The following is a 115,343-nucleotide window of genomic DNA, read 5'->3' as shown; positions in this document are numbered from 1 at the left end:
TCGGTGGCAGTGAGCAGGTCGCCAGTGGCGGTAGCCCACACGAGCGCTTGTTGCTCGGTGACCGCGGCGATGATCTGCTGCCCGTCAAGGTCCGCGAACGTGGCATCGCGGTAGAAGTCCTGTTCGCCGTCGCTCATCTGGCGGGCCTGGACCGTGCCTTCGAGCATGTCGATCGTATGGACAACCCCGTCCTGGTCGAAGCACAACCCGACCTGCCGCCCATCGACTGACGCCACCGTGGTCGCGGCGATCAGGTGGTCCAGCTGGTAGATGTGCTGCAAGCCCAGGTTCAGCGGCGGACCAGCCGCCCAGCTCGGTAGCCACGATGCGGGCCGGCGGGTGCCCAGCTGCCGCGCCGCGACCTTCTCCCCACGGCGCAGCAGCTCGACCATCAACGCGGCCTGCCACAGGTTTTCTGGGCCATCGGCTGTCGAGCGTCGCGCGGCCCGCCATGCCGACAGCAGCGTCCTGCCCTGCGGCGTGGTGTCCGAGCCGAGCGCGGCCAGCACATCACGGCGGGAAGCGTCGAGGAGATCGAGTTTGGCTGCCGAGAAATCGTTCATCGCCGCCGCTTCTAACCTGAGACCGAATCCTGCGGAAGGATAGCGGGGGAGGGCGACACCTCACGGTACGTGCCGGCCCGCCGGAACATCTTCGAGACGATCTGCTGCGCGGTGAGACAGCCGCACCGCCCGCTGGGAGCGGCGACGGACGCCGCCGAAGCGGAACCCTGAATGATGGCCTTCTGGCTGGGTGCGTACTGGAGCGCCCAGCCAGAAGTCTTGTCCGGAATCCTCGAACGGCCGGAGCGGGGTGCCGGGCGCGGCGGTGATCAGGCTGTTTTATTGTCGGATCATGCCTGATGCGACACCGACGGGGCGGCTCGAACGGCCCGATACGACGATGTCACTCGATGCTACGCATGCAAGGCTGCCGATATCGATCCGTTGTGAAACTTCACCAGTGCGATTGAGGTTGCCGCGTGGGATTATTCGGTCCTGATCCGGTCGTCGAGGCGGATCTGCTCGCGAAATTGATTACGACGAGTCCGCGGGCGAAGAAGAACCTGGCCAAGCAGCAGGAAGCTGTTCGAAGCGGGCTCCGCGACGGTGAGCTGCTGCTGGCGCTGGCGGTCGACTCCCGCAAGGGTGAAGTCGTCGTGGTCACCAGCAAGAGGTTGTTCATCGTGGCGCGTGGGCGGCTTGACCGCGTCGTGGAGCGCGAACGTATTTCCCGGACCCGCCTGGCCTCGATGTCGAATGGCACCTTCGTCACCTTCATCGACGGTCCGGGGATCATGGTGGAGATCGGAGCCAGGGAGGAAGCCAACCGCCTGGCGGGCGTCATCGACAGATATCTGCTGGAGTCTCAGGTGGGACCGCGGGACATACCTATTCTGTTCCCGGACTTCTATCAGAACATCCTTCAGGCCACCGGCAAGCCCGAGACGCCCGAGAACTTCGTCCACCTCATCGACAGGGTCTCCCGGATGCTCACCGCGGGCAGCGCCATCGCCTACTTCGAGCAAGCAGGCGATCACGCGGCAAAGGCTCGTTTCCTGGCCGAGTTCGGCAGCAACGACCGCGAGGGCGAGTTCTATCTCAACATGCCCGATCTGATCATCGACTTCCTGTGGGCGTGGAGTCCCGAGTGCCACGATTCGCTGAGGCGATCCGTCACCAAGATTCACGATCTGCTCACGGGGCCGGACAGCTTCCTCTGGGAACCGGGCGACAAGGTCACGCCCTGGGACGACGGAGGCGAGTAGGCCGCGCATGGTGCAACCGGACCTCAGCCACGTGTCGGCGACGGCGATGGCCCAGCAGGGCCTGCGGCTGCTCGAGGACTTCCAGGGCACGCAGCAACTCGATCAGCTGAGTCAGGCGATCGAGCGCCTCCGGCAGGCGGCGTTCGGACTGCCCGCCGGCAGCGCCCGGCAGTGCCTCGTCCTCAGTGAGCTCGGGCGGGCTCTGCGCCGCCGGCACGAACTCACCGGCGCCGAGGTGGACCTTGAGGAAGCCATCCCGGCTTTGACAGCCGCCTGCATGACACCGGAGGAAGGCTGTCGCCACCTGTACCTGAACAATCTTGCGAACGCCTACGCCGACCGCTACGAACGAACGACGTCACTGGCCGACCTCGATCGTGCGGAGGCGGCGTTGCGGCGGGCGCTCGAGTTGGTGCCACACGATGACCCGGCGCGCAGCGTGATCGTGTCCGGGCTGACGTCCGTGCTGTCATACCGGTACCAGCGTGACGGCGATGTCCGGGTCTTGGACGAAGCGGTCGCCGTGTGCCGTGACGTGGTCACCGCTGACCTGGCAGCGCCCGCGCAGCAGGCACTGGCGATGTATCACCTGGCCGGTGCCCTGCACGAAGCGTACGAGGCCCGCTCGGACATCGAGTTGCTGCACGAGGCCGAGGACTGGGCGCGACGCGCGACCGACGGCACGTCGACCGACCCGGACAGTGCCATGTACCTGGCCAAACTGGGGTCGATCCTGACGAGGCGGGCCGAGGTCGAGCGAGATCCGGAACGGCTCACCGAGGCCGAGATCGTGCTGGCCGCCGCGGTGCTCGGCACCCCGCCGGAGCATGTGCGGTACGCGGGATACCTCAACGAGATGGGCAACGCCGTCTACGCCCGGTTCAAGTTCACCGGTGAGCTGACGCAACTGGACAGGGCGCTGGAGATCTTTCAGACGGTCGTGGCGATCGGTGCCGAAGGCGGCATCAACGAGGCGGGTCAGCTGATCAACCTCGGCAACATGCTGATGCAGCGTTTCGCACTGTCGCCGGAGCTGGCCACCCTCGACAACGCCATCAGTGCCTTCGACCGCGGCGTGCGGATGTTCGGCGAGGATGATCCCTTCCTGCCCATGGCCCGCTCGGTGTACGGCGGAGCTCTGCTCGAACGCTCCCGGCACAGCGACATCGCCGGGCAACCGGAGAGGTTCCTGGAGTTCGCGATAGCCGAGCTGCGGCGGGCGGACCGGGCGCAGACCGGATACGCCGAGCACCGGCGCACCATCCGAAATAATCTGGCCATCGCCCTGCACGAGCAGTTCAAGCACTCGGCCCACCTACCTGCGCTGGAGGAAGCCGAATCGCTGTTCCGCGCGATCCTGGCTGTCTCGTGTGACGACATCGCCGGCCGCCTGGCCACCGTGAACCTGGCCGCTGTCGTGACCGACCGTCCCGGTGCCGGCGAAGACGCATGGGATGAGGCAGGGCGGCTGCTGCGGCGTGCCGTCGAGATGACGGCGCCAGGCCACGTCGACCGCGTGCGTGTGCTGCGCAATCTCGGCGTCCACCTGGGCGAGATCGCCAGGCGGAGGGCGGATGCCGCCGCCGGCGCCGAAGCGACCGAGATCTTCGAGCAGATCCTGTCGATGCCCACGGCATCGTCGGACTCGCGCGTGCGCGCCGCGGTCACGATCGCCGAACTCGCCGCGTTCACCGGCGACTGGACCGCGGCCACGCAGGCCTACGGCCGTGCGGTGGACCTGCTCAACGCGACCGCCGTCGCCGCGCTGTACCGCGCCGACCGGGCGCACGCGCTGAGCCGGTTCTTCGGCCTGGCCTCCGACGCCGCGGCATGCGCGCTGAACGCCGGCCAGCCGCGTCGCGCACTCGAACTACTCGAACACGGCCGCGGCGTACTGCACGGCCAGTCGCTGGCCGTCCAGTCGACGCTCGCGGCGCTGCACGAGACCGCCCCGGACCTCGCCGACCGTTTCGAGCAACTGACCCGCGAACTCGATGCGAAGCCCGCCGGCGACGACATGAACCTCCCCGAGGAGGTCGTCTCCGCGCTGATGGAGCAGCGCAGACGTGCCGCCGGTGAACGCGACCGCATCGTCGAACAGATACGGGCAATCGACGGGTTCGTCGACTTCCTGCGCGCGCCGCGAGCCGATGACCTGCTCGGTGCCCTTCGCTGCCACCCTGTGGTGGTCCTCAACGTCAGCCGGCACCGCTGCGATGCTCTGATCCTGCGAGGCGGAGCCGTCGAGGTCGTGAAGCTGCCGCGCCTGCAGTCGGACACGCTGATCAGGCAGGTGATCCAATTCCTCGGCTGCCTCGAAACCGTGCGCGACACCAACCAGCCGCCCGCCGAACGCGACCAGGCGGCCGCTGCCATCACGTCGATCCTCATCTGGCTGTGGCACAGCACGATCGAGCCGGTTCTCGACGCACTCGGATTCACGGGGGCGCCCGGACGCGGGCAGCACTGGCCGCGGGTCTGGTGGTGTCCCACCGGCCTGCTCACGTTCCTGCCCCTGCACGCAGCCGGCCGCCACCCCCACACCTTCGGCTCCAGTGGGCGAGCCGGAGGGGCACTGGGCAGTTTCGCGCCGGCCGCGGCCACGATCGACCGCGTCGTGTCGTCCTACACGCCGACGGTGCGCAGCCTCATCAGCGCCGGTGCACGTGCGTCGTCCCGGCCGGGTGCCCGCGACGGCGCACCGCGGGTGCTGGCGGTCGCCGTACCGCGGGCAGCAGGCTGGCCTGAGATTCCGCGAGCGGCCGACGAGGTCGAGGTGGTCCGCCGCCGGCTGGGTACGGTGTCCGTGCTGAGCGGCGCGCAGGCGACGCGCGCCAACGTGCTGGCCCAGCTTCCCCGCCACCAGTGGCTGCACTTCGCCGGACACGGCGTCCAGGATCCGTTCCGTCCGGACACCGGCGAGCTGATCACCGTCGACAGCCGCGACAAGGGCGCTGTCTCCATCGCCGACGTGGCAGGTCTTCGGCTGCCGGACGCTCAGCTGGCGTTCCTGGGCGCCTGCGACACGGTTCGCGGTCAAGTGCTGCTGGCCGACGAAGCGATGCACATCGCCGGAGCGCTGCAGACCGTGGGATTCGCGCACGTCTTGGCGAACATGTGGGTGGTGTCCGACCGGCTGTCGCTCGAAGTCACGGACACCTTCTACGCCCGGATCGTCGAACAGGGCGCCGGGCCCGGCGCCGCCGCACACGCCCTGCACGACGGCGTGCGACTACTCCGCGGGCGGCTGGAGCAGTTGCCCGGCACGGCGCACGAGCGGCGGTTCGGTCCGATCCTGTGGGCCACGTTCGTGCACCTCGGACCCTAGCGGGCCCGCCGACCAACGGCCGGCGTGGAGATGTCAAGGAGGACGATGACCGAGAACGACCGCGACGACGCTGCGCCGGACGACTTCCGTGGCTCGGCGCCTGAACCGGACATCTGCCCGGAGTGCAAGAGCCGGCCACCGAAGCACATGGTGTTCTGCCGCAGCCGCGACGACGGCGAAGAACGGACCAACCGTGCCCGCCGATGAACCTGGTGCCGCCGCCACGCAGATGCAGCAGAAGCCACACTGGGTCGTGCGCTACCCGCTCGGCTCCGTCGACGCGATCCGCTCGATGGGCACCGTCACCGCGCCGGTCCTGGCCGGGTTCGCCCTGGCGACCCTGGCTCTGCTCGCGACCGGTGACGAGCCGCCGAGGTTCGCGGGACTGGCGATGGTGGCGTTCGCGGTGGGCGCGATCCTGTTCGTCTTCTGCCTGCAGTTCACCACCATCGCGCTGCAGTACTCCGCGACGCCGACGGACAGGCTGGCGTGGCTCGGAGACGACGCCACGGACCCGGAAGTCGTGGCACGCGCGCATGACGTGCAACGCCTCGACCATCGGCTACAGGGCAGGTACATGGTCCGGGCGAAGCTGACCTACGACCTGGGCGTGCTCGGCCACCTGGCCGGCCTGCTCGCGCTCGTCGCCCCGGTGGATCTTTACTCGTGGCGCAGCGTCGGGTTCGCGGTCGTGGCCGTCGGGTTCGCTCTCGAACTCGTCTGGATCGTCGGCGGGTGGCTCGGCTGGCGCCCCCGCTGGCTCCTGCCCGGCTATCGGGACGTGGGGGGCTGAGGCAGGATCCCCAGGCGGGGCGCGTCTCATGGAGGCCAGAATTATTGTGTTTCAAGATGGTCTGGTGCAAATTACTCCCGTCGGGCCGGGATGATGGAGGAGTGCCGGTAGTGAACGGTTTCCGGGCCGGGCGGACAAGGAGGCGAACTTTGTGAAACCGTGGACCCACTTTTCCGTAGTGGCCGAGACCAGGAGACTGTGGCGGATCACGTTCGACAACCCCCCGATCAACCTGGTCTCCCCGGAGACGCTCACCGAGCTCCCGCGTCTGGTCGACCAGCTGGCGGTCGATTCGGAGCTGCGTGTGGTGGTGTTCGAATCGGGGAACCCGGACTACTTCCTCAACCACTACGACACCTCTCGGGTCGCCGAGACGCCCAGGGAGCTCGGGGCGAGCGGCTACCCGCTGCTGATCGACGCCAGCACGCGCCTGTCGCGCCTGCCCGTCGTCTCGATCGCGAAGATCCGGGGACGGGTCAGAGGCGTGGGCAGCGAACTGACCCAGGCGATGGACATGCGCTTCGCCAGCGTAGGGGCACTGTTCGGCCAGCCTGAGACCGCCAACGGCAACCTGCCCGGCGGCGGCGGTCTGGAGCACCTGCCGCTGCTGCTCGGCCGCGCGCGTGCCCTGGAGGTCGCCCTGTCCAGCGACGACTACCCGGGCGAGCTGGCCGAACGGTACGGATGGGTCAACCGCACGGTCCCCGACGGGGAGCTCGACTCGCTGGTCGACGACCTCGCCAGGCGGATCTCCTCGTTCGACAAGGAATCGATCGCCGCGGTGAAACAGCAGGTCAACAGGTATACCCTTCCGTCCGCGGACGATCTGAAGTCCTCCTATGACCTCTACCTCTCGTCCTTCGGCTGGCCGGGATCCAAGCGCAGGCTGCCCGCCGCCAGCGCTGCCGGACGCAACCAGCCGGGCGACTACGAACTGCGCCTGGGATATCACCTCGGGCGCCAGCCGGACGTCGATTCTCCATGAAACCTCTGGTAGAGGCGTGGTCTTCGCGGAGACCGAACGCGGTTCCCGCTCGACGGCCCGGTCACTGGTACTACGCTGGTGGCGGCGGAGAAATCGGAGGTCAGGGCTGCCGAGCCGGTGCTCCTCGGCAAAGGGCCCCGGTCGGTCGCTCCGCATAGGAGACATTCGACATGACTGCGGGCCGAGCGCTGTATGGTCGTCGCGCCGAGTGCGAGGTGCTCGACCGGCTCTTGAGTGAGGTGAAGCAGGACAGGGGCGCTACTGTCGTGCTGCGTGGCGAGTCCGGCGTGGGCAAGACCGCGCTGCTGGACTATCTGGCAGAAAAAGCTTCGGCCCTGCGAACATACCGCGTATCGGGCGTGGAGTCGGAGATCGAGCTGGCGTACGCGAGCCTGCAGCAACTCTGCGCGCCGATGCTGGATCGCCTGGACCGCCTGCCCGAACCGCAGCGTGATGCGCTCCGTGGCGCGTTCGGACTCGACGAGAGGGCTCCTCCCGACCGGCTGCTGGTCGGTCTGGCGACGCTGACCCTGCTGTCCGAAGTGGCCGCTGATCGACCACTGCTGTGTCTGGTCGACGACTTCCAGTGGCTCGATAGGGCATCAGCGCAGGCCCTGGCCTTCGCCGCGCGGCGGCTGGCGGCCGACCCGATCGGCCTGGTCTTCGCGGTGCGCGTGCACGACGACGGCTACCAGCAGAACGACAGCGAGTACCGGCCCGGCGAGATCGAGCTGGCGGGGCTGCCGGAACTGGTGGTCGGGGGTCTCGGCGACCGGGACGCGCGCACACTGTTGGCATCGGTGGTGCCCGGACCGCTCGATGAGCGGATACGTGAGCGGATCCTCGCCGAAGCCCGCGGCAACCCGCTGGCCTTGCTGGAACTGCCAGGCGAGCTGACTCCGCCGGAACTGGCCGGAGGATACGACCTGCCCGGTGGCCGGCCGCCGATCAGTCGGACCAGCCGGATCGAGCGGGGCTACCTGCGGCGCTTCGACGGCCTTGCCCCACAGACCCGACAGCTGCTGCTGGTGGCAGCCGCCGAACCCCTCGGCGATCCAGCCCTGCTGCGCCGTGCCGCATCCCGGCTGGCCCTGCCTGCCGACGCCGCGGCGCCCGCGGAGGCAGCTGGGCTGATCACGGTGGGCGCCCGGGTGCGCTTCGCCCACCCCCTGGTGCGCTCCGCCGTGTATCGCTCCGCCGCACCGGCGCAACGCCGACAGGCGCACCTGGCGCTGGCCGAGGCGACCGACCGCCGGACCGACCCCGACCGGCGTGCCTGGCATCTCGCGGCGGCGACGGCGGTGCCGGAGGAGTCGGTCGCCCAGGAGCTGGAGCACTCGGCGCAGCGCGCCAGGTCCCGTGGTGGCGCCGCGGCCGCCGCGGCCTTCCTGCAACGGGCCGCCGAGCTCACGCCCGACCTGCGCCGTCGAGGAGAACGCGCCCTGGCCGCCGCGCAGGCCGCGGGCGAGGCAGGCGCTCCGGCCGCGGCCAAGGACCTGCTGGCCATGGCGCAGCTGAGTCCGCTTGACCGGCTGCAGCAGGCCCGGTGCGAACGCCTGCGTGCGCAGCTGGTGTTCTACCGCAGCCGTGGCAGCGACGCGCCGGACCTGCTGCTGCAGGCCGCGCGGCGACTCGCCCCACTGGACGCGGCGATGGCCCGGGAGACGTACCTTGAGGCGTTGCTGGCCGCCATGTGCACCGGCACCGGACAGCCGCAACCCGAGGTCGGCGTGCGCGCCGTCGCCGCCGCAGCCCGGACGGTGCCGGTCGAACCGGGCTCGCAACAGGCCGCCGATCTCCTCCTCGACGGGCTCTCGACGCAGTTCACGCAGGGATTCCCGCAGGCGGTGCCCACCCTGCGGCGGGCGTTGGAGGTGTCCGGCGCCGGCCATACCGGCCTCACCCTGGTCTGCCTCGCCTGTTCGCTGGTGGCGATGGAGCTGTGGGAGGACACGGCGTGGCTGAACCTGCTGGAACGCGAAGTTCGGGTGGCCCGGCAAACGGGCACGCTGAGCATGCTCCCCGTGGCGCTGGACTATCTCGCCAGCTACCACATCCAGGCCGGGGACTTCACCGCCGCGGCCGCGTTCAACGACGAGTCCGTCGCGCTCGACGCCGCCATCCGGGTGTCACCCCCGCCGTACTCCCCACTGATGCTGGCCGCCTGGCGGGGAGACCAGCAGACCACTGCCCAGCTGACCCGGCTCGGCATCCAGGACGCGTCCCCCCGGGGCGAAGGCAGCGCTCTGGTGCTGACGGAATACGCCGCCGCGGTGCTGGACAACGGGCTGGGCCGTTACTCGTCGGCACTGGCGGCCGCCGAGCGCGCCATCACCGGGGACGTTCTCGTGGCCAGGTCGTGGACGCTGACGGAACTGGTGGAGGCCGCCGCGCGCGAAGGGCGGCGCGATGTCGGCGAACAGGCGCTGGAGCAGCTCGCGGAGCGAACCCAGGCAAGCGGCACGCAGTGGGCGTTGGGCAGCGAGGCCCGCTCGCGGGCGCTGCTGAGCGAAGGTCCGCCAGCCGAGGAACTCTACCGCGAGGCGATCGACCGGTTCGGGCACTGCCGGATGTACGCGCACCTGGCGAGGGCACACCTGGTGTACGGCGAGTGGCTGCGCCGTGAGAACCGCCGGCAGGACGCCCGAGAGCACCTCCGCCGCGCTCACGACATGCTCACGGCCATGGGCGCCGAAGCGTTCGGTGAACGCGCCCGAAACGAGCTGCTCGCCACCGGCGAGGCGGTCCGTAGGCGCTCGGCGGACACGGTTTCAGACCTCACGCCCCAGGAGGCCCTGATCGCCTCCCGTGCCCGCGACGGGCGCACCAACCAGGAGATCGGCGCCGAGCTGTTCATCAGTCCCCGCACCGTGGAGTGGCACCTGCGCAAGGTCTTCGCGAAGCTTGCCATCAACTCCCGCAGGGACCTGCGCGAGGCCGCCCTCGACACCAAGCTGAACGGCGCGCGGTAACGAGAAACGTCCGGCACCGCCACGCTGGATAACACCCGGGTCAAGCGCAACACGCCGAACAACTGCGCCCCGCCAAACAGCGTCCCCGGCTGAGCGAATGCGCCGAATGTCCACCGTCACCGGGCGGCCTTCAGGGCCGCCCGGCGGACTACGCTCCGGCTCATGACCGTTATCTCCGTTATGCTCGCGGTGCCGGACGCCGCGGGGGCGTCCGCCTGGTACCAGCAGGCCCTCGGCGCCACCGAGCTGTGGAACCTCGGCTCCGTCATCGGCTTGGAGCTTCAAGGCGCGCCGTTCTTCATCGCCGAGCCCGAGAACAATGGGTGGCAATGCCCAACGGTGCTTGGTAGCACCACAACACGGATAGAAGTGTTCGTCGATGACCCGGACGCCGTGGTCGGCGGTGCCGCTGAGGCCGGAGCCGACTACCACGATCCCGTGCGCGACCACACGGCGCCATGGGGCACGCACCGGCAAGGCGGCTTCTTCGATCCGTACGGTCATCTCTGGCTCGTGGGGGACAAGTCGCCGCTGCGACGTCATCGATAGCTGATCCCGGCGCGCGCGACCAGACCATGCCGGTGCCGGCATGGCGAGAGACGTCCGAATCTGCCGCGAAGCGCGCGACTACCGGCCCCCTGGGAACGACCTGACCTGCGCTTGGTCCTACTGGTTGGCGTGAAGTGACGCGGCAGGTCGGTCGGTGCCCAGCAGGGGCGGTGAGGCTCCCTCGGTCGCCAGCAGTCCGGTGCGGTAGACGGCGGTTGCCTCCGCATGTCGTCCGAGGTGGCTCAGGAGATCGCCGAGCAGTCGACAGGTGACCGCGAGTTCCAATGCGGCGTCGGCCTGTTCCAGCAGCGCGACCGCCGCGCGGTAGTGGTTTTCGGCCGTGACCGCGTCGCCTTCGGTGACCAGGAGAAGGCCGAGCTGGCGGTGGATGTCCGAGACGGCCATGAGATCGTCGGCCGGGTCGATGGCGGCCAAGGTGTTGTTCAGCAGGATCTTCGCCTCGTGCGGATGGCCTTGCCGACGCAGCACGTCGGCGATCTCGCAGTCGAGCCGCAACACCTGGAAGGCCGCTCCGGCGGCGACCAGCACCTCCCGGGCGGCCGCGAACTCCCGGGCCGCCTCGTCCAGCTTCCCGGTGCGGGCATGGGTGTAGCCGAGGGACCAACGGCAGTAGCCGAGTTCGGTGCGCAGGTCGAGCCGGCTGTAGAGGTCGTGCGCCTTGGCCAGCGACGCCTCCGCGAGCGAGGGCTTGCCCTGGGTGAGGTAGGTGGCGGCGACGCGGATATGCATGGCTGCCACCCGTTCCGGATCGGACACGCGCGGTGCCAGCGCGATCGCGACTTCGGCCGCGCGTGCCGCGTCCGCGTGCAGCCCGAGCTGGGTATAGGGGCTGACCAGGCCGCTGTGAAGCAGCAGGACGGCGTCGGGATCGGTCAGGTCGGCCCGTTCGAGGGCGTCGATGGTGCTGGTCAGCAGGAAGACGGCTTCACGCAGGCGGCCGGCCAGGGCGTGGCAGGTGGCCTGCCCCACGATCGACGGGACCCGCGTCGGCAGCGGATGTTCTGCCAGTTCTCGTTCGGCGGCGGAGTAGTGCGCGATGGCCTGGGTCAGTTCCCCGGCCTGCTGTGCGCATCGCCCGAGGCCCTGCAGCGCGAGGCCGACCAACTCGGTGAGGCCCGCCGCGCTGGCCCGCTCGTGCACCTGCCGGTACGCGGCGACGGCGACGGCGGGCGCTCCGGCGGACCAGTGCCGTCGCGCCTCGGTCAGGTGCAGCCGCAGCTCCGCGGCGAGTCCGGCCGGGATGCCGGTAGCGAGTTCGTCGTCGTCGATGCCGAGGCGTTCGGCGAAGAACCGCAGCGCCTCCGCTGACGGGCGACGGTGGCCCAGTTCCACGGCCGAGACGTAGGCGGGCGTGTACGCAGGTTCGGCCAGCCGACGCTGCGAGAGCCCTCGTGCGGTTCGGGCCGCGAGCAGGCGAGCCCCAACACTGTCCGACACCTCGCCAGCCTCCACTCCCGCAATGTGACACATCTGCACTTGTCTATTGACAGGGGCCTCTGTCCACTGACAATCAACAGATAGCACAACTGTAGTTGCCACGCCTGTTGACACTCCCGCCAGGCAGCTTCCCGACCCCCACGAAAGGACGGATTGCGATGCGTACCCCCCGCTTCGCTGTGCTCACCGTGGCCATGACGGTCCTCATCGGGCTTTCCGCAGTCCCCGCCGCGAGCGCGGCCCCCGACTCGGAAGTGCGCCAGGTCAGCGGTGCCCTGCGCGGCGCCGCCGCGGTCGCCGCCGCCGGCGACGCCGCCGACGCCTTCCGCGATGCCACCACGCTGCGCCGCCAATCCGCGCAGAACATGACGGCCGCTGCAGCCCAGCTGCACAACTGGTGGGGCGTCTTCCCCTCGGCCACCTGGACCGGCATGACCGCCACACACACGCTGAACCCGAACTTCCGGCTCAGCAACGCCGCCGACTACCTCTACTCGCCGACCATGAAGCCGCCGCACGGCTCCTGCATCGAGGTCGTCACGGTGCACACCCGCACGTACGCACAGGTGTGGGCCTGGAACTGGTGCGGACCCGGGGCGCCGGCCGTCACCATGAACATCAACAGCACGTTCCTCGCGAAGTACGCCACCACCGTCAACGGCCGCCAGGCATACACGGTTCGCATCCGGCAGACCAACGCCGCGACCAACACCTGGACGGCCACGCTCTACAACTACAGCACGGCGGCGTGGGACACCATGTACACCAGCTCGGGCACGGACCGCAGCGGCTGGCAGCAGGGCTGGGACATGTTCGAGTTCTACTCCAACACCAACCCGGCCGGGCGCACCTACATCTGCGACGACATCGCCGCCGCCGGAGTGGCCTTCGAGGGCAGCTCCATCACCGTCCTGTCGGGCAGCACCTGGATTCCGGCCGGCACCGGCAACTCCACCTGGATGCCGTCGGCCAGCCCCAACCCCAGCGCGTACAAGTGCCCGGCGCTCAGCTTCAACATCCTCCACGCCAACGACAACTGGCTCGTCCACGAGTAACCGGGGCCGAACTCCCGGTGCGGTCCCGGCCTCCGCGTGATCACGGCGGGGGCCGGGAGGGACAGATCCTTCCGCCGAACGTCGAGGTGGCTGCAGAAGCCCTGACTCCGCCGATGACACTCCTGCAAAGTCGTGAAACTCGGGGACGGGGAACCAGCCGGCGCTATTCCGGCCCGTGGAGTCGGCGTCTGCCGCCACAATTTCTCGCTTCGAAGGCAATGTCGGTGTGTTCGCTGGAGAAGTCGTCACACTTAGGTGCCGACTGGTCGCTTTAGCGTGACGAAACAGAGGACATTGCCGACCTCATTCATCGATGAAACTGATAAGCGTGCGAATTCCTCTGGGACTGATCATCGGTGGCGTGGTCGTCGTTGTCGCCACCAGCGTCGGTATCGCCTCTTGTTCAGGCAGTGACGACGACGAGAACACGGCTGCCCCATCTCCCGCGCCGCCGGCGAAGGTCCGCGTGGAACTGGTGAAGGTGATGAGCACCGCCACCGAAGATGACCTGGGTGACGACGAGTTCTACGTGCTTGGCGGGGCCAGCCTGCCCGCAACGCAGTACGCGCCGGCGGCCGCATGGGGCAACGTCGCCCCACCCATCGAGATCGCCAGCGACGGTGCCTGGCACGACTTCGACCAGGGCAAAGTCTTCTTCGACGGACCCGCCGCCGGTGTGGACGCAGTGCACATCTCCGCCGTCGCCTACGACGAGGACAGCGACTCGCAGGACTGGAGCGACACGGCGCAACTCACCTCCGCCATCGGCGGCCGCCTCGCCAAGGTCAATGGCAAGGTCGGCGCCGGGGGAAAGGCGGCAAGTGCCGCCGGCGACATCGCAATGATCGTCGAGGGGATCCGCAGCTTCGACGCTGATGACGAGCTCGGCCAGTACGACAACGACATTCCGGTTCTCGGCCCCGAAACCGAGATTCTCACCTGGAAGATCGACCACGACGCGGGCTTTCTGGGCTCGTCATACCATTACGAGGTGCAGCTGAAGGTCACGCGCTATGTGTGACGCCAGCGGCTCGTCCCGCGGCGACTGGACCAGGTACACCGATGCGGCACCCCGGGGCGGGTGAGCTGGGCCGCTGATTGCCCAAGAGCGGAGTCTGGGCTCAGTCGTCTGTTCCGAGACATACCCACCTGGGCGGAGGCGGGGAGTTCGAGCAAGCCCACTCCGGATTTCCGTACCAGGTATCCCCGGTCCGCGGGTTGGCGAAGGTCCAGCCCTCGCCGGTCGGGCCGACAGGGTCGGGTGCCTGCACGGCGGACGGCCCGAGATCTCCGTCCGGGTGCTGGCAGTAATACCAGCCATCACCTGCATACGGATTATTCGGGTTCAGCCACGGACAGGCGTTGAGCACGCATTGCCATTCGTGCTGCCTGTTGTAGGAATCATCGCCAGGAAACAACTGGTGGCACTCGGTGATGGGGTCGGCGGCCCTTGGCGGCGACGCGGCTACCTGTGAAAACATCATGACAGCGCTCAGGACAGTTGCGATCATCTCGCACCTCCATCGGGATAGCGCAGCTACCATCATGTCCCACGAAAGCCGAGCAGCGCCGGCGGTTCGAGTAGGAAGGCCGGCCCCTGGGCCGACCGATCCCGGTGCCCGAATCGCAGTCCGCCCAGGCCGGACATGCAGCCCGGGATCTGCGATCTGAGGCGCCAGCCCCACGGTGACGCTCGCCGTGTCAGCTATGAGCTGGAGCGTTCCGCTGGGCCGACGGTCTCACGCGCCTCGGTCGCACCGGGTGCTGACCCATACGGTCTGGTCACCGTTCAGGTGCACCCCGCCGCGATCCATGTGATCGCCGTGGTCAGCTCGCCGGTTCGGTTGCGGCGTAGGCTGCCGGCGCGTTGCGGTAGGCGCGCGTGTCCATCAGCCTGGCCACGGTATCGACCTCGTGAAGCTGCGCCGGGTCCAGCGTCTTCTTGACGGTCAACCGCAGCGTCTCGGCCTCGGGGTCGTCCACCGCGGAGACCTTCACGGTTCCGACCCTGGCGGCGTAGAACTTGTGCTGGTGGCCGCTGCCGGGGTCGAGTGGGCTCCACTCGTCGACGAGCAACGTGTCGGGGTAGCACGTGGTGGCGTCGCATACCTTCTGCCCGACCTGCAGGGGCTGGGCGCAGTCGAGGAACTTGATCGCCGGGACGTATCCCTGCCGGTACGCGGGGGTGGCTGGTTGCGGGTGCGCGGTCATCTGTACGCCGGCTTGCGCGCCGGCCGCCGCGTTGATCCAGGCGTCAGGCGCGCCGGTGAACCTGCCGTCCTCGTAGTCCTCCGGGTATTCGCCCATGTTCCACACGTTGCCGTCGTCGTCCTGGGCGAAGAAGGACAGTTCCTGCTCGTCGAGTTTGCCGTCGTGGAGGTCCCTGTCGATCACCACCACCGTGCGCACTCCGTTGACGACTTTCGTCAGGCCGGTGACGGTGAATTCCTCGTGGTGGGCGACGGGCGTGCCGTCCTGGACGGACCGCCCGTCGTAGATCATCTGGGTGCCGGGGACCAGGGGGAACCACTCGTTGTCGACGACCGTGGCTTTGGCGAACTTCGCGGCGTCGAAGGGCGCGTAGGGACCGCACGTGTCGAGAGCGGCGCTCGCAGTCGGACCCGCGTGACCGACGGAGGCTTCGGACTGCCCGGCATGCTCGGGGCGCGTGGCGCAGGAGCCGAGTAGCAGCACTGCTACCGCGGCGCCGATGCGCACGGATGTCCGGAGCACCAATGATCATCTCCTGCTTTTCGGTAGGCCGACTTCATGCCTGACTAATTGTCCAGATTCGGGCGATGCGGCACGCCGATCTCTGAAAACTGACACACGAACCGTCCGCAGGCGCGGCTACCAGCTCGATGATCCGGCGACGCCCGCCGAGGGTCCCCGCCCTGCGGGCCACGCCCTCACAGGCGGCTGGTGTTGGTCCCGGGCTGGCGCACCGACTCGACGTTGACCGAGCTGACGACGTCGGCGTTGACGATGTTGGCCACGGCGTTCTGGACGTTGACGCCGAGGTTCTGGATCGCCTGCGCGACGGTGGCCCAGGCCTTGAGGACCTCTTCCTCGTTGACCCGGTAGCCCTTGTTCTCGGCGCCGTCCCCGACCTCGACCTGCTTGCCGATCTTGTCCATGCTCCACGGTGGGCCGGCCGACAGCTGGCGGATCATCCGCCCGATGTCGCGGTGCAGGTCGGCCAGGTCCTCCCCGGCGAACACGATGCGCTTGCCGGCCTGCGTCGTGGCGTCGCTGTCGATCTGGATCGCGCGCTCGTCAGTCATCGCGGCCCGCCGCGGTGGGCTTGCCGAGCGTCTCGTCGGTGCGGCTGAGCAGCGAATCGAAGTCTCCGGTGCGCACGAACTCCGCCGCGCCGGTGCCCGCCGGCATGAACTCGCCCAGCAGTTGCTGCATCTTCTCGGCGGCCTCCGCGGCCGCGGTCCGGGTGAGCCCCAGGATCAGCGACGAGAGCTCGCGGGCCGGATACCGGCGGTAGGCGTCGTCGTGGATGACGAGTTCGATCAGCTGGCCCTGCGGGCCGACCTTCACCGTCACCAGCCGGGTCGGGCTGCTCGCGGTGGCGTTCACGTCCTTGAGCTTGGCCTGCAGCGTGCCCAGGCCGCCGCGCAGTTTCGTGTAGCGCTCGTAGACCTCGTCGAAGCGGGCCATCAGGTCCGGGTTGGCGTTTCTGTCGGCGTAGCGCATGGCGGTCAGAGGCCTCCGAGTCCGGTCAGTTCCATCGTGCCGTCCTCGCGTACGCGGTCCGGTGACTGTCCCAGCGTCAGCGCGGTCACGGCGACGTCGAACCCGTGGCCGTAGCACCATTCCCCGCCCTGGTCCGCGGCGAACACGCGGCCGTCGGCGTCGACAGCGAGCACCGCGCCGTCGTCGTCGAGGCCGATCGGGAACACCGCCCGGCCCAGGCGGCGGCCCAGGTCGGTGAGCACGTCACGGACGCCGGTGAGGCCGTCGTGGCCGATGCGGTACGGGGTGATCCAGTTCTGGGCGCCGCGGCCGCGCACGGTCATCAGCAGCGACGGGCCGAACTCGGCGAAGATCTGGCGGACCGGCGCCAGTGGGGACAGGCCGGTCTCGTCGGCGATCTGCTCGATGACGGCTTCGGCCAGGCTGAGGCGGTCGGCCGGGTCGGGGAACGCCCCCCAGCCGGCCTCGTTGAGCGCCGCCGTGACCAGCGCCGGGAACCGGGTGCCGGGCAGTTCGTTGCGGGGGTGCGGGGTGACGGGGTCGGTGAGGTGCAGCAGGGCACCGTCGAGCAGGCCGAAGTCGACCCAGGCGCGCAGGCAGCCCGCGCACGGCGTCGCGGCTGCAGGCTGCGGGATCGCCCCGTCGCGCAGGTGGTTGAGCTGCACGCGGGCCTGGCCGAGTTCGGTGCGGGCCTGTTCGAGGCTGGTCGGCGGCAGTCCCGTGGCGGCGCGGGTGGCGTCGGCGCGCAGCAGCCAGTCCGACAGCACGATCAGTTCGGCGTGCCGGGACTGGCCGCGGGTCTTCATGCCGCCGGGCTGCGCGCGCAGCCAGGCCGCGACCAGGGGGTGGTGCACCGGTTCGGCGTCGACTTTGGAACCGACCGCGGTCACGGTGCGGCCGTCGTCGAAGGCCAGGACTGCGCTGACGGTCAGTGAGGTGTCCAGGCCGCCGGCGCGGCCCAGCCGCTGCACGGCGCCGACGGCGCGGCGTACGCCACGCCGGGCGGGATCGCGACGCCACTGGTCGTGGGCCTGCTCGGCGGCGATCGAGCCGAAGACGGCCTCCGCCCCGGTCTCCCGCTCGATCAGGACCTTCGCGCCGGAGCCGGGTGCGGCCTGCTGGTCGGCGGCCGGGGTGGCCCAGACGACGAAGGCGTCGGGGAACTCCTGCACCCAGCCACGCCACAGCGGCCCGGCGGGGTTGCTGCTGGACCGTGCCAGGCCGGTGGCGACCTGTTCGGCATCGCGTCGGGTGAACACACTCACCGGGCGAGGTTACCGTGGCCGCAAACGCCTGACCGCCCCCGGATGTACCAGGCACACAGGATTATTCCGTCTAACTGCACACATTGGTCACTGTGCCGCACTGCACAGAACGAGGCCTGCGCGGTGACTGCCCGTGCGGTAGTTTGCAGACTCGGCTGCGGTGCCGAGGTCCGGTCAGGAGGGTTGTGAACTGCTGCTGGCTAACTGTGTATACCTGTTTATGCATGTATGTGGGTGGATGTTAGGGTGCGGTTCGTGACGGTTGTGGTGTGGGAGTCCTGCTGTGCGCGCATGTGCCGGTTGGTAGATTTCCGTGCTCGCTGCGGGTTGAAGGCCGCTGTTCATGGCTGATCTGCGCCCGATCGCCGCGCCGTTCGTGGTGCCAGGTCCGTCGGGAGTAGCGATCCGGACCCGTCTGAAGAACCTCACGGCCCAGGACGAGATGGTGCTGCGGGTGGTGGGTGCGCACCTGGGCTCTCTGGCCGCCGGTGATCTCAAACAGCGTTGTGCTGACGGGCTCGGCCACGACAGCGACCGGTGGGCGCAGCGCAAGCGGGAGTTGACGGGCCTGTCGTCGTCGCGGTGGGCCGGGTCGATCACCAAGGCCACCCACGATCAGTGGGCGCTGGCGCGCCGTGGTCTGGCCGCGCACGTGCAGGGCCTGCAGGCCGGTATCGACATGCTGGCCCACCGCCTGTCCCAGCCGCTCGGGCAGAAGGGCACCAAACGCACGCCGGGCGGGTACCGGTCGCGGCAGGAGTGGCACGCCAAAGCACGACGTCTGGCATGTCTGACAGCCCGGCACGCGGCCGCGGTCGCTGACTACGACAGCGGCCGGGTCCGCGTGGTCCGTGGCGGTCGACGGCTGCTAAACACTCGCCATCATCTCGCAGAGGCCGGACTGACCGAGCCGCAGTGGCGGCAGCGGTGGCAGGCCGCACGCTGGTTCCTGTCCGCAGACGGCGAGTCCGGCAAAAGGTTCGGCAACGAGACGATCCGCGTCACCGATGACGGCCAGCTGTCAATGAAACTGCCCGCGCCGCTGGCCGATCTGGCCAACGCCCCGCACGGCCGCTACCTGCTCACCTGTCGTGTCGGCTTCGCCCACCGCGGGCAGCAGTGGGCCGACCGGATCGCCGCCGACCGGGCCGTGGCATACCGGATCAGTTTCGACCCGCAGCGCGACAGGTGGTATCTGACCGCGTCGTGGCAGTACGCGCCCGCCCCCACCGTCGGTCTGGCGGCTGCTCTGGTCGCGGGGTGTGTCGGCGTGGACGCCAACGACGACCACCTGGCCGCCTGGCACCTGGACGCCCACGGCAACCCGACCGGTGCACCGCGCCGGTTCGGCTACGACCTGTCCGGCACCGCCGATCACCGCGACGCGCAGGTCCGCCACGCCCTCACCCGGCTACTGCACTGGGCCAAAACGTGCGGCGTGAAAGCGATCGCAGTGGAGGACCTGGACTTCGCTGCTGAGAAGACCCGAGAGAAGCACGGGCGTAGGAAGCGGTTCCGCCGGCTCATCTCGCGTTTCCCGACCGGCAGGCTACGGGCCAGGCTCGTCTCGATGGCCGACCAGACCGGTATCACCATCGTGGCGGTCGACCCTGCCTACACCTCGAAGTGGGGCGCCGAACACTGGCACAAGCCCCTAAACACCCCTACCAAGAAGATCACCCGGCATGACGCTGCGAGCATCGTGATCGGACGACGCGCCCAGGGACACAAGGCCCGGCGACGGACGCCACCGCCCCCACCCGACCAGAGCGATCGGATGGGGCATCGGAGCGTCCAGGCCGGACCGGACGTGCCTGGGGGTGAGGGACCCCGCCGCCGCATTCCCGGACCGCGCACACGATGCCCGTCACCGGACTGCGACCCGAAAGCGGGCGACCAGTCTGCCCAACACCGTTCGGGGCACACGACCGAGCCTGTGCAACTCATGCACAGTTCATAGGAACGGTGGAGCCGTGTCTGTACTGCCTTCCCCGATCCCGAATCCGATGGAGCTGCTGCATGTGCCCTCGGAGGTGCGGCCACTGCTGGAGTGGGTCATCGGCGCCGACTGGCCCGATGGCAACGAGGAGATCATCTGGGATCTCGCCGACGAGTGGTTCAAGGCCGCCGACCGGGCATCCGGCCCACTGCAGGACGCCGCCGCCTATGTGACCGACGCCGTATCGGCGGCAGGCGGCACCCAGACCCAGCTCGGCGAGGCGGTCAAGCTCAGCTGGGATCAGCTCGGCGCGACCGCGGACTCTGCGCTGCCGCAACTGATCTCGATCCTGGACGTGATGGGCCAGGTCGTCGAGGCCGCCGGCCAGGACATCCAGGCCGCGAAGATCGAGTTCTGGATCGAGCTGGTCCTGTTCGTCATCGAGGTCATCGCGCTCATCGTGGCGGCGTTCTGCACCTTCGGCGCGGCATCGGCAGGCATCCCGGTGCTGCAGATGGCCACCCAGTACACCATCCGGCAGATCATCAAGAAGCTGCTCAAGGAGCTCGCCGAGAAGGGCATGAAGGAGCTCACCAAGGCCGCCCTCAAAAAGATGATCAAAGAGGGTGCCAAGGAGGCACTGGAGGAGCTGGTCACCGAGACCGCCATCCAGAGCGCGCAGATCGCCGACGGGCATCGCGACGGCCTCGACGGCATGGCCATCGGCATGTCCGGGGTCGCGGGCTTCGCGGGCGGGTTCGCGGCCGCGGGCGTGAACCTCAAACTCGGGCCGGGCGGCGGCTTCGTCCGCAACATGCGCAACGACGTGCTTGCCGAAGTGGCCGGCGACGTGGCGGGCAACCTCGCCACCGGCAATGTCCCCGGCCTGGACGACGTCGGCATGGCGGCCACGTCCGGGGCGCGTTCCAGCATGCTCGGGCAGGGCACCAGCGGCCTGGACAACCTCACCGCGAACATCAACTCGCAGGTCCAGAACCTCAACCAGTTGGCCGGCAACAGCCAGACCCTGCAGAGCGGGCTGACCGCGGATCCTGCCGGCACCGGCGGACAGCCGCTCGGCAACCAGGCCGATACCCGCAGCGCACCCCCCAGCCAGCAGCCCGCCGTCACGACCAGCACGAACACCGGTAACACCCAGCATCCGTCCACCACAGCGTCGTACGGCGGCGGCCCCGTGCAGGGGCCTTCGCTGAGCGGTATCGCGCCACCGGTCGCCGCGGGGTTCGGCATCGACGCCACCACGGCGGGACCGCTGCGCATCGACGCGGCCACCGCCGTCGACGCGACCGCACCACCGCCCGGCCAGCAGGCCGCGCAGCAGGCCGCGACCGCCCAGCAGGCGGCGACGCAGCAGGCCGCCGCCAACGTGCAGGCGGCCAACCAGTCCGCGCCCGCCCAGCAGGCGGCGACGCAGCAGGCCGCCGCCAACGTGCAGGCGGCCAACCAGTCCGCGCCCGGCCAGCAGGCGGGGGCAGCGCAGTCGGGGTCCACCACCGGTACATCGGCCAGTTCCGCGACGACGACCCGTGGTCCCGCCTCGCTTGCGGGCGTGCCGACGCAGGCCACCGGTGGGTTGACCGCTTCGGCAGGCACGCCGGTCTCAGCCTCGACATCCCTGCCGTCGCCGGGCACCTCGACGAGCCCGAGCATCACCACGAACGTCTCCACCAGCACCGCGACGAACCCTGGCGGGATCACCGCAGCCTCGACCGACACCCGGCCGAGCTCCCCGGGCCCGACACCGACCGCGGCCACCAGCACGACTGCATCGACCAGCCACACCACCGCCGGCACGACCGCGGCGAGCCCCGCCGGCACGGGGCTGACGGCCAGCACGCCGACGAACACGAGTTCTTCGACCGGCACACCGACGACCGGCAGCCCCTCTGCCGGCACTCCGACGATCGGCAGCACACCGGTCGGCGCCGCGACGACCGCCACGCCCTCGCCGGCAACCCCCGCCACGGCAACCCCGGCCACGGCTGGCCCAGTGCCGGGCGGTCCCACCAGCACCCACCCCGCAGGCACGACGCCCACGACCGACGGCACGCAGCTGTCGGACAAGGACGCGGCCAGACTCGACCGCGCCGCGAGGATCACCGCGGCCATGCACTGGATGGCCACACACCGCGACACGCTCAGCCCGAGCAACCTCGGCGGCCGAGTGGTCGACCTGGCCCGGGTGCGCCTACGTGCCGAAACCTCCGTCCAGTCGCTCTACAACGACCGGCGTGCCGACCCGGACACCGACGTCGAGGCCGGCCCCGACGTGCGGCAGCGCCAGCAGATACTCACCGACGCGCTGCAGGCCACCCAGGACCGCGACACCCCCGCACCCGGCGGCCTCGACCCGGCCGCGCAACCCACCGACGGCCCGCCACCGGGAATCGAAGACAGCCGGCAGTACGGCGAGCCCGACGGTCACACCATGCCGACGGTGGCGCAGCAGCGCGACTTGGAGGCGTCGCTGCCCCGCAACCCCGACGGCTCCTTCCAGCCCCACGTGTCACCGGACAACGGCTGGGGCGCAGCGTTCGACCCCGTGTCCCCACAGGACGACCCGACCCGCGCGACCGCCTGCGTCGACCGGGCGCTGGCCTTCGCGTCGACCTACGCCGGCCTGCCCCGGGTCGCCGCCGGACGCACCCCGACGCCCGACGGCAGCATCCCGCCGCCACCGCCAGACGGGCACCTGCGCATACAACAGGTCCTGGGCACCGACTTCCAACAGCTCACGCCGGATCTGCGCACACTGAACCCCCGCCTGGCGGCGGCCGCGGTCACCGCGGGCTTCGATCAGCTCGAACTGAGCCTGAGCCAGCCAGGCGCGCAGGGCATTGTGTGCTTCCAGCGCAGCGACGGCACCGCGCACGTCATCAACGTCATCAACCACGACGGCGAGATCCGCTACTACGACGGCGGCACCAGGCTTGGCCGGCCGCCGTTCACCGACGGCGTCACCCGCATGGACGGGCTCGCCCTCGACCCGCAGCTACGCCCCCTCACCGTCGCCGACGCGCCACCGGGTCACTGGGCACCCGCCCCGGACCACAGCAGCCCCGCGCCGGCCACCCCGGGCACCACCCTGCCCACCGCGCCGGACGTGCCGCGCTACACCCGCGACGACCTCACCCCGACCGGGCAGATGGACGGCCGGACCCAGCGCCGCGAGCTGATGCGCGGCGCCGACGGGCTCGACCACTTTCCCGGCGACCCGATCGGCACCCACCGCAGCGACGACGGCCGGCTGCTCGACGGCAACAACCGCTTCTACACCGACGACAACAAGCTGCCACCCGAAGGCGTGGTGGGCAGTGACCTGCCCAACGCCGTCGCCCTGCCGGTGGACACCACCACCGAGGCCGGGGCCGCGTTCGCCGCGGGGGTCACCGCCCACCAGCAGACCAGCAAGCAGAAGGAGACGATCTGGACCACGCAGGTGGTGCCGCTGATCCCGCAGATCACCGCCGCCGGGTTCACCGTCGACCGCAATACGTTCGGGTCCGAGAACCAGAACACCGACGAGTTCTGGCGGGTGATGACGCGGGTGTTGTCCCCGGCCGAGAGGATCGCCCTCCAGCAGGCGCTGACCGACTACCACGACGTCTGCAAGGAACTGGTTCGCGCCAGCGAACGGCTCGGCCTGCTCGCCGGCGACTACGTCACCGAGCAGCTGTATCCGGGAAGCACCCTGGTCACCGGAGGTGTCGACGAGCCGGGCAGGCCTGCCACGTTCGACCGGGTCCTGGTCAGTGCGGGGGACCCGCCGGTCGTGGTCCTCATCGAGGAGAAGGGCGCCGGAGCTGAGCTGGGCACCCGGTGGGTGCCCGACCCGGCCAACCCCGGCGGACCGATGATCAACTCGCAGCAGACGTCGCCAGAGTACGTGCGCGGCGTGCTGGCCATCGACGTCTACCTGCAACCGGTGATGGCGGCCAATCCCGACCTCGCCAGGGCCATGCACGAACTGCTCACCGCGGGCCGGCTGGAGTGCCTGGTCGTACGTGGCCGGCCCGATGGCAGGATCATGGTGCAGCAGGCCACGCTCGACCCGGACCGGCTGCGCGCCGACAGCATAAACTTGGTCGGGTACGAACCCGAGGAGCAGCAGTGACCGATTTCAGGACCGCCGACCCCGCCGCCGTGCTCGCGACGCTGACCGTCGTCCGCGACTGGCAGTGGACCTGGTCGGGCGACGAGGTCCCCGCGCTCATGACGCGCCTGCGCTGGACGACCGTCGAATCGGTCCCCAACGGCCCGATCGTCGCCCGAGCGGCCTGGGATCTCGACAAACCGTTCCAGATGATCAACATCTCGCGCGGGCGGGTCCGCGACCTCGACATCCAGTTCTCGGGCATCAACCACTGGCCGGCCGTCGACGAGGACGCCGCCCCGATCAACGACAGCTTCGTCGAGGTGATTGCCGCGGCCGAGTCGGTGTTCGGCCCCGCCGAGGAGTCGCACCCGGGCAAGACGCCCTCGCAGGTGTGGCACCGGCCCGACTGCGTCGTGCGGATCACCCGCACCACCGTGGGGGTCGGCGCCCACTGGGCCGAGCGCAAGTACTTCGAAGAGGGGCGCAACCTGGACATGAGCGCCCTATGAGCGACTGGAACGACTTCGCCGGCCGGCTGCGCCGCGACCTGGCCGACCTCGCCGACGAAGACATCGTGGTCCTGGTGTATGGCGTCGGCGGCGTGCAGTTCGCGCAGACCCCGCGCCTGCTGCTTACCGAGGCGATTACCGGCCCGGTCCATGCGCCGCCGGTGCCGGAGCAGCAGTACGCGGCGCTGGTCGCACTCGGCTGGAGCCCACCGGACGTGCCGCATTACACGAACTGGCACCTCGAACTGCCCTGGCCCGCCACCTCGGCGCAGTACGACGCCACCACGTCCCGGTTCGTGCAGACGCTGCGCGACGTCCTGAACGTGCCCAGCCCGTCTGACCTGGCGATCAAAGCGTGGAACGACAACACCCACAAGCCGCTGGACCTCGCCATCGCCTTGAGCATTTCTCAGTAACCGGCCTCAGCGCCCAGTGGCGCGCGAGTCTCCACAGACCGGACTGGGCCGACGGGTGCATGGCGTGAACTCGGTGCGGGCTGCCCGCGTTCGGTTCGCCTTCGGCGGGCAGCCCGTTCGATCAACGCACCGGCATGGCGTCGAGCCGCTCCTGATACAGCGCCACCTGCTCCCGCCCGGCATCGGTCGGCGCCGCCGTGTGCGCCTGCTCGGCGAGCGTGAGCGCGTCCTGCCAGTGCTTTCGTGTCCGGCTGGGATGCCCGACCGTCTGCGCCAGCTCCGCCAGGCGCGCATGCACCTCGGCCTGGCCCCACAAGGCCCCGGCGTCGCCGGGGTCGAGCGCGGCCTGGCGCCGACGGCTGGCCAGCGCCTGCCGGAACAGGGTGCGGGCTGCCACCGGGTCGCCCAGGTCGCGCATCCAGTCACCCAGGCGCAGGCAGGATTCGGCCAGGTCCTGGTGTAGGCGGCTGTGCCGGGGCAGCCGGTGGACCAGGCCCTGCGCGACCTCCAGGGCCCGTTCGAGGTGGCCGCGGACTTCCTCCGGCCGGCCGTTCGCGAGGGCGTAGTCGGCCATGCGCTGCCAGGTCGTGCCCAGGTCGCGCTGCGCGTCGATGCTGTCCACGTCCGTGTCGGCCAATTGCTGGGCCAGCGCCAGCGCGCTCACGAAATGCTCCTGCGCGCAGGACAGGTCCGCGGCGGCGAGGTCCATGGCACCCAGCCGCCAGTGGGAGGCGAGCAGCTTGCGCCGGAACGCGACGCTGCTCGGGTCAGCCTCGACGAGTGCGGTCGCGACCGACGCGGCCTCCGCGGTCAGCTGCCGGGCTGGTTCGGTGTCCGGGCCGGAGAATCCGAGGAGGTCGGCGAGGTCGCCGAGGCTGTCGAGCAGGTCGTCGAGCAGGACCGCGTTGCCCTCGTCGGCCTCCACCAGCTTCCGCCGGATCTGCATGGCCTGCTCGATCAGGCCCCGGGCTGCGGCGGTGTCGCCGGCGGCGCGCAGGCCCTCGGCGTGGGTGTCCAGGGACGCGCTGAGGTCGCGCTGCAGCGCGGGCTCGCCGGGTTCGGCGTCGGCCAGGCGCTGCCGGATCTGCAGGGCCTGCCGGGCCGCGTCCAGTGCCGCACCGGTGTCGGCGCTGTCCAGGGCCAGCCGCGCGACCTTCTCCAGGCTCAGGGCCAGGTTGCGCTGGTACGGCACGTCGTCCGGGTCGGCTTGGGACAGCCCGAGATCTATGGCGAGGGCCTGCTCGTAATAGGTCCGCGCTTGAGGAGTGTCGCCGAGCCGGTGCAGGAGCCGCGCCTGCCCGTCCAGCGCCGCGCTGAGCCCGAGCAGGGCCGCCGGGTCCTGCGGCGCGGCGTCGACCGCCTGGGCTGCCCGTGCGACGAGTTCCTCGCCCTTGGCCGCGGCCGCGGTGGTGGCGCCGGTGGCTTCCAGCGCGTCCCGTTCCCGGCTGAGCAGCGCCGGGTATGCGCCGTGGCCGTCGGGCAGGGCCGGGGTGACGTCGCCGAGGAACGCCGCCACGGTGAGTTGCCCGCCGAGGCTGGGCAGGGTGGCATCGGCGAACTCCGCCAGCTCGTCGAACCGACCGGCGGAGGCGAGATGGCGTACGGCCTCGGTGAGGGTCGCGAAGTCGGCCCGGCCCTCGGCGGCGATGCGCCGGCACATGGCCGCGGCTCGCTCATGCCGGTCGAGGCGCTGCACGCCCTGCAACGGCGTCAGGGCCTCCCGCAGCCACGGCTCCACGGCGACCGCTTCGCCGCCGGTGAGCAGGGTGAGGTCCCGCAGCCGGGAGACGTGTCCCGCCGTCGCGGCGTGCTCCTCAGCGGACGCCTCCCGGCCCCGCACCGCGAACGCGAGGTCGCCCGGCGACAGCTCCACCCGGCACACCGCGACCTGCAGCAGCGTCTCCCGTTCCCCCTCGGACAGCAGGCCGAGCAGGTCGTCGAGGAGCATGTCGCGGGCCGCCAGAGCCACCGCCTGCCGGGTCGCCTCGGCGGCGCCGGCCGAGCGGGCGAGCGTCACCTGCTCCTGCCTGGCCAGCCTGCGCAGCCGTGCGGTGACCTCGGGCAGCCGGGCCCGGGTGCCGCCGCGCAGCAGCGCGTCGACGAACTCCAGCAGCCGCGGATGCCCACCCGCGACCTGCAGCACCGTCTCGCGGTCGGCGGGGGACAGTTCGCGCAACGCGGGCAGTCGCAGCAGCATCCGGCGCAGCTCGGCGTCGCCCAGCGGCGGCACCTCGGCCCGCAGCAGCGGCACCTCGACCGGCACCGGGTAGCGGCTCGCCACCAGGATCTTGCCGCGCTCCGCAGCCTCGCACAGCGCCGTGAAGACCTGCTCGAATCCGGGGTCGACGAAGCCTGCGCCGCCCGTGGTGAGGTTCTGCTCGAAGTCGTCGAACACGATCAGCAGCCGCCGCGTACGCAGCGCGGCCGTGATCGCCGCCAGGGCGTGGGCCTGGTCGCCGTGGCCGTCGACGCCGGTTCCGGCGAGGTCGGCGATGAGCTGCTCCGGATTCCACAGGCCCTGCTGCACGACGATCGCCCACGGGTCGTCGACATCGTCCCGCAACCGGTTGACCACGCGGCCCGCCAGGGCGGTCTTGCCGATTCCGGCCGCGCCGGTCAACATCACGCCGTTGACCAGCGGTGACCTGCCGCCGGACGGGACCTCGTCACGCAGCACCCGCGACACGGTGCGCAGCAGTCCGCGCCGGCCGACCAGCTCGCCCAGCGACAGGTCGCGCACATCCGCGCCCCCGGGCAGTTCAGTCGGGTTACTCAAGGGCTCAGGCGCGATCGCGGCGTCCCACAGCGGGCCGTCCCCGGCCGCGAACAGCGCCGCCACCGCATACTCGGGCCGCTGCGGCGTCCGGGTGCCCTGCGCGTCGTCGAACAGCGCCGACCTCGCCTCGGCCAGCGCCTCGGCGACCGAGGTGTTCTGCTCGGCGAGCGAACGGTAGACGCCGGTGATCAGCCCGGTCGCGTACACGTCGGTGACCGTGGTCTGCATCGCGATGACCCGCTCGGCGCCGTGCCGGAGCAGGGTCACCGCCAGGCCCGCATCCGCATCCGACGCGCCCCCGCAGCTGGACAGCACGATCAGCGGCAGCGCCCGGCCGCCGCGGCGCAGCGCCCGCACCAGGTCCTCGGCCTGCACGTCGACCGCGTTGCCGTCGCGGTCCTCCAACTCCACCCCGTACGGAGAACCGTGCGCGGACAGGTGCAACACGTGGTACGCGTCGTGCCGCAACGCCTCGGCGATCTCCTGCGGCCCAGCCGTCTCCAGGATCGTCACCTCGGCCCGGCCCAGGCCACCGACGACGCCGACGATGGCCTGCATCTCGGCCTCCACGTCCAGCGCCGGGTTCTCGGTGACCTCCGGTGCCCCGACCGCGACGAGGATCTTCAGCGGACCCGGCGACGGGGCAAGAGCCCGGGCCGGCACGCCGGTGACGGTCCGCGTCAGGCGTACGCCGTCGACGGTGGCCAGGACCTGCTGGTCGGTGAGCTGGATCAGCTCGAACGGAAGCTCGTGCGCCGAACCGTCGGCTTCGATGACGACGTCGACGACGGTGCCCTCGGTGGACTTCGTGACCAGGGTGGTGAGCTGGTCGAGGCAGTCGGCGTCGAACAGCGCCTCGGACAGCCGCTGACCCAGCCGCGCCAGCCGCGTCTGCGCGTCGGGTAGGTCCAGTAGCGACCACACCTCGTCCCGGCCGAACGGCAGCAACTCGTTCCGCTCGCACAGCAGCGTCCCGGACAGCGTCGTGGCGCAGCGGACCCTGCCGTCCGCCACGCTCACGGCCAGGCGCAACTCGTGGCGCGGCGTCGGATCCGCCGACCCGCAGCGCTCGTGAAGCGCGGCGACCAGGGCCGCGACGCCGCGCCGGCTCAGCGTGCGCAGCCGGAACAGGGGAGCGGTGTGCGCGGACAGGAACGCCGGCAGGTGACCCACCGTGCCGCCGGGCAGCACCACCGGCAGTACGGCAGCGGACTTCTCGTCACCGCCGGCCAGGTCCTCGATCGACCGGGCCGCCTGCCACAGCTGCGTGTGATCGCCGACCGGCTCCGCGGCAGCGACCTCCCGGTAGACCGGCGAGCCGACCACGACGACGGCGGCGGCGAGCCGGAGCTCGGCGGGCGAGCCGCCCGATGTGGTCGCCAGCCTCGCGTCGACACCTGCCGCGCGCAGCAGGATCCACAGGTCCCGGACGGCTTCGACATGCCCCGCATCGTCAGGGGCGTACGAGATGACGACGTGACCGGCCTGCACCCTGTCGACGGTGGACTCGTGGCCGACCGGCGGGATGGTGCCGCCGCCCAGGCTGGTGGAACTCATTCCGAAACTCCCGATATCCGTCCGTGCGGGTGCGGGCCCGCTCGGAACTGGTGATGCCGGAAATGTATGTGCCGAAGGTGAAGCGGTTTCCACCGGTACTGGTCAGGCCGGCAGGCGGAAGGTGATGTCGTCGGCGACCGCCCCCGGGTTCACGGGCACCCGCTCCGGAGTTTCGAGGTCGAGCCGCACGAACGAGATCCCGTCCTGCCAGACCTTGCGCAGGAACTCCTTGATGAACTCGACCGACAGATGCTCGGCGGGACAGCGCCGGTAGCCGAACCCGAACGCCGCATAGCCCGCCGTGTCGCACACCGGATGCGGCGTCCCGTCGACCTCGCTGTAGACCGCGCCGTACCCGGAGTTGACCAGCCGCACCGCGCGGCCGTCCCGGACGGCGAACGCCTCCTTCGGGAACGGGCAGCGCGCCAGCCCGGCCTGGCGGCACCTCGCGTCGTCACTGTCCGCGCTCGTCGGGGCCGTCCGATAGCGGTCGGGGTCGAACTCCGCCGGGTCGGCCCAGTGCCGAGGGTCGGTGTTCGCCGCGACGTGCGGCGTCACGACACCGCTGAAACCTCCGCCCAGCAGTGCCTGCTTGCGCCGCAGCGTCGACAGGCTCCCGGGGTTCGGGGATATCGTCCGAAACAGCTCCATCACCAGCCGGTCCAGGCGGGTGAACGGGCCGCCGTCGGCCTCGTCCGGCCCGGCCCGCATGGTCCTGTCGAACCAGGACCGCGCGTCGGCGTCTCCGTGCGTCGGTTCCAGTCTGCTCGCCACGTGGTGCACCATCGTCGCCCACTGGGGAAATGCCATCAGATCGTGCAGGCACTCGATCAGGAGGTCGTCGCGGCTGAAGTTCTCGCCCAGCTCGCCGTTCTTGAGCCAGTAGTGGACGAGAGTGTTCTCGGGGTCGGGCGTGGTGCCGTCGACGAGCGCCTGGACGCGGGCGTCGAGCCAGGTCATGAGTGCGGCCCGGTCGGCGCGTGCCCGCATGTACGCCCGGTGCACGGTTTCCGAGGTCGGGAACCAGAAGCCCAGCACCGTGGTGAAGTCCGCGGTGAACCGGCGGACCTCGGCGGGCAGCGGCTCGCCGCTCGCGCCGACGTGCAGCTCCCAGAAGAGCTCGTAGTACAGGTCGAGGAAGCGCCGCATCATGGGCTCGCCGGCGTGGTCGTCGGCGAGCAGCAGCTCGTGGAAGCGCCGGAGTCTGTCGCGGTATCGGGTGTCGATCAGGTCCGGTGTGGTCGCCGACATGAAGATTCTCTTGCGGGCGTTGTGCGGGCCGCGGCGCTCGTAGGCCTGAGTGAAGACAGAGACGCCCTGCCCGTCGGAGTCGGCCGTCCAGCCGTCGTAGAGCAGGCCCCAGAGATGGCTGGCCAGGGCGTTCTCTTTGGTCAATGCGAGATCGATCATGGGGAGCATGGGCGTCTCCCCGGCGAACTCGCTGCTCAACAAGAACGGTGCGACAGCCCCGCTGACATAGTCGGCCTCGAAGTCCGCCGGCAGGACTCCCACGGGAAGCGCCGCCGAACACGGCACATCCGCAGCGGGCCCGTCCGGCCGTGGTAGAGACCGCGCTACGGGCTCTGAACCGCTGCCCGCTGACCGACCAGCCATCCCGGCACCCCTCGGCGACACCCAGGCAACCACCGCAGAACAGCATATGCTCGGCGGCTCGAGAAATGTCGGAGAAGCCGGATGGGGGCAGCCCCGCCGGCCCACCTGCGACGTAGCGCACCACTGTCACGGTCGATTCACCATCCGGCTCCGATTGCTGCTGGTTAGTCTGCATTCGGAATCACCATTCGGTCATGGCAGCCTTCCGGGCTGATTGCGGTCCGCTGCGGACGGCGCTGTGCCACTTACGAAACGGGGTCCGATGAAGATGGTTTCGATCGACGGTGGCCGCGCCAGTTGGCTTGCCGCGCTGACCGTGATGGCGATGGCCGTCACCGGGCTGGGCAGCGCGCCGGCGCAGGCATCCGGGTCCGGACTTCGCGGCTGGCCGTCACGCTCGGACGGCGGGGGTCCGATTCCGGCCGGGGCCGATTGCGTCAAGCCGACGGTGGTGCTGGTCCACGGCGCGTTCGCCGACGCCTCCAGCTGGAGCGGCGAGGTGCAGAGACTGCAGAATGCCAGGTACGTGGCCCGGGCCGTCGCCAACCCGTTGCGCGGACTCACCGGTGACGCCGCGTCGGTCGCGGACTTCCTCAAGACCCTGTCCGGTCCGATCGTGCTCGTCGGGCACTCCTACGGCGGGTCGGTGATCAGCAACGCGGCCGCCGGCATCGATGCCGTCAAGCAGCTGGTGTACGTCGACGCCAGCGCACCCGCGGTGGGCGAGACCAGCGCGCAGACCAGCGGGCAGACTTCGGTCCTGAACGCCGACCCTGACACGCTGTTCGACGCGGTCCCGTACCCGAACGCGCCCGAGGGTGATGCCGACCTGTACCTGCTGGAGGACGTCTTCGTTGAGTCGTTCGCCCCTGACCTGCCCGAGCAGCTGGTCGAGGTGCTCTGGGCAAGTCAGCGTCCGGCGACCAAGACGGCATTCTCGACCCCGAGCGCGCAGGCGGCCTGGATGACGATCCCGTCGTGGTACGTCATCGGCGGCGATGACAAGATCATCACGCCGGAGTCGCAGATGGCCATGGCAAAACGCGCGAATTCCCAGGTCAAAGCGGTTCCCGGCGGATCGCGCCTGACGCTGATCTCCCACCCCGACGCGGTCACCGACCAGATCCTCGCGGCGGCCAGGGCGGTGTGCGCCGGCAGCTGAACCGCGGTGACGTCCGTCCGGCTCACCGCAGGCGGGCCGGACGGACGACGATGATCGCGGATCCGGGCGGTTCAGCCCATGCGCACCGCGGCGTGCATCTCCCAGATCAGGACTTCCGAATCCTCGACGGCGGTGATCTGCTGACCGCCGGTCGCCGTCATCCGCACGGCGTCCCCGGTGGACAACTCGCCGCTGCCCTCCAGGCTGACCTTTCCTCGCGCGACGAACAGGTGCACGAACGGCGCCTGCGGGCACGGGACGGTCTCACCGGGAGCGAGACGTGCCGCGTACAGGGCGGCATGGCGGTTGCGGATGCGGATCGCGGCGCTGTCGGCGTGCTTGTCCATGCCCGAGGCCACCGCGACCAGGTTGGCGCGTAGTTGTTCGTCCGGGATCTCCTGCTGTTCGTAGCCAGGGGTGACGCCGTCCTCGTCGGGCACCACCCACATCTGGACGAAGTGCACGGGGTCGCGGTGTGGCGTGGTGTGGTCCAGCCGCCACGAGTCGTTCTTCTCCGAATGCAGGATCCCGGTGCCGGCACTCATCCGCTGCGCCAGGCCCGGATAGATGATCCCCGAGTGGCCGGTGGAGTCCTGGTGGACCAGCGACCCGGCGAGCACCCACGTGACGATCTCCATGTCCTCGTGGGGGTGTGTCTCGAAGCCGGTCCCGGCGTGCACGATGTCGTCGTTGTTGACCAGCAGCAGCCCGTGGTGGGTGTTCTGGGGATCGTAGTGGCGCGAGAACGAGAACGAGTGCTTCGAGTCCAGCCAGCCGAGCCTGGTCCAGAAACGGTCCCCGGCCCGGCGCACGTCCACCGAAGGCGTCAAGCTGGCCCGTGCCGCGCTCATGCGGGCATCCTGGCCGTGGTGCCGGTTCCGTCGCCCGGGGTACGGCCGGAGCCTGCGAGCGGGTCGTGGGAAAGCATGATCTGCTCGACCTCGGAGGCGATGTGCAGCTCGGCGCAGTACTGCTCCGAGATTTCGGCGCATACGGACGCCACTTGCTCGCACAGTGGGTTGCCCAGGTCGATCGCGTTCAGCGCCATGATCATCCGATAGCGTAAGTCGGTCATGCTGCCCCCGTGGCCGCGCCTACAGGACACTCGCGTTACGAGGCCTGGATCGCACGTTAGCAAGAAACGGGAGATACCGGATCTTTTACCCCAAACCCTATGCGAACGATGAACCCTGGGTTTCACCACCGCCACGCGGTCCGACGTCCAGCGCAGGTGCCCCTCTGGCCCAGCCAAGTCACTCGCGCCTCGAAGTATCGGTGCGTACTCGTATGATCCGCCGCGGCGATGCCAGCGGCTCGCGGTCGTCGCGTTCCGGTCGCCGGCGAGCTTCGGCGCTGGGCGACGACACGGAGGTGTGGCATGGTGGGCGGACTGTCCGACAGGCTGGGCATCCGGCGGTTGGTTCGACGGTACGCGGTTCCCGAGTGGATGGTCGTCGAGTGTGCCCAGGCGCGCAAGCGCGGTGACTGGCGGGCTGCGTGCGAGGCGGCCCGGGTCACGGTCGGGTTCGACGATGCCGGCCCGGTCGCGGATCTGCTGGCTGGGTTCGCGCCCGATCTGCTCCGCTGGCATCTGCCGCGGTCACTGAGTGGGACGGCGGGGCTGGCCACCGGACTGACATACATCCTCGCTCCGGACGGACCGGTGACCCGGGACAGCGTGGTGCTCGTCGTCCGGTCGCCGGACTGGGTGACCGGTTCGCAGCGGCTTACTCTGCAGACGGTGCGTGTCGGTGACCTGGGGGAGGGGCCGATCTACCCGCTCGCGCCGTACCTGTGGGACTTCCGCAGGGTGGGCGAGCTGCGGTACATGGCGCAGACGGCCGAGCCGCCCAAGCTCGTCGCGCCCCATGAACCTCCACTTGCCGGGCGGTGCGGAACGTGCGGCAGGTCGCACGTCGACCGGCCGGCCGGGCCGCCGCGAGCGTGGGCCGCGGCGGGTTGGGTGATCGACGAGTCGGCGAACGGCTACTGGGCACCTCACGACCTCGCCATGCTGCATTGCGCCGACCCGCAGTTTGCGCTTCGCGAGCTGCGCCGAGTCGAGGAACAGGTCGGCCGCGGGTCGTGCTGGCTACGGGGCCACGAGGGCCGCCCGGGGCGGTACGACCAGGGGAAGGTGCGTCTGGAGGCGGCCCCCGGCGGTCATCACCGGATCACCCGGTGCGACGCGGCTGCGACGCAGCCGGACGCGATCGGCCCCGAGATCTGCCTGCACCCTGAGTTGCTACGGCCCCCGGCCGACGTGGAACTGCTCCGGCACGACCGGATCGGCGTCGAGGAACTGCATCCCCTGGTACGGGCGGCCCTGTTCCCTGCCACGGACCCTGCCGAGACCCGACCCGCCTCGGACTTCTCGATCGTTCCTGCCGGGTTCTGGCAGGACGAGCGGATCCGCGTGCGCTGTGGCCGGCAGTGGCACTGGATCAGCCTGCGGGACGGGTCTGTCGAACTGCTCCACCATGACGAGGTCGAGCGGCGGCGTGAGCACACTCTTCGCGTTCTCGGCGCGCCGATGCGCGGCTGCTTCGAGGCCGAACAAGCCTGGCGTGACGGCAACGACGCCGCGCCGAGACGCCTGCGGGACTACCGCCATGATCTGTGGCGGCGGATGGAACACGGCGGCAGCAGAGTGGTGCTCGCGCTACTCGACGCGGGCATGAACCCGCAGGTACGCGACGGCCAAGGCCGGACACTGCTGCACCGGATCCATCTGTTCGAGCACGAGGAACTGCTGCCACGTCTGCTCGCCGAAGGTCTGGACGTCAACGCCCGTAGTCGGCGCGGCTGGACGCCGATGTGTGAGGCGCTGGTCCATTCAGCGCCGAATGACCTGCTCATGGCCCTGAACGCTGCCGGCGCGCACCCTCAGCTGTCCCTCACGGACCCGGAGCACTGGCCCGACCCCGCCGTGCTTGGCGCGACGAGCGACGCCGGGTGAGGGGTGCGGCCTTGGCCGGCGTGCGCCCGGCGGTTGCCGACGCCAGCCGTCGTGGATGGGCGAGTCGTGCGCGACCGTGACGGAAGTGGCCTGCGATACGACCGGGTCAAGTTATGGTCATCTGAGTGTTTGCCGAGGTAGCGGCCGGTGCCTATCCGATTGCGGGTCGGCTGGGCAGATGGCGAGGCGGGTGTTGACCGTGCCGCTGGTGATCTACACGCTGGTGTGGTTCGCCGGCTCGGTGGCGGTGTTCTGGGTGCCGGACCGGGTCGCCGACGTCATCTGGACCTCGATCGGCCTGATCAGTGTTGCGGCGATCGTGGTCGGGGTGCGGCGCAACCGTCCGGCGCGGACCTGGCCCTGGCTGCTGATCGCCGCCGGGGTGTTCCTGTCGATCGCGGGGGAGGCCATATACGACCTCCTCACCTACGCGGGCGAGGTTGACGGGCCGTATCCGTCGGTGGCGGACGTCTTCTATCTCGGGATGTACCCGCCGCTGGTCGCCGGGATGTTCGGGCTCTCGCGCAACGTGGCCCGAACACGCGTGCCGCTGTTGCCGGTGGACGCCATGGTCATCCTCGGTGGCCTGGGTCTGCTCTCTTGGGTCTTCCTGATCTCTCCGCACCTGTTCGACCCCGGCCTGTCCCTGCTCCAGCGTGTCCTGATCGTGGCATATCCGGTCGGGGACCTGCTGGTGCTGGCGATCGTGGCGCGGTTGGTCATCGTGCACGGGTTCAGCCCCGCTGTGGTGTTGCTGTGCGTCGGCGCGGTCGGGCTATTGGTCGCAGACACCGCGTACGGGACCGAGCAGCTGCACGGCCACGGCCAGGCGAGCTGGCCGGCCAGGGTCGCCTGGCTGCTGTGTTACGGCGGCTGGGCGGCCGCTGCGCTTCACCCCTCGATGGCAGAGCTCACCCGACCGGCCCGGGTGGTGTCGGCCGAGGTGTGCATCGGCCGGCAGGTGTCGCTGCTGGCGGCCTGCCTGCTGCCGCAGGCCCTGCTGGTGTTCGAGGCGGCACGCGGCCGGGTGCCGCATGCGTCGGCCATCGGCGTCGCCGCCGGCATCACCGCGTTGCTGTTCGCGATACGGCTGTTCGGTCTCCTCGCCGACCACCGCCGCCATTCCGACCGCGCGGAGATCGTGCGGGCCGCGAGCGCACAGCTGGCCTCGGCCCGCGACGTGCCGGCGGTGCGCGCCGCGCTGCAGGACGCGGTCGAACGTCTGGCGGGCAACACCCCCCACACCGTCGAGGTGATCATCAACGATGGCGGCCACCATGACGTGTTCACCCCGCGTGACGCACCCGACGTGCCGATCGTGGCGAGCGGTGCACTGCCGACGGACATCGGCCTGCCGACCGGGCCTGCCACGTCCGCGCTGCTGTGCCCGCTGCGCCTGGACGAGCGTGGGCCAGCCGACGCCGACCTCGGGATGGTGATCCTGCGATCGTCCGGACGGCAGCTCGAAGTGCTCGAGGCGCCCGTGCAGACCCTGGCCTCGTCCGCAGCTCAGGCGCTGGAGCGCCTCAGCCTCACCGCGGAGATCACCCGACGTGACAGTGAGCAGTACTTCCGAGCGCTGGTGCAGAACGCCGCGGATGTGATCCTCATCGTCGAGCCTGGTAGCTGGCGGGTGCGTTACGCCAGCCCGTCCGCCGCCCGCCTGTTCGGCCCGGTGACGCCGCTCGGTCGGCCCCTGCTCGACCTGGTCGCACCGGAGTGCCAGGAGACCGCTCGAGAGCAGCTCACCAGCGCCGAGGTCGACACCCCGCAGCCGTCGGACTGGGTCATGGCCGGCGACGGCGCGCGAGTCCAGGTCGAGGCGGTGTGTCAGGACCTGAGCGGGGAACCGGCGGTCGCCGGCATCGTGGTCACCCTGCGCGACGTCACCGAGCAGCGGCGGCTGCAACGCAGACTGACCTACCTGGCCTACCACGACTCGCTGACCGGCCTGGCCAACAGGGTCGCGTTCCGCTCCCGGTTGCAGGAGGCGATCGACCAGGCCCGCATGTCGGGCCTGCTCGCCGGGGTGCTGTTCGTCGACCTCGACGACTTCAAGATCGTCAACGATACGCTCGGCCACGAAACAGGTGACCGCCTCCTGCGCGACGTGGCAAAACGCCTGTCGGCCACACTGCCCCCGCACGACACCCCCGCCCGGCTCGGCGGCGACGAGTTCGCCGTCCTCGTCGAGGGCGCACCCGACATCAGCACCATCGAGACAACCGCACAGCACCTCGTCACCGCGCTCGACCGGCCGTTCACCCTCGACGGCCGGCCGCTGCCGGGCCGGGCCAGCATCGGCGTGTCCTGTACCGCCGATGCCGCCAACGCCGTGGACCTGCTACGCCAGGCGGACCTGGCGCTGTACGCCGCCAAAGCCGAGGGCAAGGGTTGCTGGCGCCGCTACGACGCCAGCCTCGGCGCGCACGCCGTGCAGCGTATGCAGTTGCGCTCCGAATTGGAGCGGGCCGCAGCCGACGGGCAACTGTTCCTGGAATACCAGCCGATCGTCCGGCTCGCCGACGCCGTCACCGTCGGGTTCGAGGCACTGGTGCGGTGGAACCATCCCACCCGGGGGCGGCTCGGACCCGCGGATTTCATCGACATCGCCGAGGAGTCCGACACCATCCTCGCGATCGGCACCTGGGTGCTGCGGGAGGCCGTCGCCACTGCCGCCACGTGGCACACGAACGCCCGGACGGCACCGTATGTCAGCGTAAACGTGTCCGTCCGGCAGTTCCACGCCGAAGGCTTCGCCGACGCCGTACGGCAGACGCTCGCCGACGCGGCACTGCCCGCGGACCGGCTGATGCTGGAGATCACCGAGAGCCTGCTGCTCGCCGACGACGAACAGGTCTGGCACGACCTCGGCAAGCTACGGCGGACCGGGGTGCGCATGGCCATCGACGACTTCGGCACCGGCTACTCCGCGTTGAACTACCTGCGTCACATGCCACTGGACGTCCTCAAACTCGACCGGGTGTTCGTCTCCACCATCACCACGTCCAACCAGCAGGCCGACTTCGTCGCCGGCATCATCAAGCTGGCCGAGACCATGCACCTGGAGGTCGTCGCCGAAGGCATCGAACAGCCTGCGGAACGTGACCTGCTACGTGCCGCCGGCTGCCGCTACGGCCAGGGCTACCTGTACTCCAAACCACTCACCGCCGAACGCGCCGGACGATGGCAAAACCCATGAACCCGACTCCAGGCAGCGGGTGCCGACGACAGCCGGCGCTTGGCGGATGCCCGCTGACCGTCTATGGCGTGGGCGGCTACGCGCCGACCGCCCTCGGCGGGCGTCCGGCTGCGGCCCCGGTCGGTAGGACCGGGCCGCAGCACGCGGGACGGTGGGCCGACCTCCGAACGCGTCGGCCCACCATCCCGCCAGATCACGCCGGTTGACGGCGGTGGCGGACCCGGCCGCGCGCCGTCACCGCGCGAGGGCGGTCGCCAGGTGCTCGGCGACGTCGGCGGGAGCGCCGTAGCCGGCGATCTGCGCGGCGATCTGCGCGGCGACGGACTTGTAGCCGGGCTCTGCCAGCACCCGGCGGACCGCCTCGGCCACCGCGCGCGGGTCGGCTTCGCCCATCGGGAAGCCGATCCCCGCGCCCGCGGCGGCCACGCGTTCGGACTGAATGGGCTGGTCGGCGGCCAGCGGCACGACGACCATCGGAAGGGCCTCGGCCAGGGTGCCGAGCACGGTGCCCGCGCCGCCGTGCGTGAGCACCACGTCAACGTCGCGCACCAGCTCGGCGTGCGGCGTGAAGGCGACGAGCTCGAACCTGTCGGCCACGGCGGGGTCGACGTCGAACTCGTCCGGCGTGGCCGAGTTGTGGGTGACACGCACGTCGACATCCTGGGTCAGCAGTTCGCGCAGCAGCGGGTTGATGAGCTGCGGCGAGGCGTACACGGTCCCGAAACTCAGCAGGACGCGCGGTCGACGGTCGCCACGCTCGGCCGGTGCGGGCGGCATCGGCCCGGGATTCCGGTGCGCCTCGGGCCGCAGGGTGATCCGGCTGTCGGGAGCCTTCCAGCCCGGGTGCTGCAGGGCGGGCGGGCAGGTGTCCAGGTACCAGCGCGCGGGCTCGTACGCCAGCCCGCGTGCCTCGTACCGGCGTCGGGCGCGGGCCGCGGTGGCGTCGACCGACTCGGGCTGCAGGGCGGGACCGTAGGCGAGCGAGGCGACGGGCACGCCGCAGATCGCACCGGTCATCGGGCCGACGAAGTCGAGGTGCTCGGCGACGATCAGGTCCGGCCGCCAGGCGCGTGCCGCGGCGACCGCTTCGTTGATGCCCAGGTCGAGGCGTGCTCCGGCGAAGAACTCCGCCTCGGCCTCCACGGTGACGCCCTGCCAGAGGTCGTGTCCGGTGGTCCGCAGCACCTCCGCCACCGCCGCGAGCGAGTCAGGGCCCGCGGGCAGGAATTCGATGTCTTCGCCGGCGACGACCGGTGCCATGGCCTCGGCGGTGATCAGGGCGACGCTGTCACCGCGGTCGCGGAATGCTCGGGCCAGCGGCAGCAGCGGGAGGATGTGGCCGTACGCCGGCGTGCTGGACAGCAGGATGCGCATGGTGATTGTTCTTTCGTTCAGGTGCGCTGATGCGCGACGGGTCGCAACGGCGCACGGAGGGGGTGCGTTGGGGCAGGTTGGGGAAAGAGCCAGGGCCGCGGCATCCCATCCCGGGGTGCGGCGCACGCCTGAGAAGAGCGTTATCCCACCGTCCGAACGCGGGCACCCTGATCCGGTACGAGCACGTCACGTCCCATTTCGACGAACATGCGGCCGGCGCCAAGCCGGCACCGCAATCAGAGTGACCGCACGGTGGACCTTGTGGAGCCCGAAGCCCGTGTGGCTCGAGTCAGGCTCGGGCCGTGCGCAGAGTGGCGAGCACCGCCGTGGAGTGTGCCCGCATGGCGGGTACAGCCTGCTGCGCGGGCTCGGGTAGCGCGGAGAGGATCAGCTCGACCTCCTCCGGGCTGCCGACCTCGTCGAAGAAGCCGACGATCAGGCTCGCGCCCGCCGGTGGAGTGCTCCCGATGACCCGCTGGGCGAAGGCCGCCCATGCCTGCGTCGACATGTGTGCACGCAGTGCCGGGAAGAGCACGGGCTCCTCGTGTTCCAGATGGGTGTGGACGAGGTCCCGTACGGCGGCCGCGGCCGTCGCCAGCTCGCGTCGGTCTCCGTCTGTCGACACCGGTGCAGCTTCCAGCGCATCCAATGCGGCGTCCAGGGCGTCGTGCTCGCCACGCAGGTCGCCCAGCGGTGCGGCGGCATCGGGCGCTACAGCCTCGATCAGTGGCCAGAGATCGTTGTCCTCGCTCTCGTGATGGTGGTGCAGGGTCGCCACCAGGAAGTCGCGAAGTTCGGTAAGGGCGGCGCACTCGGCTCCGGGTCGGGTGGCGGCGTCGGCCAGCAGTGTCGTCGCCCGGCGGTGCATGTCATGGGTGAGCCGCGTCTCGATGACGGAACGTGGCTCCTGTGCGGTCATCATGAGGCCGAGGCTAGTTCGCTATAGGGCCCTTTACTCAATAGAAGGGGCCACAGTGTGGGCTAGACTACAGCGCGATGGCCAGCAGTTATCACTCTCCTCGACGCGTCGACGCCGCTTCGGCGACCCACGCGGCGATCCTGTCCAGTGCTCGGGCCCTGTTTCTCGAGGCTGGCTACTCCGCGGTAACGGTGAGTGATATCGCCAAGGCTGCTCGGGTCGCCGTCCCCACCGTGTACGCCAGCGCCGGCGGCAAGGCAGCCATCCTGTCCGCACTGATCCAGCCGGCCGTCAACGACCCAAGTGTCGGTGAGACGCTCGCCGCCGTGGCGACGGCGCAGGAACCCGGCCTCGTCATCGACCTCACCGCCGAAGGCACCCGCCGGGCCCATGAACGGCACTGGGACATCCTGTACGGGCTGCTGCGACACGCACCCGGCGAAACCGTGGCGCGCGAGGTACTGGACGCGGGAATCCAGTCGTACCTCGACGCGCTGACCACCATCGTCGATCGGCTCGCGACCCTGGGCGGGCTCGCCTCCGGCATTGACCGGGCCGAAGCGCTGGACCTGATGTGGTTCTACCTTGGTCAGCCGGCATGGTTCACCCTTGTCGGCGACCGCGGCTGGACCTTCGACAGGGCGCAGGCATGGCTCGCCGCATCGGCCCGGTACGCCCTCTTGAGCAACCCCCAGGGCTGACGGGATCCTGCTGTTTGATCTTCCGAAGGGAGGACTGCGACGGCGCAGCGCCTTCGGCCGCACGTGGCGGACGCCCTGCGGTGAGGGCCACCACGCCGGGCGAAGCGGGCCAGCTCCCGGAAACCCTTGCGCTCCAGTCCCGGGATCTTGGAAGAGGCGGTGGTTTGACGACAGGCACCGCTGATCGGAAACCGGCACGTCGCGCGACAGGCCACGATGGATCGCCACGAAAGACATGGAAGCTGCAATCTTCCGCGCACGAGCTAGCCCAGGGCGGTACGTTTTCCATGTGGGCAGTGCAGATCAAGTGCTGCGGTTCTCTGATGCGCTCGCCGAGAGCCGGGGACGTGCCAATGAATGTAGCCTCTTTCTGGGAAATGGCTTCAGCATGGCCTGGGATAGAGACATTTTCGGGTACCAAAGCCTATTTGACGAAGCTGATCTGCGGGATTTGACAGTGGGCAAGGAACCATTGTTCAACGCCTTTGGGACTCACGATTTTGAAACGATTATCGAACATCTGCATGTAGCTGAGAAGCTTGCCGAAGTCTACAAGTTGTCCGATGCTGATTTTCGAAGAAATCTTGGAAATGATGCCAACGTGATCCGAACAGCGCTTCCTCGGGTGCTCGCAAAGCGCCACCCCGACAGCGCTACTCGCGTTAATGCCACGCAGTATGGCTTTGCAAGAAGATTCCTTAGCGAGTTTGCCAATATCTTCACTGTCAACTATGACTTGCTTCTTTACTGGGCTATTGTCGATGCTGCCGGCCTGGCAACTTACCGTGACGGATTTAGGAACGCAGACGATGGCTCAGGTCTCATCTGGCACTCACCAGACGCCGCCAAAGACCAAAATGTGTTCTATCTTCACGGCGCATTGCATCTATATGCCAAATTCCATGAGCTATGGAAGCTGAGATACGCTCCAGGGCAGTTGCTCGTAGATCAGATACGCAGAAATCTTGAAGCTAACGTCTATCCACTTGTTGTGACCGAGGGAAAAAGTGAAGAGAAATTGCATCGCATCTCACAGAGCCCATATTTGAAATATTGCTATGATCGCTTGCGTGACCTAAATGGTTCGCTCTTCATCTACGGTTTCTCGTTCTCGGAGGCCGACAAACACGTAATCGATTTGCTTGACAACAACCCGCAACTCATTGAGCTGTACATAAGCGTCTATGGCAGTCCAGGAGGCGACGGGTACGACAACCCCTTGCGTGCTGGCGAGCGGATAGAGGCACGGTCGAGGGCTAATGGTTTGTCGCTCCGCGTTCGCTACTTTGATGCACAGACTGCGCAGGTATGGGCAATCTAATGCTCCGCTGACGATCCTATGACCATTCAGCTAGTCAGCAGCGTGATGTCACAAATAGAGGACGTCGCGTCATGTAGAACCGTGAGGAATTCCCGGATCTGACGCGCGGGGATGTTCGGCTTGGGAGTGCGAAGTTCGGCACGGAGCTTTGACATCATCAGTCCTGGCTGCACGATGCCAATTCGGCCCTGCACCACCGGTGCGTTCTTGGCAAAGTTCGGCCCGGCGTGATCATGTCTCCTTCCGCACAGGGCAAGGAGACTCTCAGGATCACCTTCTACAACGATCATCTTGGGCGGCTCGTCGCCCAGGAGGCGTGCGCCGACCCTCGTCCAGAGGGCGGTGTCCGTAATGTATCGTCGGCTTTTGATTGCCTGCTGTGTTACCACCTGAAGGTCGTTCACGCGTACGGCGGGTAAATTTTTGCTGGCTGCTTTGGCGTGCCACAATGAGACCGTGACGCGCGGCCCGGGATCGACTTCGATTACTAGGTAATCGGCGATCTCCCCCTTTCCGTCGTTGCACAGAATCCAGCGTTGTGTTCGCTTCGGTTGTGCCGTGAGGTAGTTCTCTAGTTCCTCGTGGACTGATCTACCGACGTTCTTGTTCTTGGCGGTGTCTCGCGTCTCAGAGGTGATGTCAACGTTCGCCCACGACCAGGTTACGTACTCCAGTGGTGGAAGATCGTTAGAGGGTTCCCTCGCCTGGTAGAACGTGGATCCGTGAACAGCACTTCCGTCGATGAAGTATATGTTCGGCGGTCGACTGGTCAGCAGCTCATGGAGCGAAATTGACGTCGACGCGAGCTGGACCGTCACGTCCGCACCGTTTGCGTGGAACCGGCCATCGTGGTCTTGATAACCCCGCCACAGAACGGTTTGGGGATCCGTGGGACGTACAGCGCGGATCGGGAGAATCTGATCCGTTCTAGGATAAGTGAGGTCGGCCCCGAGGTCTAAATCCTCTAGCGGGCCGTAGGGGGTCGTCCACCCTTGTCCGATCAGCTTGGGGTTGATCTCGATCAGTAACAGGTCTGCGTTCGGGAACCACTCAAGCCGGCTCCCTCTGGTGACGTGGGGTAGCAGTGGCCCGGCGCCCGACTGGCTCGGGTGCCAGTAGCGCGAGGCCAGATCGGTGGCAAAGTCTTCGTACTCGTTCAATGAGACGTAACGGGTTTCCCAGTACTTGCCATTTGCCGCAGATACGCCAGCGCTATAGATACCGCTAGGAGAGCTAATCTGGGCCAGCGTGTGGCCCAATGCTCGTCGGCCGGTGTCTGCGTCACGCAGGCCTCGATCGACGCCGCTGCCAGCGAACATGGCATATGTTGGCACACCTCGTCCGCCCTGATAGGTGTTCCTCACGCCGACTGACGACACCGACCTCCGCTCGAGTGCGTCGAACGCGCCTTGCATGCGACGGGGGTCTGCAGGTCTCACGACGTCGGTTGCACCAACTGCGGTCATCAGTTCGCGTACGACCGCGCGATCAGGACTGTTTATGAGCATCAAGTGCGGCTGTCCAGGCTTGCCCGCTCGCCAGGTTATGAGGTGCAGTTCGAAGGTGGACGTATCCAAGCCTGGGTCACGCGCGTGCCACCTGGGGCGATCCACCGCGGTGGTGACCAACATGAGGGTGGTTTTCGTTGGGTTAACACTGCTGTAGAAGATGGTCTGTCCACGTAGCCTTTGCCCCACCCTTAGGCGTTCGGGTATGACTCCGGCAATGAATGGTGGTTGGTACTTTCGCGCAGGATCGACCTCGAGTACGATGGCGCGGCACAGCGGGGTTAGGAACTCGACCGACAGGTCTGGCGGGGGCACAGCGAATTCCTGCGCATATTCCCGATTCGCCTTAGCTTTGGTGATCTCGTCGTCGATAAATTGCGGAAGGGCCTCAGCCCAGTCCGCATCCTCGGCGTATAGCTCGCGCACGGCACGTTGCAATTGTGGATATGCTTCCGTGTTTCGTGCCGCGACTACTACCGAGGATTGCGGGAACCGTTCATCGACCCGGACCAGCCGTCCGATGAGCTGAATCGTCGCTGGAAGCGACCGGTGCTTGTCGTGGTACGCCAAGATGCGCAGGCTAGGAAGGTCGAAACCCTCACCGAGCATGTTGACGACGGCGACCGCGCGGCACTCGCCAGAGCGAATTCTCCTGGATAGCAGGTCACGTGTGCGCGCGCTCAGCGCACTGTGTAAGACAGACACGCTAAGCCCGCGCTGGCGGTATATGGCCGCAAGGGTTTCTGCCCGCTCAACGGTCATGGCCCGAATGAGAATGGTGCTGGTTTGGTGACTGTCCTCTGACGCGATCTGCACAACTTGTTCGGCCAGCCGTTGATCGACTATGTCCTGTGTCTCGTGCGCCTTTAGATCGAGAAATCGCGGACGTACCTGATTGTATAGACCGTCTCTAAGTGCCTGGCGCAACGGATAGTGGTAGATGTGTTCTCCGGGCAATCGCTGGCCATCGCGACGGCTGGGGGTCGCGGTGAGTAGAAGTGCATGATCGTATGCGAAATAGTCCAAGATGGCTTTCCAGCTACGAGATGGCACGTGATGCGCTTCGTCGAAGATCAACAAGTCGAACAGTTCTCGCGGTGGAAGGGCGTCGTTCGGATAGTATGTGGGACTGATCGAGTGTGGCAGGCTGACCACAACGTCGGCATCCTGAACTGCGGACCAGTCGCGAACGAGACCTGTGAGCTGGATCGATCTCGGATTCGTGTCGCCGGACAGCGCACCTATACTACGAAGTGCCGACTGTGTTTCAAAAGCGATCTTTGCCTGATGGCGAAGCTCTTTTCCGGGAACAACAACCAGGACGCGTCGTGGTTGGACTAGATGCGCGGCCGCGAGCGCCACTGCGGTTTTGCCGGTCCCCGTTGGCAATGAGACCAAAGCAGGTGGGCGTCGCGGCAACGACCAGTGTGAGAGTAGTACGCCCAGGGCCCCTCGCTGCGGTGATCTCCAGCGGGGATAAGCGGCACTCACAAATAGAGTGAAGTTTCGAGGACTGCGATAATAGCCATCGACCATGGAATTTTCGCTGTTTGTCATGACTGCTCTCGTCGCCACGCTTCTCTTGTCACAATGTGTCGAAACCTAGCGACTGACGTGGAATGGTGCGGCAACGCCCGGCCATAGTCGAACTCGCATAGGTCGCCGAATTGCGTCACCTTGATCACCCTGCATGAAGACAATCCACGTTCGATATGACCCGACGTGTTACATATTGTAGCGGTTCCGCGGAGAAGCTGCGGCTCATTGAGCCTTGTTGCGAGACGGCCAGCTACGGTGGGTAATTGGAACGGGTGACACGGGGCACCAGTGGCCGACGGCGGTCGCGACACACGGAACTGATGTGGCACAACGAACACCCGGCTCTAAGCGTGGCCCAACTACAGACGATGGGCGCGGTCCACGGTCCGCGCGTCGCCGCGAGAGTCGCCGGTAATTTGAGCTGGCCCTGCGGACCTGCTGCTCCAGCCTGCAAAGCAAACGCCACCCTCGCTAACGCTCCAAATGCGTACTCAGGTATTTGGAGTGTCAGGTGTTGGGTTCCAGAAGAACCCCGACTCTCGACGGATTGGGCCACGGGCATCGGCTCGAGCCCGAGTCTGCGAAACCGAGACGTCGCTAGCCGGTGACTACAGAGCCGTCTGGTCGCACGTGGGCGACGTGCCAATCGCGGGCATACCTGTCACCGCCGGGCGGGTAGACCAGCAGGGCGTCGGTAGTGGGAGTGATGATCCGCACCTGTGCTCCGCTGCCAGCCAGGGTACCGCTGTTGCTGTACTGCTTGACGACGATGTCCAGCGCCGCAGCCTTAGCCATCGTGATGGTCTCCGGACCCCATCCCTCGGTGACGTCACGATCGAGCTGGGCGAATGGTTGCACCTCGAGCGAACCGCGATTTTCGAACGATACCGTCCACGTAGGGCTGGTGTCATGATCGTTGTCATAGCCATGCGCGCGCAGATCCAGGTCTGCTGGCTCATTGTCCCAAGTCAGCTGGACCGTCGCCCACGCGTCACCAGTATCGGCGAGTGGCTCTGACGGATCGGCACCTGCCGACTCGGCATTCAGCCCGAGGATGTGTCTCAACTCGGCACGCAGTCGCAGCCGCTGTGCCGGCTCGTCTGGACGGAGATGCTCCAGTAGCACGCAGCGGTCGCGATCGGGAAGCGGCACGCGGTCCAGGATCTCGTCCCGCGCTGGCCCGTAGTTGGCCAGCAGCACCCGAGCACCGGGATGACCGGCAGCGTAGTCACGTAGCGCCGCGCTGAAGTTGCCTGCACTGGCGCGACGGTACTGCTTGCACTCGACCACCGCGACCGCGCTGGATGCCGCTGTGATGGGCGGTGTGACAAGCACATAGTCGGGCTGGATGCGGGACTTGCGGCCCGTGCCGACGGGTGATGCCAGGGACGAGCGTAGCTCGGCCATCACGAGTACCGCGCCGTGCTGCGGTGTCGTGATGGTCGCGACGTGACTTCCTGAGAAGGAGAAGCTCAACTTGCCGTCTGGCGTCGGATGCATTGTGGTCAATTTTGGTCCAGCGGCGTCAACAATCAATGTCAGTGTCCACGCCGCGTAGAGCTCGTGGCGCCTCTTCCAGGCAGGCAGGCTCAGTACCTCCTCGATCGAGGTGAGCAGCCGCTCGACCTCGACGACTTCGCGAGGCCGTGTGGCTTCAGCGAGCTGATCGACGAGCGTAGGGGCGTCGGGTCGGCCATCAGCCCGATGTGTCGCGGTCAACCGGTCGATGCCTTGGATGATTGTTTCTGGCCAACGATCGCCGTCGTAGTAGACGAACGCGCCGACCGACGGCATCTCCCCTTGGGGTTGATCGGGGAGTTGTAGCGACTGGTCGTTCAGCCGCTGCAGCGATGGTCGGTCCGCGCTGAGTCGTCGGCATGTTTCGACGAAGGCGGAGACCATGGACCTAGCCGCGCGTAGTTGCCGGTCCAGCTCACTGTGCCCAGTTGAGACGACTGCAGGCAACGAACGGGGCCATTCCCCTCGGTCGTACTCCCTGCTCCACCGAGCGGCTGCTGCTGACAGCGGGCGCTCGTGGTCGAAATTGCGTCGGATGACGATATTCCGTAGGAGCTCGAGCTGGTCTAGCGTCCAGCGTGGTATTCGCGCGATCGAGGCAGCCGAGACGGCAGCGCTGACCCAGGTTCGGAAGGTGTCGAGGCTGAACGGAAGCAGGCCGTCGTCCCCGGTGCCGAAGTCATATGCGATGACGAAATTTTCTCGGTCCGAGCAGGTGGCCTCTGCCTGCTCGAACATACACAGGAGATCGCTGAGCATGGTCGCGAGCGGCAGGAAACTGCGCAGCACGACGTTCAAAAGTTGCTCGACGGGTACAGAATGGCGGACAAGGAGCGTGCTGATGTCGCCAACGGGCAGCTCCAGCTCTTCCCTTACCAGGCTGACGATGTCCGCATCGTAACCGTCCGGATCGAGGCCGTATGCAGTGCACAGCCCGTCCCAGACCTCCTGGCTGGTGCGCGCAGGGCTCACCATAGACCCCGCCCGCACAATCGGGACGGGGTTTGAGTTTGAGTCATCCATGGAAGTAGATTACTGAGGATATGCGCAATATCGGATCAACCTGCACGGTGGATCCTTCCACGCGTTGGTGAATGCAGCTTGGCTCGACCTTCCTGTACGTCGGTTCCTTCCGTGACTTGGGGTGCCGAGTTGCCCTAACCGGCGACGATCGGCCTGCCGGTGTCCGCCAGCATCGTGGCGGTCGGCGCGAACGTGACGTTCACGGTGCGTTCGAAGACGAGTTGGCTCGACTTCGGGCGTGCCGATAGCTCCAAAGTGATGGGGTATGGCCTATTGTTGACGACCTTGGTCCGGACGTCGGCGCCCACTGACTCGGCACAGGCGAACAGTTGGGCGTTCGCGCTCTTTACGACAATGAGCTCTGTCAGCCACTTTGCGGTATTTATGTCATCGCGTGATGGGTGTTGCAGCGATTTCGGCGAGCGCCTCCCAGCCGCGGTGAACATCCATGACACTAGCCGCATATCCACGGTTGAGAAGGTCGTTGCTGAGGTAATGGTCGTACTTGTCGCGGTGTTTGCGGTCCATCGCGCGGGCGAGCTCGACCGGGTCAGGCGGCGGTGTAGCGGCCAGATCGCGCAAGGCGTCGTATAGCTGTGTGGGCGTGGTTGCTAGCACGACGAGTGCGTGGCCGTCCGCGGTGGTCTCCAGACCTCGGATGCTGAGCGCGGCACCGATGGTGTTCATGATCCGATCGCCGCGCCAGGGGAACAGCAGGGTGTCGGTGCCCCACCGGATGATCCTGGTGGTGGTGTGGCCTTGTTGATGGAAGGCGTGCCGGCCATCAAGGAATAGGGCGCGCGCGGCGTCGTCGAGGTAACTGGGTAAGACCTGCGAGCAGTAGAGGGCGTGCATGGTTTGGCGGACCTCGTCGGTGACTTCGCTGCGGCCGCTGGAGAATTTCGGCGCGTTGCCGCCGCGCGTGGGGATGAGTTCGATGATCCGGGCGTGGTCGTCGACGCGTTGGACCTGCCAGCGTCGTCCCGCGAATACGAGCCGGTAGCCTGGCACAATTTCCGGGTCGGCCCGTAGCGTGCCGATGGTGTTACCGCCAGCGATAAGCGTGTATTCGGTGGGGGTGTGGAAGGCTGCGGCGAAGGCGTGGTGGTTGATCAGCTTCTCGCCGGTGGCGGCCGGCAGCAGCTGGCCGCTGTCGTCCTGCATGAGCAGGTCGCGTTCACCCATGGTGCGTAGCAGGTCGGCGAAGACCGAGGGGTTGACGTTGCGGAAGGGGCCGTGCCCGCACAGTGCGTTGTGCAGCTGCTGGGCGTTGACGCCACTGTGCTGAGCAAGCAGCGACAGGATCTGCTGGATCAAGGTCGACAGGTGCAGATCGGTGGTAGTGGGAGTTTCGTAGTCGCCGGCGAGCAGCATTTCGATGGCGGCGACGGTTTGGAACAGGTCGGTGCGTAGCCGTTCGGTGGGTGGGGTGGCGTCGGTGGTGGCGGGTTCGGAGATGTAGACGCGTAGGACGGCGTTGGTGTCGTCGCGGCGTCCGGAGCGGCCGAGGCGTTGGCGGAGGGCGGCGACGCTGGGTGGGGGGCCGATTTGGGCGACGGAGGCGACGGAGCCGATGTCGACTCCCATCTCCAAGGTCGAGGTGCAGACGGCGGTGACGGGGGTGGTGCCGTCTTTGAGCCGGGCTTCGGCGTGTTCGCGGAGGTCTTTGGCGAGGCTGCCGTGGTGGGGTAAGAATTCTTGTGGTTTGCCGTCGTCGATGCAGATGCGGTTGAGCAGTTCGGTGTAGGTCTCGACGTCTTGCCGGGTGTTGGCGAAGATCAGGTTGTTGGTGCCGCGGAGGGTCCGGACGAGGTGTTCGGCGATGGCGGGCCGGTCGGCGCGCGTCGGGGCGGTGTGGCCGGTGGGTGCGGCGTAGGTGTAGCCACGGACTTGCAAGCTGACCTGGGCGCCGGTGTCGACAGCTCGGATGATCTCGACTTGGGGTCCGTGGCCGGGTCGGAGGAAGTCGGCGGCGGTGCTGAAGTCGCCGAGGGTCGCGGACAGGCCGATGCGTGGTACGCGGCGGCGTAGGGCGAGTTCGATGCGGTGTTGTAGTGACTGCAGTTGTGCGCCGCGTTCGGTGCCGAGGAATGAGTGCAGTTCGTCGATGACGATGTAGCGCAGGCCGGCGAACATGGTCGGGATCTGTGGCCCGTGTTGGACGAAGAGCGCTTCGATGGACTCGGGGGTGATCAGGACGATGCCGTCGGGGGTGCGGCGTAGTTGCGTTTTGGCGGAGGCGGCGACGTCGCCGTGCCAGCGGTGTACGGGCAGGTCGACGTCGGAGCAGAGTTCACCTAGGCGCTCGTATTGGTCGTTGATGAGAGCTTTGAGCGGCCCGATGTATAGGGCTCGGATGCCGGCTGGTCGGCGCGGGCCTGGCTCGGCCTGGGTGAGTAGCGCGGAGCAGATCGGCAGCCAGGCGGCTTCGGTTTTGCCACCGGCGGTCGCTGCGGCGACGATGACGTCGGTGTTGCCAGCCAGGATGGGGCGTACGGCGTGTTCTTGCGCTTGGTGCAGGCGCCGCCAGCCCTTGCGGTAGATCCACTGCTGGATCGCTGGGTGCAGCAGCTCGTATGCGCCGGAGCCGCTGCTCGGCGGCTGCGGCTTGGCGCGGGTGGCGCGGTCAGAGGCGGAAGGTGGCCAGCTCGTCATCGCTGTTCCCGGTGGCTTCGTCGTCGAAAGGTTCGAGGTCAGGGTTGGTGTCTGCGGCGATCGCGACGGTGCCGAGCAGCGTCTGCCAGTCCTGGCCGGGGTTCTGTTCGAGGACGGCGAGCAGGTCGAGGAAGGCTTTGACGGTGTTGCGGGGGGTGCGGAAGTAGGCGTCGCCGATGCGGTCGGCGCAGTGCCGCATGAACGCGTGCAGGCCTTCGTCGGGCAGCAGGTACGCAGCCGGATCGCCGGCGGCGTGGACGTTGCGCAGGTTGGCCAGTAGTACGTAGAAGTCTTCGGGGGATAGGTTCGCCAGTTGCAGGACGGGGCCGGAGTAGTCGACGAGGCCGTCGCGGGCGAACGTGTTTTCGGCGAGCCGGGTCTGTAGGGCGGGGTAGGAGTGCAGGCCGCGTCGGGTGTCGGTGAGGAACTGGGGGGTGCCGGCGAACACGAAGCCGAGGTGGGCGGCGGAGCCTTGGAGGCTGTCGTTGAGGATGCGCAGGATCTGTTCGTAGTTGGCGTTGCGGGCTTGGGTGTTGGCGAGTTTGTAAAGGTTGACCATTTCGTCGAGGCAGACGAGCAGGCCGTCGTAGCCGGCCATTTCGACGAACCGGGATAGCAGTTTCAGGTGGTCGTAGAAGCTGTGGTCGTCGACGATGGTGCGCACGCCCAGCGCCTGGCGGGCTTCGGTCTTGTTGGTGAACTCGCCACGTAGCCACCGGACGGCGTCGTTTTTGAGCTGCTCGTTGCCGTCGTCGTGGCCTTGCCAGTAGCGGGCGATGACGTCGGCGAAGTCGTAGCCGCCGGTGAGCTCGGACAGGCTGTCCAGCCGCTGCCGGATGATCGCCTTGGGGCTTTGGCCGCTGTCGCGGGCCTGGGCCATGGCCTGGGACACGAACCGTTCGACGACCGAGGGCATGGCGCCGCCGTCGGGTTTGGCGCGGGTGGACATGTTGCGCATCAGTTCGGCGTACAGGCTGCGGGCTTGGCCGCCGGTGGCATGCAGCCGCCGGCTGGGCGACAGGTCGGCATGCACGGTGACCAGGCGCTTTTCCATGGCGATGGAGCGGACCAGGTGTAGGAAGAACGTCTTGCCGGAGCCGTAGTCGCCGATGACGAAGCGGCTGCCTGCGCCGCCGTCGGCGATCCGGATGATGTCGGCGAGCATGGCGCTGACTTCGGCTAGGCGGCCGACTTGGATGTGCTGGTGGCCGACGCGGGGTACTACACCGGCGCGCAGTGCCTGCAGGATCGCGTCGCGTTCGCGGGGACGGATGCGGGTGGCGGCGTGGGGGGTGTCGTTCATCGGGTGGTCTCTTTCAGTGCGTACTCGTTGATGATCAGATCGCCGTCGTCGTCGATGAGCGGGTCGCCGAAGGCTTCGTAGGCGGCTTCGTTGAGGACTTCGATCGCGCCGTCGGGCATCAGGCCGTGTTGCGCGGCGAGGGCGTCGAAGTCGGGGCGTGGCCACGCCGGCCGGGTGAGTAGCTGCGCGAGCAGTCCGTGGTGGGCGGCGTCGAGTCCGGGCAGCAGTCCGACGGCCGGGCTGGTGTCGTCGCGTGGTGGTGCCGGCACGGCGGGGCGGCGCGCTGGTTCGACCGCTGGTCCTTCGTCGTCGGAGAAGACGCTGGTCAGTAGCGCGGCGACGCTGGCGGTCTCGCGAAGCTTCGTTGCGAGTGCGTCCGCGTCCAGCGCCAGCCCGGGACCTACGGGTAGCCGCAGTGCGTCCGCGGTCCGCGGTGTTGCGGCTGTCGGGGGCTGTGTTGCGACAGGGGCGGGCGTCAGCTGCTGCGGCTGCGTCCGGGCGGTGGCGCTGTGCAGCTGTTCGGACAGCATGCTGTGCGGCAGGCCGAGCAGGTCGTAGATCCGCTGCAGGGTGCTGACCTCGTCGGCGGAGATGACCCCGTCGGCTGCGGCGACGGTCACCAGGAACCGGCCGATCTTTTCCGACTGTTGCGCGGTCAGCCGCTTGAGCCTGTCCTTGATTCCCGCGAGCCGGGTGCCGCTCGCGATGAGCCACCGCAGGTGCGCCTCGAGGCGCACCTGCTCTGCCCTGGTCAGCTGAAGGCCGTCACGCAGGTGCGCGACGAGGTGTTCACGTTCGTCGGTGCTGATCGTGCCGTCGGCCGCGCTGACTGTTACTGCCAGGCGTAGCAGTGTTGCCGCTGCGGTGTAGGCGGTGCTCGGTGTTTGGGCCTCGCCGGCTTCGGTCCGGAACAGGACCGCAACGTCGGTGATCTCCGTGTGGCCGAAGCGCAGATCTGGCTCGATTCCGAAACCTGACCGGCCCAGCAGTTGCACCAGGGTGACGAAGTCGGACTCGCGAAGGCCGGCCGAGTTCGCGTTCGGCCAGAGCGAGGTCAGCTCGGCGCCGTCGACCAGCGCAGTCGGCCGGCTACGGAGATGCCGCTCGGCCCACTGGCGCAGTGCCGCCATATCGGGTTTGTCATCCTGGCTCGGCTCGTTGGGCAGCAGTTCAGCGGCGGGCGGGTTGTGGGGGGCGGGCGGGTTGTGGGCCAGCGACCGGTCGTAGGGTTGCCGGTCGAGGTGTATGGACTGGGTGAGCTCCGCCAGCTGGGCAACCAGGCCGGGGGAGTCGTACACGTCGGGCCAGCCGGCCAACATGATGCGCTGGCGGGCCAGGGCCGGGTTGGCCGGACGGTAGGGGAGTGCAACCCGCTTGTGGCCTGGGATGACCCGCAGCCCGGGGCCGAACCGTTGCGTGTAGCGGCTGGTGAACAGTTTGGCGAACTCGCGGTCGCTGGTCGTACTGCTGGCGGCGTGGATGGTGGGGTGGTGGCGCGTCCATGCCAGCGCCCAGTCGGCCGGCAGTGGTGTGCCCGTCGCGGCGTACGCGGCCAGGGCCAGCCGCAGGCTCAACGGGACCGGACGCAGATCGCCGGCGGTTGGGGGCTCCAGACGCGGTAGCTGCGGCGTATTGCGGTCCTGCAGTGCCCGCAGCAGCAGCAGGAACTGGGCTGCCTGGGTGACGAAAGCCCGGTCGGTGTTGTACACCGACAGCAGCCTGATCACCTGGTCGGCGACCGCCGTGAGTTCGGTTGCGGGATCGGGGGCGTTGCCGAGGTCGAGCAGGACCCGCCGTTCCAGGCCGTAGAGCAGCAGCAGCGCAAAGCCAGTCGGGGCCTGCGGGTAGCGTCGGCCGTCGCCGAGCCACGTCAGGTATGCAGCCCGGGCGCCCGGAGTGAGCTGGGCGTAGGAGGGCACGTGGTACGGGCTGTCGCCGCTCCAGTCGGGCTGGCGGTAGTTGATGGGCTGTGCCGGGTCGATGAGGGACGGTTCGGCCATTCCGTCGGCGAAAAGGCCCTGCCCGACGTAGAGCAGGCCGCCGCCGATCGTCAGGTAGTCCACTTGCACCGGCTGTCCGGCAGGCACCCAACGGGCGGGGTGCGTGGCTGGTGGTGTCGGGGTGTACGTCGGGTGCGTTGTCACCGTCGCCGCCTGTTCTTCGGGCGCCGGCTCGGGCGCGGGTGTCTGCAGTACTGGTGCGTCCGGCTGGGCCACGGCGGCAAGCGCCGCTTCGTCTGTCGTGGTGGTGTTGCCGGCTGGTGGGTCATCCGGCGACGCGTCGCCCGCTGGCAGGTTGTCTGCTTGCGGTAGCGCTTGGTCGTCGGGGGGTGTCTGCCGGTTGCGGCCGCGTCTTGTGGTGCGAGCCAGCATGCCCCAGGTCAACGCGATCCCCGAGACGACGATCCAAATGATCTTCACTACGTCGCGGGTCGTGTCGCCGGCAAAGACGCCGTCATCGGGCGGGATGATCGTCAGGTAAAGCCAGACCAGGCCGAACAGGACCCGGCCGAAACCCGGAGCGGTCTTCAACGCGTCGGCACCGGCACCAGGCTGCACCTGTACGGCGCCGGGGACCGAAACCGCCGCCCACTTCGCCTTGCTCCATGCCCACCGGCCCCAGGCGACCAGATAGACACCGACCAGCAGCGCGACGATACGCATAGCGCTTTGCTCGGCAGTGCCGTCGAACGGGTTGCGCTCCTTGAACAGGGGCGCCAACGCCGCGACGACAAGCGCGAGCCCGATCAGGCATCTCATCATGCCTGGAGGTAGGTCGGGGCTCGGCTTGGCTGGGGCGCCGTTGGCTTCGGCGAGTAGCGCGTGCAGGCGGCCTGGGCGTCGGCGATAGTCCTCCCACAGCTGCTCAGTCACCGTCATGTTCGTCAGCTGGCTGTGCGCCGACAGCACAGCCTCGACGGCGGGGCGCAGCCGGTCCGATTCCATCGCCTCGACGACAGCCGCGAGTGAGGTGTCGTACAGGGCGCGCTGTTTGGTCGAACGCCGTGCGGCCAGTCGGCGGGTTGCTCGGTGGGCTGCGGCCAGGTGTGGGTTTAGCACGATGCAGATCTCGCGTGCCGCAGGCAGCACCGGACCGAGATCATCGCGCAGGTGCTGCAGGCGGGCCAGCTCAAGCAGCAGGGTGGTGTCGTGCGGCCCTCGGCGTACGGGGTCTGGTTTTACCTCCACCGTTGCCTCGATCGCCTTGGCAAGTGCCGCTATCGCCGCCTTGGTCCGCGCGGCAGTTGCCGGGCCAACGCCGGGTAGGTGCTCAAGCCGGTCGCCCCTCTGGATTAGCTGGCCGACAGTGAGCAGGCCAGCGGCACGGAACGGCACGAGGCTCAGGCCGACGCCTTCCGTGGTGGTGCGGAGCCTGTCGATGGGTGCTTTGCTCAGCTGCTCGGCGGCGAGGTGCTTACGGTGTTTGGCCGCGGCCTGCTGGATGCGAGCGATGATGTCTTGCTCGCTGGTGAGTACGGCGTGGGCGGCGTCGCGGGCGGCCTTTGCCTGTGTCACTACGGCACGTTGCTCTGGGCCGGAGACAGCTTTACCCACGTTCACCTCACCAGTTGCTGGAGGACACCCCGTCGTTCAGGAAAGGGATCTTCGCATCTCGTGCCGCGTGGATGGGGGCCGGCATGATCGTCCGCCGGGTGGACCTGGGATAGCCCCTGTGCGGTAGTGGGCTGGCCAAAGGCATGAGGCGATCCTGGCTGTGCCTGATTATTGGTAGTCACATCCGCATGTAGCTCTTTGTCCGCAGGCGCGGGTTGATGAGCCGGGCAGCGGACGCAGTCGCCCTCTACCTCAGATGGTTAGCGCGCTGGCCGGGCTCCTCGTCGTGGAGGCTGGCGGAGCCCGGCGAGCGCTAGCGCGTCACTCGTCCAGTGCGGGCCCGGTCTGCGGCGGTGTCAGTGGCGGCGGAGCCAGGACGAGGATCTGCAGGAGGCCGATGTATTCGTGCGGCGCTAGCTGGGCGGCGGCCGCGAATTCTTCGACGCTGCTGAACCGGCCCCGGCTCTGGCGGTCGGCGATGACCCGTGCGGCGCGCGCAGGGTCGAAGAAAGGTAGTTCTGCCAGTTGCTGGGCGCCGGCGGTGTTGATGTCGACCGTGCCGGCCGGTGCGGTGGGCGGTACGGGTGCGGGTGGTGCTACAGGCTGCGGCGGGCGGGGGACCGCGGGCATGGCCGGTGGTGCTGCGGCAGGCGCGGTGCCGGAGTGCTGGGCTGGCGTTACGGGCGCGGCTGGCGCGGGAGCGTTGTGGTGCGGAGGTGGCGGGACCGTTCCGGCTGGCGGCATGGTGCCGGTGGCAGGCAGGTACCGCCAGCGCTGGGCGGGAACGGTGCCTGCGGGCAGGGTCTGGTACCAGGGAATGCGGTTGGCCTGCCACTGCAGCCACTGGTTGTTGATCAGTAGGCCGTGGACGATGCTGGCGGCCCAGCCCGACAACAGCAGGCCGACTCCGACCTGATCGGCAATGAGGTTGTCGTCAGTGCCGTCGGCGACGGACGCGAAGGTGATGCCTGCCGCGATGTAGATCAGCCCTGCGATCGACCAGGACTTGCGCTGTGTTCGCAGGCCGACGTAGAGGAAGCCCGCACCACCGAGGCATGAGCAGCCGAAGATGGTGAGCAGCAGCCACCAGCTGTGCATGATGCGCCAGCTCAGCTTCCGCGCGGGATGTGGGGCGGGAGGCTGGGCTGGCGGGAGGTGATGAGGGCTGCTGATCATGGTGTGCTTTCTGCTCGGTGGGGATGTTGGCGTGCTACTCGGGCGGTCGGGGTGTAGAGGCTGGCGTCGGTCTGCGGCTCGACGAACTGCAGGAGCTGGATCCGGCCTGGTTGGGCTGCCTGCGAGTGGCAAATCCTGGCGCCGTGACCGCAGGTGCGGCAGTGGCTGCCGCGGCCGACGCGCTTGTGGGCGACTGGCGGCGCATCCGACCACCTGGCGACGCTGGCTGCGGTGCTGACACCTTCTGGTTTCAGCGACCGGTCGGCGGCCGGAAGGCGTCGGCGTACACCTGGTGAGGGTGCGGCCGCCATCTTCCTGGCGTGAGCCGCGGGCAGAGGCGTCCGATGCGTTGGTGGCTAACGTGGCCTGGTAGTCGTGCTGACACAGGCAGGCCGCCCGAGCAACGGTCGTCGGAACTTGCGTGCCCGTGGCGTGCGAGTCAGTCCAGGGGAGCGAAACTCCGGCCGTCTAGAGCGTTGATGAGCGTGTTATCACGGGTGACCTCGATACCGCGGTCGCGCAGCTCGGCGACCAGTTCGGTCTCCCGCTCGGCCGGGATGTAGAGGAAGTCCCCGTTGAGGGTGGTGAAGCCGCTCGAGGCGAAGCGGGCTTGCAGATCGTGGGGCAGCAAGTCGAGTGCCCTGGCGGTGACCATGGGCGGCCAGTCACCCTCGGCCACCGCGGTGAGCTTGCTGATGTCGAAAGGCGCGTCATCGGGCTGCATGTCCGGGTCATCGTCGTCGACTGCAGCCGGGTTGTTCACGTGCCGGGTGCGCAGGCCACGGGCCTCGCCCCAGGTCCGCGCCGCCGCGATCGCTTCGATCTCTGCGGCTTCCTCCGCCGCGTTGGCGGCGTCGGCGAACGCCAAGCTGTCGTGCAACTGGGAATGGCCGTACACCAGGCTACGAGCCTGCTGCTGAGAATCAGCGCTGATCATGGCGGGCACCATACCAACGAGCGATCTTCCGTGGTTGCCAACCGGGTATCGGTTCACCAACTGCATGTGCAGCGCTAATAGCCGCAGTAGAACAGGCTCACGAGTTCGCCAAGTCCTGTCCGGGGGGTATGAGAGCTCGAGCAGCCTGACCCGGTCGACCGGCCGCGCGTCCGCTGACGCCTTGGGCTGAGGCGCGGCGCCAAATTACAGATGACGGGATCGTTCGGGTCAGCGAATTCCATACCGGGCGGTAATGCCGCCTCACCACCAGCGCGCTGCCGGTAACAGTCGGGCGGTACACCAATTCCGTCGACGCAACCGACTCGGAGGTCGCCGATCGACTGAGGGCGCTGCCGTCGCGGCTCGCTCGGCTACGGCGTGTCGCTGCCCGCATCCGAGTCGAACGGCCACCGGTGCACTCTGACGTCGAGGGGTTGGACGGGCTCGTCAGCTTTCGCGACCGTCCACCACGTTCCGTCGATGAATACAGATGGCCGATCGTGATTCGGTGTTGACATGCCGTACAGCCGCACGCTGAGATACTGGCCCTTCTGAAGAACAGGCAGGTCTAGCGCGTGCAGCAGTGCCGCGTTGAGGTGATTGAGCACGGTGATCCCCTCAGCGCGCAGCAGTCCTCGAGCGTCGCGGACTCGCTTGGCCGCGTCAAACTGCATGGACGCCGTCTGGAGGGCCGCCGTGCCGATTGGCCGCTGCTGCACGCGTCGAAACAGCTCACAGACCCGCTTAACGCCCGACGGCACGGACAGCAACGTGTTGAGGTCCGACGGTGGCATGGTCGCGAAGACGTTTTCCGGCAGGGAGTCGTCGCGCAGCAGCCATCGGATCCGGCCACGCCCTAGCACATTGATCGCGCGCTTGCCGTCCAGGTTTTGACCGGCCGATAGTGCGTCGTCGGTCGCTTGCAGGATACCGACGCGATAGGTGCCGGCCGCCTCGCTCGCCGACACGAGCAGGAGCACCGCACCGGTCGCTTCCCGCGGAACTAGCCAGTTGGTTCCTGTCGTGAAGCAGATCTTGACGTCGTGCCCGGCAACCTGCGCGTCGAGTCGACGGCCTGGTGCTAGATCGAGACCCTCGCGCACAGCGAATACCGACCGTTCGACGAGGTAGATCTTCTCGGTGCGCGTGAGCTGTTGGAGATCCAGGCGGCCGGTGTGCCTGCCGTCGATGATGTAGTCGAAAGCGTTGCGCAGCAGCGGGCCGATTCTCTGTACGTGAGGGGCGAGTTCCTTGGCCACTTGTGCCGCCGCGTCGTCTACCCGGACTGGGCTCCTTTCGGGCACCGAGTGGCTGTCGCGCTGAGACTCGGGCTGTTCTGGCTCCTTCGCGTCGCCCTGGCGTGCTGAGGTTATAGGCGGCTTGGTGCCGGACTGAGGTAGCGCAGTGCTCTCGGGCTCGTTGTGCTCCGGATCGGTGCCCGGTCTGGCGCCTACCAGTGCGGTCAAGCGTGCGACCTCGAGTTCCGCGGCGTGCCGTGCCGCAACGGCGGCAGCAAGATCGTCTTTAGCTAGCAGGAGTTGTTCCTGCAAGCGAAGGACCTGTCGTAGGTCGCCTGCCGTCGGCTGCGGGGGTTGGGACGCGATCTGCACGGGCGTCGGATTGGCCGTGGCGCGTTGCAGTAACTGACGGGCCCGGTCAAGTTCGCGTTTGCGATCCTGCTCGGGCGAGCAGATCTCAATCACCGCTTCGATGAACGGTCGCGATATGTGCAGCTCAAGCCCGCTGAGACGCCTTGAGATGCTGGCAGCCCGCAATCGGGCTGGGTGCTTCGGCTCGTATCGCGCGGCAAGCTGGTGTTGCAGGGCAACGATCGTCAAGCCTGAATTGTTCATCATGCTTCGCATCAGCATCGCTAGCTCATTGATCTCTTGGCAAGACCCGATGAGCTGGCCATATGGTCGTCCACGCCGTCTAGGCTGAGCTGCGGTCATCAGTCGAGGTACTCCGTGCAAACGCGAAACTATGGGAATGTTTGAGAAACAAATATTCTGCCTTCTCGCCAGAGACTACCGCATGGCAGGCTTGCACAGACCCGCCCAACCGACACATTGGATTATTGATGTCACGCCTCGACCTGGCGGCACTCGCCATCATCCTTGCCGCCGCGCTCGGGTTTGTCGCGCTCGGGGTAGGCCCTGAGTCCTTGGCCGCAGTCGCGGTGGCCGTGGGTGGGCTGTTCACTGCGTGGCGGACTACGGCCGGATCCCAACAGCGTCGGCGCGTGAGCCGTCAGCAGGCAACTCGCCCGACCGACAGACGCTAGTGGCGCCGGCCACGCACGTGCCATAAAACCGGCATCCGGCCCTTGGTAATGCCCTCGACGGCCGAACGTGCTGCCGTAGTAGTGCTCGGAGGAAGAACCCCGAGCCGCGACGGCGTGCCGATGGCTATCGCCAGTAGGCCTGGCCGAGTGGGTTACAGCGTGGAGGGCTCGGACAGTGTTATGTATCCCGTGTCTACGATCCGCTCCTCGCCCGTATTAAGACGGTCGCAGTGCCGGGTGGCGAGCTGCCCGGTGTCCTCAAAGACCACCACCGGGATCCGCTCCGAGATCGGGCAGCGTCGGCATCGCGCTTCCAGTGTCAGAAGCGACTTGCGATAGACAACTGCTTGCTGGAAGTGCCGCGCTCGCACGTGTAACGGATCGTCCTGCAATGGAGGCTGCGGGAGACTCAACGTCCGTTCACTGCTGCGGACAGTGGTTCGGCTGATCGCTTGTGTATTGCGAAGCGTCGTTGTTGCGGACGCCTCCAGCACCGAGGACAGGACATCGGCGAACGCCTTCGGCCCCACGTTGAGCACGCTCTTCAGCACCCGTTGGCTTTCCGCCTCCATCGTGCGTGATTCGCTGCGCGACGCCTCGTACCGCAGCACCTGTTCCTCGCCCGATTGCAGGGTCAACACCGTCACCCAGCCGTCCGGAGCCAACACTCGGGGCTCCAGTTCGATCGCCGAGAGCAGTCGGATCGATGTCGTCACTAGTATTCGTCGATACCATGGACGAGGCCAGATGATGTCACCGGCCGCTTGGCGGTCAGCGCCGTTGCTGGCCAGGTAACGCACGTATTGGACCAGCACGCGGTCGGGCAGCTCGGAGATCCGGCCCTTCTCTAGGTGGTCCCTGTATCCGATCTTGAAGGCAAGTCCAACCTCGGGTCCATCTGCCTCGCCACTAAGCATGATCCCTCGCAGCTGCGGATTCATGCGGTATAGCACTGCGAAGAGATCGGTACCTGACATGCGCGGCATCTTCTGATCCATGACGACAACCGCGATGGGATGCTGCTCGACATGGCCAATGGCATCCTCGGGCGTGGTTGCGTAGCTCGTCTCCAGACCTGTGCGTGCGCTAACGAGTTCGGCTGCGCGTCTGGCGAACTCAGCGTTGTCATCCACCAACAGGACCTTGTTGCTCAACTTCGCCTCCGAGGCAGTTGAATGGTGAAGGTAACGCGTGAGCCGTCGACTGTGTGGGTCAGCGAAGCGCCGTCGAGGGAGGCCAGGATGGTCTGCACCGTCGCCAGCCCAAGGCCTTCATGGTCGTGCTTGGAACTCCAGCCGCTGACATACATATCGTCCGGGAGATGGGGTAGGCCGTCGACGTGGTTGGTTACCTGCAACAGGTAGAACCGAGCCGTCAATACCGCCGTAACCTCAACCGTTCGGTCCGACGGCGAGGACTCGACGGCGTTCTCCAGCAGCGGCAGCAACGCGGCGACTACATAGTTGCGCCCGTATCCGTCGAGATCGTCGGGCAGGATAACGTCGAGCCTTGCTCCGTTGGCCGCCTTTGCCACGTAGAGCTCACCGGCCGCTTGCACCGTTTTCGATATCGAATCCGCTTCCCAGGCCTGGCTGTCCCGCGCCAGTGTCGCGACTTGGCGAAAGGTCGCCAGGAACGCCTTGCTGGCCCGCAAACCTGCCAGGATCGCGGCCTCTGGAGAGCCGGGGGAGGGGGTACTCCCGCCCATCCCCAGTACCGTTGCTTCCATCTGTGCCAACGGCGTGTTTAGCGAGTGTGCCAACTCGCGTACGAGCGGCTCCTCCCTTTGGCCGAGCTGGAACGTATTCTTGATCACGATGGGCAGCTGCTCCTCGACGTAGCGGATCAGCAACCTCATCTGTTCCGCCTCGGCGTCGCGCTGACCTGCTAGCCGCTGGGCGTCACCCGCGAACCTCTCGAGATTCGCCTCCATGTGTGCCTGGCGCCGCTCGAGGTCGTACAGAAACTGTACGACGAAAGCAACCCCCGCCACGAACAGCGATGCGATTAATCCAACAAGGACCTCAGGGCGCGTCGACAACGCTTCGAAGATGTATGTAGTTAAGAACGTAAAGCCAAAACTCACCAGACTGACAAGGATCTTGAGCGGCGTCCGGCTTCCAGTGATCCTGTGCGCTTCGTCAGCTCTGCGATCAGTCACGGACATTCTCATCCTCGCCCGCACGTGGCACTCGCGTTCGTCTCCGACGCGCTGATGGCTCGATCATTGTCGCCGGATCGGCACCGTCGCACGAAGAGTCCATGATCTTTCACTTCGGCAGATTCGCGGGCGCCCCTGCAGTACAAGATGTTGACTCTTGCCTTCGATACCGAGCTTGTCCCAAGGGCGGTGACGATGTTAAGCGCAGATATCGATCTATATGCGCTGGTTCGGGCCAGCGCACGAGTCGGTGAGCGCGGTGGGTAGGCTTTGGGTTCATCCGTGGAAGAGAACCAGAGGCGCTTTGGCGTTCCGTTTAGTGACTCGTGACAACGGATCCTCTGGGTGCCTTGCGGACAGGATATGGGCAGGTATCCGCCGCTGGATCGCGGCCACGTGACTGACAAGGTCAACGTGGACACGAAGAGCACGGCGTAGCGCCAACATTCGCGGCGGGACCTGGTGAACCCGCCCCCGGAGGTATTGCGTGTCAATGTGTCGCCGACAACGTGACTTTCAAGTGGTCGAAGCATGGTGCAGGAGGGCCGTGGCCAGTAGTTGGCGGGCTTATGCTTCCGAGCTCTTTGGCTGGCGATGTGCGCTATGGTCGGATGCCTCCCACACGTTCCTCATCAGTCTGCGGACCTCTGGAATTGCTTGCAGATGCTCAAACCAGGTGTCCGCGATCCTGTTTGCGCCCGGGGTTGAGTAACGCCACTCGTGGTTGCGCCATCCGAGTCGGTAGATATCCCCCGGTGCGGCGCAGGGTTTTCGTCGACGCCCCAGGCGGCCGTTCAGGGCCTCAACAGCGGCGGATGCAGCACTTTGGCAGTGCCCCGCCGGTAGAGGCGAGCCGGCCTGCCGGCGCCGAGAGGCCGGTGGGTATCGGTTTCCACGACGAATCCCGGCGTACTGGTGATCTTCCGATGGAAGTTCGGTGGGTCCAGTGCCACGCCCCAGACGATCTCGTAGACCCGGCGCAGTTCGGTCATGGTGAACGTGCTGCCGCAGAACGCCGTCGCCACGGGCGTGAACTCCAGTTTCGTGCGGGCTCGTTCCAGGCCGTCGGCCAGGATCTGGTCGTGGTCGAAGGCGAGGGGATCCGACGCACGCCCCGCGTCGTCGAGGGGCTCCCAGCGGGCCCGGGCGGCGTCCGTGCCCGCGACGGGAATCGGCAGGTTCGGTGCGATGGCCAGGTAGGCCACCGACGCCACCGGGCCGCGGGGATCCCGGTCGGCGGCGATGTAGCTGTGCAGCTGCTCCAGGTGCAGCGCCGAGCCGTCCAGGCCGGTCTCTTCCGTCAGCTCCCGTAGCGCGGTCGCTTCGAGGTCTTCGGGCAGGCGCACGAATCCGCCTGGCAGCGCACTGCCGCCGAGGAACGGCTCCTTGCCCCGTAAAACCTGCAGGACGTGCAGCCGGTCCGCGCGGATGGTCATTATCACCAGGTCAACCGCTATCTGAAATAACGTCGGCGGGCGCTGATCGGCCATCATCACGATCCCTTGATAGAGGCATTGACATATTGCGCTGAAGCGGCTACGGTCCAAGCCTCACCACTTCTTGTCACTACGACAATATATACCCGTGAGACGACGAAGGTGGAGACCCCTCATGGATGACAGTGGAGGCAGCACGAACCGCAGAGTTCCACGACAACGCAGCACACCCACCCGGGCCCGCCGCACCGACGCGGAGATCCGGGACTACCGTGCCGCGACCCGGCACCTCTGCTCCGGCATGTACCTAGATGCCGACTTCCGGCGCAGAGTGCTGCATGAAGTGCACAACGACAACCGCCGACGAGTGGCACCCTCATTCGGGTTCCGGCTGACACCCGTGCTCGTGCACGGCTGGCGCGCCTGGCGCATCGACCTGTGCCTGCACCTGGCGGTGTGCGCCCTGACCCTGGTTGCCCTGTGGTGGGCGCCGCTCAGCGCAGCCCTGCTAATCGGCCTACTCGGCGCGTGGCGCACGACCCAGGCGCTGTACGACGTCACGCGGCAGCTCTACACCTACTTCGTCCAGCGCAAGACCGAATACGAGCTTCGGCAAGTCCAGTACCGGTTCAAGGCCCTCGGCCTGCTGATGGCCGGCTGCCTCACGCTGAGCAGTCTCGGCCTGCTCGGCCTCGCCCTGCAGCCCACCGGCGAGGCGCACGAATGGCCCCTTCGCGGAGATCTGCTCGACACCGCACTATTCGCCGCGGCACTGGTGGCGTCCGTGTCCCTAGCCGCCGCCTGTCGCCAGCGAGCACTGAACCGGCTGCGCGACGAGGACGCCGTGAACCTCGAACCGCGCAGTACACGCCAGCGCACCATCGCCGACCAGGAGTCGCACACGTTCACGATCTACTCCGGCTTCGACCCCTTCATCGGCAGCGGGCAGCGCATCCACCGGCGGTCCTGGTCCTTCGCCCAGCCGCTGCTCGTAGCCGAGGAACCGGCGGCGCTGCTGCATCCCTCGATGGCCAAGGAGCGCGAGTTCCCCGTCCCGCCGTTCCGGACGCATGAACTCGTCGAATACCTCCACGAACGGCTGCGCACCTTGGCCGACGAAGCCGATCCCGAGATCCGGCTGCCAGGACTCGTAGTCGACGACCGGATCATGCTCAAGGGCACCTTCGTCAACACCTACCGCGAGATCCTGGAAAGCCCGACCCTCAAAGCCACCCGGCAGATCATGGCTGATCCGAGCGACGCCGCCCGCCACCATCTGGCGTGCCAGGTGGATTCCTGGGGCGGGGAGGTGGTCACGACGGTCTTCGTGCACATCTCCCTGCAGGGCAAGACCCTGTACATCGAGTTCTCCACCTACGCGCTGACGCCCACGAAGTCCGCCTACCAGTCCATTGACGTCATCGGCGCGACCGGACCGGGTGCCGTCCGCCGGGCTGTCGGGCGCGACCTCGCGCAGCTGCCCAAGGTTCTCGGCCGCACCGGCCAGCTGGCCGGCGAGCTCAGGCTCGGTGCGAGAGCGCGGCAAGCCCGAACGGACCGCACCGCCAAACCCCGCCGCGGATCCGACATCGGCGCCAGGTTCAGCACCCGCGAGGACGCGTCACAGCAGCCGCACGAGCGCGATGAGCCGGCCCCGGTAGAGACAGACGCCGACACGAACTACTTCCAGCTGGCCGACATCCACAAGCACGCCCAGGTCATCGAACGGCGGCTGCTCTCGTCCATGACCCACTTCCTGAAGCTTAAAGGCGTCGACACCTCCGAGTTCCGGCAGCGGGCCACCGCGATCCTCAACAACGGCGTGATCAACCACGGAACCATGTCGATGACCGCCACCGCCGTCGGCCAGAACGCGACGGTCACCACCGCCCCCGCACCCGCTGCCGGCTGACCTGCGAACGGATCATCCCATGACCAACCACAACCACGGCATCCAGAACTTCGGCCCCGGCCAAATGCACATCACCGGCAGCGCCATCGGCACCGGCGCCCAGGTCCACTACTCGCCCCCGAGCACCAGCGCGCAGGCCACGAAACGCTGCGACATCGGTGTACTGACCGTCGTGGCCGCCGAAGCCAGCGCGATCAGCGCACTGGCCGCCGGCAGCACCGACCGGCACGAAGCCCGCCACGACGACCGAACGTTCCACGAGTTCACCATCGGCTACCCGGGCGGCAGCGCGCGACTGGTGACCCTGCAGCAGTCCGACCGCGGCCAGCAGTCGACCGTCGCCGCCTACCAGGCGATGCGTCAGCGCTACCGCCCCCGCCTGGTCGTCATCGTCGGCATCGCCGGCGGCATCCATCCAGACCTGGGCATCGGCGACGTCGCCGTGGCCAACCAGATCATCCACTACGACTCCCGCCGCGAGGAACCCGGCGACACCAGGCGGCGCGCCAACGTCAACAAGGTCCCGCACTGGGTGCAGAACGCCATCAACGACTTCTTCGCCGACCACGGCGAACCCGCGCGGTTCAGCCCGCCAGGCTCCGCCGGATACATCGCACGACCCGGCCCCATCGGCTCCGGCGAGTCGGTCATCCGCGACGCGAGCAGCGCCATCCGCCAGTACCTGCACACCGTCAACGACAAGACCCTGGCCGTGGAGACCGAAGGCGCCGCCCTCGCCCAGGCCTCGTACGAGGACGAGCAACACCTGGACGGGCCGAAAGGCTGGATGGTCATCCGGGGCATCTCGGACCACGCCGACCCGGCCAAGGACGACAGCCGGCACGAACTCGCCGCCCGCAACGCCGCCCAAACCCTCAGGGAGCTCCTGCCGACGCTCATGAAGGGCCTCGACGAGACGGCGGGCCACCAGTGAACGACTTCACGCTCGGTGTCGTCAGCTCCCTGGTCGCCTCCGCGATCGCCGTCGTGGGCGGCTGGCTGGTTACCAGGCAGGGGCGGCGCTGGTTGACACGACAGCTGTCCACGCTGACCGGGATCGGGATCGAACGCACCTACGATCATCAGACGCTCGCGGCCGCCGACCTCGCCACTGACCTCGCACAGGCGCGGTGGATCAAGGTGATGGCAGGTCGGGGCAACGAGCTGACCCGCGAAGCCTTCCGCCTCGTGTGGCTGGACGCCACCGGACGGCTGGAGTTCGTCGAGGTGCTACTGCCTGATCCGCGGCCCGCAGGGAGCTGGCTCGATCAGCGGGAACGGGAGGTCTGCCGGATCGACCCGGCGTTCCGCGGAGGCGTGCTACGGGACCAGGTGTGCAACAACATTCGGTACGTCAGACAGATCGCGCAGAGACACGACCGGATCCGGCTGAAACTCTACGACCTTCCCCAGGTGGCAAGGGTTATCGTCACTGACCGCGTCGCCTATCTGACACCCTACGCCGCGCACCTGCACGGACGCCGCTCACCCTGCCTGGTCTTCCGCAACCCGAGCCCGCTCTACGACCATGCGCTTCGGCTGTTCAGCACCGCCTGGGAATGTGCGGATGAGCCGTTTGCCGGGCTGCTTACCCACCTGCGCACCGCTCCCGGCCGTTAAGCCGACGGCTCAGCCTGCCGCGCTTGGCGGCCAACAACCGCCCGCAGACAAGCCATCTCAGCTGTCCCTGTGTTGCGGGAGTGTGCGAATTCCTCAGACTCCTCGCCAGCCTGGCTTCCGAGGAGCGTATACGAGTCAGGAGAGATGGCTATGGATAACCTGCTTCTGAGACACGGCCTAGATTGAAGGCCTCTAGGTCATCGCTGGGACGCAATTCTCCATATCTGGACCTTAGATGATTGTCGAGATCGTCGACACATCGAGCGAGTATCTCAAATTGTGCCCATGCATCCGCTTCCGCAAGCCCCCAGTCATCCTCGACCAATTCGACCTTAGACCTCCAATGAAACATTGCGCGCTCTATGCGGAGTAGCAAATTTGCAAACTTTGGGTCATGCTCGGAGCCTAAAACTCGCGGCGTCACCGTCCTCTGTAAAGTAGAAAGCGTCGGGGAAACCTTGTGAAGTAGAGTTGATGAAGAGGCATCCTGGGGACTGACCTCCATGTATACCGAACCATCATCTCTGTATCTATAGAGGCTGCTCAGCTCGCCACGGTGGGTTTCGACGTAGTTTGCGACATCGGCGCCAGTCAACCGTTCATATGTCCCATCGTCTTTGCGGTTATGTGGGATGCCAACGAACGAAACCAGGCATTCGAATAGGAATTGTTCGATATAAAGATCCGCGGCGCGCGCGTAGTTAACTCTCGCCGTTCCCCAGACGCGCCCCTTTTCTCGATCGAGGATTCTTTCGACCAGCAGGATAGTCACGGCCGTGCTTATGAGTATACCGGCAAGCTCAGTTGTGAAATTCTGAAGAAAAGAAATAGCGCCAAGCCAGATGCCTATAAGGAGCAGCGGAGCAGCTGTGGCTAGGGCAACATACATCCAGCGGCGAATCGACAAGGGAGCGCCTCCGTTGCGAGACCCCTGCTCGACGCAGGGGTGACCTGCACAATTATCGCACCTTGTTGCAACAAGCGATTCGACCCGATGGGTGCATTCTGATCTCTAGCGCCCATTTGCGCCAGTGGCGCGCGGCGTGCGTGGCACAGCTGGTGGCCGAGCCGGGCACCACGCGCGTCAACGCATTCGGTTTCATCGCTGCCACGCTATGGCGAAGCCGCCGCTAGCGAACCTGCGCGCCGCCAGGCCCGGGTGGCGCGCAGGGCTCGCGGACGAGCATCCAGAGTCGGCAACCGCCCGCGGCCTACCGCGAGCTGCAGCATTTGCTCGCATCGCCGGCGGACCACGGACGCAATCGCCAGTTCCCACATGGAGCTAACGAATCTCCACGTTTCCGTTCTCGTCGTCGTATTCGGTGTCTTGTTCTTCGCCTTCGAGGACTGATGGATGAACGGTGTCCAAGGCGTTCTGGAGATCGATTGCATGCGTGCCGACGAATCGTATGGTGGCAGGCTTGCTTGCGAGCTGGATGGCTATTGTGACGCTCGCCTGACGGCCGATGTTCTGGTTGAGGAGGTTGTTGCGGAGCTGATCGCGTGAGGTGCCGAGGGCGTGGTGGTACTTTGCTGCGCAGGTTGGACACAACGCGAGACGGTTTGCCTGAAGCTCCCGCGCGGCTCCCTTGATGAATTGGACTGCCTCGAAGTAGTCCTCACCAGAGGGGATCTTGAACGGCATCGCGTGGTGGCACACCTGACAGATGAGTACACCGTGCTCGTTGGTGTACATCCGTCGGAGGTAGTGTCGCATCGCGCTGAGGTGGCCGGGCTCCTGTATCAGGACCGATCGTAGGCGCATGGCATATCTGCGCGTTGGGGCGTCAGCCGATAGCTCTCGGGCACGCCGCGCACGGTGGTCGGGCGCACCGCTGGCGGCCTCTGGCAGGCTGAGTTCGGCGTCCATGCTTTCAATTAGTGCTTTGAACTTGTCTGGGTTTCGTTTTCGGAGGTCGGCGATCCGACGCATCTCCTCGGGGGACTCGAACTCGAATCGCTTGGCGATGTCCGCGTCTTCTTGCTGGCGCTGAGCGTCTGCAGCAGCTCTTTTGCCGAACCCGGCCCGATCCAGTAGTGGCGCACTTGACGGGAGGTGCAAGCCTTCTGCGAGGTGTTCCGCGGTGATATCTTCCGGTCGGCGAAGGTTGCCATCGCGATCGAGGATCCATGGTGTCGAGCGCAATGCTTGTAGGAGCTGCGACTCAATTTTGTATAGTCGCGTTGATCGGTTCGAGCGATACATGGCGTCGGCGCAGGTCTCCTTCGCCAGCGAAACCGTCTTCCATAGGGTTCGCAGCAGGGATTCGTTCCCGGTCGCGACGGCGACGCGGAAGTGGGGGATTTCCCAGTCTTGTGAGATCATGTTGTCGTTTTCGCGGTCGCGCCGCCATCGTTCGTCGAATTTGAGGTTCCGCCATATGGGGATCTGCGCGACGGAGAATCCTGCTGTAGCTCCCAGGCGTCGGGCTAGCTGGCCGGTGTCGAACGACGTACCGATGTAGTCGGGTACGAGCTGGCTTGGGCGCTGGCCGCGGTAGGAAGGCGAGCGGTAGAGGGCGCTCATGCCAGTCGTGACGAACGGGTCGTCGAGGTAGAGGTCACGGGCGGCGGCCCAATGACAGGTTCCGTCGTGACGCACTGCCGCAAAGACCGGTTTGTCTCGGTAGCTGTCAGTAGCGACAGCCCCCGAGTCGATGAGTTGCTGAAGCACGCGAAGGTCTTCAAGGTGATCTTTGGTGACAGCTGGCGCATGTTGGTTGTAGGCGCTGAGGTTGATGTCCAGTCGCGCGGCCGCATTCCAGGTTTTGACCTGGGCGACGTTGTAGAACGCTCGTAGTGCTTCGCGGTCTGGATCGTTGGAGGTGGCGTCCGGGAACACGGCGAGCGCATCAACTACGAGACCTTCAGCGTGCAAGCCTCGTGTTGTTGGGAGGTACGCGCCTTCTCCTGGCACATGCTGGACGTCGCCACAGTGTTGCACGCGAACGATCGGCGCGGTGCTTAGCCTGTGGCGGAGCTGGTCAGCTGTGAAGAATCCAAGTTCACTGCGTGCTGCCCGCTGAGGTAGGGCGCCGAGAACGATGTACAGCTGCCGCATCCAAACGTCGGACTTGGTCGCAATCCACTCGTTCCAGGACTGCCATGCCCTGTCGGAGGCGTCTTCTTTTGTGTAGAGGTCCGTGAGGATTGAAAGGATGGTGGAAACTTCCCCGTGGTCAAACTGGACGCTGCGCAATGACGATAGGAAATGGCCGGCCCTGCCCTCAGGCGAACGCAGCCAGCCGACACGGGGCTTGTTGTCAGTCCAGGCAAACCCACGAAGGAAGTTGGCGTCCTCGACGGAGAGCGCTGTTCGGATGCTGGAGTGCGACCTTAGCAGTTGGACTGATGGAGCGTAGCCGCGACCCATCATGGGCGTAAGAGGCTCTTTACAGAAAGCTTCGATGACATCCGTGCGGAGGCGCTCGTACCGATCAGGCAGTTCATCACGATTGTTGGGTAGGGCACCGAGTAGGTCATCCGTGATGAGACCCGCATCGCGCATCCGCGGCAACGCGCCGGTGACGAGGTCGGCAATGGTGGCGACGAATGTGTCGTTGCCTGGATCGTCGCGGACGCTGTCGCGTGCCACGGTTGACGCGAACGGGGCGTGGATGTGGAACTTCAGTCCTGAGGTCTCTTTGACCGCCGGAAAGTAGATGAAGACCTGACCGCGGATAGGTTTGACCGTGTAGCTCTTCGGCTGTATTTCCTTGCCGGCATGGGGCTCGAGCGCGAACGCCGCGGCGGCGGTCAGCGTTTTTCCGTCGGCCTGGACCTCGCCAGTGATGCGGTACCAGTACTTTGAGCTGTCGTCGTGGCCGGTGTCGATCCTGATTATGTGCTCATCCACGTCGTGACGTTTAAGCTGCAGCGTGTCGCCGTTCGGTAGCGAGCATCGGATCGATCGGATGTTTGTGAGAAACAGCAGCGAGGTGTCCGAGACCTGGCGTAGCCCGGCTCCGACCTCCTTGACCGCTTGCTGAGCGGGCTTTTCGGTTCGGTTGAACGGGAACCAGAACGTCGTTTGTTGAGATTCTCTGTCGGCGTCGATGAGAGCTGGGACGAACAGGTCGTGGATGGTGAAGGAGTACTCGCCGGAGTGGATGGCTGGTGTCTGGGTGTAGGCGAAGACGGCTTTGAATCCCACGCCGAACTTGCCAATCTTCGTCTCGTCATCGGCTTTCGGGGACTGGCCAATCCCCGTGATGGAGGTTATGTCCTTCAGGTCGAATAGTCTCGTGCCATTGTGCTTAACTCGCAAGCCGTCCTGTTGGAGGTCGAAGATCACCTCCTGGGCGCCGGCGTCTTCGGCGTTTTGCAGTAGTTCGTAGATGAAGTGGGCCGTGTCTGGGTACAGCTCCGCTAGCAGCTTGCGGAGGCCCTCCTCGAACCCGTTGTCGCGCGCGGCATCAATGAATGCTCGCCTGCGCGCCGAAAGCGCCTCGAATGGTGTCACGGCTTCACTACCTCAAGTAGGACGGTTGCGAGCTGGCGGGTTAGGAGGTCAGGCACCCGCTCGTGCTGTGCGATGAGCCTGTGGAATTTCTCCCGGATACGGGCGAGCTCGCCGCGCCGCATTCTCAGAATGTTCGGGTCGTCTACCTTGCTCGCGTTCCTCTCCACGGCTTGTACCTGTAGGTCTCGTTGCGCGCGCAGGGATGCCATCCGCTGGTCGGCGAGTGCGCCGGCGCGCGCCCGGTGTTTGTCGCGTGCGGCGGACCACTCGAGGTGATGGCGCAGATCAAGCGCATCCATGTCGACTGTTGGCACGACCGAGTCGGGATCGCCATCGACAGCCTGGGCGAGCAGTACACCGGCAGCTGCCTCAACATCAGGGTCGGTGCTGATGTAGCGCAGAGTGAGGGTGTCGGCTGTGCCTAGCCGTGTCCATGCATGGACTGCGATCGGGTACTGGCCCGGCGGGACGAGGTTGGATTGCACCAGCATCGAGGCGAAGGGAACCCCAGCCAGTGCTGCACTGGCCGCGGCGGCCATGACGAGCGGGTGGGTGGGTGCCAGCAGCTCGATGTTGTCGTCATCGGAGGCAAGCTCTGGGTCGGTCGTCAGATACAGCGTTGTCTCCTTACGGCGCAGCACCCGCTCGAGCCGCGCGGCGCCGCCCACGGAGCGCACATCAGCCGCTATCCGCTCGGCTGCGCCGTCGTCCAGCCGCACGGTGGCTACCTTGCCGGGCTTCAGTGCGGCAATGCGTCGGCCGCCGAGGACGTCACCGAGATAGGCGCGCACCAGGTCACCCAACTTGTCGTCGTCGAGCCATTCGCTGCTCGCTTCAGCGATCCTTGACTCGAATGACTCAGTGGTGAGACCGAGCAGCACGCCTTGCTGGTCTTCGAGTCGCTCCAGCTCTTGGATTCGCGCAACTTCGTTGTCGGCGAGCTGACGCAGCCGCTCGGCCAGGTCTGCCGGCGACAACGACAGGTTTTCGGCGATTCGCCGTATCCGACTGGTGAGATCGCCGAGGATTTGTTCACTGCCACCTATTGCGCGCTGGAAGACGCCGATCCGTTGTAGGCAGCGCTGATAGATCTCAGCCTCGACGGTTCCCTCGGTGAGGATGTTGATGATGGCGACTGTTTCGCTCTGCTGGCCGCGTCGGTCGATGCGTCCGATGCGCTGCTCGACGCGCATCGGGTTCCATGGAATGTCGTAGTTGACCAGGGTGTTGCAGAACTGATAGTCGAGGCCTTCGGTGCCGACCTCTGAACACAGCATTAGATCGATAGCGTCGGGATGTTCCCGCGGCAGCTTGAACCGTCTGCGCAGAGTGTGACGTTCCTCGTCGGGGACTGCGCCGTGGACTATGGCGACGCGTACGTTCCAGGAGTTCGCTTTCTGCTGGAGGTACCGCAGGGTGTGGCGGAATGTGCTGAATACGAGGATCTTGTTGTTGTCCTCGGCCTGCTTGTCGATGACGACTTGGCGCAGGTAGTCGACTTTGGGGTCCGGCAGGCCGTCCAAGCCGGCGGCCAATTGCCCGATCTCGCGGATTTGTGCGTGGAGGACGTCGGTAACCGTGATCGTGTCTGGGGCATCGTCTCCGATTTCGGAGAGCTCGACGTTGTCCAGCCTGTTCATGAGCACCTGCTGCGCGAGTGGTGCCAGGCCGCTGATCGAACTTGCTGCTTGGCGGCGCAGCATGGACAGCAGGAAGTTCACTGACATTCCGGGGGCCTGTAGCTCGGCGATTCTGCGACCGAGCGCGAGCACCGCGTCGTAGACGACTTTCTGCTCTGGTGTGAAGGCGACCATGGGTGCGCTGGGTTTGCGGGTGGTGAACGTGCCGATGTCCCTGCGCCGGGTCCGGCTGACGATCGAGGAGAAGGTGTTCAGATCCTCTAGCGTCCGAACGACGCGGACGCGTGCGCGCACGTCGTCAGGAGGCGAATAGTCGAGCAGGTCGCGAACCTGAGCGATGCGAGGGTCTACTGCCATAACGTGGCGTCCCCACCTTGTGCCCAGGGCGTGGTTCAGAGCTTCTTGCACCACTTGCTGCCACTGCGGCTGAGCACCTCGGGCGGCCTCGGCCGCTTCGTAGAGGAACCGGTTTGGCTCGAGCATCTGCGCGAAGTCCTGCATGCTCGGCACCAGGTCGTCTCTGATCAGGTTCACCAGGGTGAAAAGGTCTTGGCTGTGTACCTGTAGGGGAGTCGCGGTGAGCATCACGACGGCTTCTGCTGACTCTGTTAGTCGCTGCACGGTCTGGTACGCGTATGTCGACCGATTGCGGATGTGATGCGCCTCGTCGACGATGACGAGGTCGAAGTGAGGGCCGGGGGCGAGGTCGACGAGTCCGATACGTCGCGCACTTTTCGTGCCGTTCCCGACGAGCAGCTGCTCATCGAGCAGCGAGTACGGCAGGATCGCTTTGGCGTACCTGGACGGCCAGTCACCCTCACGGTAGGTCTCCTCGAGGCAGAAACGAAGACTTGCGCCATCGAGGTGGACGAAGTCTTCGTCGAATCGCTTGAGCTCGTTGCGCCACTTGTCGTCAACGACCAGCGGCTTGGGGCATATGACTAAAACCGAGCGCGCACGGTGGCGGGCTGCGAGCTCCTTGATGATGAGGCAGGCTTCGATGGTCTTGCCGACACCAACGTCGTCGGCCACGAGGATACGGGGTCGCTCCGCTTGAACGATCTTGAGGACTGGGCGGTATTGGTAAGGCTCGTAATCGATGCGCCCCGCATGGCGTACGTGCAGGTAGGCCGTGTTCTTATCTCTGAGCAGCTCCGAGGTGAAACCTGCGCGCAGATCGGCAGCGGACACGGCTTCGCGCTGCGAACTGCCGGTCACCAACTCGATCTGAGAGGCGAAGTAGCCATGGACGCTGCTGTCGTGGAACACATCGAACCGCAGCGCTCCGCCGACGTGACGTGAACCGGTGACCACGCCAACGGTCTCTGGGCGTGCTATCAGCCGGACGGTTGTGCCCGGCGCAAACTCGGCGGTCTCCATGCAGACGAAGCCTTCCAGTGGTTCGGGGCCGATTAGGTTACAGGCCGCTATCGCTGCTGTTCATGGCGTGGGTTTCGGAGCTGCGATGACAGCCCACACCGCATTTCGTCTAGGTCCTGAGCTGCAAGTACTCAGGATCTGAGGATGGGGGACGGGTGGTGCGGGCGATCCCGGTCGGGATCCGGTTCAGATCGTGGCAAGCAGATAGTGAGGCGGCCGCCGGGGCACTGGCGACGAGGTAGTGCCGCTTCGACGGTGCCGAAACGATCGGGCAGCCGGCACAGTTAGCCGGAGGCCAGGGCGAACACGGGGGACCTGAGCCGGCACGTCGCGGCCTTCGGGAGGCCTGTGCACCGCGGGCTAGCCCCGCTGGCAGCGCTCTCGTAGTTCAGCGATGACCGCCTTCTCGAGTGCGTTGATATCCCCGTCGACGGTGGCGATCCGCTCGGCGGCGTCGACGACGTCGCTGAGATCCCCGGGTTCGGCCTCGACGCGGTGCCATACGTCGTCCGGGTCGAAGTTGACGACGTCGGCGAGTTGCTCCTCATCCACCTGGTGCCGCTCCCGTGCAAATCGCGCCAGCCGCTGAAACAGCAGGAGCTCGGCGTCAGTAGTCGTGCCATCTGCGTTGATGACGAGCCATGCGACCCACAGCAGCAGCCGCAGGTGCCGCGTACGTCGGACTAGGATGTCGGCGAGTTCGATCACCTCTGCCTCGCCACGAAACACCGACTTGGCGTGGCGTCCGGCGGCCACTGTCGTCAAGCGGTTCAGGAGGATGGTGAGGGGGATTCCGACGCCTGGGATGGCGAACTTGATGATGTTGCGTTGCAGGAGATGCTGGCCGATGAATGGAAGGTTTTTCGCGGCGGCGAGAACCGGACCAGAATAGTACTTCTTGAGGACTTGCCGGACTAGGCTGGGAACGAACTTCATGCTGCTCCGGGCAACCTCGCCGGACTTCACGCCAAATGCGACCCGGACCACTTTCATCATGTCTTCGGGGTCGTCGACGTCCAGGGAAATCCGGTAGATCACCGCGATGTCGTAGGCCAGACGCATCTGCAGCCAGGTGATGTACGTCAGGTCGACCATGAAGGTGGCGATGCCGGCAGGAACAGCGGCAGGGCTGGCGCCACCCAATGACCCGACGGTCGCGGCGATCGTCCCGGTGTAGAGGCTTGCGGTGATCCCGCCTTGGATCATGGCGTTCTTAGCTGCCAGCTTGATCTGCTGCTCGACGATACCGTCCGCGGGCATGCCCTTGTACTTCTGCTGGAAGTACTCCCAGGTGGCTTTCTCGGTGTATGAGCGCAGTGCCTGGGCGCAGAGTTTCGTGAACCAGCCGCCCGATTTGATGTCGTCAGCGCTCAGCCCTTTGACGAACTCCCGCAGTTTGGCGCGTTCCTGTTCGACGGCGTCGCTGTCGGCATCGGCGTTGTCGGCGTCGACGGAGTCGGGCAGCACTTCTGTCACGGGGGGTCCTCCTGGATGGTTCAGCGACCTACGAGGCGGTCAGATATAGACATTCGACGGGCGGATTGACAAGGTGATTGATGCCTTTGCCGGTAGATGGCGGGGTGGGCAGCAGCGATTTCGGGGCGTCGTGCGGCCACCTATCGCCTGATCGGCGTTGGTGCGTCTGACGTCGGGAGTTGCTTGGTATGCGGGAGTGTGCTCACCTGCTGCTCCGCCTCCACGCCGGTTAAAGGTGCGATTCTGGTCCTTGATGTGAGCTGGTCTTGTCGTTTCTAGGGTGCGGCGCGAAGGTTGACAACCGCCCGGATGGGCCGAAATGGTGCTGCGCGCGGTTTAGACGAAGCCGGCCTTGAACGGTTCCCCTTCGGATGCGTCCACGGACGCGGTGTAGCAGCGGTCGAGTCTTGGACTCGGGCGTAACAGGATAGACGGCCATCGAATTGATCCTTTATAGACCAACCAAGAGCGTGAGGGGGCAGGAATCCGATGACCGCACTTGAAATAGATGTGATCGTCGGCCATCATGACCGCCCGGATCTACTGCTGTACTAGCACGCAGCGTCTGGGTTCACGGCACGGGAGCCGTGGGCACCGACCGTGCCTTTGGGGGATGTGCAGTTGTTGCGGGTCGGACTATGTTCAGCTCCGACTCCAACGCATCGACAGCTACGGTCCAAGCGGCGACGTCTTGGAACGGTGGAGTCGGGTCTGGGTTGCGCCCATGCAGCAATTCGCAGATGGCGCTGTAGGCGCCGACGGCCGCCGCGACTCTGCCGAGCCTACGGACGTGATCGGTCGGCGTGAGCCCGGGTTCGCCGATGCTGAGGTGCAAGCGTCGCTCGACCATGGAGATGTCTGGAGGCGCGGCGATTACAGATCCGGGCAGGCACGCCGCAGCTCGCTCGATGCGCACCCGCAGGATCAGCGCCCACAGGGCGGTTTTGGCGTCGGAAATGCCTGGCCAGGCCGCATAGGCGGCTTCGAGATCGGTGATGCTGACGTCAGGGAAAGTGGCCACGTCAGCCGCCAATCTTGTTGACGGCGCGGATGATCTCGCGGGTGTCACGCACCCACCGCTTCAGGTCGCCGGGAGGAACACGGCCATGGGAGCCGCCGTTGAGCGCCTGGATGGTTCGCTCGTACTGCCGGATCTGCACCGGTTGGAGCCCTGCCCGCCGCGCGTAGGCGTTGAGCAGTTCCAGCTGGTCGCGGGTCTTGCGCTTCTCCCGCAGGTCTGCAACGACCTTCGCCTCGGGCACCGGGACCCGTCGCCCGATGATCTCGATCTGAGTCACGACTTCCGTGTCGAGGGCTTGTCGGCACATCGCCAGGGTCATGGCCGTGGTGGCCTCTGGCGTGCCGATCGGCCGGTCCGCTTCGCCGCCGAGCATCCCCTGTAGGTCGTCGAGCAGCTGGGTGCCCGGGCTGGTGACATTGACGACCCGGACCTGGGGCTGCTGGGCGCCACGTCGGTCCATGCGGATGTGGGTGGGCCGGGCGCCGAGCGCCCGGACCTCACGCCAGAGCCGGTCATCGTGGGTGAACACGACGACCTGGAACCGCTTGGCGAGTTCGAGCAGGTGTGCGGCAAGGTAACGCACGCGCCAGCTGTCGAACGCGTGGATGGGGTCGTCGAGGATGAGGAATCCGAACGGGCTTTCCGGTTGGGTGGCCCGAGGCAGGTACGTCGCGAGCGACAGCGCGTTGCGCTGGCCGGTGCTCAGCACGGCCGAGCTGTTGCGGCCCGCGGGGACAGCGACTTCGCCGTCGGCCAGCCCCAGCGCCACACTGCGCTGACGCTGGGTCCCACCAGTAAGCGCGATGTCGGTGAGCCTCAGATCGGCGTCGGAGTTGAGGACCGTCCACAGCTGCTTAACCTGATCGCCGATGGGCTCGAAGATCTCCTCGCGCGCGGTACGCAGCCAGGTGTCCACCTTGCGGTTGAGCCGCTCGGCCACGGCCAGCCGGACGAGTGCGGGACGGGCCTTCGCCAGGGTGTCGATCCACGACTCGATGTGGGCCTTGACGGTCGCTTGCGCGGCGATCGCGTCGTCGCGCAGGGCGAACAGCTGCTCGCGGATGGGCGCGTACCACGCCGCCAGGTCGGCACATTCGTCCAGGAAGGCGATCAACGTCTCAGGAGACGTAGTGTGCGGACTCAGGTTGTTCGCTCCCGTCGTAAGCCGGTCCCACTGCTTGATCCGCAGTGCGCACGTCGGATCGGGGTGCTGCATCAGAGCCTCCCGCAGGGAGGCTGGCAGCGCTGGGGGAGCGTAGTCGGTCGTGTCGGTCAACGCCTTCGCTGCCGTGGATTCCGCCAACCGGAGCGCCTTGGTCGCTTCGCTGAGCTGGTTGCGCGTGCTTGTGGCGATCTCCATCCAGCCGCGACCGCCCGCCTGGCAGAGCGGGCATACGTCGTGTTCGCGGTTGCGGGCGAGCAGGGGGTTGTCGTGGGTAAGCAGCTTGCCGAGTGCGTCGAGCACGGACGCGGCGCCGGTCGTGTTGACCCCGCGTGCTGTGGCGACCGCATCGAGAGCGGAGGCGGCGCTGGTCCGCCGGCCCTCGGTGACATCCCAGAGTTCGGGAAGGCTCAACGGCGGCGGCGAGGTGTCAGGCAGGCCCGAGGCCATGGCCCGGATGCGCTCCACCGTCTCATGATCGGTGGCAGCTCCGCAGGCACGGAGCATTGCCTCCAGCTCGGGATGGCCGACGCGGCGCACGCCGCTGACCGCCGCCGCGTGGGCGTGATCGACATCGCGCTTGGCGGCTGAGCCGGTCTCGCGAATGACCTTCAGCTTGGCCTGCAGCTCCTCGAGCGTACCGAGTTCCAGTGCGTCCTTGAGGAACGCGTGCAGGTTGCTGGGGTCCTGAATGACCTGCGACATCTCGGGGTACAGCAGCACCGGCATGTAACGGGCGAAGGCGTCGACCCACTCGGCCGGCGGCGTGGCGAGCGCGCCCGAGGAGTCGCGCCAGGACACCGCCTCGTCCGGACCGCACACGATCTCGACGTCGCGGCTCCCGTTGGTGACAGTCACGACGATGTCGCGGTCGTGGCAGTGGACGTTCTCCGCCAGGACCTGGTAGGAGCGTCGGGAGCCGCCGCTGAGGTTGTGCCGGAACCCGTCGGCGACGCTGGTCTTGCCAGTTCCGTTGCGAGCTGTGACGACGGTCAGGCCGGGTGTCGGGGACAGGTCCAGCCTGACGGGCTGCTCGCCGACGCCGATGTGTCCGCGCACCCGGACGGACTTGACGTACCAGGGTCCCTCCGCGGTGGTGACGCTAGTGGTGGAAGTGACGCCCTTCTCCTGGGCGATCTCGAGCAGCAGCTCGCGCATGTCGGCGTCGAGCCTTGTCGCGGCGTCGGCGATGTCCTGCCAGGTGAGCAGCACATCGCGAGGCGTGGGCTTCGTGTCCACGTCGATCCTTTCGGTGTGTCGGGTGGGCCGTGGACAGTCGCCGCATTGCCTCGTGCCGAGAATGGGTGGTGGGTGCCGTGGAGCGACCCAGCAGCGAGCCGCACAACGTAACCCGGCCGGTCTTGTCGGCCCGAACCGTTTCGTACCCTGACTCACCCGAACGAGTAGCACAATTGTGCTAAATGGCAGCCTGCCTGGGCATGGTGAATAGACATCGCGTTTGTTGCGGGATGGTCTGAGGTGGGTGGGCTGTGGACAGCGTCGGCGATCTTCCGTGCCGGATGTCAGCAGTCGGCTCTGTGGCGAGGTGTGTTGAGAGGTTGCGGCGATCCGCAGGAATCCCGGTCGCCGCAACGCCCTGCTGCAGTCCTGGTGCTACAGCGCCCAGTACGCGGCGGGCTTGTCGTAGTCCAGGCCGATGCCGTCGACCTGGATACGACCCCCGGTCAGCGCGGCCTTCGAGACGTCGAACACGATCTTCCCGGCGACCTTCTGGCCGGCGGACAGATCGGTGGCGTGCAGCTCGGGCTTGAAGGTGGCGAAGGCTCCGTCGGACACGGTGCCGTCCTTGGCCACGAACTTGAAGTTGTACGGATTCGCGTGATAGGTGCCCTGCTTGCACACGACGGTCACGTCGAGGACGAGGAACACCCCGCGCTCGGGCTTGCTGCCGAACGAGCCGGGCTCCTTGGTGTGCTGCTTGGCGTTGGTGACCGTGATCTCGACGATGTCGTTCTCGCCGAGGCCGTCGTTGTTGAGCGTGACGGTCTGGCCGATCTTCGCGACGGCCGTGGTCTTCTCTGGGGCGGCCGACTCGACCGGCTTGGCGTCGCCGCCGGTGACGGAGGATGACGTGTCGCCGGAGCCCGCGCCGCAAGCGAGCATGGTCACGACGGCACCGGCGGCGGCCAGGGTCAGCAGGAGGTTCTTGCGAAGCATGGTGGAACCCTTCGAGCTTGGATCGGGTTGATGGGGTGGTGGAGCTGTCGGTGGACGGGTGGGTCTACCCGACCTTCTGCCAGGTCCCGCAACGGTTGGACGTGAACTCCTGTCCGACCTTGATCGTCACGGTGGGGCGACCGCCGTTGACGATGTCGTTGGCGATGATGTTGTCGCCGTTGGTGCCGGCCTTGGCGATCTTCCAGTAACAGCCGTCGTCGACCGTGGTGACGGTGCGGTACTTACCGGGCTTGATGTCGACACCGACGGTCCACGTGCCGTCCTCGATCGTGACGACGGGCTGGGCCGGTGGTGGAGCGACGGTGACGGTGATGACCTGGGTGGGACCCGGCATCGCCACGCGGACCGTAGAGACCATGGGGGCCGGGGTCGGGCCCGCTGCGCTTCCGGCCGCATCGCCGAGCAGGTAACCGCCGATGCCTATGGCCACGGCGATTGGGGCGGCGACCACGGCGACCTTCGTGCGGACGTCCATCGTGACCTCGTTTCAACATGCGTAGGTGTGACGGATCGCTACGTTAGACATGACTGTGAAGTATGTCAACAGCGAATCACGCGACGTCGTGTTGTCAACGTCCTTGACGCGGTGTTAGCCTGACGCCACCACTAGGAGGCCCGATGGAGAGCACGGCAGAGGTCACCGCCGGCGAGATCGCGCGACTGGCGGGGGTCGGTCGGGCAGCGGTCAGTAACTGGCGCAAGCGATACGCCGACTTCCCGCAGGCCGTCGGCGGCACCACAGCCAGCCCGACCTTCCGGCTCGTCGAGGTCGAGCGGTGGCTGACCGCCAATGATCGGATGCCGGTGCAGTCCGGCGTGGAACGCCTGTGGGCCGCCCTTCAGCACAGCTCGACTGACCCCGATCGCGAAATACCCCCGCTGGTGCGCACCCTGCTCGGCCCGCAGCGCGACGTCGGCACCGCAGCCAAGGAACACAGAGCGGCGCTCGCGATCGCCGACGAGATCGGACGTGAGGCGGCGCTCGCCGGGCTGGTCGATAGGTTCGTGGACCTGCGCGGCCGCAGAGGCTCGGTTGCCACCTCGCCGCAGGTCGCAGGGCTGATAGCCGAGCTCGCTGCGCCAGCCGGGAAGGCGGTTCTGGATCCCGCATGCCGCAGCGGTGCCCTGTTGGCGGCAGCGGTTGCCGACGGTGCCGCCATGGTGGCGGGGCAGGACCCTGATCTCGACAACGTCGCGATCGCTCAAGCGCGGCTGCATTTCGCTACAGCCAGGGTCGAGGTGCGGCAGGGCAGCTTGCAGCACGACGCCTACCCGGATCTTCAAGCCGACGTCGTGATCAGTGATCCGCCGACCGGCGGAAGCTGGGGCTACGACGAACTGGCCGCCGACCTGCGCTGGGAGTACTCGCTGCCCCCGCGCAACGAAGCCGAGCTCGCCTGGGTGCAGCACGCGTTGGCCCGGCTGCGCCCCGGTGGAGCGGCGATCCTGTTGCTGCCACCGGGCGTTGCTGAACGGGCCGCGGGCCGGCGCATCCGCCGCGAACTTCTCCGCCGAGGCGCGCTGCGTGCGGTCATCGCACTGCCGTCAGGCGTGACTGCGCCGTACAACACGCGCCTGCACCTGTGGCTGCTGCGCCGTCCCGATAATGTCGCACGTACCCGCGACGTGCTGATGGTCGACGCCGACGGCACCTGGGCAGAAGCTGTCGAGACGATCCGGGCGGCCGTGGCGGCCTACGAGAAGGGCCTCCCGCTGTCGGGCGACCTGGCCGGCCGCGCTGCGGTCGTCGAGGCGGTGAGCCTCAGCAGCGAGGACGTCGACCTGACTCCTTCGAGGCACGTGGTAAGCGGGCAAGCGATGCTGTCCGCGGAGGCAGTCAAGCAACGCCGCGAAGAGCTGGTCGACCTGCTCGGCGGCTTGGCTGAGGCGGTGCCCGTGGTCGTGCCGTCGGCAGAGTCCCATCGCGCCGGTGAGATAAGCGTCGGCGAGCTGGCGAAGGCTGGCCTGGTCTCCATCCACACCGAGGTTGACCTGCAGCTGCGTGCCGGTGATGTGCTGGTGCCGGCAATCGGCCCACGACCACGCGTCAGTGTTGCTGGCCGTGCCGACGAAGGCCGCCCGCTCGGGCCGCAGACTTTCCTGGTGAGGGCGGAAGGTGGCCAGGTCGACCCCTGGTTCCTGGCCGGCTTCATCGGTGTCGAGGCCAACCTCAAACGCATCACGTCGATGGGATCGATCCCCCGCGTCGACGTGCGCAAGGCGCAGGTGCCGCGCCTACCGGTGGACCGGCAGCGGTTAGTCGGCGACATGTTCCGGAAGATTCGGGAGTTTGAGGACCTTCTACGTCTTGCGTTGTCAACGGGCGAAGAGGTCACCCAAATGGTCGCAGAGGGTCTAGCGTCCGGGACGCTCGGTAGCGAATTATAAGAATTTCGTCGTACAGCGAGGTAGGACACGGGTGGAAGAGCTGACGCCGGACGATCCGCGCTGGATCGGCCAGAAGAGGTATGAGCTGCTGGCGCGCCTGGGCAACGGCGGCATGGGCCGGGTGTACCTGGGCAAGTCGCCGCTGGCGGAGCGTGCCGCTGTCAAGGTCATCCTCCCGCACCTGGTCAGTGACGCCGACGTGCGCAAGCGCTTCGAGGCGGAGGTGCAGAACCTCAAGCTGGCGCAGGGCATCCGGGTGGCGCAGTACCGGGGCTCGGAGATCAATGAGAAGCAGCCGTGGCTCGCCGTTCAGTACGTGCCCGGTCGCACCCTCCGCCAGCACGTTGAGGACCGCGGGCCGCTGCCCGCCCGGACCGCGGCGGCGCTCGGCGCCATGCTGGCCGAGGGCCTGACCACCATCCACGACGCGGGACTGCTGCACCGCGACCTGAAACCGGCCAACATCATGCTCGGCGAGGACGGCCCGTGCATCATCGACCTCGGCCTGGCCGTCCTGCAGGAACGTGACTCCCACCTGACCCAGACCGGCTTCGCCGTGGGCACGGCCGCCTACATGGCTCCCGAGCAGGCGATGGGGGAGAAGGAACTCACGGCGGCCGTCGACGTTTACGCGCTGGGTGCGACGCTGCTGTACGCGGCGACGAAGCACAACCCATACCCGTCATCGAACCCGGTGCTGCTCGCCAAGCGGATCACCGACCCGGACGACCACCCGGATCTGGCTGGGTTGCCCAAGGAGTTGCACACGATCGTCGGCGCGATGCTCGCCTTCGACGAGCAGGCCCGGCCCACAGTGCAGGAGGTGCTCACCGACCTGGCCGGCATCGCCACCAGCGGCGGCGTCGACTTCGAGGTGGTACGCCACGAGCTGGCGCAGAGCACGTACGTAGCGCCGCCGGCGGTGCCGCACCCGCCCCAGGACATCGACGACCCGGTCGTGGACCAGGATTGGTCGCTGGGCCCTACCGAGCTGATCAGCCAGCCGCCCCAGCCGCCGGTGGATCCGACCGCGTTCGACCCGTCTCCGCCGGACACCGAGCCGGCCGAGACCCCGCAAGCCGATCTGACCTGGCTGGTGGAGCGGTTGCGCAAGCAATACGCCCGCCGCGCGACGCTGTAGAGGAAGGTACTGCCGAATGGAAACCAAGCAGACAGCCGCGTACGCGCCGGGCGCGCGGATCCTCGTGCGCGACGAGGAGTGGCTGGTGCGTGCGGTCAAGCGTGGCACCGTCGACGGCGACATGATCAAGGCCGTGGGCGTGTCGGAGTTCGTGCGCGACATGGAGGCCACCTTCTTCAGCGAACTCGACCGTGACATCACGGTGATGGACCCCGAGGCGACTCGGCTGGTGCAGGACAGGTCGTCGCGTTTCCAGCGGGGCCGGCTGTTCCTGGAGGCCGTACTGCGGCGTACGCCGCTGCCGCAGTCGGAGCGCGGCCTCGCACTGGCCGACAGCTTCCTACTCGACGCGAACGTCTACCAGCAGCGCCCCGCGGAACTCGCGCTGCAGGGGCTGCGCCCGCGCATCCTGCTCGCCGACGTCGTGGGCCTGGGCAAGACGCTGGAGATCGGGCTGACCCTGGCGGAACTGATCCGCCGCGGCCGCGGCGAGCGCATCCTCGTGGTCACGCCGCAGCAGGTGCTGGAGCAGTTCCAGCGGGAGATGTGGACGCGGTTCGCGATTCCGCTGGTGCGGCTGGACTCGACCGGCATCCAGCGGATCCAGCAGGAGATCCCGGCCGGACGCAACCCGTTCCTCTATTTCAAGCGGGTCATCATCTCGGTGGACACGCTCAAGGACGCCGGGCAGTTCGGTCACCACCTCGACAACACCGACTGGGACGCCGTCGTCATCGACGAATCGCACAACCTGATCAACCGGGGTAGCAAGCGTAACGAGCTGGCCCGCCGGCTCGCCCGGCGCAGCGATGCCCTGCTGCTGGCCAGCGCCACCCCGCACAACGGTGAGCGAGAGTCCTTCGCTGAGCTGATCCGGCTGCTCGACCCGGCCGCGATCGCCGACGTCAAGGACTACAGCGCGGAGGACATCAGCCACCTCTACCTGCGGCGTACGAAGAACAGCCCAGAGGTGCGCGATCACACCCGGGGGCTGTGGGCGGACCGCGGGCCGACCGTGACCGTGCACTGCGCGGCGGGCCCGATCGAGGAGCAGATCTTCGCCGAGCTGGCGCAGACGTGGCTGGCGGGCAAGTGGCGCGAGGAGCCCACCCGCGGGCAGGACCGGCTGTTCCCGTACACCCTGCTCAAGTCCTTCCTCTCCTCACATCTGGCGCTGGCTGCGACCGTCGCCGCCCGGCTGAAGGACGCGAGCGATCCCACGGAGCAGCAGGCCCTGCGGCGGTTGGCGGACCTCGCCGGGTCGATGACCGATCGGGATTCGGCGAAGCTCACCGCACTCGTCGCGCAGCTGCGCGAGATCGGCATCGCCGCCGGAAGCAGGACCCGCGCGGTTGTCTTTTCCGAGCGTGTGCCGACCCTCAAGTGGCTGGAGAAGGTCATGCCCGGGCTGCTCGGGTTGAAGCCCGACGCGGTGCGTGTGATGCACGGCGGGCTCTCAGACACAGAGCAGCAGAGCATCGTGGAGGAGTTCGAGCTCGCTGGCAGTCCGGTGCGGCTGCTGGTCACCGGCGACATCGCCTCCGAGGGTGTGAACCTGCACCGTGAATGCCATCACCTGATCCACTACGACATCCCGTGGAGCCTCATCCGCATCGAGCAGCGCAACGGCCGCGTCGACCGGTACGGCCAGGAACACCCGCCGCAGTTCCGGGCGTTGATCCTCACCTCGCAGACGCCCGACGCCAAGGACGACCGCACGGTGGCCGAGAAGCTGCTCGAGAAGGAGGAGCAGGCGCACCGCAGCCTGGGCAGTGTGACGGCTTCGACCGGCGTGCACGACCCAAAGGCCGAGGAGGACCGGCTGGTCAAGGACTTGTTCTTGGAGAACAAGTCGGTCGAGCAGTCATACGCGGCGGTTTCGCCGATGGACGAGATGATGGCTCTGTTCGGTGCGGTCGGCGACAAGCCCGTCAACTCGGTGCCCGCACGGGCGGTGCTGCCGAAGCTGTTCGACTCCACCGGCGCGTTCGTCAACGCCGCGCTCGACGAGATCTACGAAGGCCGGGCCGAGGACGTCATCGAGCTGCGCCGCGAGGACGGCCTGTTGTCGCTCAACGCCCCCGACGACCTGCTGCACCGTCTGTCCGACCTGCCTCGCAGCTACCTGGCGGAGCGGCGGCAGGGCGACAGCATCAGCCTCGCCCTCACCTTCGACCGCGAACTCGCCGCCCGCAAGCTCGACGAGGCGCGCAAGCACACGCAAACCGGCTGGCCGGAGATCGGCTTCGTAAGCGACGTGCACCCGATCGTCGACTGGCTGGTGGACAAGGTGCTCATGCGGCTGGGCCGGCAGGAGGCCCCGGTGCTGGTCGCCGCCGTGGACGAGCCGGTATTCCTGGTGCAGGGCATCTGGTGCAACAAGCTCGGGCAGCCGACCGTGGTCGAGTGGATGGCCGTGACCGGCCTGCCCGGCGACCCGGCCGTCGCGCCGATGGAGCAGGCGCTGGCCGCCGCGAAGGTCGGCCCGGCGATGGTCAACCCTGCGCAGGATCGCCCGCTGGACAAGCTGCAGGCGCTCGTGCCCGAGGCGATCAGAGCCGCGCGCGCGCATCTCGCCGACCGTCGCGCCGCGTGGGACGCGCTCATCGCCGAGCAGCTGCAGGCGACGCGTGAACGTCTGGACCGCTTCGCTGGCCAGGCGACCCTCTTTGACAGCCTGCCCGCGCCGATCCGGACTAAGCAGGTGGAACGCATTAACCAGACCGTCGACGAAGAGCAGGATCGCGCCAACCGTCTGGCCACCGACGGCGAGCCGCTGCTGCGGCTCATCGCAGTCCTTGACCGCAACTCCCAGGAGCGCGCAGCATGAGCTTCGACGCCATCACCAACCGCGGCGAATACCTGTCGGCGCATTACCTCGCCGAGGTGCTGCCCGACACCCTCAAGCGTGGCCTGCTCAAGCGGTGGACCGAGGAGCAGAAGGCCGGGCGGGTCACGCCGCGTGCCGGGGTGCGCGGCTACCGCGCCGACTACTTCAACCGCAAGGCCGAGATCGCCGACGAGGCCGTGGTCGACCCGGAGCTGCTGCGCAAGCACCACGAGGAGCTGCTGCGGGCGCTGGGCTACGAGCCGGCGCGGCGCACCCTGACGGTGGAGCGCAACGGCAACGAGTACCAGATCGCGGTCGCGCACGCCGAGGTCGGCACCGCGCACGGCATCATCGCGCTGGACTGCGGCTGGGCCGCCGACACCGACGCCGCGCACGACCTCGACGACGCTGGGCGGCTGCTCGACCCGCTGATCCTCGACGGCAGCGAGACGATCGCCTCTGGTCCCAAGCTTGCGTCGTGGCTGTTCGGCATCGACAATCCGCCCCGCTACGTGCTGCTGTTCAACGGCGGTGTGATCACGCTCGCCGACCGCACAGTCTGGGGCGAGGGCCGCTACCTCGGGGTCAACCTTGACCTCGCGTACGGCCGCAACAAGGAGATGGAACTCGACGTCTTCGCGGCCCTGTTCGGGGCGGACTCGCTGCGGCCGCCCGCCGAAGGCGGCGCGGAACCGCTCGCGGACCTGGTCAGCGGCTCGCGTCAGCACGCGGTCGGGGTGTCGTCGGAGCTGCGGGAGGGCCTGCGGCACTCGGTCGAGCTCATCGCTAACGAGGTGCTCGACCGCATCCGTGAGGCTGGCTACCAGCCGGACCAGGTCATGGACCTGGGCGAGTTGGGCAAGGAGCTCGGCCGCGAGGCACTGCGCTACCTCTACCGCATCTTGTTCCTGCTCTATGCCGAGGCCCGGCCCGAACTGGGCGTCCTGCCCGTCACCGACCCCGAATACCTCGACGGTTACAGCCTGGCCCGCCTCGGCGACCTGGTCGCCCGGCGCCTGGACCCGGCGACGCTGCGCAACTTCCACCTCTACGAATCCCTCGACCTGCTCTTCACCATGGTCAACGAGGGCCACCGGGAGCGTGGCGGTGCGAAAGCAGAGGAGAGCGAGAACGAAGGCCTGCGCTTTGAGCCGATGCGCTCCAATCTGTTCCTGCCCGAAGCGATCAAGCTGATCGGCCGGGGCGCGATCCCGGAGCCCGGCAATGACCCCGACGACCCGGACGCGCCGAAGATCGACACCCGGCTGCGCGACTCGACGCTCTACCAGGTGCTGCGCCTGCTGATGATCACAAAGGGCGATAAGCGCAAGCGCGGCGGATTCATCTCGTACGCGCAACTCGGCATTAACCAGCTCGGCGCGGTGTACGAGGGCCTGATGTCGTACACCGGCTTCGTTGCCACCGAGCCGCTGTACGAGGTCGCCCGGAACGGCGACGCCAAGGACGGCTCGTGGATGATTCCAGCGTCCAAAGCCGACGAATACGACGATTTGGTGTTCGTGTCGCGAGAGCACCCGATCACGGGCATCCGCAGCCGGGTCAGCTACGACGCCGGACAGTTCGTGTACCGGCTCGCCGGGCGCGACCGACAGACCAGCGCCTCCTACTACACGCCGCAGTCGCTGACCGAGGTCACCGTCCAGCTCGCACTAAAGTACCGCCTCGACCAGGCCGGGACCAAGACCAAGGCCCGCGAGCTGCTCGACTGGACCATCTGTGAGCCGGCGCTGGGCTCCGGTGCGTTCCTTAACGAGGCAATTAACCAGGTCGCCGGCGAGTATCTGCGCCGCCGCCAGGAGGAGCTGGAGTTCGCGCTCGACCCGGAGCAATATCACCTCGAACTGCAGCGGGTGAAGGCGTATATCGCGCTGCACAACTGTTACGGCGTCGACCTCAACCGCACCGCGGTCGAGCTCGCCGAGGTCTCGCTGTGGCTCAACGTCATGCACCCCGGCCTGCAGGCGCCTTGGTTCGGCCTGCACCTGCGCCGTGGCAACTCGCTAATCGGCGGGCGGCGGCAGGTGTACACGGCCAAGCAGGTCACCGATAAGTCGTGGCTTACTGAGGCACCGACTGATGCTCCATTTCGAGATGGCGCCATTCCGAACGGCAGCATCCACCACTTCTTGCTTCCCGCGGATGGCTGGGGCGCGGTAGCGGGGGAGAGGGAAGCGAGGGATCTTGCTCCGGCGGAGACCGAGGCGCTGAAGAAATGGCGCAGCAGGCTGAAGACAAAACCGAGTCCTAAGCAAGTCAAGCGGTTGCAGGCCCTTGCTTGCCGCATCGACTACCTGTGGGGATTGGTTCAGCGGCGGCTCACAATCTCCGAGGAGGAGATCCGGCGCGACATCCCTGTCTGGCAAGCCGAGAAACTTCCGCTCGTGCCCGGCGTCGTGCCACGGGACAAGGTCCTTAAAGACCTCGAAGACCCAGGTACGCCGTACTGGAGGCTGAAGACACTCATGGATGCTTGGTGCGCGCTGTGGTTCTGGCCGCTGCAAGCAACCAGTTTGCTCGATGGCACGGCCGATACATATGGCGTCAAAGCGCCTGAAGTCGTGCGTGAAGGGACCGTCGATATGTACGAGGAGTCGATGGTCTTTGTAACGCAGGATCTGTTCGGCGCGGATGCGCCGCAGCAGCTGGCGCTACCCAAGAGGGTCGGGAAGCAAAGGATTACGGTTACCGAGCATCTAACCCGTCAAACCCCATTGGGTGATCTAGATGACTGGCTCAGTTTTGTCGAAGCGTTAGTGGGTCGCGGCGACCTGGAAACAGGGACGCTGCTGGACCAGGCCGAAACGTTGACAGAGCTGGATGACCATGAGGCGCTACTCGTCCTTGGTATGGGTATGGATGAGCCTTTTCGTCTTGGCGAGCGCTTTCCTTGGCTGGACGTCGCTGTAAAAATAGCTGATGAGAAGGGCTTTTTCCACTGGGAGCTGACGTTTGCCCAAGCGTTTGCGGCCCCTAAAGGTGGCTTCGACCTTCAGGTGGGAAATCCGCCTTGGGTTCGGCCTCGCTGGATGGAAGACGCTGTGCTGGCAGAAAGTGAGCCGTGGTTTCGGCTTGCCGATAAGCCGTCAGTAGAGCAGTGGAGAGAGCGAAAGTCCGCGCTACTGTCTTCCACAATTACCCGTAACTACTTTCTTCGAGAAATGACGGAGAATGTTGGTTCAGTCTCATATCTGGGTAACGCAGTTACGTATCCCGTCTTGGTGGGAACCCAACCGGATCTTTATCGGGTCGCGATGTGCCAGGTCTGGAGGCATTTGAGCGTTAGCGGTACGGCGGGGCTCATACATCCAGATAGCCATTTCGGTGGAGTGAAGGAAGGACCTCTGCGGGCTGCGACGTATCGCTACCTGCGGTTCCATGCTCACTTCATTAATAAGCGCGAGGCGTTTGCTGATATCGACCGTAACGCACAGTTCGGTATCCATGTATACGGTCGGCCCGGTGAGGTCGATTTTGAGCACATGAGCTGGATATTTGACGGCTCCACGGTCGTGGAGTCACTAACTCACAGTGGCGATGGGGAGGTGCCTGGTGTAAAAGTCCGGGGAGAGTGGGACGTGCGACCCCATCGTTCCCGTCTCGTGCACGTAGACTCCGCCCTGCTAGCCCAATGGCAAGGACTATTTGGAGACGCTGAAGGCCCAGTGCTGGAAACACCCTTACTTTATCCGATCACGACTGATGAGAAGGAGGCTCTAGCAGCTTTCGCTTTTATCGAGCGTAGGCTCGGAGATCTGGAGCCGCGGTTTAGCACTGGCTATCATGAAACTTATTCGAAACAGCAGGGTCTGATCCGATGGGCGACCGGATCTTCGAGTTCCTTGTATGAAGTTGTATTGCAGGGACCACATTTCGTTGGGGCTACGCCTTATAGTAAACAGCCCAACAACCCCTGCAAGACCAATCGTGATTGGTCCTCCTGGGATCTGACGACTTTACCAGTAGACGCGATGCCTGTAACAAACTATGCTCGCGCATGCGATAAAGAGCAGTATTTCGCATCTCAGGACATTTGGGGTGACCGACCATACACGGATTATTTTCGGTTGGCCTGGCGAGAGATGGTCCCGCCAAGTAATGAACGCAGCCTATTTGCGGCGCTGATCCCGCCTGGACCAGCTCATATACACGCGATACGCAGCATGGCGCTACCAAAGAATCGCGACACTGCCCTACACGCGGGCTTCTGGGCATCGCTGCCGATCGACTATTTGTTGAGGGCTACCGGTCGTCGCCATCTCGACGTCCGGGATGCTCGAGTCATGCCGTCCCCTGCGGTTGATCATCCGTTGGCGGATCCGCTACTCTTGCGGACGCTCCGTTTGAACTGCCTAACTAAGGCATATGCACCGCTCTGGGAAGAACTATTTGAGCAGTCATGGGTTGCCGATGACGGTTGGGTCGTTGCGTGGCCACAATGTTCTCGGTTGAATGACGTAACGCAACCATGGAACGGTGCGACGCCGTTGCGGTCAGATCTCGAGCGTCGCGCTGCCCTGGTGGAGCTTGATGCACTGGTCGCAGTCTGGCTCGGTATCTCCGCTGAGCAGCTCATAACAATTTATCAATCTCGTTTTCCCGTACTATGGGATTACGAATCTGATACGTGGTTCGACGCTAATGGCCGCAAGATTGCTGGTGACCACCACACGTATGGCATTGGTCAAACAAAGGAACATTTCGAGCAGCTCGTGGCCTACAATGAGGCGCTCGAGAAGGATGGGCCTGCTGGTCACCTGGTACCCGAGAGCTACGCTTCACCGTTCTACAAGGCTGACCGGGAGGCCGAGTACCGACAGGCGCACGCGGTGTTCAGCAAGCGGCTGCAGGATGCGGTCGATGCCGGCTGGAGGCCGAAGTGAGGCCAACCATCGCGGCTGACGCGCTGCGCAGAAGCTTGACCCAGTACCTGACCACCACCTTCGGACTCGCCGAGTCCGGCGTACGCGACGGTCTAGAAGGCTTCCTCTCCCACCCGGAGCAGGGTCTCTTCCGCGGCCCGTACCTGCGGATCCGCACGCCCTTCCGCCCTGCGGAGGGTGAGTGGCGTGCAGGCCTGGAGTGGACGCCCAGCGGGTTCACGCCCTACCTGCACCAAGCGAAGGCGTTCTCCCGGCTGTCGACGCTGGGCAAGGTGGCCGAGCCGACGCTGGTCACTACGGGCACGGGTTCGGGTAAGACGGAGTCCTTCCTAATCCCGGTGCTCGACCACTGCCGCCGCCGGCGGGCGGAGGGCCGGCGCGGGGTGAAGGCGATCCTGCTGTACCCGATGAACGCCCTGGCAACCGACCAGACGAACCGCATCAACGAGCTGCTGGAAGACCCGCAGCTAGCTGACGTCACCGCCGGTCTCTACATCGGTGATGTGGCGGCGGTGGAGTATGCGCATGTGATGACGAGCCGGTCGGAGATGCGCCGCAACCCGCCGGACATCCTGATCACGAACTACAAGATGCTCGACCTGCTGCTGCAGCGCGCCGAGGACCTGCCGCTGTGGGAGGGCGCCGAGCCCGCGTACGTCGTGCTAGACGAGTTCCACACCTACGACGGCGCGCAGGGCACCGACGTGGCGATGCTGCTGCGGCGCCTGGCCGCGGCGCTGGGCGTGTCGAAGCCTGGACGCCCGCTGGGGACGATCTGCCCGGTGGCGACGTCGGCGACGCTGGGCGAGGGCGGTGACACGACCAAGATTCGAGCAGTGGCGGGAGAGGTCTTCGGGCTGGAGTTCGGTGAGGACTCGCTGGTCGGCGAGGACCGCTACGGCGCGGAGGAGTTCGCGCAGGTCGACCGGACCATGCCCCTGCCCGAGCCGGCCGAGCTGGCCAACCTCGACGACCGGGACCCAGCATTCACGGCTCAGGTCGCCGAGCTGCTGACCGGCAGCACCGACCTCGATCCTGCGGCGCTGGGCGCGCAACTGCGCAAGCACCCGCTGACGAAAGCGCTCCTGGAGTCGCTGGGCTCGGCGCCGCGCACCTTCGGCGAGATCATCGACGTGCTGCCACGCAAAGGCATGATCGGCTGGGGTGCGCTCAGCTCCCGCCCCGATGTGACCGCCAAGGCCCTGGTGCGCTTCGTCGGCCTGCTTTCGATGGCGCGTAACCCGGACCAGCCGAAGCTGCCACTGCTCAACATCGAGGTGCACCTGTGGGCACGCGCCGTGTCCCGGTTGCTGCGCGGCGTGGGCCCGGTCGCGACCTTCGGCTGGTACGGCGAACCGCAGCGCGACCCGGAGCCGGACGCGCGTGCGATCGACCTGGTCGTGGCGGACAAGCGGCAGACTCTGCTGCCCGCTATCTACTGTCGGCACTGCGGCCGTTCGGGCTGGATGGCCCTACCCCGGCCAAAGGATCCGCTGGAGTTCGACATCGAACCCGACCGGATCTACCGGGCGAGTGTCGGCAGGGACAAGAAGCGCCTGCGCGCCTTCATCGCCGCCACCCCTGACGAGATCCGTGGTCGCGGGCGTGGCCTTTACGTGCTGGAGGGCGGTCGCCGCTACCGCCCCTTCGACCCCGTCAAGGACATCGTCCTCGCCGACACCGCCGATGAGGAACTGGTGGTGGTGCTCGGCGAGCCCGACCGCATCGAGGGCGCGGACAAGGACAAGTGCCCGGCCTGCGACATGGACCAGGGCATCCGCTACCTCGGTGCGGGTCTGGCCACGCTGGCCTCGGTGTCTATCACGCAGCTCTTCACTGGCGGTGAGCTAACTGACGATCAGCGCAGGACGTTGCTGTTCAACGACTCGGTGCAGGACGCCGCCCACCGGGCCGGTTTCGTCTCGAACCGGTCGTACGCGTTCTCGCTGCGGTCACTGCTGGCCAGCCGGCTTACCGAGGGTGTGCCGGTGGGGCTGGACGAGCTGACCGTGGCCATGATCGAAGCTGCGGCCCGGCCGGAGATCCTGTCCACGGTGGTGCCGCCGGACCTGCACGACCAGCCGGGCGTGGACAGCCTGCTGGCGGGCGAGTATCTCGGTGACCCGAAGACATGGACGCTGATTGCCGAGCGGTTGGCGTTCGCGACGATCATGGAATCGGGGCTGCGTGCCCGGCAGGGCCGCACCCTGGAACTCACGCGTGCGGTTGCCGTCGAGGTGCTGCTCGACGACCCGGCGCAGGCGGTCGGCATCTGCCGCGGCGTCGCGCAGACCGGACAGCAGGCTATCGCGGTCGAGCCGGTCGACGATGCTCGCTACCTGGCGTTCCTGCGGGGTCTGCTTGAGCGGCTGCGGGTGCGCGGTGCGATCTACCACGAGTGGCTGGACGCGTATCTCAAGCGCGGCGGCGCGCGCTGGCAGGTCTGGGGCGGTCGCCCGCCCGGCCTGCCCGCCTTCCCGCGCGGCCTGTCCGCGCCCGCGTTCCTGCTGGCGGGGCCGAAGTCGAAGTCGGAGTTTGACGTGCTGACCGCCAAGGGCAACTGGTATCAGGACTGGACGTCGCGCTGCCTGGGCTTGCCGCAGGCCGAGGCGATCGCCTACCTGAGCCGGCTGCTGTCCGCGCTCGCCGCGGCGGGTATCGTTGCGTCGCGGGACACCGAAGACGGCAACCGGGTGTTCGGGCTGCTGCCCGGCCATATCCAGGTGACGCTACTCGACGATGCGCAGGCCGCACTCGCCGGGATCGCCTGTGACACGTGTGCCTGGCAGCAGACCGAGCACCCCGACCGGGTGGCCGGCTGGGTGGACCAGCCGTGCCGGCAGTACCGCTGCTCCGGTCAGCTGCGCCCCGCGGTCGACGACACCGCGGCCGACGACTACTACCGGCGGCTCTACCTGACCAGGGACGTGTTCCGTGTGGTCACCGGTGAGCACACCGGCATGCTGACCCGGGCTCAGCGGGAGACGGTGGAGAAGCAGTTCCGCGATGGTGCCCGCTATACCGACCCGAACGTGCTGTCGTGTACTCCGACGCTGGAGATGGGTATCGACATCGGTGCGCTGTCGGCGGTCGTGCTCGCGTCGCTGCCGGCGGGTCCGGCCAACTATGTGCAGCGGGCCGGGCGGGCCGGCCGTAAGAGCGGCAATGCGCTGGTGCTGACGCTGGTGGGGCGGTCCGAGCGGGACCGCTACTACCTCACCGAGCCCCGCGACATGATCAACGGACAGATCGTACCGCCGGGCTGTTTCCTGTCGGCGGTGGAGATCCTGCGTCGGCAGTACGTCGCGCACCTGATCGACATCGCGGCGCGGCGACGGCTGGCCGGGGTGCTCCCGCTGCCGCGCCGTGCGGACGTGCTGTTCGGCCCGACCGGGTGGCTCAACAGTCTGGCGTACGCGGCCCAGCAGCAGCACTCCGTGCTTGTCGAGGGCTTCCTGGGGCTGTTCGGTGACAAGTTGTCCGAGCAAGCCGTGGCGCAGCTGCGCGAGTTCGCCGACAGCGGTCTGCCGGCGAGGGTCAAGGAGGTCGCGCAGGCCTGGGACGAGCGCAATGCCGACCTGATCGGCCGGCTTGCCGCGATCGACGCCGCGGCGGCCGCGCTCACCCCGAGCGACCCCGACCATGCCCGCGAGGTCAAGATGCTGCGCGGCGAGGCGTGGGCGGTGCGCAGGCGCAAGGCCGAGCTCGGCCGGGCGCCTGCCCACGGCACGCTGGTCGAGTTGGGCATGCTGCCGAACTATGCGCTGGTGGACACCCGCACCTCGCTGGAGGCCACGCTCACCTGGGCTGAGCCGACCCCCGACGACCCCCGGGGCAAGGTGTTCCACAGCGAGCTGCGCGAGTATGACCGGCCCTCGCGCCAGGCGCTGGTCGAGATCGCGCCGGGCAACTCCTACTACGTGCGCGGCTACAAACATGAGGTATGCGGGCTGGACCTGGGCACGGGCAACCGCAGTCGGATAAAGCAATGGCGCGTCTGCGCGCAGTGCGGCTACGTCCGTGACCTCCTCGCGGAGACCGACACCTCGCCATGCCCGCGCTGCGGTGACCCGACCATCGCCGACCACGGTCAGTTGTTCCAGGTCGTGGTGCCGACCAAGGTCATGTCACGGGATCGCCGTGACGACGCCCGTATCCGCGACGACAACGACGACCGCGACATCCGCTTTTACGCCGGCGCGGTCGCCGTCGATGTCGACCCCGCCCACGTCGACGCGTCGTGGCGGCATCGCACCGAGACATTCGGCGTGGACTACACGCGTCGCGCCATGATCCGGCACTTCAACCTCGGCGCGCAGCGCTACGACATCACCGAGAGCCTGTTCGCCGGGCAGCAAGTACGCATCAACAGGTTCCATACCTGCACCTCGTGCGGGGGGACCTCGGTCGACAACCGGGCGACCGAGAGCCAGCAGGTCGTCGCGGAGGCGTCCGGGTCGCTGGCGATCCAGGGTGCCGAGCACCACCAGCCGTGGTGCCCCCACCGGCGTTCACCCAGCGGCGCGGCGCACGTCGACCTGATCCTGGCGCACGAGTTGGAGACCGAGGCGCTGCGCATCCTAATTCCCGCCACCACGGCGCACATCAAGGAGCGCCTGGCGTCGTTCGCCGCCGCGGTGCGGCTCGGTATCGCCCGCCGCTACGGCGGCGACCCGGCGCACCTGCGGATCACTACTGCGGAGATGCCGGATGTGAAGAGTGACGGTACGCGCAGCTATGTCGTCGTCTACGACACACAGCCGCAGGGCACCGGCTACTTGCACCAGCTCGCCGACGCGGAAAACTTCCGGGGCGTGCTGGAGCAGGCCTGCCAGGCGCTGCAGGAGTGCGTCTGCGCCGGTGAGGGCAGGGCCGCCTGCCACCGCTGCCTACTGCGGTTCACCGCCAACGCGGACTTCCCGCTGGTGAGCCGGGTCGACGCGCTGACGATGCTGGGCCCGATCCTGGACAGCTGGCAGGTCGAGCGCGACGTGCGCACTGACGAGATCTCGCTGATCCACCAGGTGGAGAGCGAGCTGGAGGCCCAGTTCCTGGAGAAGCTGCTGGTCTGGCCCGGTGCCCGAGTGCAGCGGCGCACGGACCGCAATGGCGCCCGTTTCGCCGAGCTGTGGTTCACCACGCCCGACGGCGGCGACGTGGCCCACTGGCAGATGAAACTGCAGAACACCATCCACGGCACCCGCCCCGACGTGCACTTCAAACGCCTGGACGCGCCCTCGCCCGAGGTCGCCGTGTATCTCGACGGTTTCAAGTACCACGCCTCCAAGGAGATCAACCGGCTTGCGGACGACGTCGACAAGCGTGCCCGGCTGCGTGCCCACGACTTCGTCGTCTTTGCCGCTACCTGGGCGGACGTGAAGACCTGGAGCGACAAGCCGGTGGTGCGCGTGCCGTATGGCAAGAACGCGCAGTTCGAGGCGACGAAGAGGTACCGCCAGGCCGTGCCTGACAGCACGCCCGACGACCTGATCCGATACGTCTGGACCAACCCGATCGACCTGCTTATGGCTTACCTCGCCGACCCGGACCTGGGCAAGTGGCAGGCCCGTGCGGAGGCGGCGGTGATCGGCCTCGTCGCCGAAGGCGGCGAGACGACACAGGCAGACTCGGCTGGCATCGGCGATCGGGTGCTCGCATCTCTGCGGGGGGTGACCCTGCCCGCGCCGGCACCCGGCAAGATCCTCCTCGCCCGAGGCACGGGCAGCACCGGCAAATGCCCACTGACCGTCCTGATGGATGCACGCGGTAGCGCGCCGGTCTGGTCCGCGTTCGCGGTCGTCGACGACCGCGCTGAGACCATCGCCTCCGACGGTACTCACGAGGGCCGCTGGAAGGACTGGCTGTACTGGGCGAACATCATCCAGTTCCTGACTGCCGGCGGCGGGGACGCGGGCCAGTTGGCCCTCACCACGCTGGACGGGTTCGACCCGGCCCAGCTCGCGGTGACGGAGGGCACCGGTTTGGTCGCCGTCAACCGGGTCCTGCCGCTCGATGATCAATCGGCGGCCTGGCTGGAGCGGTCGACGCAGGCGCCGACCGCGCAACCGGCACCGGCGACCACGGGCGACGCTGCCTGGCAGCGGGTGCTGACCTACTTCGACCGTGACGAGTCCGGGCTGGAACTGCTGGTCCGCGATCTCCTGCAACGCGAACTGCCCGCGCCGACCGTCGGCTATGAACTCGGTGACCAGATGTGGCCCGCCGAACTGGCCTGGCCCGACCACCGGATTGCCGTGGTGCTGGCCGGCTCGCACGACGACCCCGAAGTCGTCGATCGGGACAAGGCGTACGCGGCAGCAGGCTGGCAGGTCCGCACCGCCAAGCAATGGACGACAGACGAACTCGCCGCCCTGATCGCGGCACAGGGGGAGGACCGATGAGCACGGGTGCCACGCTGCGGACTTTGGTCAGCGCCGACAAAGAGATCATGAAGTTGTCGCGCACCGACAAGGGGGCGGTCTACGAGTTCCAGCACAAGTTCCGCCACAACCCCGCCAACCCGGGCCTGCACCTCAAGCAGCTCAAAGGCGATGCGAAACTGTGGTCGGCGCGGGTGAACGCCGAGCTGCGGGCGATCCTGCTGCATATCGCCGCCCAGGATTACCTCCTGATCGACGTCAAGCACCGCAAAGAGGTCTACGACGATCTCGACCGCTACACGTACAAGGTCAACCGCGTCACGGGTGGTATCGAGGTCATCGACCTAGAGCCGGTGGGGGACAGCATCATCGGCCGGCTGTTGCCGGCCGAGTCGGCGCCACTGTTCGCGAAGTTCTCCGACGCGCAGCTGCTGGAGCTCGGCGTCGCCGAGCCGCTGCTGGAACACGTCAGGAAGGTGAGCAACGAGGAGGAGCTGCTGGCGCTGCTCGAAATCGCACCGCAGCTTACCGCCGACGTACTGTTCGCCCTCAACGACGGAATGACCTACGAGCAGGTCCGCGAGCAAGTCACCGACCCGGTCCGCTCCGACGATCTGGTCGACCCCGACGACCTGGTTGCCGCGGTCGCTCGTCCTGCCACGCAGGTGACCTCCGACGACGAGGCGCTGCAGGCGATGCTTGGCGAGTCATTCGAGCGCTGGCAAATCTTCCTGCATCCCACGCAGCGCAAACTCGTGGAGAAGACGACGTCCGGGGCTACCCGAGTCGGCGGTGGGCCTGGCACCGGCAAGACCATCGTCGCCCTGCACCGTGTCGCCCACCTCGCCGCGGAGCTCGAGGCGGGCGCCGACAAGCCCATCCTGCTCACCACGTTCAACCGCAACCTCGCTGCCGACCTGCGTACACGGCTGATCGCGCTGGGCGGGCAGGAGCTGCTGGCGCGGGTAGAGATCATCAACATCGACAAGCTCGCCAGCCGGATCGTCGCCGAGAGCAAGACGGGCGTGGGCAAGCGGGTTGTCGACGATACCCGCGTGGCCGACCAGTGGCGGGCCTTCCTGGCCGAGATCGGCGAGACCGGCTGGGACGCCGAATTCTTGACCGCCGAGTGGACCCAGGTCATCCTCGGACAGGTCCTCAACTCCCGGTCCGAGTACTTCAAGGCCCGCCGCCCGGCACGAGGCCGCCCTGTCAGCCGGGAAGAACGCGACGAGATCTGGCGTCTGACCGAGCGGTTCGCCACCTGGCTCGACAACCAGGGCATCTGGACCTGGCGTCAGGTCGCCGCCGAGGCAGCTCGGTTGGAGATCGACCGGGCTGCACGCATCGACGAGGTCGGCCCGGGGGGTTCGCTGCGTCACCGATACCGCCACGTCGTCGTCGACGAGGCGCAGGACCTCAGCGCCGCGCACTGGAAGATGCTGCGTGCCATGGTCCCCGTCGGCAGCGACGACATGTTCCTCGTCGGCGACACCCACCAGCGCATCTACGACAACCACGTGACCCTGTCGAGCCTCGGCATCAACATCCGAGGGCGCTCGGCGCGGCTGACGCTCAGCTACCGCACCACCCGGCAGATTCTCGCCGCGGCACTGGAGATGATGACCGGTGAGGTCTACGACGACCTCGACGGAGGCGAAGACAACCTGGCCGGCTACCGGTCACTGCTGCGCGGCGGCAGGCCGACGTTCCACGCCGCCAGCACCTGGGCGCAGGAGAAGAACAACATCGCCGACCAGCTGCAGGCCTGGGGCAACCCGGTCGACGGCTCAGTGGCGATCTGCGTGCCGACCCGGGAGCTCGTCGCAGAGGTGACGGCGCGGCTGCAGGCTGACGGCGTAGCGGTCGTGGAGATCGGACCCGACGGCCCCAAGGGCGGCGAGGGCGTGCACATCGGCACCATGCATCGGTTCAAAGGACTCGAGTACCAGCGCATGATCATCGCCGGTGTCAGCGACGGCCTCGTGCCACGCCAGATGATCGGGCAGTGGCGTGACACTGAGCCGAAGCGTTACCAACGCGAACGTCAGCGCGACCGTTCGCTGCTGTTCGTCGCAGCGACCAGGGCGCGCGACGAGCTCGCCGTGTTCTGGCACGGCACGCCCAGCCCGTTCCTCACCCACCACCTGGTACAGCAGCAGGCAGTCTGACCCGTCACAATGGGCTCCGGTCCACCCACGGAACGGAGCCCATCGTGACCTTGCCCGCGCTCATAGCCGGTCGCTACGAGCTGATCGACGACCCCTTGCGCGGAAGCATGGGCGAGGTCTTCCATGCGTACGACACCCGGCTCGACCGGCGGGTCGCCGTCAAGCTGATCCACCGCGACCTGCTCGGTGGCGACCTGGAGTCGGAACTGGTGCGGCGCTTCCGGCGGGAGGCCCGCCTCACGGCGAAGGCGGCCCACCCGGGCGTGCCGGCGATCCACGACGTCGGCGTCGACGGCGACCGCCACTACGTGGTGATGGAACTCGTCGAAGGGGCGACCCTGAGGGACCTCCTCGACGCGGTGAGCCCCCTCCCGGTGGTCTGGACGGCGTTCATCGCCTCGCAGATCTGCGCCGTCCTGGCCCACACCCACGCGCAGGCGCTCATCCACCGGGACCTCAAACCCGACAATGTGATGATCTGCTTCGACGGCAGTGTGAAGGTCGTCGACTTCGGCGTGGCGATCGTGACCGAGGCCGGTTCGTCGACACGGCTCACGCCACCTGGCGCCACCGCGGGCGACGCCCGGTACCAGGCGCCCGAACGTCTGTTGGGTGTCGCCACACCGCACAGCGACCTTTACTCCCTGGGCCGGATCGTCCAGGACATGCTGCGCGGCCACGCTGACCCGCCCGCCGAACTCCTCGCGTTGAGTAAGCAGCTCACCCGGCAGACACCGCAACGTCGGCCCGCGAACGCGCTCGAGGTGTTCGGTCGGCTGGAGCCGTGGCTGGACACGTTGCCGCCGTTGCCGGGCTTCGTGACCGGCGGACGAGCCGAGCCGGTGCGGATCTACGAACGCACGTCACACCATCTGCCGAGTCCGGGGCAGGAACGCAGCGTGCCTCGGGTGGTACCGCCTTCGGATGCGATGCCGCGTCAGATCCGTGCACGCGCCGAGCGGTACGCCGACGCTGACCAGTTCGACAGAGCCGCCCGGATTCTCGAGGACGCCATCGCCGCGACGGATGACTCCAACGGCAATGCGGTCGTCGACCTGCGCCGGGACCTCGCCACGGTCCTGGCTCGGTCCGGTGACGCCCGACGAACGGTCGACGCCTGCGATCAGGCCATCGAAGCGCTCACAGGCCGCATCGCGGCCGGCCACCCGGCGGCGGCGGCCATTCGGCTGTCCAAGGCGCGAGGCCACGTCACGCTGGGCGAACTGGCCGAAGCCCGCGAAACCTACCAGGCGCTGATCGACGACTTGGACGTGGTCGGGCCCTTGACGCCCGTTGCCGTCGAGGCTCGGATCGAATCGGCGGCGTTGCTCGCCGCTCAAGGCGACCTCGACCGAGCCGCAGCCATGCTGAACCGGGTCCTGGAGGACCCGAACTCCGCGGCAGACCCGGCACGGGCGAAGGCGCTGCTGGCGGCGATGCGCCGAGCTGCGGACGACGCCCCGGGCGCCGGCCGATAGATTCGCACGATGCGGACAACAGGTGTCGATCTGTCCGCCGGTCCGGAGAACACAGCCCTGGCCATCTTGGAATGGACGGCGACCGGTGCACGGGTTCACGCGCTTCTGCGGGGAGTCGACGACACGACCCTCATCCAGACGATCTCGAACTCCGACAAGGCAGGTATCGACTGTCCGCTCGGATGGCCGGAAAAGTTCCGGTCCTTCGTCAATGCCCATCAGGCGGGCGAGCTCGTCCTCCCTGGGCAGTACGTGAGCAAGGAATGGCGGGACGGGCTCGCCTTCCGGCACACCGACGTCTTCGTGCGGGAGAAGATTGGCCGAGGCGTGCTGAGCGTGTCCTCCGATCGCATCGGACGTACAGCGATGCAATGCGCCGCTCTGCAGGCCATGCTCGCTTCCGCGGGCCGGCCGGTGGACCGCACGGGCGCCGGACCGGTGGTGGAGGTGTATCCGGCTGCTTCTCTTCACCGATGGGGTCTTCGGCCAGACGGCTACAAGACGAGTCGGAACGTCGCCGTCCTCGGAGAACTCGTCGAGAGCCTGCGAAACGCCGCGCCGTGGTTGGACCTCGCCGGGTACGAGTCCGCCTGCCGGACCAGCGACCATGCGTTCGACGCGGTGATCGCGGCCCTCACCGCCCGCGCCGCTGCATTGGGCCTGACCGAGGACTTCGACCCTTCGCGTAGCGACCTGGTCGCGGTCGAAGGGTGGATAGCCCTGCCGACATACAGCCTGGACGCGTTGAAGCAATGACGCACTCGGGTTCGGCGACAGACCGCGCTCGACCGCCGACTCGGGCGACGTCGACCTCATGCCCGATGCGGAGCACCAGAATGCCATCGGCCGTTCACCGGGCGACGGCACCCGTCTTTGGCCGGTCGATCGGTCACCCCGGATAACGGTGGTGCCAGAACGTGTCATCGTCGTATCCGCTGCCTGCCGGAACCTCGGTGATCTCCCGGACCAGGTCGCGGGCGAGGGTGTCGCCGACCCAGACCAGTTCGCAGCGTGACAACCAGTCGCCCGGCAACGCGTCAGCACCGTGCAGCGCTCCTAGCACGGCACCGGCGACCGCCGCCCCATGACGGTTCCCCGCCGAGGCGGCGAACACCACGGCGTCACGGACCTGATCGCGGCCCGGGAGCGACAAGGCCGTGTAGACCCCAGACGCAAGCGCGGACGTGGCGCGACCGTTCGGTGCGAGTCCGGCCACCATCGAAGGATCCCCGGGAGCGGCATGTAACGCCTCCGCCGCGGCCGCGATCGGTGATCCTTCTGGGCTGCCGGCCGACTCCGGATACTCCTCGTCCGCGGCAACGCATGCGTCACCGATTCCCAGGCCGGAGGCGAGCAGCCTGATGAGCGTCGCGCCGAGTGCAGCCGCGTGCACGGCCTCGCCGCAGTGGGTGGTCGCGGCGACGGCGGCCGCCAGCTGGCCGGTGCGCGGGCCGGCAGGGTAGAGGCCGATGGGCAGGGCCCGGGTCAGCGCATGCGCGCCGAAGCTGCTTCCGACAGGCTCCTCCTGGGTGCCCATCACTCTGCCTCGAAGCGCATTGACGGTTGCGGGCGCGGAGCCCCGCCTTTCGGCCATCACCGGGATCTGTGCCAGCCAACCGTCCGGTCTCGGTCCCTCCGGCCGGTCAGCGACGTCGGTCACGCCCTGCAGGGCGGCCCAGCGGGCGTACCCGTACCACGCCATGCTGGTCTCCGAGCCGCCGATTCCCTTGATCGACGCCCGGACGTGGGATCGGATCATCGCGTCGACGGTGAAGCAGGACAACTGTGCGCCGCTGGAGCAGCGCAACGGACCGTCGTCGGGAACCTTCCCGCCGGCAACGCCGACGGCGTCACCGAGGATCAGACCCAGTAGGGCGCCGCGTGCCTTGTCCGTCTGGTCGGCTCTCGAGTTCCCCACGCACATGATGGTACGAGACGGGGAATCAGCAAGTAGACCCTGCGTCGGTGGTGGCAGCTTTGCTCGCACAGCGGGAATCAGCCCTACATGTTCGGGTCTGTGTTATCTGCGCCCAGCAACTTAGTCAGGCGCTCTTTTAGCAGCTCGTAGCGCTTGTCGCACCAGCTCTGGAACTCCTCGACTGATGCGGGCAGTCCGGGCAGCGCATTGAGCTCGAGATAGTTGATGCGTGCCTCGGGCGTCATGGTGCTCTCCGCCCAGACGGAGGGAATCTTGTTCTTCTTGGCGAGATTCTCCGGCCCTTCCAACAGCTGCAGATTAGCCAGTGTGTCTCGGTAGAACACGATCTCCTCGCGGTCATCTTCAAGCAGCCGATACTTCTTCAGCTTGGCGTCGGAGAGCAGCGAGCGCGGGAAGACATGATCGACGTGGTGGTGATTGTGTGTGTTGACGTGCGGAAACAGCAGTGAGAGAACCGTGAACGTGTCGCCCCATCCGTACGTGCTGGCGAGCAGGTCTTCGATCTCCTCGGGAGCGAAGCTCAGCGACTTGCCTCGGGCGGCCATGCGAGTCTCGAGCTCGGTGACGGGGAATCCGGAGGCGCCGTGCTTGTCGATCACCTCGCGCATGGCGCTGAGTAGCGAGTCAAGGCCAGATCCCCAGACGCCGGACTTGAGTAGGGCTTTGATGGTCCACATGCGGATGAGCTGACGGTCGTTTCGCTCGGACGGCTTGGTGCGGTAGGTGTCGTCGAGTCCACGTCGGTGCACGTAATAGGCGAGCGGGACCAGGATGCTGTTCGCCGGGAGGTTGGCATCGGAGAAGCCGAAGTCGCTGAGCAGACCGGCCGCGGTGCGTAGGGCCTGCGAGATGCTTTCCCACTGTGCTTCGAGTGCGGCCATGTTCTTGCGGTTGAAGTTGCGGACTTTGAAGCCGACGTCGGCCACGCCGGTCAGCATCAGGCCGCTCTTGAGAACGACGTCCTTGGTGAACGCGAATCCCGCGCCGGTCTGGTTGAGTCTGTCCACCAGGGACTGGATCTCGGTGCGTGCGTCGAGTGTCTCCCATTGGGCGGTGGCGATGCTCATCAGCAGATCGCTGTGCGAAAGCTTGGTGCCGCCGGAGTTGACCCGGATGAAGATGTCGAGCACCTTATCGATCGACTGGTCGGCTTCCTCGTAGAAGTACAGCGACGGCTTGTTGTGGATGGCGGCGTACATGTCGTAGATCAGCGAGGACGCGAATTCGTCGTTGCCGAGGCCGAGAGATGCCATCTCTCTCACGAGGGCGTTCAGGCCGCTCATCTCGAAGAGCCGGTAGACGGGGAACCAGTGGGCCGAGCCGTCGGACGGCTGGACGACTGGCTCGGCCAGCATTTTGAAGTCGTACTTCAGACCGAGGTCGTTCTCGGGCGCCAGGCCCAGCGCGTTCACGTAGAGCCGGCGCTTCGGGAACGCGTTCGGCTGGTTCCAGCGCCTGTACTTCAGCTTGGTGGCGTAGGAACCGCGTAGCCCGACGTTTAGCGCGGTCAGGCGCTGCTGACCGTCGAGCAGCGCAACGACGGTTCGCTCGTGCGGGATGTCGAGCACGGGACAGTACCGGTTGTCCTTCTGGTGGTACTCGCGCATGAAGCCGTAAAACTTGAAATGTGACGCCGTTTCGGGAAGCACCTTCCATGACAGGAAGGAGCCGATGGGGTATCCGCGCAGGATGCTGTCGAACAGGCGCGTGATCTGATCTTCTTCCCAGACGAATTCGCGCTGGATCGCGGGCAGTACCAGATCTTGGGCCTGGATGCGCTTGACGGCCTCGGCGATCGTTATGGGCGTCTGGAAGGTCAAGAGAACGCTCCTCGCATTTGCTGCGTTGGCGGTAGGCTTTCAATTCTGTCGGTAGCGAGGTCGCAACGAGTGTCATGCGTTCGGGTCATATCAACACACGGATGGGATCGAGAATCCTCAACGCAGCGTGGAGGAGAGGCAGATGATGATCATGAGCAGCGCCCCGATGGCGGTAATCGCCCCAACTACGAAGTTCCAACTCGTTTCCTCGTCGGCCGGCTTTGATGCGGGGTTTGGGCTCGACGGTATCGGACGGCTCGTGGTGTGTCGCACCGGAGCAGGTTGTGAACGCTGAGTTGGGGCGGGGCCCGCCGGTACCGTGGGCCGCGTAGCCGGAGGCGCCGGGCTGAGGAACGGCGGCAGCGGCGGCACTGGCGCGGTTGGGGTGTTCTTCGAGCTGAACACGTCGGCGTACCGCTTCGTACTGGGTGTGGTGGGTATCGCAGGTGGCTGACGGGGTGCAGTCGGAGTGCTCGGCTGCGTGGATGTCGCTTGTTGGCGTGACGGCGGAGTGTTTGGCTGCGGGATCAGTGGGTTCACCTTGGTGCCGCGAAGCAGGCTGTTTGCATCGGCTGCAGTGATGACACGCATGGCACGGGCGTGCTGCAGTTCGATCTGCGGCTGCGCCAGCCCGCCGGGGCGGTGGTACTGAGTTAGATGGCCGGTGACGCTGATGTATGAGCCGGGAAGGCTGTCCGGGTCGCCGATGTTGCGGGCGACAGAAGGCCTGACCTTGTTCCACAGCACGACAGTGAACGCTGCCTGCCGGTAGTCGCCGAAGTTCACGAACGAAAAGGTGCCGCCGCGGGCGAGCGTCATCGTCTTGACCGCGGTGATCCGGCCGACGACGGTCACCTCGGTTCCGTTCAGGCTGAGCAGCACATCGCGCTCAGTGGCCTCCAAGACCTGTGGCCCCGTCAGCCAAAGCGGCTGGACGACCGGCCGTGCGGTCGTCCTCGGTGCTGCGGCGCGGCCGTTGAGCACGTCGGGAACCTGCTCGTAGGGCACCCGGCACGCGTCGCGCAGGCGGCGAGCGGGCTCGGCGATGGAGGGGATGCGTTCGAGTCGGTCGAACACCGCGGATTCGGAGGGGTTGGCGAAGTCCGCCGCGGTGAAGATCAGGTTGTCGCCATGGTTGAAGTCGTTCCACAGCTTCGGCTCGTGAGTGAGCGCTGTCAGCGACAGGCCGATGACGGCTGCGGCGAACGAGTCGATCGTGCCGTCGTACTGCTGCGAGCGCTCGGGGTGCTGGTAGTTGCGGTGGCCGCGTTCGGCTGCGCCTAGCTTCGCCAGTGTGGGTAGGTACATGCCGTCGTAGTCGATCAGCCGGATCGAGCCGTCGGGTAGGACGAGGATGTTGCCGTGTTGCAGGTCGCCGTGGGCGGCGCCTCTGGCGGCGAGGGTGTCGACGGCTTCGCTGATGCGGCGGCGGACGTGATCGAGGGCGGCTGTGTGGTGCAGGTTGTCGTCGACCCAGTCGTTGAGGCAGGTCCCGTCGATCCAGGGCATGACCACGACGGGCCAGGGGTTGTCTGATACGCGGATGCCGCCGGGGAGGTAGTCGACGGGCACCAGGAAGTCGAGCTTGCCGGTGCGTACGAATTCGGTGACCGCCTGGTAGCGGTCGGCGAGTTGGGGGCGGTGCTGGGTGAAGCACCGTACTGCGTACCGCCTGCCGCTGTGGTTGATCGTGAAGGTGACCGCGAACGCGCCGGAGGCCGCGACCGGTTGGCCGAGTGGGCTTTTCTGGGCCTGCCCGTGGCGGAGTCTGGCGTCGGTGAACGCTGCTGCGGGGGCGAGTAACGCGTCGCGGTAGGCGACGCGGTCGGGCATCTTCACAGCTGTACCACGCCTAGGGTTGTGTCGTCGTTGTCGAGCAGGCCGCGTCGGCGCAGCGCGCCAACACGGTCGGCGAAGCCGGGTTCGTTCTGGACCATGCGGCGTACGTCGGGCATGGGATGGCCACGTTGCACGATGTCGAGCAGGAACTTGGCGATGGCGTCGGTCGCCAGAACCAGGAGATCGCCGGGAAGGTAGTCGCCTTCGGTCGCCGTGACGGGTGGGATCTGGCTGTCCCAGTTCGTGCCGAGCAGTTGGGGGAAGCGGCCGAAGTCGTCTGGCCTTTCCACTGGCATCGCGTCGAGCAGGTGGCTCTGACGTATGTGCATCACGCAGGAGTCGCCGACGGCGGCGGCCCGGAAGCGGCCGGTGGTGGTGTCGACGTGCAGCATGGCCAAGGTCGCGTAAGCGCCTTCGCGCAGCTTCTTCTGCGCGTACCAGGGCAGGTCTTCGGTTTGGACCTGGTTGAGCCAACTGCGCCGTAGCTGCGCGAGCGTCGACGGCTCGAAGGGGTCGCGTTCCTGTTCGACGAATGCTGTCACCAGCAGTTGGGCCCATACGTCGGGTCGTGCCGAGGTGGATGCGCCGTCGGCGATCGCGTAGCGTCCGGCGTCGTCGCGGGCCGCTACGCGGTCTTCGTTTTCGGCGTCGGTGCGGTCGCGTTTGGGTACGCTGCGCACCACGGTCTGTGGTTGCCGCGGTGGGGTGGCCGGCTGGGGCGTCATCTCGGGGTGTGGGGACCTGAGGTCAGTTCCAGCAGGCCGGTAGGTGTGACGGCACGGGTGCCGATGTCCAGGAAGTCGATCATGTGAGTCGCGTCGGCGTTGTAGAGGAAGCCGCGGGCGCCGGCCGCCACGGGGTATCCCTTGCTCGCTGCGGCTTGCAGCATCGCCGGCGGCAGGATGCTCGACATCTCGAACAGCGTGGTGGCTAGTTTGTCGAGGCCGGCGTTGTTGTCGGGGAACTCGAGCGGGTTTCGCTTCGTGCTGGACAGGTGGACGTTGAACAGCAGGGTGTCGCCGTCGCTGGTGCCGGTGGCGCGCAGTTCGGTGGCGGCCGTCCGCGGGTCGCCGTCGGTGCTTTCCCCGTCGGTGACGTTGATGACCAGCGGCGGGAAGCTTTGTGGGTGCTCGCTGCACCAGATCTCGACGAGTTGGCGGGCGGTGGTGATCGCCTCGGTCATCGGGGTGTAGCCGGCGTGGACCGGGTCCAGCCAGACCGGGATCGGGACGTTCACATTGATGACGCCGCCGGCGCCGTCGGGCTCGCGCCGCATCACCTGGTCGACGCGGCGAGGGTTGCGGGCGAGTCGGCTGACCGGCAGCAGCGGCTCGGCGGGGGAGGACCCGTGCAGGACCGGCTGGACGTCGGTGCCGTACCCGATGATTCCGACCTCGAAGTAGTCGTAGATGCGGTCGTCGCCTTTGGAGCATTGCATGACCGCGTTGTCGAGCAGTCGGTTCACTGCGGTGGCGAGCTGCTGGGCCAGTGAGGTTCCGGCGCCTGCCCAGCTGTCGACCATCGATCCGGACTGGTCGACGAGGAGCAGCAGGCAGGCCGGATGGCTGCGGTTGATCTCGGCGGTGTACAAGGTGGTCCTTCCTGCCGCGGCTCGCGCTGTTGCTGTGGGCACTTGGCGGGGTCCCCTGATGTGAGTGCCGTTCTGACGCGAGCGAGATCATCATCTTGGTGGATGGGGGCGCGCGGCATGGTTCCTCAAGCGTCCAGATTTCCTGGCTGTAACGACTTGTTCCGGTCACCCGAACGTCTGATTAAGACCTAGGTCGGGACCTCCGCGCCTGGCTCGAGGCGGCTCTGTGTGTGGCGGCAGGCAGGGTAGGTGTTGCAGGCGAGGAATGGGCCGTGTTGGCTCCGCCGTGGGACCAGGACTCCCTCTCCGCAGGTCGGGCAGAGGTGCGCTCTCGATGCGGCCGTTTCGCCTGTCGTCGGATCGGTGGTGACGACGTCGACGTGACCGTCTTCGAGGAGTTCCTTCAGGAACGGCGACAGGTCGCCTGGCGTCGCGATGAGGGTGACCTGGTGCCGGGCGCGGGTTAGCGCGACGTAGAAGAGCCGACGCTCTTCGGCGTGCGCGAACGCGTCGGGTTGGGCCATCGCGAGGTCGAGGACGGGATCGTCGACGATGCCCGAGGGGAATCCGTAGTTGCCGCGGGTCAGGTTGGCAAGGATGACGTGGTCGGCCTCCAGCCCTTTGGCGGAGTGGATGGTCTTGAAGGCGACGGAAAGGTTCGTCGGCGGCCTCGCGGGCACGAGTTTGCTGTCGAACTTGTAGCGGCCGAGCACGAACACGGTGGTTGCGAGGCGCATCGAGCCTTGGCCTGTGCTGGCATCGCTGGCGATGTGGGCTAGCGCTGATGCGACGGCTGCCGCCCGGCTGCCTTCGTCGCGCCTGTTGGCGAACTGCACGAGTATCCGTGGCCCGCGTCGGCCGCCGACGGCGGTGACATGTTTGCTCAGCTGGCGTGGGTTCTTCGTGACGAAGGCGCTGGAGACGTCGCAGATTTCCTGGGTGCATCGGAACGTCGTCGACAGCTGGAGCCGGGGGCCGGGCCCGAACCAGCTGTCGAAGTCGGTCATGGCGCTGATGTCGGCGCCGGCGAACCGGTTGATGGCTTGCCAGTCGTCGCCGACGGTCAGCAGGTGCTTTCCCGGTCCGTCCACCAGTGCACGTGTGAGCCGTGCACGAGCGTGGCTGGCGTCCTGGAACTCGTCGACCAGGACCATGTCGAAGTCCCTGCTGGCGGTCCCGGCTTCGAGCAGGTCGGCGGCCTGGACCAGCATGTCTTCGAAGTCGACGTAGCCCTTGTCGGCCAGGGCAGCCTGCCACGCGTCGTGGATCGGCCAGTAGAAGCTGAGGAAGTGGCGGGTACGTGGGCTGTCGAGCTGCTTGTGGCCGGCTGCCAGCCTGGCCTCGACCTCGGCTCGTGTCAGCGAGTTCGACTTGATGTGCGTCATGAAGGTGCGGATCATCCTGGCCATGTCTTCATGGCTGGCCGGCTTCGCCGCATGGTCCTGGATTGGGCGGTCCGGGTTCCAATCCAGCGTGAGGCCGAGCGACGTCAGTAGGCCACCGAGCTGGGTGAGGCCGGATGTACCGATGATCGATGCCCAGGTGGTTTCGACGAGGCGTGTGCCGGCCTCCGCGTGGACCGCCCTCTTCCATGCCATCTGCTCGGCGTACCCGGTGAACGCCGGTGGTGGCTGACCGGTGCTGTCCAGTGCCCAGTGCTCGTGCCAGACGTCGACCTTGGGGTAGTAGAAGTCCGGCTGGTACCCGCTGTGGTTCTCGGTAGCCATCACATAGGGGAAGTCCCGCTCGTACTCGAACTCCACGCCGTTGATGTACAGGAAGTCAGCGATGAGCTTCTCGCCCTGGCTTCGCACGAGGTGGCCGGAGAACGTCCGATGCCTTCCCGGCCGGCGATCTTGGTCGTCGTCGGATGCGTCGGAACCGTGGCGGCCGCCGACGGTTCGGGCATAGAGCAGCCGATAGGTGTCGTAGGCGTAGCGGAACTGCTCCGACGCGTCACGCAGCTCGTCGACGATGCGGAGGATCTTCGAGACTTCGTCGCCGTCGTCCACCCATGGCGCCAGCCGAGGCTTGCGACCAGTGGCGCGGCCGATCACACTGCGGCCGAAAGAGTGGAAGGTCGAGGCAGTGACATCGTCGACCGGCAGCCCGACGGCCTGCAGGCGACGATGTAGGCGCTCGCGTAGCTCGGCTGCGGCGTCCTGGTTGAAGGCGAGCAGCAGGATCCGTGAGGGTGGAATGAAACCGCGGTGGATGGCGTACGCGGCGCGGGCGATCATCACCGAGGTCTTGCCGGAGCCGGCTGCGGCGACGAGGTTGACGCGGTTGTCCAAGCAGATGACGGCGCGTGCCTGTTCGTCGGTGAGTGGGCTGGTCTCGATCTGTTCGAAGAATCGTCGGTGGGTGGTGAGTTCGAATCGGGTCAACTCTTCGTTGATCGACCCTATCCACTTGCTCAGGTCTTGTTCCCAGAGTTCGATCGCGGAGCGCTCGTCGACGGTGAGGTGGGCCCATACCAGTTCCAGGGCCTTGTGGCGGTCCGGCCGCGGTTGGTCGGGGTTGTCGTCGACGGTGTGGGTGTGCTGGTTCTGGAATGCGGGTCGGGCGGCCAAGATCTGGGCAGCGGTCTCAGTGGTGATCCATCGCCGCTGGGCGAGAGCCCTGTCGGCGATGCTTCGGGCGTCTTGAGCCCACTGGCTGACTGCGCTGATGAACCGGTGTACGGCCAGATGGGCCCGGAGCAGCCTGGCCTCCTGTCGGCGTAGGCCGGTCAACCGTAGTCTTCTGTGGTCCAGGTCGAGCCGAAGGGTGCGACGAAACCACCAGACCCCCATAGTGAGCTGGTCGACCTGCTCGCCGGAGAAGGTGTGCACGCCGTCGTGCAGCGTCAGGGTGAACTGGGCATTGTGCCGGACCAGACGCCAGCGTCTCGTGCGTCGACCGCGGCTGCGTCCCCATGTGCTGCACTCGGTGTCCACTCTGCAGCCCTCCCCGTTGACCGTAACGAAACGCGGTAACTGTCTCATGTTTGGGGTGCGAATGATCCATCTACTGCCGCGGCGTACCGCACGACTGCTTGGGTCATATGGCACGACTGGCGGACCTGCCCTGACTGCGTGGATCATCATCCGGCCTGAACGGGATTCGGTGACCGTCTCGTCCATGGCGGCCGGATCCTGCCGGGTCGGAAGAGGATCAAGCCACGGGCGAGAATCCGCGGCAGTCGAGGACGTCGATTAGCTGGTCGTCGCGGTGACCTCGAAGCCGCGGGTGATCAACTCGGCGATCGGCTCGGTCTCGCACCCGGCGGAGCATGCGGGTCCTAGCCGTTGATCGCAGTAGCGTCGTTCGTGCCAAACCGGGTCAGAAGGTCCTCCGGCAGTAGACGGGACGCCCCGGCAGTCACCACAGAGGAAACGTGCAGCTGCGAAGAACATAGACGATGTTCACGTCGGGAGAGTCGGGTCATTCCTCCGGTCGCACAGCACGCATGAGGATGGTCGGCTGAGCGCTGTCGGTGGCGGCAGGCGGCGCGATCACCTGGTGCTCGATGTCGACGAACCCGTACTTGTCCAGGCGCTCGCCCCACTCGTCGGGTTCCAGGTCCCAGCGGGGAATGGCTAAGACCATGTTCAGGGGGCGTAGGAGAAGGCGAGCACACCTCGCAGCCTGCGGTGGACTGCGGGAAGGAGAAGGTCGGGTTCGACGAACCAGTGTGCGCCGAACACGGAGTAGGTGGCGTCGATGGGCTCCTCGCCTCCGTCCAGATAGGTCACCGCGTCGCCGAGCACGAGCGCGAGGTGAGGCCATCGGGTTCGCGCGTGCGCCACCTGAAGAGCTGAGACGTCGACCCCTACCCCGCGGTGCCCCTCCGTGCAGACACGCGCCAGGTTGCCGCCCTTACCGCAGCCGAGGTCGAGGACACGCGCACCGGGCGACAGGTTGAGAACTTCGAGGCTGGGGCCATGGTCCGGATACTGTGTCCAGTTGAACCAGGTGCTCGCTCCGGCGGCGTTGCGCGCCCGCCTCGGCGTGCGATCCTGCGCATACTGGTCCCAGCTCCCGGCCATGACCCCAGCCTCTCATCCGTTACTTGGGGCTGTCGTGGCAGCCCGCGTGGCACTGCGTGCAGTCGGCCGCGCCCAGGTCAGGCCAGAACGCCGGGTCGACGTCATAGCCTGCCGCCGTGATGGCCCCGATGGTGCGCGCCCGCATGGCGGTGTCCTTGCCGGGAAGGCGCGGGTCGTGCTCGCGCTCGTCGTCTGGGATGTGGTGGACGATTTGCCCGCGAGTTGGTCGCAGAACGCGGTGTAGTCCACCGTCCGGACGATGAGGGCGTGCCAGAACTCGTCGACGAGCATCGACGGTCCCAGCGGCTCCGGGGAGAGGGCGCAGGCAGCCAGGAAGCCGACCATCTGGTCAACGCTCCGGTGGCCGAAGTCGTCGGTCCACTCCGGGAACTTCTTCCGGACGTCCTTGACCAGCAGCGCCGTCAGCTCGTCGCTGATGGCCGCGCACTTGGTCTTGTCGAGTAGCTTGGTCATCGCGACCTCCCCAGTGATGATCAAACCTGACCTCGAATCCCGGCTGCGCGCGCTCGTCGAGGGCCGCAGGCAGGTACTCGAGGCGCCGTTGCATTGCTGGATCGGTGGACGCGTTGAACCGGTGTCGTGCCCGTGGTCAGATCGCCGTGGCGAGTTCGGTGAACGCAGCGGCGACCCTCTGGGCGGATGGGATGTCGATGGCGAGTTCGTAGTGTCCGCGGCGCAGGTTCTGCATGAAGGCGTGCCCGGCGATGACGATCTGCGCCGTCTTCTCCGTCCGTAACCCGCGCATCGACCTCAACCGGTGTTTGAGGCGGCTGTGATCGGCCTCGAGCGGATTGTTGGCGTACTGCTCGACGTGATGCCACGCAGACGGGATCAGCTCATCCAGTACGCCGGGGTAGACCGCGGCGGCGTCGACACCCAAAATGACACGCACGTCGCCGCCGCGGTCGACACCGCGGGTAGGCTGCTATCCTGAGCCACATTCATACGCGGGTCGACTCCGACTATGCCCGACGTCCGGATATTCCCAATAACTCGGAGGCGGAACGTCGCCCCCAGGTGCCACGATCGACCGGTGACTGTGAACGCACACCCCCTCGCGCATCGAGGGAACCTCCGCGACGTGCTCGACCGGATGGTCGCCGAGGTTAACAACGCCCGGGGCTTCTCCGGCAACGCCGCACAGTGGCTGGTCAAGTACCTGGACTGGGCAACCGACACGGCCGACGCGTTACACAACCAGCTGCGCCCGGAGGAGATCAACCGGTTGGTGTTCACGCCCCGGTACTCCGCGCTGCTCGCCGCGGCCGGCACCGACATAGCCACGACCAACCAGCGTGTCGTCAACGGGCTGCTGCGCAGCGAGCTGCAGCAGCGGGTCACCGAGTTCGAGCAACTGCGCGACGCCGTACGCGGCCAGATCAACCGCTGGTCTGAGCCGGCCATGTTCATCGTGTGCGACACCGACTTCCTGCTGCACAACGGCAACACGCTGGGTCACATCGACTTCCACCGGGTCATCATCGACGCTGGGCCCGAGCACCAGTACCGGCTGGGCGACGGGATCAACAACGTGCACCTGCTCATCCCGTCGCAGGTGCTGCTGGAGCTGGACCGGCAGAAGAACACCAACCGCGACGTGCGCACCGCCGCCCGGGTCACGCTGCGCACGATCGACGACTGGTTCGAGAAGCCCGACCGGGTGTACCGCGAGAGGCTGGCCAACGGCACGGCGTTCGGGGGCGACGCGGCCAGGTTCAGCGCCGAGCTGCTGCTCGACCCGCTCGGCCACGTGCCGATGGAGATCGGCGACGACGAGATCATCGACCGGATCCTGTCGGCCAAGCCGCTCGTTGGCCGCGACATCACGCTGATCACGTTCGACACCCACATGTCGACCAAGGCCAGGATCAACGGCGTGCCGGTTATCAAGCTGCAGCAGCCCGAGCCGCCTGAGAAGAAAGGCAAGAGCGGCCAGTAGCTGGACAACGTGAAGGTCCGCAGCGGGCGCTGCGGGCCTTCAGCGTGCCAGGAGTCAGAACGGCGCGACGACGTCGGCCGCCTCGAGCGTGGCCGAGCCTCCTTCTTCCGGCGCTGTGCGTCCTCGGCGGCCCGACGGGTAGGCTCGGCCGCGATCGCCGGGCGCCGCTCCTCCTCCTCGCTCGGCCGTGGCCGGCGGCACGACCGGCACAGCATGCCCGGTGCCAGATCGCGGCCCGGTAGTCGTGGTAGCTGGCGCACAGGCTGAACCCGGACAGGCACCGCTCGTGCGTGTCGGCCTGGGCGATGCGGACCACACGACATCCAGAACCAGTCGATGAGGTTCCCCCGATAACCCGGAGACTTTCGATCATGGTCTGATAGACCCTGACCAGGAGGTTTTCGTGCCCGCCCCTCGCAAGTACCCGGACGAGCTGCGCCAGCGCGCTGTGCGGCTCTACCGGG

The 115,343-nt window shown here is 67.0% G+C and carries 70 protein-coding genes and 1 pseudogene (1 of these 71 running past the window's edge); 30 read left to right on the top strand and 41 right to left on the bottom strand.

The window, feature by feature from the left end; genetic code table 11:
- Window positions 1-563 carry the 5' end (the start) of a WD40 repeat domain-containing protein gene (locus tag HAV39_RS26530; protein WP_191841881.1) on the bottom strand. It extends 1,627 nt beyond the left edge of the window, so the window shows 563 of its 2,190 coding nt (coding positions 1-563); the start codon lies at window positions 561-563; its stop codon lies beyond the left edge, outside the window.
- Window positions 564-982: 419 nt separating this feature from the next.
- Between HAV39_RS26530 and HAV39_RS26525 the strand changes: the two genes are divergently transcribed.
- The 7 genes from HAV39_RS26525 (at window position 983) to HAV39_RS26495 (ending at window position 10,395) form a co-directional block, all read left to right on the top strand.
- Window positions 983-1,768 (top strand): PLP-dependent aminotransferase family protein, encoded by a 786-nt coding sequence (locus tag HAV39_RS26525; RefSeq protein ID WP_191841880.1) that lies wholly within the window; start codon window positions 983-985, stop codon window positions 1,766-1,768.
- 7 nt (window positions 1,769-1,775) lie between these two features.
- Window positions 1,776-5,096, top strand: coding sequence for a CHAT domain-containing protein (locus HAV39_RS26520; protein ID WP_191841879.1), 3,321 nt, complete (start codon window positions 1,776-1,778; stop codon window positions 5,094-5,096).
- Window positions 5,097-5,141: 45 nt separating this feature from the next.
- Window positions 5,142-5,303 (top strand): hypothetical protein, encoded by a 162-nt coding sequence (locus tag HAV39_RS26515; protein ID WP_191841878.1) that lies wholly within the window; start codon window positions 5,142-5,144, stop codon window positions 5,301-5,303.
- Window positions 5,290-5,889, top strand: a complete 600-nt coding sequence (locus tag HAV39_RS26510) for a hypothetical protein (RefSeq protein WP_191841877.1) — start codon at window positions 5,290-5,292, stop codon at window positions 5,887-5,889. The genes HAV39_RS26515 and HAV39_RS26510 overlap by 14 nt, the downstream gene beginning before the upstream one ends.
- A gap of 151 nt (window positions 5,890-6,040) precedes the next feature.
- The gene (locus tag HAV39_RS26505) at window positions 6,041-6,874 is read left to right on the top strand and encodes an enoyl-CoA hydratase/isomerase family protein (protein WP_191841876.1); all 834 of its coding nucleotides are present in this window, start codon (window positions 6,041-6,043) and stop codon (window positions 6,872-6,874) included.
- Between the two features lie 170 nt (window positions 6,875-7,044).
- Window positions 7,045-9,846 (top strand): AAA family ATPase, encoded by a 2,802-nt coding sequence (locus tag HAV39_RS26500; protein ID WP_191841875.1) that lies wholly within the window; start codon window positions 7,045-7,047, stop codon window positions 9,844-9,846.
- Window positions 9,847-10,008: 162 nt separating this feature from the next.
- On the top strand, window positions 10,009-10,395 hold the full coding sequence (locus tag HAV39_RS26495; protein WP_191841874.1) for a VOC family protein: 387 nt from the start codon (window positions 10,009-10,011) through the stop codon (window positions 10,393-10,395).
- A 117-nt stretch (window positions 10,396-10,512) separates the two neighbouring features.
- Here HAV39_RS26495 and HAV39_RS26490 read toward each other — a convergent pair whose 3' ends face one another.
- The gene (locus HAV39_RS26490) at window positions 10,513-11,853 is read right to left on the bottom strand and encodes a helix-turn-helix domain-containing protein (RefSeq protein ID WP_191841873.1); all 1,341 of its coding nucleotides are present in this window, start codon (window positions 11,851-11,853) and stop codon (window positions 10,513-10,515) included.
- Window positions 11,854-12,011: 158 nt separating this feature from the next.
- On the opposite strand from HAV39_RS26490, the gene HAV39_RS26485 reads away from it, so the two are divergent.
- Both HAV39_RS26485 and HAV39_RS26480 read left to right on the top strand, forming a co-directional pair.
- Window positions 12,012-12,908, top strand: coding sequence for a carbohydrate-binding protein (locus HAV39_RS26485; RefSeq protein WP_191841872.1), 897 nt, complete (start codon window positions 12,012-12,014; stop codon window positions 12,906-12,908).
- Window positions 12,909-13,236: 328 nt separating this feature from the next.
- A complete protein-coding gene (locus tag HAV39_RS26480) occupies window positions 13,237-13,929 on the top strand; it encodes a hypothetical protein (protein ID WP_191841871.1) in 693 nt (230 codons plus the stop codon).
- 806 nt (window positions 13,930-14,735) lie between these two features.
- Here HAV39_RS26480 and HAV39_RS26475 read toward each other — a convergent pair.
- The 4 genes from HAV39_RS26475 to HAV39_RS26460 all read right to left on the bottom strand — a co-directional run bounded on the left by HAV39_RS26475 (window position 14,736) and on the right by HAV39_RS26460 (window position 17,878).
- Entirely contained in the window at window positions 14,736-15,641 is a 906-nt protein-coding gene (locus HAV39_RS26475; protein WP_191841870.1) for a hypothetical protein, read from the bottom strand.
- Window positions 15,642-15,817: 176 nt separating this feature from the next.
- On the bottom strand, window positions 15,818-16,192 hold the full coding sequence (locus HAV39_RS26470; RefSeq protein WP_120314862.1) for a hypothetical protein: 375 nt from the start codon (window positions 16,190-16,192) through the stop codon (window positions 15,818-15,820).
- A complete protein-coding gene (locus HAV39_RS26465) occupies window positions 16,185-16,613 on the bottom strand; it encodes a YbaB/EbfC family nucleoid-associated protein (protein ID WP_191841869.1) in 429 nt (142 codons plus the stop codon). The genes HAV39_RS26470 and HAV39_RS26465 overlap by 8 nt, the downstream gene beginning before the upstream one ends.
- A 5-nt stretch (window positions 16,614-16,618) precedes the next feature.
- Window positions 16,619-17,878, bottom strand: a complete 1,260-nt coding sequence (locus tag HAV39_RS26460; RefSeq protein WP_191841868.1) for an SUKH-3 domain-containing protein — start codon at window positions 17,876-17,878, stop codon at window positions 16,619-16,621.
- A gap of 343 nt (window positions 17,879-18,221) precedes the next feature.
- Here HAV39_RS26460 and HAV39_RS26455 point away from each other — a divergent pair, with 343 nt between their 5' ends.
- Genes HAV39_RS26455 through HAV39_RS26440 form a run of 4 tightly spaced genes read left to right on the top strand, consistent with a single transcriptional unit; the run spans window position 18,222 to window position 24,859 of the window.
- Window positions 18,222-19,838, top strand: a complete 1,617-nt coding sequence (locus HAV39_RS26455; RefSeq protein ID WP_191841867.1) for a transposase — start codon at window positions 18,222-18,224, stop codon at window positions 19,836-19,838.
- A gap of 46 nt (window positions 19,839-19,884) precedes the next feature.
- Window positions 19,885-23,952: a WXG100-like domain-containing protein gene (locus HAV39_RS26450; RefSeq protein ID WP_191841866.1), complete on the top strand. Its 4,068-nt coding sequence runs from the start codon at window positions 19,885-19,887 to the stop codon at window positions 23,950-23,952.
- Window positions 23,949-24,443, top strand: coding sequence for a DUF6301 family protein (locus tag HAV39_RS26445; protein ID WP_191841865.1), 495 nt, complete (start codon window positions 23,949-23,951; stop codon window positions 24,441-24,443). Before HAV39_RS26450 ends, HAV39_RS26445 begins: the two co-directional genes overlap by 4 nt.
- The gene (locus HAV39_RS26440; protein ID WP_191841864.1) at window positions 24,440-24,859 is read left to right on the top strand and encodes a TY-Chap domain-containing protein; all 420 of its coding nucleotides are present in this window, start codon (window positions 24,440-24,442) and stop codon (window positions 24,857-24,859) included. Before HAV39_RS26445 ends, HAV39_RS26440 begins: the two co-directional genes overlap by 4 nt.
- A gap of 121 nt (window positions 24,860-24,980) precedes the next feature.
- Here HAV39_RS26440 and HAV39_RS26435 read toward each other — a convergent pair whose 3' ends face one another.
- Both HAV39_RS26435 and HAV39_RS26430 read right to left on the bottom strand, forming a co-directional pair.
- Complete coding sequence (locus HAV39_RS26435) at window positions 24,981-29,192, bottom strand: tetratricopeptide repeat protein (RefSeq protein ID WP_191841863.1); 4,212 nt, start codon at window positions 29,190-29,192, stop codon at window positions 24,981-24,983.
- A gap of 102 nt (window positions 29,193-29,294) precedes the next feature.
- Complete coding sequence (locus HAV39_RS26430; protein ID WP_223124432.1) at window positions 29,295-30,611, bottom strand: cytochrome P450 family protein; 1,317 nt, start codon at window positions 30,609-30,611, stop codon at window positions 29,295-29,297.
- Between the two features lie 457 nt (window positions 30,612-31,068).
- On the opposite strand from HAV39_RS26430, the gene HAV39_RS26425 reads away from it, so the two are divergent.
- The gene (locus tag HAV39_RS26425) at window positions 31,069-31,968 is read left to right on the top strand and encodes an alpha/beta hydrolase (RefSeq protein WP_203736388.1); all 900 of its coding nucleotides are present in this window, start codon (window positions 31,069-31,071) and stop codon (window positions 31,966-31,968) included.
- A gap of 71 nt (window positions 31,969-32,039) precedes the next feature.
- Here HAV39_RS26425 and HAV39_RS26420 read toward each other — a convergent pair whose 3' ends face one another.
- Together HAV39_RS26420 and HAV39_RS26415 are read right to left on the bottom strand one after the other, a co-directional pair.
- Window positions 32,040-32,819 (bottom strand): pirin family protein, encoded by a 780-nt coding sequence (locus HAV39_RS26420; protein ID WP_191841861.1) that lies wholly within the window; start codon window positions 32,817-32,819, stop codon window positions 32,040-32,042.
- Window positions 32,816-33,043, bottom strand: a complete 228-nt coding sequence (locus HAV39_RS26415; RefSeq protein WP_191841860.1) for a hypothetical protein — start codon at window positions 33,041-33,043, stop codon at window positions 32,816-32,818. The genes HAV39_RS26420 and HAV39_RS26415 overlap by 4 nt, the downstream gene beginning before the upstream one ends.
- Window positions 33,044-33,646: 603 nt before the next feature.
- On the opposite strand from HAV39_RS26415, the gene HAV39_RS26410 reads away from it, so the two are divergent.
- Together HAV39_RS26410 and HAV39_RS43345 are read left to right on the top strand one after the other, a co-directional pair.
- On the top strand, window positions 33,647-34,927 hold the full coding sequence (locus HAV39_RS26410; protein WP_191841859.1) for an ankyrin repeat domain-containing protein: 1,281 nt from the start codon (window positions 33,647-33,649) through the stop codon (window positions 34,925-34,927).
- A gap of 178 nt (window positions 34,928-35,105) precedes the next feature.
- Window positions 35,106-38,129 (top strand): putative bifunctional diguanylate cyclase/phosphodiesterase, encoded by a 3,024-nt coding sequence (locus HAV39_RS43345; RefSeq protein WP_191841858.1) that lies wholly within the window; start codon window positions 35,106-35,108, stop codon window positions 38,127-38,129.
- 234 nt (window positions 38,130-38,363) lie between these two features.
- Here the strand turns inward: HAV39_RS43345 and HAV39_RS26400 are convergent, their stop codons facing one another.
- Together HAV39_RS26400 and HAV39_RS26395 are read right to left on the bottom strand one after the other, a co-directional pair.
- Window positions 38,364-39,503, bottom strand: a complete 1,140-nt coding sequence (locus HAV39_RS26400; protein ID WP_191841857.1) for a glycosyltransferase — start codon at window positions 39,501-39,503, stop codon at window positions 38,364-38,366.
- 289 nt (window positions 39,504-39,792) lie between these two features.
- Window positions 39,793-40,425 (bottom strand): hemerythrin domain-containing protein, encoded by a 633-nt coding sequence (locus HAV39_RS26395; protein WP_191841856.1) that lies wholly within the window; start codon window positions 40,423-40,425, stop codon window positions 39,793-39,795.
- A 74-nt stretch (window positions 40,426-40,499) separates the two neighbouring features.
- On the opposite strand from HAV39_RS26395, the gene HAV39_RS26390 reads away from it, so the two are divergent.
- Both HAV39_RS26390 and HAV39_RS26385 read left to right on the top strand, forming a co-directional pair.
- Window positions 40,500-41,123: a TetR/AcrR family transcriptional regulator gene (locus HAV39_RS26390; RefSeq protein ID WP_191841855.1), complete on the top strand. Its 624-nt coding sequence runs from the start codon at window positions 40,500-40,502 to the stop codon at window positions 41,121-41,123.
- Between the two features lie 289 nt (window positions 41,124-41,412).
- Window positions 41,413-42,444 (top strand): DUF4917 family protein, encoded by a 1,032-nt coding sequence (locus HAV39_RS26385; protein WP_191841854.1) that lies wholly within the window; start codon window positions 41,413-41,415, stop codon window positions 42,442-42,444.
- Window positions 42,445-42,470: 26 nt separating this feature from the next.
- Here HAV39_RS26385 and HAV39_RS26380 read toward each other — a convergent pair whose 3' ends face one another.
- From HAV39_RS26380 to HAV39_RS26330, 11 genes are all read right to left on the bottom strand, one after another.
- Entirely contained in the window at window positions 42,471-45,509 is a 3,039-nt protein-coding gene (locus HAV39_RS26380; RefSeq protein ID WP_191841853.1) for a DEAD/DEAH box helicase, read from the bottom strand.
- A 579-nt stretch (window positions 45,510-46,088) separates the two neighbouring features.
- Window positions 46,089-47,984, bottom strand: a complete 1,896-nt coding sequence (locus HAV39_RS26375; protein WP_191841852.1) for a hypothetical protein — start codon at window positions 47,982-47,984, stop codon at window positions 46,089-46,091.
- 435 nt (window positions 47,985-48,419) lie between these two features.
- Window positions 48,420-50,687 carry a DEAD/DEAH box helicase gene (locus HAV39_RS26370; RefSeq protein WP_191841851.1) on the bottom strand — a complete coding sequence of 756 codons (2,268 nt, stop codon included), beginning with the start codon at window positions 50,685-50,687 and terminating at the stop codon, window positions 48,420-48,422.
- Window positions 50,659-51,990 carry an ATP-binding protein gene (locus HAV39_RS26365; protein WP_191841850.1) on the bottom strand — a complete coding sequence of 444 codons (1,332 nt, stop codon included), beginning with the start codon at window positions 51,988-51,990 and terminating at the stop codon, window positions 50,659-50,661. The genes HAV39_RS26370 and HAV39_RS26365 overlap by 29 nt, the downstream gene beginning before the upstream one ends.
- Window positions 51,987-55,505, bottom strand: coding sequence for a tellurite resistance TerB family protein (locus tag HAV39_RS26360; protein WP_191841849.1), 3,519 nt, complete (start codon window positions 55,503-55,505; stop codon window positions 51,987-51,989). The genes HAV39_RS26365 and HAV39_RS26360 overlap by 4 nt, the downstream gene beginning before the upstream one ends.
- A 360-nt stretch (window positions 55,506-55,865) precedes the next feature.
- Window positions 55,866-56,720 carry a ComEA family DNA-binding protein gene (locus tag HAV39_RS26355; protein WP_191841848.1) on the bottom strand — a complete coding sequence of 285 codons (855 nt, stop codon included), beginning with the start codon at window positions 56,718-56,720 and terminating at the stop codon, window positions 55,866-55,868.
- Between the two features lie 439 nt (window positions 56,721-57,159).
- The gene (locus HAV39_RS26350; RefSeq protein ID WP_191841847.1) at window positions 57,160-57,657 is read right to left on the bottom strand and encodes a hypothetical protein; all 498 of its coding nucleotides are present in this window, start codon (window positions 57,655-57,657) and stop codon (window positions 57,160-57,162) included.
- 371 nt (window positions 57,658-58,028) lie between these two features.
- On the bottom strand, window positions 58,029-59,528 hold the full coding sequence (locus HAV39_RS26345) for a NaeI family type II restriction endonuclease (protein ID WP_191841846.1): 1,500 nt from the start codon (window positions 59,526-59,528) through the stop codon (window positions 58,029-58,031).
- Window positions 59,529-60,093: 565 nt separating this feature from the next.
- Window positions 60,094-61,095, bottom strand: coding sequence for a response regulator transcription factor (locus tag HAV39_RS26340; protein WP_191841845.1), 1,002 nt, complete (start codon window positions 61,093-61,095; stop codon window positions 60,094-60,096).
- The gene (locus HAV39_RS26335) at window positions 61,092-62,102 is read right to left on the bottom strand and encodes an ATP-binding protein (protein WP_191841844.1); all 1,011 of its coding nucleotides are present in this window, start codon (window positions 62,100-62,102) and stop codon (window positions 61,092-61,094) included. The genes HAV39_RS26340 and HAV39_RS26335 overlap by 4 nt, the downstream gene beginning before the upstream one ends.
- Window positions 62,103-62,896: 794 nt before the next feature.
- Window positions 62,897-63,595, bottom strand: coding sequence for an NrtR DNA-binding winged helix domain-containing protein (locus HAV39_RS26330; protein ID WP_373311811.1), 699 nt, complete (start codon window positions 63,593-63,595; stop codon window positions 62,897-62,899).
- Between the two features lie 118 nt (window positions 63,596-63,713).
- Between HAV39_RS26330 and HAV39_RS26325 the strand changes: the two genes are divergently transcribed.
- Genes HAV39_RS26325 through HAV39_RS26315 form a run of 3 tightly spaced genes read left to right on the top strand, consistent with a single transcriptional unit; the run spans window position 63,714 to window position 67,070 of the window.
- Window positions 63,714-65,450: a hypothetical protein gene (locus tag HAV39_RS26325; protein ID WP_191841843.1), complete on the top strand. Its 1,737-nt coding sequence runs from the start codon at window positions 63,714-63,716 to the stop codon at window positions 65,448-65,450.
- A gap of 19 nt (window positions 65,451-65,469) precedes the next feature.
- The gene (locus tag HAV39_RS26320) at window positions 65,470-66,384 is read left to right on the top strand and encodes a 5'-methylthioadenosine/S-adenosylhomocysteine nucleosidase family protein (RefSeq protein WP_191841842.1); all 915 of its coding nucleotides are present in this window, start codon (window positions 65,470-65,472) and stop codon (window positions 66,382-66,384) included.
- On the top strand, window positions 66,381-67,070 hold the full coding sequence (locus tag HAV39_RS26315) for a hypothetical protein (RefSeq protein WP_191841841.1): 690 nt from the start codon (window positions 66,381-66,383) through the stop codon (window positions 67,068-67,070). The genes HAV39_RS26320 and HAV39_RS26315 overlap by 4 nt, the downstream gene beginning before the upstream one ends.
- A 148-nt stretch (window positions 67,071-67,218) precedes the next feature.
- Here HAV39_RS26315 and HAV39_RS26310 read toward each other — a convergent pair whose 3' ends face one another.
- The 8 genes from HAV39_RS26310 to HAV39_RS26275 all read right to left on the bottom strand — a co-directional run bounded on the left by HAV39_RS26310 (window position 67,219) and on the right by HAV39_RS26275 (window position 80,885).
- Entirely contained in the window at window positions 67,219-67,977 is a 759-nt protein-coding gene (locus tag HAV39_RS26310; protein WP_191841840.1) for a hypothetical protein, read from the bottom strand.
- A 375-nt stretch (window positions 67,978-68,352) separates the two neighbouring features.
- Window positions 68,353-71,532, bottom strand: a complete 3,180-nt coding sequence (locus HAV39_RS26305) for a sacsin N-terminal ATP-binding-like domain-containing protein (protein WP_191841839.1) — start codon at window positions 71,530-71,532, stop codon at window positions 68,353-68,355.
- The gene (locus tag HAV39_RS26300; protein WP_191841838.1) at window positions 71,529-74,552 is read right to left on the bottom strand and encodes a DEAD/DEAH box helicase; all 3,024 of its coding nucleotides are present in this window, start codon (window positions 74,550-74,552) and stop codon (window positions 71,529-71,531) included. The genes HAV39_RS26305 and HAV39_RS26300 overlap by 4 nt, the downstream gene beginning before the upstream one ends.
- A gap of 360 nt (window positions 74,553-74,912) precedes the next feature.
- Window positions 74,913-76,028 (bottom strand): hypothetical protein, encoded by a 1,116-nt coding sequence (locus HAV39_RS26295; RefSeq protein ID WP_191841837.1) that lies wholly within the window; start codon window positions 76,026-76,028, stop codon window positions 74,913-74,915.
- A 571-nt stretch (window positions 76,029-76,599) separates the two neighbouring features.
- The gene (locus HAV39_RS26290) at window positions 76,600-77,049 is read right to left on the bottom strand and encodes a hypothetical protein (RefSeq protein ID WP_191841836.1); all 450 of its coding nucleotides are present in this window, start codon (window positions 77,047-77,049) and stop codon (window positions 76,600-76,602) included.
- A gap of 1 nt (window position 77,050) precedes the next feature.
- Window positions 77,051-79,450 carry a hypothetical protein gene (locus tag HAV39_RS26285; protein ID WP_191841835.1) on the bottom strand — a complete coding sequence of 800 codons (2,400 nt, stop codon included), beginning with the start codon at window positions 79,448-79,450 and terminating at the stop codon, window positions 77,051-77,053.
- 375 nt (window positions 79,451-79,825) lie between these two features.
- The gene (locus tag HAV39_RS26280; protein ID WP_191841834.1) at window positions 79,826-80,389 is read right to left on the bottom strand and encodes a DUF4352 domain-containing protein; all 564 of its coding nucleotides are present in this window, start codon (window positions 80,387-80,389) and stop codon (window positions 79,826-79,828) included.
- Between the two features lie 64 nt (window positions 80,390-80,453).
- The gene (locus HAV39_RS26275; RefSeq protein ID WP_191841833.1) at window positions 80,454-80,885 is read right to left on the bottom strand and encodes an Rv1352/Rv1906c domain-containing protein; all 432 of its coding nucleotides are present in this window, start codon (window positions 80,883-80,885) and stop codon (window positions 80,454-80,456) included.
- A gap of 143 nt (window positions 80,886-81,028) precedes the next feature.
- On the opposite strand from HAV39_RS26275, the gene HAV39_RS26270 reads away from it, so the two are divergent.
- Genes HAV39_RS26270 through HAV39_RS26235 form a run of 8 tightly spaced genes read left to right on the top strand, consistent with a single transcriptional unit; the run spans window position 81,029 to window position 102,455 of the window.
- On the top strand, window positions 81,029-82,798 hold the full coding sequence (locus HAV39_RS26270; RefSeq protein ID WP_191841832.1) for an N-6 DNA methylase: 1,770 nt from the start codon (window positions 81,029-81,031) through the stop codon (window positions 82,796-82,798).
- 31 nt (window positions 82,799-82,829) lie between these two features.
- Window positions 82,830-83,939, top strand: coding sequence for a serine/threonine-protein kinase (locus HAV39_RS26265; protein WP_239120748.1), 1,110 nt, complete (start codon window positions 82,830-82,832; stop codon window positions 83,937-83,939).
- A gap of 16 nt (window positions 83,940-83,955) precedes the next feature.
- The gene (locus tag HAV39_RS26260; protein ID WP_191841831.1) at window positions 83,956-86,769 is read left to right on the top strand and encodes a helicase-related protein; all 2,814 of its coding nucleotides are present in this window, start codon (window positions 83,956-83,958) and stop codon (window positions 86,767-86,769) included.
- On the top strand, window positions 86,766-91,670 hold the full coding sequence (locus HAV39_RS26255) for a class I SAM-dependent DNA methyltransferase (RefSeq protein ID WP_191841830.1): 4,905 nt from the start codon (window positions 86,766-86,768) through the stop codon (window positions 91,668-91,670). Before HAV39_RS26260 ends, HAV39_RS26255 begins: the two co-directional genes overlap by 4 nt.
- Window positions 91,667-98,071: a DEAD/DEAH box helicase gene (locus HAV39_RS26250; protein WP_191841829.1), complete on the top strand. Its 6,405-nt coding sequence runs from the start codon at window positions 91,667-91,669 to the stop codon at window positions 98,069-98,071. Before HAV39_RS26255 ends, HAV39_RS26250 begins: the two co-directional genes overlap by 4 nt.
- A complete protein-coding gene (locus HAV39_RS26245) occupies window positions 98,068-100,221 on the top strand; it encodes a UvrD-helicase domain-containing protein (RefSeq protein WP_191841828.1) in 2,154 nt (717 codons plus the stop codon). The genes HAV39_RS26250 and HAV39_RS26245 overlap by 4 nt, the downstream gene beginning before the upstream one ends.
- Before the next feature lie 44 nt (window positions 100,222-100,265).
- A complete protein-coding gene (locus tag HAV39_RS26240) occupies window positions 100,266-101,699 on the top strand; it encodes a protein kinase domain-containing protein (protein ID WP_191841827.1) in 1,434 nt (477 codons plus the stop codon).
- Window positions 101,700-101,708: 9 nt separating this feature from the next.
- Window positions 101,709-102,455 carry a DUF429 domain-containing protein gene (locus HAV39_RS26235; protein WP_191841826.1) on the top strand — a complete coding sequence of 249 codons (747 nt, stop codon included), beginning with the start codon at window positions 101,709-101,711 and terminating at the stop codon, window positions 102,453-102,455.
- A gap of 133 nt (window positions 102,456-102,588) precedes the next feature.
- On the opposite strand, the gene HAV39_RS26230 is transcribed toward HAV39_RS26235, so the two are convergent.
- From HAV39_RS26230 to HAV39_RS26185, 10 genes and pseudogenes are all read right to left on the bottom strand, one after another.
- Window positions 102,589-103,623: an ADP-ribosylglycohydrolase family protein gene (locus HAV39_RS26230; protein ID WP_191841825.1), complete on the bottom strand. Its 1,035-nt coding sequence runs from the start codon at window positions 103,621-103,623 to the stop codon at window positions 102,589-102,591.
- Between the two features lie 77 nt (window positions 103,624-103,700).
- A complete protein-coding gene (locus HAV39_RS26225; protein WP_191841824.1) occupies window positions 103,701-105,458 on the bottom strand; it encodes a DUF262 domain-containing protein in 1,758 nt (585 codons plus the stop codon).
- Between the two features lie 117 nt (window positions 105,459-105,575).
- Window positions 105,576-107,297, bottom strand: a complete 1,722-nt coding sequence (locus HAV39_RS26220) for a serine/threonine-protein kinase (RefSeq protein WP_191841823.1) — start codon at window positions 107,295-107,297, stop codon at window positions 105,576-105,578.
- The gene (locus HAV39_RS26215; protein WP_191841822.1) at window positions 107,294-107,980 is read right to left on the bottom strand and encodes a protein phosphatase 2C domain-containing protein; all 687 of its coding nucleotides are present in this window, start codon (window positions 107,978-107,980) and stop codon (window positions 107,294-107,296) included. Before HAV39_RS26215 ends, HAV39_RS26220 begins: the two co-directional genes overlap by 4 nt.
- Before the next feature lie 38 nt (window positions 107,981-108,018).
- On the bottom strand, window positions 108,019-108,888 hold the full coding sequence (locus HAV39_RS26210; RefSeq protein WP_191841821.1) for a vWA domain-containing protein: 870 nt from the start codon (window positions 108,886-108,888) through the stop codon (window positions 108,019-108,021).
- A 188-nt stretch (window positions 108,889-109,076) separates the two neighbouring features.
- The gene (locus HAV39_RS26205; RefSeq protein ID WP_191841820.1) at window positions 109,077-111,827 is read right to left on the bottom strand and encodes a UvrD-helicase domain-containing protein; all 2,751 of its coding nucleotides are present in this window, start codon (window positions 111,825-111,827) and stop codon (window positions 109,077-109,079) included.
- 487 nt (window positions 111,828-112,314) lie between these two features.
- Window positions 112,315-112,479 carry a hypothetical protein gene (locus HAV39_RS26200; RefSeq protein WP_191841819.1) on the bottom strand — a complete coding sequence of 55 codons (165 nt, stop codon included), beginning with the start codon at window positions 112,477-112,479 and terminating at the stop codon, window positions 112,315-112,317.
- Between the two features lie 2 nt (window positions 112,480-112,481).
- Window positions 112,482-112,919 (bottom strand): class I SAM-dependent methyltransferase, encoded by a 438-nt coding sequence (locus tag HAV39_RS26195; protein WP_191841818.1) that lies wholly within the window; start codon window positions 112,917-112,919, stop codon window positions 112,482-112,484.
- Window positions 112,920-112,931: 12 nt separating this feature from the next.
- A complete protein-coding gene (locus HAV39_RS26190) occupies window positions 112,932-113,393 on the bottom strand; it encodes a glycine-rich domain-containing protein (RefSeq protein ID WP_203736385.1) in 462 nt (153 codons plus the stop codon).
- A gap of 136 nt (window positions 113,394-113,529) precedes the next feature.
- Window positions 113,530-113,811, bottom strand: a pseudogene (locus HAV39_RS26185) (DDE-type integrase/transposase/recombinase); the annotation flags it as partial.
- Between the two features lie 162 nt (window positions 113,812-113,973).
- On the opposite strand from HAV39_RS26185, the gene HAV39_RS26180 reads away from it, so the two are divergent.
- Window positions 113,974-114,879, top strand: coding sequence for a PIN domain-containing protein (locus tag HAV39_RS26180; RefSeq protein WP_191841816.1), 906 nt, complete (start codon window positions 113,974-113,976; stop codon window positions 114,877-114,879).
- The last annotated feature ends 464 nt before the right edge of the window (window positions 114,880-115,343 follow it).

Origin of the sequence: Catellatospora chokoriensis, from assembly GCF_011297315.1 — a bacterium.
Classification (GTDB): domain Bacteria; phylum Actinomycetota; class Actinomycetes; order Mycobacteriales; family Micromonosporaceae; genus Catellatospora; species Catellatospora citrea.
Note: the sequence above shows the minus strand (reverse complement) of the source record. Positions and strands in the feature narration are given on the sequence as shown.

What these genes read in the sequence shown, in the direction of transcription:
- HAV39_RS26520 (WP_191841879.1), top strand. Translation starts at nt 1,776, where the DNA reads ATGGTGCAACCGGACCTCAGCCACGTGTCGGCGACGGCGATGGCCCAG.
- HAV39_RS26515 (WP_191841878.1), top strand. Translation starts at nt 5,142, where the DNA reads ATGACCGAGAACGACCGCGACGACGCTGCGCCGGACGACTTCCGTGGC.
- HAV39_RS26500 (WP_191841875.1), top strand. Translation starts at nt 7,045, where the DNA reads ATGACTGCGGGCCGAGCGCTGTATGGTCGTCGCGCCGAGTGCGAGGTG.
- HAV39_RS26495 (WP_191841874.1), top strand. Translation starts at nt 10,009, where the DNA reads ATGACCGTTATCTCCGTTATGCTCGCGGTGCCGGACGCCGCGGGGGCG.
- HAV39_RS26485 (WP_191841872.1), top strand. Translation starts at nt 12,012, where the DNA reads ATGCGTACCCCCCGCTTCGCTGTGCTCACCGTGGCCATGACGGTCCTC.
- HAV39_RS26470 (WP_120314862.1), bottom strand. Translation starts at nt 16,192, where the DNA reads ATGACTGACGAGCGCGCGATCCAGATCGACAGCGACGCCACGACGCAG.
- HAV39_RS26465 (WP_191841869.1), bottom strand. Translation starts at nt 16,613, where the DNA reads ATGCGCTACGCCGACAGAAACGCCAACCCGGACCTGATGGCCCGCTTC.
- HAV39_RS26455 (WP_191841867.1), top strand. Translation starts at nt 18,222, where the DNA reads ATGGCTGATCTGCGCCCGATCGCCGCGCCGTTCGTGGTGCCAGGTCCG.
- HAV39_RS26450 (WP_191841866.1), top strand. Translation starts at nt 19,885, where the DNA reads ATGGAGCTGCTGCATGTGCCCTCGGAGGTGCGGCCACTGCTGGAGTGG.
- HAV39_RS26440 (WP_191841864.1), top strand. Translation starts at nt 24,440, where the DNA reads ATGAGCGACTGGAACGACTTCGCCGGCCGGCTGCGCCGCGACCTGGCC.
- HAV39_RS26435 (WP_191841863.1), bottom strand. Translation starts at nt 29,192, where the DNA reads ATGAGTTCCACCAGCCTGGGCGGCGGCACCATCCCGCCGGTCGGCCAC.
- HAV39_RS26430 (WP_223124432.1), bottom strand. Translation starts at nt 30,611, where the DNA reads ATGCTCCCCATGATCGATCTCGCATTGACCAAAGAGAACGCCCTGGCC.
- HAV39_RS26425 (WP_203736388.1), top strand. Translation starts at nt 31,069, where the DNA reads ATGAAGATGGTTTCGATCGACGGTGGCCGCGCCAGTTGGCTTGCCGCG.
- HAV39_RS26420 (WP_191841861.1), bottom strand. Translation starts at nt 32,819, where the DNA reads ATGAGCGCGGCACGGGCCAGCTTGACGCCTTCGGTGGACGTGCGCCGG.
- HAV39_RS26415 (WP_191841860.1), bottom strand. Translation starts at nt 33,043, where the DNA reads ATGACCGACTTACGCTATCGGATGATCATGGCGCTGAACGCGATCGAC.
- HAV39_RS43345 (WP_191841858.1), top strand. Translation starts at nt 35,106, where the DNA reads ATGGCGAGGCGGGTGTTGACCGTGCCGCTGGTGATCTACACGCTGGTG.
- HAV39_RS26400 (WP_191841857.1), bottom strand. Translation starts at nt 39,503, where the DNA reads ATGCGCATCCTGCTGTCCAGCACGCCGGCGTACGGCCACATCCTCCCG.
- HAV39_RS26395 (WP_191841856.1), bottom strand. Translation starts at nt 40,425, where the DNA reads ATGATGACCGCACAGGAGCCACGTTCCGTCATCGAGACGCGGCTCACC.
- HAV39_RS26390 (WP_191841855.1), top strand. Translation starts at nt 40,500, where the DNA reads ATGGCCAGCAGTTATCACTCTCCTCGACGCGTCGACGCCGCTTCGGCG.
- HAV39_RS26380 (WP_191841853.1), bottom strand. Translation starts at nt 45,509, where the DNA reads ATGACAAACAGCGAAAATTCCATGGTCGATGGCTATTATCGCAGTCCT.
- HAV39_RS26375 (WP_191841852.1), bottom strand. Translation starts at nt 47,984, where the DNA reads ATGGTGAGCCCTGCGCGCACCAGCCAGGAGGTCTGGGACGGGCTGTGC.
- HAV39_RS26370 (WP_191841851.1), bottom strand. Translation starts at nt 50,687, where the DNA reads ATGACGAGCTGGCCACCTTCCGCCTCTGACCGCGCCACCCGCGCCAAG.
- HAV39_RS26365 (WP_191841850.1), bottom strand. Translation starts at nt 51,990, where the DNA reads ATGAACGACACCCCCCACGCCGCCACCCGCATCCGTCCCCGCGAACGC.
- HAV39_RS26355 (WP_191841848.1), bottom strand. Translation starts at nt 56,720, where the DNA reads ATGATCAGCAGCCCTCATCACCTCCCGCCAGCCCAGCCTCCCGCCCCA.
- HAV39_RS26350 (WP_191841847.1), bottom strand. Translation starts at nt 57,657, where the DNA reads ATGATCAGCGCTGATTCTCAGCAGCAGGCTCGTAGCCTGGTGTACGGC.
- HAV39_RS26345 (WP_191841846.1), bottom strand. Translation starts at nt 59,528, where the DNA reads ATGCTGATGCGAAGCATGATGAACAATTCAGGCTTGACGATCGTTGCC.
- HAV39_RS26330 (WP_373311811.1), bottom strand. Translation starts at nt 63,595, where the DNA reads ATGATGGCCGATCAGCGCCCGCCGACGTTATTTCAGATAGCGGTTGAC.
- HAV39_RS26325 (WP_191841843.1), top strand. Translation starts at nt 63,714, where the DNA reads ATGGATGACAGTGGAGGCAGCACGAACCGCAGAGTTCCACGACAACGC.
- HAV39_RS26320 (WP_191841842.1), top strand. Translation starts at nt 65,470, where the DNA reads ATGACCAACCACAACCACGGCATCCAGAACTTCGGCCCCGGCCAAATG.
- HAV39_RS26300 (WP_191841838.1), bottom strand. Translation starts at nt 74,552, where the DNA reads ATGGAGACCGCCGAGTTTGCGCCGGGCACAACCGTCCGGCTGATAGCA.
- HAV39_RS26280 (WP_191841834.1), bottom strand. Translation starts at nt 80,389, where the DNA reads ATGCTTCGCAAGAACCTCCTGCTGACCCTGGCCGCCGCCGGTGCCGTC.
- HAV39_RS26275 (WP_191841833.1), bottom strand. Translation starts at nt 80,885, where the DNA reads ATGGACGTCCGCACGAAGGTCGCCGTGGTCGCCGCCCCAATCGCCGTG.
- HAV39_RS26270 (WP_191841832.1), top strand. Translation starts at nt 81,029, where the DNA reads ATGGAGAGCACGGCAGAGGTCACCGCCGGCGAGATCGCGCGACTGGCG.
- HAV39_RS26260 (WP_191841831.1), top strand. Translation starts at nt 83,956, where the DNA reads ATGGAAACCAAGCAGACAGCCGCGTACGCGCCGGGCGCGCGGATCCTC.
- HAV39_RS26255 (WP_191841830.1), top strand. Translation starts at nt 86,766, where the DNA reads ATGAGCTTCGACGCCATCACCAACCGCGGCGAATACCTGTCGGCGCAT.
- HAV39_RS26245 (WP_191841828.1), top strand. Translation starts at nt 98,068, where the DNA reads ATGAGCACGGGTGCCACGCTGCGGACTTTGGTCAGCGCCGACAAAGAG.
- HAV39_RS26235 (WP_191841826.1), top strand. Translation starts at nt 101,709, where the DNA reads ATGCGGACAACAGGTGTCGATCTGTCCGCCGGTCCGGAGAACACAGCC.
- HAV39_RS26230 (WP_191841825.1), bottom strand. Translation starts at nt 103,623, where the DNA reads ATGTGCGTGGGGAACTCGAGAGCCGACCAGACGGACAAGGCACGCGGC.
- HAV39_RS26200 (WP_191841819.1), bottom strand. Translation starts at nt 112,479, where the DNA reads ATGGTCTTAGCCATTCCCCGCTGGGACCTGGAACCCGACGAGTGGGGC.
- HAV39_RS26195 (WP_191841818.1), bottom strand. Translation starts at nt 112,919, where the DNA reads ATGGCCGGGAGCTGGGACCAGTATGCGCAGGATCGCACGCCGAGGCGG.
- HAV39_RS26190 (WP_203736385.1), bottom strand. Translation starts at nt 113,393, where the DNA reads ATGACCAAGCTACTCGACAAGACCAAGTGCGCGGCCATCAGCGACGAG.